Below are 115,343 nucleotides of genomic sequence, written 5' to 3'. Positions count from 1 at the left end.
ACAAGGACGTCGTAATGGCCAAACGAGCGGGGATGCTCGCAGCCTGGGCGCGTTACGGCACCCACCACGACCCCGGGCTTTGGCGGGACCTGGTCGCGCTGTCCCACTGGGATCCCGCAGCCGTCAGTGCCGCAGAGAACACGAGCGAGGACCTAGCCCGCTTTGGGCCTGACGTCACGCTGGACGCCTTCCACGAACTACCTGGTCATTACACATTCGCGGCTAACCCAGGATCTCGGCGAGCTCAGCTGGCGTCCAACTGTCGGGCAGGCGGGTCCGTCGAATGAGCGAACCCGCTGCCGGGCTGGGCCGCTGACGGGGACCACGCGCTTCGCCGGTTCAGATCACCAATGTTGCTTCGAAACTCGCTGAGCCACTCGCCAGTCTCCGCCTCGACCAGCTCGGCTGTGCGCAGCACAAGCGTACGGATCAAGTCCTCACGGCGTCGTACCGTCAGATCCACCTCGTCGTCATCCGTTGCGGTACTCAAGTCTGCGGTTACCCAGTCCAACCTGAACTCGGTGAGTGCCCGTTGAAGCGCCTGCACGGTGGCGATATCCCGCATCCACGCGGACGACAGCCCAAAAAAGTGGTCGAATGCCAGACAGCCACCCGCCATAGCGAGGAGGACGTACCCCCAACTGGCACCGCGGCCACCGCTAGCCGCGCTGACCAGCGGTACGACACCTCCGGCGATTCCCAGCAGTATGGCGCACCCGCGCAGCATGCGGGAAGCTGTGCGGCGGATCGCCTTGTCTCGCAGGTACCAGGCGATCGAATCCTCAGCCTGGCCCTCCGCCCACTCCCGCAGGCGCTGCAGGACAGCCTCCGGCTGCTGCTCCGCCCCCATGTCAGGGAACGGCCGGACGGTCATGTCTCGACGCGGGATGCGACGCACTTCATGGACGTGGCCGTCGCCGGTTACCACGACTCCTCCGACCGCCGCACACGGCGAGGGCCACCCACGAACGTCAGATCGAGAATCGGAAGACACTCTCGCCGCATACCGACAGCCTGCATCGCCAGGGCGCGGCGCTCAAGAGCAAATGCCGCTCCGGCAACGGGCAGGCGTCAGTCGGCTTGGGCGGCCAGTTCGCGGGCGCGGTCCCGGGCGGCTTCCAGTGCGGCGAGCAGCGCGGCCCGTACGCCGTGCTTCTCCAGCTCACGGATCGCCGAGATGGTGGTGCCGGCCGGCGAGGTGACGGCCTCGCGCAGCTTGACCGGGTGTTCGCCGGAGTCGCGCAGCATCACGGCGGAGCCGACGGCGCTCTGCACGATCAGCTCGTGCGCCACCTGGCGGGGCAGACCGAGCAGGATCCCCGCGTCGATCATGGCCTCGACCAGCAGGTAGAAGTAGGCAGGGCCGGAGCCGGAGAGCGCGGTGACGGCGTCCTGCTGTGACTCGGGCACCCGGATCGTCTTGCCGAGGGGCTTGAACATCTCCTCGGCAAGCGCCAGGTGCGCCCCCGTGGCGTGCACACCTGCCGAGATGGCAGTCATCGCCTCGTCGACGAGCGCCGGGGTGTTGGTCATGACCCGGATGACCGGGGTGCCCTCGGGCAGCCGGCGGCTGAAGAAGGCGCTGGGCAGCCCCGCGCAGAGCGAGATGACAAGCTTGTCGGCGGGCACCTTGGGGCCGATCTCGTCCAGCAGAGTGCCGGCGTCCTGCGGTTTGACCGAGATCGCGAGTACGGCGGCCTCGTCCACGGCGGTCAGGTTGTCGACCACACGTATGCCGTAGCGGGCGGTCAGTTCCTCGGCGCGGGCCGGCCGTCGGGCAGTGGCGAGCAGGCGGTCCACCGGCCATCCGGAGCGCAGCAGGCCGGAGAGCATCAGCTCGCCGATCTTGCCCGCACCGATCACGGCGACCGTGTGCACTCCGGCTGACATGTGCCGTACCCCCTCGCGTCGGGTCGCGGCGCGGCGGACCCGCTGGCCCGCCGCGCCGCCCTAGGTGTTGATCAGCTACCGAAGAAGACCTCGGCCTCGGCGTACCGCTCCAGCGGCACGGTCTTCAGCTCGCGGGTGGCGTCGGCGAGCGGCACCCGGACGATGTCGGTGCTCTGCATCGCGACCATCTTGCCCCAGTCGCCCTCGTGGACCGCGTCGATGGCCTGCAGGCCGAGGCGGGTGGCGAGGACCCGGTCGAAGGCGGTCGGGGTGCCACCGCGCTGGATGTGGCCCAGCACCACGGTGCGGGCTTCCTTGCCGGTCTTGGCCTCCAGCTGCTCGGCCAGCCACTGGCCGATGCCGCCGAGGCGGACGTGGCCGAAGGAGTCCAGCTCCTGGTTGGCGAGCACCATCTGGCCGTCCAGCGGCTGGGCGCCCTCGGCGACCACCACGATGGGGGCGTACTGGTGCTGGAAGCGCTTCTCGACGTAGCCGGCAACCTGGTCGACGTCGAACTGACGCTCGGGCAGCAGGATCACGTTGGCGCCGCCGGCCAGGCCGGCGTGCAGGGCGATCCAGCCGGCGTGCCGGCCCATCACCTCGACGACGAGGGTGCGGTGGTGGCTCTCGGCGGTGGTGTGCAGCCGGTCGATGGCCTCCATCGCGATGTTGACAGCGGTGTCGAAGCCGAAGGTGTAGTCGGTGGCGCCCAGGTCGTTGTCGATGGTCTTCGGCACGCCGATGACGTGCACGCCCAGCTCGTAGAGCTTGGTGGCCACGCCCAGGGTGTCCTCGCCGCCGATCGCGATCAGCGCGTCGACGCCCTGGCTGGCCAGGTTGTCCTTGATCCGCTCGACGCCGTTCTCGATCTTGAACGGGTTGGTCCGGGACGAGCCGAGGATGGTGCCGCCGCGGGGCAGGATGCCGCGGACGTCCGCGATCTCGAGGGGACGGGACAGACCCTCCAGCGGGCCCTTCCAACCGTCCCGGAAGCCCACGAACTCGTGACCGTAAGTGGCGACGCCCTTGCGGACCACCGCCCGGATGACCGCGTTGAGACCTGGGCAGTCGCCGCCGCCGGTGAGCACGCCGATACGCATGATCCGCTCATCCTCCTGGAGCATCAGGTAAAGCCCGATTTGCCCCAGGATATGTGTCAGATCAGACCATCGGCGCCGTTGCCGGCCCGGGGCGGGCCGTCACTGCGAACTGTAGTCGGCCTGCCTGTGCAATGACAGCGCGCCCCGGGCTGCCCGGCGCCGGTCAGTACGTCACCTCGTGGTTCTCGCCCGGCGCCGGCGGCTGGCCCGTGACGACGGCCCTGGCGAACCCGAACAGGTTGACGACGGTGCTGCTCGGCGAGTCCCAGTACTCGGCCGAGCTGGCGTGCACCTTGATCAACGTCAGCCCGGGGGTGTCCGGTCCCTGCGGGAACCACACAGTGAGCACCGGGTTCCACAGCTGCTCGGCGCGGTCCCTGTCGAACCCCTCGGTGGCGGTGCCCGCCACTGACACCCAGGCACTGCGCTTCTGATCGGAGAACGCGACGTTGACCTCCGGATTGACCCGGATCTGGCGGGCCTTCGCGGAGTCGGCGGAGGCGAAGAACCACAGGTCCCCGTCGAACTCTGCCTCCTGGAGCCCCATCGGTCGGCTCACCAACCGCCCGTCCAGGCCGATCGTCGTGAACATGCAGATCCGTGCCTCGCGGACCAGCTCGGTGACCCGGGCGCGGGCCTCGGCGACGCTGGTCGGCTCGTTGCTCATGGCACTCTCCCTCAGCTCGGCTCGTCGAACCGATGCCCGGGACAGAACCGGTCAAACCTGCAAAGGTACGACCACTCTCAGCGGGTCGTCATCGCCCGCCAGCGGGCCAGGTTGTGCCGGGCGTCGACAAGCGCGTCGTGCCGGGCGGCGTCCGCGTCGGGCAGGGCGGGCCGACCCTTGTCGTCCCAGAGTTGGCGCAGGTCCTTGGTGAACCGGGGGATCTCCCGGGGAAGCGCCGGCATCGCGCCCCAGAGCTGCGCGAGGACCACATGGTCGTACGCGGCGTACCAGGCCCACAGCTCCATCTGCTCCCCCGGCCGGTCCCGGACCGGCTCGACGAGGAACTCGTACAGGTCGTCCCGGATGCGCTCACGGGAACGCCAGGCCCGGTCGGCGGGCGAGGGCAGCCTGTCCAGTACGTTGCGCCGGACCCAGGGCACGGCACGGGAGTCGTCGAACTCGGTGGAGACCGCGTAGAACTCGCGGCCGTACTCGTCGACGACACCGATCGAGACGAGATCGACGATCCGACCGTCCTCGATGAATTCGCAGTCGTAAAAGTAGCGGTAAACCATTCCGGCCATCCTCGCCCACCGGCGCCGGGCGCGTCCCGGCAGGGCCCCGAAAACGGATCACCGCAGGTCAGCGTCGGTCCGAGCGGCCGATGACGACAAGCACACCCCTGCCGGTACGCCACAACTCGCCACGGTCACGGAAGTGCTTCGAGGGGTGTACAGCAAGCGACCGGACCGTCATGATCTGATGTGTATCGCTAGCCGGACGCCGAATCGGTGTCAGTTCACCTTGTCGGGGCCCATCAGGTTCGCCCGGTGAGCGAGTTGTGGTCCTTGACCGGGGAGGGGTTGGGCCGTGGAGGTTCGCCTGCCGGAGCCGGGTGATGCGCTCACGGGTGTCGAAATGTTCGCCGGACTGGAGCCTGAGGTGCGGCAGCGCGTGATCGCCGCCGCTGTCCCGCGCACCTACCGCAAGGGACAGTTGCTCTTCGTGGAGAACGACCCCGGTGAGTCGCTGATCGTCCTGCGCCGGGGTGCCGTGGCCGTGTTCCGCACCGCGCCCACGGGCGAGCGGGCGGTGCTGTCGGTGATCCGTCCGCCGGATGTGCTCGGCGAGGTCTCGCTGCTCGACGCCTCCACCCGGTCCGCCTCGGCCGAGGCCATCGAGGACTGCGCGGCCCTCGCGCTCTCCCGGGGCGCGTTCATGGAGCTTGTGCATTCCAATCCGCGCATCCTGGACGCGGTGATGCGCTCGCTGGGCGGGCTGATCCGCCGACTCACCGAGCAGAACGCCGACCACGTCTTCCTGGACCTGCCCGGACGGGTGGCCAAGACGCTTGTCCGGCTGGCCGGCGAGAGTCAGGCACCGATGATCACGATCGAGCTCAACCAGAGCCAGTTGGCCGAGATGGCCGGCGGCTCCCGGCAGAGCGTCAACCAGGCGATCGGCTCGTTCGCCAGTCGCGGCTGGCTGCGTACCGAGGGTCGCCGGATCGTGGTCACCGACGTGGCCGCGCTGCGCCGACGCGCCGGCATGAACGACCGCTGACCTGCCCGAGGGCTGTCAGCACACGAGACGGACGCGACGGTGCCGGGTCACCCGTGGGTGACCCGGCACCGTCGTCGTGTCGGCCGCTCGGGGTCAGACCCCGGAGCTGCCCGGCCCGGCCCACTTGTCCGGACCCTTGCCGTCGCCGCCCGGGCCGTGGGTCTGCTCGCTGACGATGCCCTCGGCCTGGAGCGTGGCGAGCGTCGCGGCGTCGACATCCACCGACTCGCCCGCGGAGTGGTTGACTCCGTTGCCGTCGGTCCAGTCGCTTTCCAACTTGACGTACACCATTGACCTGTCCCCCTCTGGTCGCTGATCGATATTGCCGACTGAATGTAGTCCGCAAACCCGCCGGTGGACTGTCCGCTAACCAACAGGCCGGTACCCGACAGCGGTCCCGGCGGTGATACTCCGTCTGACGGGACGCCGTGGGCGTCGACCGGTCCGCCAGTGGAGGGTGTCATCGCCGCGCAGTGTGAGCGCTGTGGACGCACGGCCGCCGACGGCGATCGCTTCTGCGGTGGCTGTGGCGCCGAGCTGGGCGCTGTCTGTCCACACTGCCTGCGTCCACTCGCATCGGACGTCACGTTCTGCACCTCCTGCGGGTCGCCCCGACCGGGCACCGACCGGCCGGCCGCCATCACACCTCAGGAGGACCGCCGCCGGGTAAGCGTCCTCTTCGTCGACCTGATCGACTTCACCCCGTACGTCGAGCGGACAGACCCGGAGCAGGTCCGGGGCATGCAGACGGGTTTCTTCTCCGCGGCCCGCCGGGTCGTCGGCCAGTACGGCGGGGTGGTCGAGAAGTACATCGGGGACGCGGTGATGGCGCTCTTCGGTGCGCCGATCGCCACCGAGACCGATGCGCTGCGCTGTGTGCGGGCCGGGCTGGAGTTGCAACGGGTGCTCACCCGGTTCGCGCCGACGGGCAGCACCGAAATGCGGTTCCGGGTGGGCGTGTCCACAGGCGAGGCACTTGTCGACGTGGCCGCCGCCCGCGACGGTGGGCAGGCGATCGTGGCCGGGGACGTGGTGAACACCGCCTCGCGGATGCAGTCCGTCGCGCCGCCGGGCGGAGTGCTGGTCTGCGGTGCCACGCACGCGCTGACGAAGGACGCCATCCGCTACGAGGAGCAGCCCCCGGTCACGCTGCGCGGCCGGTCGTCGCCGACCGAGGTGTGGCTCGCCCTGTCTCCGCTGCGCCGCCAACCCACCGACCGGGAGCCGGACACGACGCCGCTCGTCGATCGGGAACACGAGCTGGGCATGCTCGTCAACGCCCTGCACCGGTCGCTGCGTGACCGGCTGCCGCAGGTGGTGACGATCTTCGGTAGGGCCGGCATCGGCAAGAGCCGGCTGCTGCGGGAGCTCTACCGGCACGCCGGCCGGCTGGTCGACGAGCCGCTGACCTGGCGGACCGGGCGTTGCCCGCCGTTCGGGGAGAACGTCACGTTCGCGGCGCTCGCCGACATCGTCAAGACCGAGGCCGGCATCCTGGACACCGATCCGGCGGGCAGCGCGGCTGCGCGGTTGGCCGCCGCCGTCGGTGAGCTGATCGGGCCGGGTGAACGGGACCGGGTGGTGGACGCCCTGCGCCCGCTCGTCGGATTGCCCGGCACGCCGCTGCCGGCCGAGGAGGCGGAGTCCGCGTGGCGGCGCTTTCTACTGGCGCTGGCCGCCCGGCGCCCCACAGTGCTGGTCTTCGAGGACCTGCACTGGGCCGACGACGCGATGCTGCGCTTCGTGGAGCTGCTCGGGGCGGCCGCCAGGGAGGCGCCGCTGCTGCTGCTCTGCACCGCCCGCCCGGAGCTCGTCGACAGGGATCCGAGCTGGGCCGGCACCATCACCGGTTCGGTGACCATCACCCTGCCGCCGCTGCGCGACACCGGCATCGCCGCCCTGTACGCGCACCTCTTCGGCCAGGCGGCGTTCTCCGCCGACATGCTCACCCCGCTCATCGAGGTGGCAGGCGGCAACCCCCTCTACGCCCACGAGTACGTCCGGATGCTGATCGAGCAGGGCGCGTTGCGGCAGTCCGGGCGGGGCTGGTCGCTGGACAAGCAGCTCGAACTGACGATGCCGGAGAGCGTGCACGCGGTGATCGCCAATCGGGTGGACCTGCTGGACGCGAAGGACCGCGCGGTGCTGCTGGCCGCCTCGGTGGTCGGGGTGCAGTTCTGGCCGGGCGCTGTGGCGGCCGCGCTGGGGCAGCCTGTCGAGTCGGTCGAGCGCGCGCTGCGCCGGCTGGAGCAGCGCGACTTCGTGCACGAGCAGTCGGCGTCGACGATGGCGGGGCAGGCGGAGTTCCGGTTTCGGCACGTGCTGGTGCGCGACGTCTGCTACCAACGGCTGCCGCGTACCGAGCGGGTGGCGCGGCACGAGCGGGCCGCCGACTGGCTCGACGCCCTGTCGCAGAGCCGCGACACCGACCTGGCGGAGGTCCTCGCCCACCACCGCTGGGCGGCCCACGAGATCGCCCGCTCGCTCGGTATGCAGGTCCGCCGGTACGCGGCCCCGGCGCGGCAGGCGCTGCACCGGGCGGCCCGCCGGGCGTACGCGCTGCACGGGCTGGACGCGGCGGCGAGCCACGCGGGCCGGGCGCTCGGCCTGGCCGACGACAGCGACCCGGTGGGGCGGCTCCAGTTGGAGCTGCTCAGCACGGAGATCTCGTTCTACCGCGACGGCAACGCTTTCCTGTCCGGTGGCGGGCCGGAGCAGGTGCACGCGCTCGCCGACCGGCTGCTGGCGCACGGCGACGACGCCTGCGCCGCCCGGGCGTGGACGCTGCTCGGGCAGGCCGCCTGGCTGCGTGCCGACCGCAGTGAGGCGTTGGCCTGCCTGGACCGCGCGGTACAGCTGTTCGAGCCGCTGCCGGACAGCCCGCAGAAGGCCGACGCGTACGCGGAGCTGGGCCGGTTGCACATGCTCAACTACGAGCGGGACCTGGCGGTGGCGGCGGCGGACAGCGCGGCGGAGATCGCGGAGCGGCTGGGCCTGACCGAGACCCGCACCAACGCCCGGATCACCGCAGCCACCGCCCGCTACCAGGCCGGTGATCGGATCGGGCTGGACGAGCTGCACGCGGTCGTCGAGTTCGCCCGGGCGGGTCAGTTACTGGCGCTGCCCCGGGCCACCCAGAACCTCGCCTGGGCGATCCGCGAGGAGGGCGACTGGTTGCGGTCGGACGCCCTGCTCTCGGCGGCGCCGGCCCGGACGGCAAGCGGCCAGACGTTGACCACAAGCTATTCGGCGGAGGCGATGCGGGCCTGGTTCGAAGGTGACTTCGGCCGGCTGCTCGCGGCGGCGGAGGCGTTCGTGGACACTCCGACCGGCAGTTGGGACATGCAGGTGCGGGGGTTGCGCTGCTGCCTGCTGGTGCTGCGCGACGACGATGATCCGAGCGACCTGGCCGACGCGCTGGACACCGCGCGGCGCAGCGGGTTCCACCGCCTGCGCTGGACGATGCTGGGCATGGCGGCGCTGTGCCGGGCGTTGCAGGGCCGTGCCGTCGAGGCGGCGGAGCTGATCGACGAGTTGGACCTGTCGTGGTCGGCGGTGCCGGCTCTGGCCAGCGGGGAGTGGATCGCAGCGGCCGCGTACGCCGCAGCCCTGGCCGGGCGGGACGCCTCGGTGCGGGTCCGGGCGATGCTGGACCGGGTGGGTCATCGGACGCCCTGGTCGGAGGCGGCGTTGCGGACGGTGACGGCGGCCGTGTCCGCGGCGGACGGTGACCACAGGCGCGCGGCCGAGCTGCACCTGGCCGCCGCCGAGACGTACGGTCGGATTCCGGACGCCAGCGACCGGGTGCTGGCGCTGGCGCTGGCGGCGGCCGAGCTGACCCGTGCCGGCGATCCGGCGGCGGCCCGGGTGCCGCGTGCCGAGGTGGGCACCTTCGCGTTGCGCAACAACGCCCCGGGTCTGCTCGCGCTGGCTGGCCGGCCGATCAGCCCGACCGGGCCGGCGGTGGCCTGTTGAGCGTGGGTCAGGTGGCTGCCGGGGCGGGGGCGAGCTGCTTGAGCTTCTGGGCGTAGATGTCGACGTACTCGCGGCCGGAGAGTTCCATCAGCTCGTACATGATCTCGTCGGTGACCGCGCGCTCGACGAACCGGTCACCGGCCATCCCCTGGTAGCGGGAGAAGTCGAGTGGGGCGCCGAAGCGGATCCGCACCCGAGCGATCCTGGGGATGAGCTTGCCGGGCGGCTGGATCTGGTCGGCGTTGAGCATCGCCACGGGCACCACCACCGCGCCGCTCTCCAGGGCGAGCCGCGCCACGCCGGTCTTGCCCCGGTAGAGCCGGCCGTCCGGGGATCGGGTGCCCTCGGGGTAGATGCCTGCCACTCCCCCGGCGCGCAGCACCTGCAACTGGGTGTCCAGGGCCGCGCGGGCTGCCTGGCCGCCGGAGCGGTCCACCGGAATGGTGCCGGTGCCGACGAAGAACATCCTGGTCAGCCAGCCCTTGATCCCCTTGCCGGTGAAGTACTCGGCCTTGGCCACGAAGGTGACCTTCCGCCTGGTGATCAGCGGGGTGAAGATCGAGTCGGAGAAGGAGAGGTGGTTGCTGGCCAGGATCACCGGGCCGGTCGCCGGCACGTTGTCCAGACCCTCCACCTGCGGGCGGAAGATCAGCTTGAGCAGCGGACCGAGGAGAACGTACTTCAGCAGCCAGTAGAACACCGGCGTCCTTTCCGTGGTGTGCCCGCGACGGGACGCCCATGCGGGGCAACGCCGCCGTCGCCGACGAGCCTACGAAGCGCCAGCCCTTCCCACAACGGACGAGGCGGCATCGACGTCCCTCGGCAGGTCCAGCGGTCCCCGTTCATCTCGCTCGGCGTGTCGGGCCGCTCGGGCGCCGCCGGTCATCGAGATAGCACGTGTCGCGCAAGAACGGACAAAGAACCCTGCCGCGACCTGCGGCGGCGGCCGGGAGTTTGGAAGACGCGACGCAACGCACTCCCGGAACCGACCCCGGACGTGTCACGATTCAGAGCACGGCGTGCGGGCGGGCGTCGAGGGGGCGGGACGGCCGCGCCGAAGGGCGCGTTGAGGAGGATGTCCGGGTGTCAGCGGGTGGGGCCCGCCGGGGACGGCGGGACAACGGGCTCGACGCGAGCGAGTACGCCGTCGTCGGCGACGTCGATCCGCGCGTCGGTGAGCACCTGCTCGACGTGCTGGCCGCCGGCGGGATAGCCGCCTACCTGCAACCGTCCGCCGACCTCAACCCGGTCACCCGCACCACCACGGTGCCGGCCCGCCCGGTCGACAGGCTGTACGTCGACCGCTCACACCTGACCACTGCCCGCGACTACCTCACCCAACTCTCCGACGAGACTGCTCCGGAGCAGCCCCCGGCCCGTGACGAGCCGGACATCGACGCCGAGTGGGCTCGGATCGTGGCCGGTTTCCACACCACAGCGACCACCGACGAGCGCCCGTGGCCGGCCGCGGAGAACGTCGACGAGCGCGACGAGCCAACCACCGGTCCGCTCGCCCGCTCCGGCACCGACGAGGCCGGTCCGACCGCCACCGACGTCCGCCGATTGCCGTCGGCGACCGACATCTCCGGGATCTCGATCGGACGGGGCGCCCGGCCGGACGAGCCGTCGCTGCTGGACGGGCTGGACACGTTCGGGGCCGATCTGCCCGACGACGACGAGGACGAGGGTTACCACCCGCCGCCTCCGCCGCCGCTTCCCCGGTTCTCCAAGTACGCGGTGATCGGCACACTCGCGGTGGTCGTCGGATTCGTGCTCTTCCTCTTCCCGTGGCTGCTCCCGATCGACCGTTCAGCGGTCACCCTGTTCGGCTTCACCGGCATCCTTGCCGGTTTCGTCACGCTGATCTGGCGGCTGCGACCCGGCGACGAGGAAGACGACGACCCGGACAACGGCGCCGTCGTCTGACGCCTAGGGGTTCTCGACCGCATCCCGGGACAACGCCGACCCGCCCGGGGCGTAACAATGGTGTAACTTACGGTCAGTAGGAATACCGATGTACGTCACTTCCCCCGCTGACTGGCCGGTTTTTCCTTGCTCGTGGCGGTCAGTCCTCTGCTGATCGGAATGCCCGAGATGCGACAGAGTTCCCTCGTGGTGGTGGCCAACCGCCTCCCCATCGACGACAACCAGGCACCTGACGGGGCCTGCGAGTGGCGCCGAAGCCCCGGCGGGCTGGTGAGCGCGCTGCACCCGCTGCTGCGGCACACCCCGGCCACCTGGGTCGGGTGGGCCGGCGGCACCGGCCCGGCCCCCACGCTTCCCGACGTCGACGGCGTCCGGATGCACACCGTCCCCCTCAGCCACGAGGATCTCCGCGACCACTACGAGGGGTTCTCCAACGCCACCCTCTGGCCGCTCTACCACGACGCCGTCGAGCAGCCCGAGCACCACCGCCGATGGTGGGAGGCGTACCAGCGGGTCAACCAGCGCTTCGCCGAGGCCACCGCCGAGGTCGCCGAGCCCGGCGCTGTGGTCTGGGTGCAGGACTACCACCTGCAACTGGTCCCCGGGCAGTTGCGCGCCCTGCGACCCGACCTGCGCATCGGGTTCTTCCTGCACGTGCCGTTCCCGCCACCGGAGCTGTTCATGCAGCTGCCCCGCCGGGCCGAGCTGCTGCAGGGCATGCTCGGCGCCGATCTGGTCGGCTTCCAGCGCGCCCAGGCCGCGCACAACTTCGCGCAGCTCGTCACAAGGGTGCTGGAGCTGCCGGCCACCGACCGTCGGATCGGGATCGACGACCGGGTGGTCCGCATCGGCGCGTTCCCCGTCTCCATCGACACCACCGAGATGGAGGCCCTCGCCGCCCGCCCCGACGTGGCCGCCCGCGCCCGCCGACTCCGCCAGGACCTCGGCGACCCCCGGCAGGTCATCCTCAGCGTGGACCGGATGGACTACACAAAGGGCATCGAGCAGCGCCTCAAGGCGTACAGCGAGCTGCTCGCCAGCGGCGACGTCAAGGTCCACGACACGGTCCTCGTCCAGGTGGCCATGCCGAGCCGGGAACGCGTCGGCCAGTACCAGATCCTGCGCGAGCGGATCGAGCGTGAGGTGGGCCGGATCAACGGCGAATACGGCCGCGTCGGCGAGCCGGCCATCCACTACCTCACCCAGCCCTTCGACAGGGCCGAGTTGGCAGCGCTCTACCGGGTCGCCGACGTGATGGCGGTGACCCCGCTGCGCGACGGGATGAACCTGGTCGCCAAGGAGTACGTGGCCGCCCGGGTGGACGACACGGGTGCGCTGCTGCTCAGCGAGTTCGCCGGCACCGCCGCCGAGCTGTCCCAGGCGTACCTGGTCAACCCGCACGACCTGGAAGGGCTCAAGCAGGCGATCTGCACTGCGCTGCGGACCAGCCCGGCCGACACCACCGAGCGGATGCGGGCCATGCGCGCCCACCTGCACCAGCACGACATCCGGGCCTGGGCACGCTCCTACCTCAGCGCCCTCGACGAAAGCGGTGCCCTGGTCAGCCGCCTGACCAGGACCGACGACACCCCCGACGACACCATCCGGGTGCCACGACCCGCCGACCGCACCACCGAACGCGCCACCGGCTGACGCAGCGGCCGCCGGTCGCTCAGCGCGCCACCGGCTCCTTCTCCAGCCAGTCAAGGATCGCGTCGATCGGCTCGGCCCACCGCACGTCGAGCATCATGTCGTGCCCCATCCCGGGGAACAGCAGCGGCGCCGAGCCGTACCGGCGGGCCACCCGCGTCAACGTCGACGCCGGCACCACCCGGTCGTCCGGGCTGCCCAGCACCAGCACCGGCGGCGAGCCCACGGCCGGTTCCGCCGCCGGCTCACCCAGCAGCGACCACTGCGCCCGCCGGCCCGCCCGACCGAGCCGGCCGACGTACCGCCGGGCCTCCTCGTCGGGCAACTCACGGCTGAACAACTGCCCACGGCTGAGCCGCAGCGGCCCCCCGAACACCGCCGGCAACGTGCCGGCCGGGTTGCGGCGCAACGCCGCCCCGAACACCTTCCACCCACCGAAGACCGGCGCCACCAGCACCGCGCCGCGCGCCGGGTAGCGGGCCAGCGCGTGCGCCACCACGAGCGCCCCGGCACCGTGCCCCACAAGCACCGCCTGCCGCGGCAGGCCCGCCGCCACCTGGGCCACATCATGGGTGTACGCGCGCAGCGTCGCCTCCGGCGCCGGCTCACTGCCGCCGTGCCCCCGAAGGCTCATCGCGTACGCCGGGAAGCCCCGCGACGCGGAGTGGCCCAGCCAGTGCTCGGCGAACGCCCACGCGCCGTGACCGAACCCCGGAACGAACAGCAGCGGAGGCCGCCCCTGCTCCAACTCGGGAACGGCGCTTACCACCTCACGCCGCGCCGGCCGGACCGGGCGGGACCACTCCCGGCCCCGCATGATCCGCAGCTCACTCGTCGCGGTCACCAGACCAGCCTTTCGTTCGCGACTGCGGGGCTCGCAAGCTCACTCCTCGCGCTCACTTGCCCTCCAGGTCGTGCAGGGCGCGCTGGACGGCGCGCAGATAGTCGGCGTGACCGACCTCGAACCAGTGCCGGCTGCTGTCCTTGACCTGCCCGGAGTAGCGCTCCCCGGCCCGGTCGCGCACCCGCTGCGCGAACGCCGCGGCCCGCTCCGGCCGGTCCCGGCGGGCCCGCAACAGCCGGGCGAAGAGCACCGTCTGCCAGTGCGACAGGGCGAACAACCCGGAGTCCGGCTGCACCAGGCCGGCCACCGCGAGCGTCGGGTGCCCCGGTGTGAACGCGTTGAGCCACAGCGTGGGCCGACCCGTGCCGGCGCTGTCACCGAACACCGATGCGTCGAGGAACTCGAAACGCGGCAGGTAACCCGTGGCGAAGATGACGAGCTCGGGGTCGATCTCGCGGCCGTCGGCCAGCTCCACCGCGTACGGGTGGAACCGGGCCACGTCGGGCACCGGGCCGATCCCGCCATGGCCCACGTAGTAGACGAGCTGGCTGTTGGCGATCGGGTGCGTCTCGTACACCCGGTGGTCGGGCTTGGGCAGGCCGAAGCGGGTCAGGTCGCCAACGGTCAGCCGCAGCGTCCAGTGGTAGAGCCACTGGCGTACCCGCAGCGGCACCCGCAGCGCCAGCAGCGAGTCGTTGACCTGGTCGGCGGGGCGGCCGAGGACATACTTCGGGGCGTACCAGTAGCCGCGCCGGGTGGAGTGCCAGCAGCGCGAGGCCTGCTGGGCGGCCTCCACGGCGATGTCGCAGCCGGTGTTGCCGGCGCCCACCACGAGGACCCGCTTGCCGCGCAACTGCGCCGGGTCCTTGTAGGACGAGGCGTGCATGATCTCGCCACGGAACTGCTCAAGGCCCTCGTAGCGGGGCAGCTTCGGCGACCAGTTGTGCCCGTTGGCGATCACCACCGCGGCGTAGCGGGAGGTGCGCTCCGGGCCGTACCCGCCGGTGGAGCGGGTCGTCACGTCCCAGCGGTCCCCCTCGGCGGGCTCCACACGGACCACCTCGGTGCCGAACCAGATGTGCGACCGCAGGTCGAAATGGTCGGCGTAGCGCTCGAAGTACGAGAGCAGCTGGCTGTGGTGCGGGTAGTCCGGCCAGGAGTCCGGCATCGGGAAGTCGGGGAACTGGGTGAACGGCTTCGACGAGATCAGGTGGGTGCTCGCGTACACCGGGCTGCGATCGTGGCGCCAGTTCCAGGCGCCGCCGACTCCGGTCTCCCGTTCGTAGCAGTCCACCCCGAAGCCGTGCTCGCGCAGGTTCTTGATGGCCGTCAGGCCGCTGGCCCCGGCCCCGATGACGCAGACCGTGTCGCTCCGATCGGACAGGGGGCGGACGTCGCGGCTCTGCGCCGACGGCGTCCCCTCCGGGTCGGGCCGGCCGTGGTCGGTGGAGGTGGACACCGGGACATCTCCTTTTGTGCGGCACGGGTGCCGTTCGCCGCGAAATCCTCTCCACATCAGCGCCGGATGTCCAGTCCCGACGCGGATCGATCGGCGGGCGGGCGGGCGGCGGGTCAGCCGGAGCTGGGCAGCAGCAGGTCGACCAGGACCGGAAAATGATCGCTGGCCCGCCGGGTCTGCGGAGTGTCCACCACGTCGTAGTCGACCACTGTGACCCGCGGGTCGACGAAGAGCGCGTCGATGCGCCGACGCGGGTCCGCGCACGAGTAGGTGAGCCGGTCCGCCCGGTCGGCCGCCACGGCGGCGTCGGTGAGCCCGTCGGCCACAGTGGCCCAGGCCGGCCCGTCCGGCCCCTCGTTCAGGTCGGCACCGACCACCACCGGGCCGCCCGCCGCCGCCAGGCCGCGCTTGAGCTCGGCGGCCTGCCCGGGACGTTCGGCAGGATCGGTGGACAGGTGCGAGCCGACCAGGCTGAACCGGGCGCCGCCGACCCGGCATTCGGCGTACGCGGCGCCGCGCAGGTGCCGGCCCGGGGTCAGCGGGAAGCGCTGGCACCTGGTGCCTGTCACCTGCACGCGCAGGCTGGTCAGCAGCAGGTTGCCCAGCGCGGGCAGCCCACCGGAGGCCACCACCAGCCCGAACGACTCGGCGAGGGCGGCGGACTTCTCCCGCCACCGGAACCGGCGCGGCCCTTCCTGCACGATCACCACGTCCGGGCGCGCGGCCCGGACCACCGCCGCCAACGCGGCGGTGTCGTCGCGCTGGCTGTGGATGTTGTACGACACCACACGCAGTGGTACGCCCGAGACCTCGTCCATCCCGACCGTCTCAGATCCGCCGGGCCAGGTCGGCCGCGCCGATCACCCCTGCGCTGTTGCCCAGCTCGGCGGGGAGCACCTCGGCCACCGGCAGGCGGCCCCGCTGGGCGAGCGATTCGACGTAGGAGCGGCGGGTCGGGCCGAGCAGCAGGTCACCGGCGTCGATCACGCCACCGCCGACGACAAGGGCCTGCGGGTCGAGGATCTGCGCCATGTCGGCGAGGCTGGTGCCCAGCCAGCGGCCGATCTGCGCGAACGCCTCGGCGGAGACCATGTCGCCGCCCTGCGCGGCGGCGGTCACCATCGGGCCGGTGATCGCCTCGGCCTCGCCACCGGCCAGGTCCAGCAGCGCCGCGGCACGTTGCGGCTCCTGTCGGGCGCCGGCGCGGGCGAAGCGGACCAGGGCGCTGCCGCTGGCGTACTGCTCGATGCAGCCAAGCCGCCCGCAGCCGCACTGGTGACCGTCCGGCACGGCAAGCATGTGGCCCAGCTCCGCGGCGATGCCGTGCGCGCCGCGGACCAGGTCACCGCCGAGCACGATGCCACCGCCGACGCCGGTGCCGATCGTGAACATGACCATGGAGTCGTCGGCGGCCCGGGCTGCGCCGTAGCGGAACTCGGCCCAGGCGGCCACGTTCGCGTCGTTCTCGACGATCACCGGCACCCCGACCGCGCTGCTGACGTACTCGCGCAGCGGCTCGTCGCGCCAGGCCAGGTTGGGGGCGAAGAGGACAGTGGAGCGGTGAGCGTCGATCCAGCCGGCCGCACCGATGCCGACGCCCTCGATGACGCGCCCGGCAGCCAGCTCGCTGACCAGCTCGATGATGACGTCGCGGGTCTTGCCGACGTCATCGGCGGGAGTGTCCCGTCGGGCCTGCACGAGGACCTTGCCGGTGTCGTCCACGACACCGCCGGCCACCTTCGTGCCACCGACGTCGACTCCGATGGTCAGCGTCACCGCTGCCGCTCCCCTCTGCTGTCCGGCCCACGCGCCGACGGCACGCCGGTCCGGGTCAGGATGTCCCGCGCTCAGGCGACGTCGCCCGGTGCGTCCGCACCGGTGTCGTCGGGCACCCGCGAAGCGGGCACCACGGGCCGGCTGGTCGGTGCCGGTGCGGCCACCGACCCGGCCTCGTCGACGGGTACTGCGGTGGCCGGGGCGGGTGGGCCCGCCGTCCGGGTGGCGACCGACCAGACATCCCGCTCCGGCGCCGGCTGAGAATCATGCCCGCTGCGGGTGGCATCGCGCCACACGTGATCGTCATCGGTTGAGCCGGACCGGTCGGTCGGGTGGGGCTGCGGTGCCGGGTCGTCGCCGCTCGGGCCTGTCGTCTGCCCAGGTGCCGGCGAGGTCGGTGCCGACGACCCCGACGGGTCGGCCGCAGGCTGGTCGACCGGGGCGAACGCGCGGAGCAGGCTGGCGACACCGGCCGCGAGGTCGCCGGCTCCGGTCGCGAGGCGCTCGGCGAATTCCGGACTCGGATCGCGTAAAGCGGCGATGCCACGACAGACCGGGCAGACGCAGCATTCCGCCGAGCCGGTGGCGAAACCGCCGCCGGCACCGGAACCGCTGCCGCCGCCACCGGGCGGGGCACTGTGACCGAGGACACCGGACAGCATCCCGCCCAGCGAGCCGAACGCGCCGCCCGCCGCCTGACCGGAGGCCAGCCGGGCCCCCGCGAGCACTGTGGCAACCAGTCGTTCCGCCTCTTCCCGGGCCGAACCCGGATCCGTTCCGCCCACCGTCGGCTCCCCTACCGTGCTGCCGGACACGTCACTGCGCTGTACCGGGTGCTTCTACCCGGCGCTTGAGCTGCTTCAACGCGGTGTCCATGATCATCTTTTCGGCCTTGCGCCGGAACATGCCGAGCATTCCCACGGACAACTCGACCTCAAGCGTGTAGGTCACCGTGGTGCTGCCGTCCGGGTTGGCCGCCAGGTCGTACGAGCCGCGCTGGCTCTTCTGCATCTTCGAGGGGGCGACGAGATGCCACTCGACGCGCGACACGTCCTCGGCGTACTCGTAGGCGAGCACGTACTCGTCGGCCATCACCCCGGCGTCGATGGTGAAACGCACCTGGCTGGCGTAGCCGTCCTCGTACTCCTCGATCACCTCGGCGCGGCGCACCGCCTCGGTCCACTCCGGGTACCGCGAGAAGTCACAGATGACCGCCGCCACCCGGTCCGGTGACGCGCCGATGATGATCGACTGGGTGGAGGAGTCCGCCATGCGCGAAGGCTACCCGGAGGGCGCCTCCCCCCGCGCCGCGCCGCCCCCGCCACACGCCGAACCGGCTCCCACGAGGCCGGACAGGCATCCTGCGTGTGCCACCCGTACCACCCGCCGGGTAGGTTTCGAGCAGGCCACCGCCCTCGCGCGGCGGCCCGCCCGGCCAGTGCGAGCACGAAGGAGTGCAGGTGCGCGAGTTCTCTGTTCCGCCGATCGTCACCGTCGGCGAGGCGGCCAACCTCACCGATCCGGTGTGGGACAACGCCGAGGTCGCACCGGACACCGTCCAGTTCGCCCGCGCCACCCGGTCGGCCGACGGCACCGTCACCACCTGGGCGGAGATCACCTGCCTCCAGTTCCGCGACGAGGTCGCGGCGGTGGCCCGAGGGCTGATCGCAGCCGGCGTCCAGCAGGGCGACCGCGTCGCGCTGATGAGCCGCACCCGCTACGAGTGGACGCTGCTGGACTACGCCATCTGGGCGGCCGGCGCGGTCACCGTGCCGATCTACGAGACGTCAAGCCCCGAGCAGGCCGCGTGGATCCTCGCCGACTCCGGCGCGGTCGCCGTCGTGGTGGAGACCCCCGCGCACGCCGCCCTCGTCGACGGAATCCGCGAGCGGGTGCCGGAGCTGAACCACGTCTGGCAGATCGAGCAGGGCGCCGTCGACGAGCTGGTCACCACCGGCGCCGCCGTCGAGTTGGTCGAGGTGGAGCAGCGCCGCAAGGCGACCCGCGCCAGCGACCTGGCCACCATCATCTACACCAGTGGCACCACCGGCCGGCCCAAGGGCTGCATGCTGACCCACCGCAACATGTACGCCGACATCGCCAACGCGGTCCCGGTACTGCCGAACCTGTTCAACGCCGGCGCGGCCACCCTGCTCTTCCTGCCGCTGGCGCACGCCTTCGCCCGGCTCATCCAGATCGGCGTGGTGCAGGCCCGGGCCACGATGGCGCACTGCTCCGACACCAAGAACCTGATCGCCGAGTTGCAGGACTTCCGGCCGACCTTCGTGCTCTCCGTACCCCGGGTGTTCGAGAAGGTCTACAACGGGGCCAAGCAGAAGGCCGAGGCCAACGGCAAGGGCGGCATCTTCGCCCGCGCCGAGCAGGTCGCCATCGCGTACAGCGAGGCGTTGGAGACACCGCGCGGGCCGAGCCTGACGCTGCGGGCCCAGCACGCGGTCTTCGACAGGCTTGTCTACCGCAAGCTGCGCGCGGCGCTCGGCGGCCGGTGTCGCGACGCCATCTCCGGCGGCGCCCCGCTCGGTGCCCGGCTCGGCCACTTCTTCCGCGGCATCGGCGTGCCGATCCTTGAGGGCTACGGGCTGACCGAGACCTCGCCCGCCGCCGCCGCGAACCTGCCCACCGGCACCCGGATCGGCACTGTCGGTCGGCCGCTGCCCGGCGTGACAGTGCGCATCGAGGACGACGGCGAGATCCTGATCGCCGGTGACCTGGTCTTCCAGGGCTACTGGCACAACGAGGTGGCGACCGCCGAGGCCCTCACCGCCGACGGCTGGTTCCGCACTGGCGACCTGGGCCAGCTCGACGACGACGGCTACCTCACCATCACCGGCCGCAAGAAGGAGCTGATCGTCACCGCCGCGGGCAAGAACGTCGCCCCGGCCGTGCTGGAGGACCTGGTCCGGTCGCACCCGCTGGTCAGCCAGTGTGTCGTCGTCGGCGACCGCCAGCCGTTCATCGCGGCGCTCGTCACCATCGACGAGGAGGCGTTGCCGACGTTCCTGGAGAACGCCGGGCTGCCCGCCGACACCCCCGTCGAGCAACTGCGCGAGCACGAGGGTCTGCGGGCGGAGATCCAGTCGGCGATCGACACCGCCAACCAGTCCGTCTCCAAGGCCGAGGCGATCAAGGTCTTCCGGATCCTGCCCCAGGACTTCACCGAGACCACCGGTGAGATGACCCCGTCGATGAAGGTCAAGCGACAGGTCGTGCACAAGACGTACGCGGCTGAGATCGCCGATATCTATCGGGGCTGACTACCATCCGTCACGTGCCCGCATCCACATCAGTCGCCCCGCACCCGCATCCCCTCACCGCGGCCGCCCGCCTGGTGATGCTGGCGCTGGTCGCGATCCTGACCCTGATCGCCACCCGCGACGTCACCCAGCTGTGGTGGATCGCGCTTCTGGCGGTCGCCGGGCTGCCCGCCCTGCTGGCCCCGCAGCACGGCCTGATCGGGCCGCTGGGCCGGGTGGCCGAGGTCGTGGTGGTGGGCCTGGCCGCGAGCGAGGTGGCAGCTGTCGCGTCGATCGGCGGCACCGTCGACGGGCTCGGCGCCTCGGCGGTGCTGCCCTACCTGGCGGCGCCGGTGATCGTCACCGCGCTGCGCCGTCGCTTCGCCGAAGGCGGCGCGCTGCTCGCGGTGGCCGGCGCCACGCTGCTGATCAGCGGCGCGCTGACCGAGGTCGGCGGCGAGCGTCAGCTCAGCCAGGTCGGCTACCTCGCGGTCTGCGCGCAGTGGCTGATCCTGGCCGCGCTCGGGCTGTACGCCGCCGGCGCCCTGCACCGCATCATCGCCGTACGCGCCGAGAACAAGCCGCAGCCGTACGCCGAGGCGACCCGACTGCTGACCCAGCTGCGTACGGTGGCCCGGCAACTGCCCGGCGCGACGCTGGACCCGGGCGGCATCTCCGAGCACCTGCTGGACGAGCTGCGCACGGTCGCCCCCGCGGACCGGGGCGCGGTGCTGTCGGCCAGCGGAGGCGGACGGCTCGTGGTGCTCGCCCAGGCCGGCGTGGACCGGGTGGACTGGGAGACGACCCTCGACGCGGATTCGGCGATCGCCGACGCCTGGGCCAGCCAGCAGGCGCAGACCGCCGCGCGGTCGCAGTCGCGCTCGCACCGGGGCGGTGACGTCTCCGCGCTTATCGTCCCGCTGGTGGCAGGCGTACGCACGGTCGGGCTCGTGGTGCTGGAGGCCGACGCCGCGCAGGCGTACCCGCCCGCTGTGGTGTCCCGGGTGACCGCGCTGACCCAGCCGGCCGCGCTGCGGCTGGAGGCGGCGCTGCTCTTCGACGACGTCCGCTCGCTGGCCACGAACGAGGAGCGCCAGCGACTGGCCCGGGAGATCCACGACGGGGTGGCGCAGGAGTTGGTGATGGTCGGCTACGGCATCGACAACGCCCTGGCCACCGTCTTCGACGACGCGGACGAGACCGCCGAGGCGCTGCGTACGCTGCGTGCCGAGGTGACGCGGGTGATCACCGAGCTGCGGTTGAGTCTGTTCGAACTGCGCAGCGAGGTGGACCGCCAGGGTGGCCTGGCCGCCGCGATCGCCGAGTACGCTCGGACGGTGGGTGCCTCCGGCGGGCTGCGGGTGCACCTGTCGCTCGACGAGTCCACCGCGCGACTGCCCGCCGCTACCGAAGCCGAACTGCTGCGCATCGCGCAGGAGGCGGTGACCAACGCGCGCAAGCACGCCGGGGCGTCGAACCTCTGGGTGACGTGTGAGGTTGATCCCCCCTACGCGCAAATTGAAGTGTCGGATGACGGTCAGGGGATGGCTGACCAGCGCCCCGACGGGCGGTACGGTCTTGCAATCATGGCCGAGAGAGCGGAACGTATCCGGGGCCGGTTGGAGATCAGGCCGCGGCAGCCCAGCGGCACGACCGTGGCGGTAGTTCTCGGCACCTCGTCCCGGCGCGATAACGTGCGCGGTAGCGCAGCATCAGAAGGGGAGTAACCCGAGGATGACCACAAGTCCGACACCGGCCACCCGCACCAAGGTCCTCCTTGTCGACGATCATGACCTCATTCGTAAGGGCCTGCGGCACGCCTTCGAGCGTGACCGCCAGTTCGAGGTCGTCGGTGAGGCCGCCACGGCGGCAGAGGGCGTACGCCAGGCCGGCGCCCTGCAGCCGGACGTTGTGATCATGGACCTGCGGCTGCCCGACGGCAGTGGCCTGGAGGCCACGCGGGCGCTGCGCAAGTCCAGCGCGTCGATGGGCATCGTGGTGCTGACCATGTACGCGGGCGACGACCAGCTCTTCGGCGCCCTGGAGGCCGGCGCGAGCGCGTTCGTGCCGAAGACCGCCCCGGCCGACGAGGTGGTGGCCGCCGCGCGGCACGCCGCGTCCTCCCCCAGCGCGTTCACCGCGGCCGACCTGGCCGAGGCGATGAAGCGTCGGCTCGCCCCGTCCGGCCCGCAGCTCTCTCCCCGCGAGGGTCAGGTGCTGCGGCTGCTCGCCGACGGCATGAGCGTGGCGGGCATCGCCAAGCAGCTGTTCGTCAGCGAGTCCACGGCCAAGACGCACATCTCCAAGCTCTACGAGAAGCTCGGGGCCGCCAACCGGGCGCAGGCGCTGATGACCGCGCTGCGGCTGGGCCTGCTCGAGGCGCCGGACGCCCCGAAGTTCTGATCCGCGTCCGCTCGTCGAGCGGGACGCCCCACCCGAAGTCCGCGCCCGCACTCCGCCGGCGCGGACTTCGCGTATCGACCGCTGTCGGGGGCAACCTGGCGTCAGGCTATGGTCTGGCGGTGCCTGCGGGGGCACAATACCCGCGCGGGTGATGCCCGCATCGCGGACTCTAGGGGTGAGCGCATGCAGCGGCCGGACTGGGCACCCGACACCATCGACATCGAGCGCCCGAGCGTCGCGCGGATGTACGACTACTACCTGGGCGGCTCGCACAACTTCGCCGCCGACCGGGCCGCGGCCCAGGCCATGGTGGCCGCCGTCCCGGAAGCGCCCTTGATGGCCCAGGCCAACCGGGCGTTCCTGCGTCGGGCGGTGAGCCACCTCGCCGAGGCCGGTGTCCGGCAGTTCCTGGACATCGGCTCGGGCATCCCCACTGTCGGCAACGTCCACGAGATTGCCCAGCGGATCGACCCACTGTCGCGGGTGGTCTATGTGGACGTCGACCCGGTCGCGGTGGCGCACAGCCGGGAGATCCTGGCCGGCAAAGACCTCGCCGTGGTGGTGCAGGAGGACCTGCGGCACCCGGAGCGGATCTTGGAGCACCCGGACGTTCGCAGGCTGCTCGACCTGAGCCAGCCCGTGGCCGTGATGGTCGTGGCCGTGCTGCACTTCATCCCCGACACCGACCGGCCGGCGGAGCTGCTGCGCACCCTGCGCGACGCACTGGCCCCCGGCAGCTACCTGGTGCTGTCGCAGGCCAGCGACGACGGGCGCAGCGACGACGAGCGGGCCGAGGCGGAGCGGGTCTACCAGCGCACCGACAATCCCCTCTCGGTCCGCAGCCGGGCCGAGCTGACCGCGCTCTTCGACGGGTTCGAGCTGGTCGACCCGGGCGTGGTCTGGGTGCCGCAGTGGCGGCCGGACACCCCGGAGAGCGCGGAGGACGCCGAGCGTGCGGTCTTCATGGGCGGCGTCGGGCGACTCGGTGACTGAGCTGCCCGGGGCGGACGGCCACCCGGGCACCTTCGCCCGCGCCTGGGCGAAGGCGGTCTCCGGCACGAGCTATCTGCCGATGACCCAGGCCCAGTTGGAGGCTCTGCTGCACCGGTTCACCGGGCAGTTGGCCGGCGCGTTGCTCGCCGAGCCGTTCGACCTGCGGGCCGGGTACCGGGTCGGTGCCGAACTGGTCGCCGCGCACATCGCCTCCGCCGAAGGGCTGGGCCGTACCGTCGAGGTCATCCAGCTCCGCCTGGTGCGTGACCTGGGTCTGGTGGCCGAGGACGTCGAGGACCGGATGGCGCGGCTGCTGGCGGCCGTGGCGACCGGCTACGCGCGGGCGCTGCGGGACCGGACGCTCGACGAGCAGGAGTCGATCCGCCGGGCCGCCATGATGGCCCGCACGCAGGCCGAGCGGGCACTACGGGCCAGTGAGGCGCGGTTCCGCCACCAGGCCACCCACGATCCGCTCACCGGCCTGCCGAACCGGACGCTGTTCACCGAGCGGCTCACCGCCGCGCTCAACGAGCCGGGTCGCGGCGCGCAGCGCGTCGGTGTGTGCTTCCTCGACCTGGACCGGTTCAAGGTCGTCAACGACACCCTGGGGCACCAGGTCGGCGACCGGCTGCTGATCCTGGTGGCCGAGGAGCTGCGTCAGGCGCTCGGCGAGCACCTGGTGGCCCGGCTCGGCGGCGACGAGTTCGTCGTCCTGGTGGAGGGCAGCGGCGGCACCGACGACGTGGTGAAGGTAGCCGAGGCAGCCCTGGCGGCGGTCCGGACGCCGAGGTCCGTCGACGGGCACGAGCTTCAGGTCTCGGCGAGCGTCGGCATCGTCGAACGTCAGGTCGCCGGCGCCGATCCCAGTGACCTGATGCGGGCCGCCGACAGCACCCTGCACTGGGCGAAGTCGGCGGGTGGCGCGCGCTGGACGCTCTACGACGCCGAGCGCAACCGCCGCGAGCTGGCCCGGTACGCCCTCTCCGCGGCCATCCCGGCGGCCCTGGACCGCGGCGAGTTCTATCTCGACTACCAGCCGCTCACCTCGCTGCGCGACGGTCGGATGCTCGGCGTGGAGGCGCTGGTCCGCTGGCGTCACCCGGAGCTTGGCGTGCTGCGGCCGGACAGCTTCATCGGGCTGGCCGAGGAGACCGGCCTGATCGTGCAACTGGGCGGCTGGGTGCTGGCCGAGGCGTGCCGGGAGGCGGAGGCGTGGTCGGCCGGCGGTGTGCAGGCGCCGTTCGTGAGCGTCAACCTGGCGGTCCGGCAGGTCCACCGGCCCGGCCTGGTGCAGGAGGTACGCGCCCTGCTGCGGCAGACCGGCCTGCCGCCGGAACGACTCCAGTTGGAGATCACCGAGAGCACGATGATGAGCACCGCCGAGGAGCCGGTACGCGCCCTGCGGGTGCTGGCCGATCTCGGCGTGCGGATCGCCATCGACGACTTCGGCACGGGCTACAGCAACCTTGCGTACCTGCGGGACCTGCCCGTCACCGAGTTGAAGGTCGCCGGTGAGTTCGTGGCCGGCCTGCGGTCGCCTGCTGTGGGGCGTACCGACGAGCGGATTCTCGCGTCGCTGGTCTCGCTGGCGCACGCGCTGGATCTGACGGTCACCGCCGAAGGGGTGGAGACCGCCGGGCAGGCCGAGCGGTTGCGGGCGATCGGTTGTGACGCCGCGCAGGGTTGGCATTTCGGCCCGCCCGCCCCCGCCGATCGGATTCTCGCCCGGATCCGTTGACCTTCCCCGGGTGTGTGACATCTCCTACCCCACTTCGTAGACACTGTCTACAAGCCCTGGTAGACACAGGTCATGAGCGTGGAAGACGCCACCCTTCGCTCCCGGCTCGTGGCCGTCGGAGTCGACCTTGTGCTGCGTGAGGGCCAGTCGGCGGTGTCGTTGCGGGAGATCGCCCGCCGGGCCGGGGTGTCCCACGGCGCTCCCCGCCGCTACTTCCCCACCCACGTCGACCTGCTCTCCGCCATCGCCAGGGAGGGCTTCGCCGACCTCACCGCCCGGATCGAGCAGACGATGTGCGACGCCGGCCCCGACCCGCGTACCCGACTGGCGGCGCTGGGCCGGACGTACCTGGACTTCGCGGCCGAGCACCGCGGCATGTTCGAGCTGATGTTCCGGCACGACCTGCTGGCAAGCGGCCGTCTGCGGCTGCGCGAGACGAGCCTGCCGCTGTTCGACGACCTGGCCGACCTGGTGGCCCAGGTACGCCGACCGACGGACGCCCCCGTGCCCGTCCTGGCCGGCGCCCTCTGGGCCAACCTGCACGGCATCGCCCAACTCTGGGCGTGGGGCAGCCTGCCCCTGGCCACCGGCGCCACCGACGACGACGCCCTGCTGAACGCCGCCCTCGACTCCCACCTCGGCCCCGCCGCCAGGTGACCACCAACCACCCGGAGAACCCGTGCCCCTGCTGTACGACCTCACCAAGTTGACCGTCGGCGCCGCGCTGCGGCTGGGCTGGCAGCCCCAGGTGCACGGGCGGGAGCACCTGCCCCGACACAGCGGGGCGATCCTTGCCGGCAACCACCTGTCCGTCGCCGACGAACTGTTCCTGGTCACCGCGGCCCCCCGGCACGTCACCTTCTGGGCCAAGTCGGAGTACTTCACCGGGCGTGGTCCGAGCGGCTGGCTCAACAGGCGGATCGTCAACGGCATGGGTGCCATCCCGGTCGAGCGCGGCGGCGGCCGGGCCGCCCTCAGCGCCCTCGACGCCGCGGTGCCGGTGCTGCGTGCCGGCGGTCTCGTCGCCATCTACCCGGAGGGCACCCGCTCCCCCGACGGACGGCTCTACCGGGGCCGGACCGGCATGACCCGACTGGCCCGCGACGCCGAGGTGCCGATCATCCCGGTCGGAGTGCTCGGCACCGCCGAGGTGCTGCCCGTCGACGCGCGGCTGCCCCGCCGGCACCCGATCACCCTGCGGTTCGGCCCGCCGATCCAGGTCGCCGGCCGCATCCACGGGCCGCGCGACATCCGGACCGTCACCGACGAGGTGATGGCCGCGATCCAACAGCTCACCGGCCAGGAGTACGTCCCCCACCACGCCCCACCCCGGCCGGCCCGCACCTGAGTGGTGGCGGGTCAGCCGGCGAGCAGGGCCGCCATCCGCTGCGCCTGCGCCTCCCAGCGCCACTCCTGCTCCACCCAGGCCCGGCCCGCCGCACCCAGTTGGCGGGCCAGATCCCGGTCGGCGAGCAGTCGGGACACCCGGTCGGCGAGCTGGGCGACGTCCCGCCCCGGGACCACGAACCCGGTCTCGCCCTCACGGACGGCGTCCGGCGCTCCCCCGGAGTCGCCGGCCACCACCGGCAAGCCCGTCGCGGACGCCTCCAGGTAGACGATGCCCAGCCCCTCCACGTCCAGGCCACGGTTGCGGGTGCGGCACGGCATCGCGTACACGTCACCGGCCGCGTAGTGCGCCGGCAGTTCGGCCGACGGCACCGAGCCGGTGAAGACCACGTCCCGCTCCACCCCGGCCTGCCGGGCCAGCTTCTCCAACGTCGCCCGGTACGGCCCGCCGCCGACGATCAGCAGCGCCGCGTCGGGCACCCGGCGGCGGATCTCCGGCAACGCCCGGATCAGCATGTCCTGCCCCTTGCGCGGCACCAGCCGGGACACGCAGACCACCACCGGACGGTCGGCGAGCCCCAACCGGACCCGGATCGGCTCACCGTCCACCGACGGGTGGTAGGTGTCCACATCCACCCCCGGCGCCAACCGGCGCAGATCGGTCACGCCGTCGAGCACCCGGGCCAACCGGCTGCGGGTGTACTCGCCGAGGTAGGTCGTCACGTCGACACCCCTGCCGATCCGGCGCAACGCCGGACGCGCGGCCGGCAACGCCGCCCAGCCGACCTCGTGACCGTGGGTCTGCGCCACCACCCGGCGCACCCCGGCCCGGCGACGCAGGCCCGCGGCGAGCAGCCCGAGCGGTGCCGCCGCGCCGAACCACACGGTGTCACAGTCGTACGCGCGGGCCAGCCGGGCCGCCCGGCGCGCGATCAACGGGGTGGGCAGCAGCACCCTTGTGCGTTCCCGGATCACCTCGAACGGCTGGTCGGCGTCGAACTTCGCCGCACCGCGCCAGCTCGACGCGTACACCACCACCGAGCCGGGTGGCTGACGCACCGCAAGGTTGTGCACGAACGACTGGATCCCGCCGGGGCGCGGCGGAAAATCGTTTGTGATCAGCAGCGTGCGACTCATCGACCGCCCTCCCGGGCGTATGCGCGGGCGGCGGCCATCCGCTCCACTGTGGACGGGTGTGAGGCCGAGTAGAGGTATTCCCAGCGTGGCGGGTCGGGGTCGCCGAGGTTCACCGACCCGAGCCGGCGCTGCATCGACTCGAACGCCTCCGGATCACCTGTCAGCGCGAGCGCGTGCGCGTCCGCCCGTGCCTCCACCTGCCGCGACATCAGCGCCTGGGCCGGAGCCGCCACCAGACCGGCGACCGTGACCATTGCGACAAGCAACGGGAACGCGCGTGGATCGGCGACCGAGTCGACACCGGCCAGCCGCAGCAGCCGCCCCCACGAGCCGAGCAGGTAGAGCGTCACCACCGCCGCCGCGGCGCCCAACGCACCGGTAAGCGTGCCCACCGCCACGTCGGAGTTCTTCGCGTGGCCCAACTCGTGCGCCACGACGGCCTTCACCTCGGCCGGGGGCGCCTCGCGCAGCAGCGTGTCGTAGACGACGACCCGCCGGGTCGGCCCGAGACCGGAGACGTACGCGTTTACCGCGCTGGTGCGCCGGGACGCGTCGGCGACGAGCACGTCGCGCACGGGGACCCCGTCCCTGGCTGCCATGCTCATCAGCTCGGTGCGCAGCGGCCCCTGCTCCAGCGGGGTGAACCTGTTGTACACCGGCTCCACAAGCACCGGCAGCACGAACGACAACAGCACCACGAGCAGCGCCGCGCCGGCCGCCCCGAACGCCCACCACCAGCGCGGCGCGAGCCTGATGACCGCGTAGAAGCCGAACAGGACGAGCGCGCCGATCACCGCGCTCACCGCGTACGACCTGAGCAGGTCGACGGCCCAGCCACTCCAGCCGTTCGTGCTCAACCCGTACCGCGTCAGCACGCTCTGCCGCCAGGCGGCGAACGGGAGGGTGAGCAGGTCGGCGACGAGCACCACGGCGAGCCCGCCGAGCACCGCCTGCGCGATCCAGTGCCCACCGAACGGCCGGCCCGCCAGCTCGACCAGGCGGCTGCCCAGCGGGGTCAATCCCAGCGCGAGGGCGATCAGCAGCCCGACGGCGAGGGCGGCGTACCCGCCGGGTCGCAGCGCGGCCCGCAACTCCCGCCCCCGGGCCACCTGCTCGGCGGGCAGGTCACGCAGCGCGGCGAGCTGGTCGGCGCGGGGTACCGGCGGCCGGTGCCACGGGATGAGCAGCGCGGCGGTCAGCACCAGCGCCACTGTCAACCCGGCGAGCGTCAGCAGCGCCCATCCGCGCGGGGTCACCGGCGCACCGACGCGGCGACGCCGAGCGCGCCACGGACGGCTTCGCCGCCGTCGTGTCGTACCCCGCTCATCTCGCCGCTCCTCCCGCCGTGACCGCCCATCCTATGGCCCGCGAAATGCCCGCTCCGGGCGCGGTGTCGCGCTCAGGCGACGCGCCGGGAGGCGCGGCGAGCCGCGCCGGGACGCGCCGGGGCGGTCAGCACCTCCACGTCGAAGCCGGCCCGGGCGAACACCTCGATCGCCTGGACCTCGGCGGCGTCCAGGCCGGCCGCCGGGGACGCCTCGTCGAACAGAGCGGCAACCAGGCAGCCGAAACAGCCGTCACCCCGCTCCCTAGCGCACCCCTCGCAGTCGATGAGCATCGCGCCTCCTGATCGGCTCGCTGCACGCGGGCGGCGGTTTGTCGCCGCCCGAGCACCGTCGGTCACATCGACGCTATCCACCGGGTACGACAGAACCGCCCGCACCGGCCGTTGCGGACGAGATCCACTCCAGATCAGCGATATCGGGGTATCCCGACCCGACATCTCGGCCGCGGGGCAGGGCGACGTCAGGAGCGGGCGAGGCGGCGCAGCAGCGAGTCGGCCCCCAGCGGGTACGCGCCGTGCCGGCGTACCCCGTCGGCCACCTCGCGGTCGGACGACACCACCACGACCGGCCGGCCCGCCGGCTCGGCGCGGACCAACCGCCGGATCAGCTCGTCGGCCGTCTCGCCCTTGCGGGAGAACAGCACCCGGACGCCACGCGGCGCCGGAGGCAGCCCGTGCATCCGCTCCGCACCGTCGAACACGACTGTGACCTCGTCGCCGGTCTGCGCGGCGATGCCGCCCAGGCCGGTGATGAGGCGCTTGCGCTGCTGCTCCAGCGACATCTCGCCGAACCCGCGCTTGGTGACGTTGTAACCGTCGACCACAAGGTGCGCCCGGGGCAGGGCGAGCAGCTGGTCCAGCCGGGCCGGATCGTCGGTGTCGCGGGCGCGCGCGGCCGGACCGGCAGGGGCGGCACCCGGCTGCTCGGCGAACGCGTCGGCGACGAAGTCGGCGGGGAGTTTGTCCACCGGGTCGAGGGCCAGCTCGCGGCGCAGCCCGACGGCGGCCTGACCGATGGTCTCCAGCAGCAGCCAGAGCCGCGCGTCGTCGACCGAACGCGCCTCCTTCGCGCTGGCGCGGGCCACCCCGGCCGCGGCCTCCGCCTCGGCGAGCCGGGCACGGGCGCGGCGCAGCTCGGCGTCCACGTCGGCGCTGGCCCGCGCCGCCCGGCCACGCTCGGTGGCCAGCAGCTCGGTGGCCTTGCGCTCACGGGCCTGGGTCTCGCGCAGGGTACGCGCCAACTGGCGGGACTCCTCGCGGAGCTGGCCCAGCTCCTCACGGACGCGCGACAGCTCGTCGCGCAGCTTGTCGGCCTCGACGCGGGCCACCGCCCGGTCGTGCTCGGCTCGGGTGGCTCGCTGCTCGGCCTCGCGGACCAGCTCGGCGACGACAGCGCTGTCGGCCTCGGCGCGGACGGCCGCACCGCTGGCGTCGATCAACTCCCGCCAGCCTCGGGGCCGGCCCAGGTAGGCCAACGCGGCCACCTCGACAGGGTCGGCGGCGGCCGGCGCGGTGCCGTCGATAACGGCCGCGCCGAGGTCGCCGGCGTCGGCCAGCACCCGGGCGGTGACCCGCTGCCGGAAAAGCGGATCGGCGGCGAGCTGGGCGGCGATGGCCGGCGCGCCGAGGCGTGCCCGCCTGTTCGGCGCGAACTTGGCCACCCGGCGCAGCGGCACCGGCACCTCGTCGGAGGGCAGGGCGGGCAGCACGGCGGCGGTCAGCGCCACGATCCGTTGCCGGACGGGCTCGGGCAGCGTGGGCTCGGGTTCGATGGCCGGCTCACCACCCGGAGCCGACGCGGCGTCGGGGTCGGGGCCCAGGTCGGAGTCGGGGTCGCCCAGGGCACCGTCGCGCGCGACCAGATCCTCCTGCGGGAGGTGGTCGTCGTGCGGCTCGGCGAGGGGCATGTGGCAAGTCTCCCACCGTTGGTGGGCCCACCGCCCGGTGAGTGAGCCGATCTCTCATCCTAGCCCTATGGCGACCGGTGGGACGGCTGTGACGCGAGTGTCGGACCGTGGCGCTAGCGTGCCGCCGATGGCACAAGCGGAGTACGTCCAGGAGTCACTGGCCGGTCTCGACCCGGCGGTGGGCGGGGTGGACCCGGCGTTGCCCCTCTACGCGACCACCTTCGTGGTGGTCGACCTGGAGACCACCGGCGGGGCGCCCGACGGTGGCGGCATCACCGAGATCGGTGCGGTGAAGGTGCGCGGTGGCGAGCAGTTGGGCGTGCTGGCCACCCTTGTCAACCCGGGGCAGCCGATCCCGCCGTTCATCACCGTGCTGACGGGGATCACCCAGGCCATGCTGCTCCCTGCGCCGCCGATCGAGCAGGTGCTGCCGAGCTTCCTGGAGTTTCTCGCCGACGCGGTGCTGGTGGCCCACAACGCGCCCTACGACGTGGGCTTCCTCAAGGCCGCGTGCGCCAAGCACGGCTACCGCTGGCCCAACCCCCGCGTGCTGGACACGGCGGCGCTGGCCCGGCGGGTGCTGACCCGCGACGAGGTGCCCAACCGCAAGCTGGGCACCCTTGCCGCCTACTTCCGCACCGCCACCCAGCCCACCCACCGCGCGCTCGACGACGCGAAGGCCACCGTCGACGTGCTGCACGGGCTGATCGGCCGGCTCGGCGGTCACCGGGTGGACACCGTCGGCGACGCCATCGAGTTCGCCCGCGCGGTCACCCCGACCCAGCGTCGCAAGCGCCACCTGGCCGACGGGCTGCCCAAGGTCCCCGGCGTCTACATCTTCCGGGCCGCCGACGACCGGCCGCTCTACGTGGGCACGTCCGGCGACATCGCCACCCGGGTGCGCAGCTACTTCACCGCCGGCGAGAAGCGCGCCCGGATCTCCGAGATGCTGGCGGCGGCCGAGCGGGTCGAGGCCGTGGAGTGCGCGCACTCGCTGGAGGCGGAGGTCCGCGAGCTGCGGTTGATCGCCGCGCACGCGCCGCCGTACAACCGGCGGTCGAAATACCCGGAGCGGATGGTCTGGCTCAAGCTGACCGACGGGCCGTACCCCCGGTTGTCGATCGTGCGGGAGATCTCCCCCACGGACACCGCCTACCTCGGGCCGTTCACCTCCCGGCGGGCCGCGGAGCTGGCCGCCGCCGGCTTCCACGACGCCGTGCCGCTGCGCCAGTGCACCCACCGGCTCTCGCTGCGCACCGTCACGCCTGCCTGCGCGCTCGCCGAGCTGGGTCGCTGCCCGGCGCCCTGCGAGCACAAGATCACCCCTGAGGAGTACGACGAGCGCGCGGCGGCACCGTTTCGCACGGCCACCGCGAGTGACCCGCAGCCGGTGGTGGACGCGTTGCTCGCCCGGATCGAGGCGCTCTCGGCCGGCCAGCGCTACGAGGAGGCCGCAGTGGTGCGGTCCCGGCTGGCAGCGGTGCTGCGCGCCACAGTGCGGATGCAGCGGCTCGCCGCGCTGACCGGCATCGTCGAGTTGGCCGCCGCCCGCCCGGCCGCTCGGGGCGGCTGGGAGCTGGCCCTGGTCCGGCACGGCCGGCTGGCCGGCGCGGGAGTGTCCCCGCCGGGCGTCCACCCGCGACCGACGCTGACCACCATCCGGGCCACCGCCGAGACGGTGCCGGGTGGGCACGGTCCGGTGCCGTCGGCCACAGCGGAGGAGTCCGAACGTATCCTGTCCTGGTTGGAGCGACCGGAGACCCGGCTCGTCGAGATGTCCTCCGGTTGGGCCTCCCCGGCCGGTGGCGCGGGGCGCTTCCGTGACCTGCTGGCGAAGGCCGAGAGCGGAGCTTCCCACCAACTCTCGACCGAACGCTCATGACCAAGTGTCCGATCGGACTACGTCGACTCGCTTAGGCTGTTAGAGAAGTGCAGTCCTGCCCGTTTCGTGGGCCTGCTCCCGCCCGCCGGGTCCGGCGGTCGCGGAGCCGGGGTGAGGAGGTGTCCCTCGTGGACGTCGACGCCGGACACGGCGCCGCCCTGGGGGGCGCCCTGCCGACCCAGTCGGGTGAGCTGCCGCTGACCCGACGGCTGCGGGCGTTGCTCACCTGGCCGACCACCGACTCCGACCCGGTCACCCAGCTGGTCCGCACTCATCGGAGCATCCACGCCGGCACCGACCCGGCGGTGCTGCGCCGGGCGTACACGATCGCGGAGAACATGCACCGGGGGCAGTTCCGCAAGAGCGGGGAGCCGTACATCACCCATCCGCTCGCGGTGGCGCAGATCTGCGCCGAGCTGGGCATGGACACCACGACCCTGGTGGCGGCGCTGCTGCACGACACCGTGGAGGACACCCGCTACACGCTCCAGGCGCTGTCCGAGGATTTCGGCGGCGAGGTGGCCCACCTTGTCGACGGGGTAACAAAGTTCGACAAGGCGTTCTACGGCAAGGCCGCCGAGGCCGAGACGATCCGCAAGATGATCGTCGCGGCCGCCAAGGACGTCCGGGTGCTGATCATCAAGCTGGCCGACCGGCTGCACAACATGCGCACCCTCGGTGTGCGCTCCGCGGCCTCCCGCGAACGCATCGCCCGCAAGACCCAGGAGGTGCTGGTCCCGCTCTGCGACCGGCTGGGCATCCAGAGCCTCAAGCGCGAGCTGGACGACGTGGTGCTGCTGCACCTGGAGCCGGAGGAGCACGCCCGGCTGGCCCGGCACGTGCACGACCGGCCCGGCTGGGACGCGTACCTGGATTCGGTGGTGACACGGACCCGGGTGGCGCTGCGCCGCAGCCGGGTCACCGCCGAGGTCGCCCCGAGGCCCCGGCACCTCTACTCGATCTGGAAGGACACCGTTTCCGGCGGTCACACCGCCCCGTACGACCTGCCCCGCATCTCGGTGGTGGTCGACGGCCCGGCCACCGACTGTTACGCCGCGCTGGGGGCGATCCACGGCACCTGGCGACCGGTCCCCGGCCGATTCAAGGACTTCATCGCCTCGCCGAAGAACAACCTCTACCGCTCGCTGCACACGAGTGTCTGCGGCCCGCAGAACCGCACTGTCGAGGTGCTGATCCGCACCGAGGAGATGCACCGGTCGGCCGAGTACGGCATCGCCGCCGACTTCCGCTTTCCGCGCTCGGGCCGGGGCGACGCCGCGGCCCGCGCCGAGCAGTTGGACTGGCTGCGCCGGGTGCTGGACTGGGAGCCGGACGCCGCCGACCCGGCGCAGTTCCTCGAGTCGCTGCGCTGCGACCTCGCCGAGGGGCAGATCCAGGTGTTCGCCGACGGGCGTCAGGTGGTGCTGCCGGCCGGTGCCACACCCGTCGACGTGGCCTACGAGCTGGGCAACGAGCGCGGCGACCACTGCCTCGCGGCCCGGATCAACGGCCGGCTCGCGCCGTTGAGCTCGGAGCTGGACGAGGGCGACGTGGTGGAGATCTTCACCGAGAACGACGGCGACAACGGCTTCGAGGCCGGCGAGGCACGGCGGGGCCCGCGCCGGGAGTGGCTCGACTTCGTCAAGTCGCCGCACGCGCAGATGCAGATCAACCGCTGGTTCGCCGAGCACACCGAGCCGGGCATCACGATCAGCGACAAGGTCCGCCTGGGCCGGGCCACCATCGGACTCGCCCTGCGCCAGCACAATCGTGGCCTGGCCAGCGACCTGCCGTTGCTGCGGCTCTCGGAGGAGCTCGGCTACCCCGACCTGGAGACCCTGCTGGTCGCGGTCTTCGACCGGGTGCTCGAACCGGACACCGTGGTCCGCCAGCTCATCGACCTTGTCGACCATCGGCAGTGACCGGCACGGCCCCAGCGCATCCGAAAGGCATTCGTGACCACTAGCCTGGGGTCATGATCCCCCGTACCCGTGCCGCTGGTCGGGCCGTCTTCTACCAGGCTTTCTACCGGCTGCCGTTACCGGTGCGCCGACGCCTGGTCCGGCTGGCCGTGCCCAAGTACATCGTCGGCGCGGTCACACTGGTCCGTGACGTCGAGGCCACGGGCGCGGGCCGGTTGCTGCTGCTGCGCCAGCCGCCCGGCAGGGGTTGGTCCCTCCCCGCCGGCCTGCTCAACAAGGGTGAACCGCCGGTGGTGGGCGCTGCCCGCGAACTGTTCGAGGAGTCCGGCATCCGGCTTCCCCCGTCGCGGCTGCGTCCCGCGGTGCCGAACGCGATTGTGCACGCCAAGGGCTGGGTGGACATGGTCTTCGAGGCGGAGGTGCCGGCGTCGGAGACCGCCCTCGCTGTCGACGGCGCGGAGGTCTTCGAGGCCGCGTGGCACCCGCTTGACGACCTGCCGAAGCTGACCTGGCCCACCGCCCGGCTGCTCGCCTACTACGACATCGGGCCGCTGGCCGGGCAGTTCCCGCCGCCGATTCCCGACGACGCGCCATGACTGTGGCGGGCGGGCCGGCGGACGTCTGCGCTGTGGTGCTGGCCGCGGGCGAGGGCACCCGGCTGCGCCCGCTCACCGAACGGGTCCCCAAGGCCCTCTGCCCGGTGGGCAACGTGCCACTGCTGGACCGCGCGTTGGCCCGCTTGGCTGGGCTCGGCCTGGCCGGCCCCGACCGTGTCGCGGTGAACGCCTGCTACCTCGCCGACCAGGTGGTCGGGCACGTCGGCGAGCGGGCGTACCTGTCGGTGGAGCCCGGTGACCCGCTCGGCACCGCGGGCGGGGTGGCCAACCTGCGGGACTGGATCGCCGGGCGGCCGGTGCTGGTCGGCAACGCGGACGCGTACCTGGCCGACCCGGCCGCTCCCCCCGGCCCCGACGTGGCCGCGCTGCTGGCCGACTGGGACGGCCAGGGGGTACGCCTGCTCGGTCAGCCCGCCGCGAACCCGACGGCCCCGGGCACATTCGCCGGGCACTGCTTCACCGGCTTCTCGCTGCTGCCCTGGCGGCTGGTCCGCGACCTACCTGTCGTCTTCTCCGACCTGGTCCGAGCCGTCTGGCGGCCGGCCGAGGCGGCCGGAGCGTTGGAGGTGGTGCCCTATCCGGGCGTCTTCTACGACACCGGCACCCCCGCCGACTACCTGGCGGCGAACCTGCACGCCGCCGCCGGCGGCACCCTTGTCGACAGGTCGGCCACTGTGACCGGCCGGTGCCGGGAGTCGGTGGTCGGCGCCGGCGCGCGGGTGTACGGCGACGTGTGCCGCACTGTCGTCTGGCCGAGCGCGACGGTGCACCCGGGTGAACGGCTGCACGACGCGATCCGCTGCACCGACGGCGGCACCGTGCCGGTCACCGCGGACGGTTGAGCGGCGCGGGCTCCCGTCTCCGGGCACGATGTGAACATCTAGCATGGGCGACGACGCCGACGAACGGAGAAACGTGCCGTGATCACCGCCATTGTGCTGATCGACTGCGCCACCGATGCGATCCCCGAGGTGGCGGAGACCCTGGCCAACCTTCCCGGCGTCAGCGAGGTCTACTCGGTGGCCGGGCACGTCGACCTCATCGCCGTGGTCCGGGTACGCGAGTTCGATCAGATCGCCCAGGTCATCGCGGGCAGCATCTCCAAGGTGCCGGGTGTGCTGAACACCGAGTCGCACATCGCGTTCCGGGCGTACTCCCAGCACGACCTGGAGCAGGCGTTCGCGATCGGCCTGGCCACCGCCGACTGATCCGTTCGACTCCGCCGCAAAGCGGGTCCAGACGCACGGCGGCCGGTCCACCCACACGGATGGACCGGCCGTCTGCTGCCGCTACGTCAGCTCACGCTCGGAGCCGGCGTTTCGGTGATGCCGCCGCCCGGAGCCGGCGACTCGGTGGTGCCGCCCGGAGCCGGGGACTCGGTGCCGGTGCCGCCCGGAGCCGGCGACTCAGTGCCGGTGCCGCCCGGGCTGGGCGTACCGCTGGCGCTGGTCTGCGGGACCGGGATGCCAAGCTGGTTGGCGAGCTGGACCAGCTCGTCGTAGTGCGCCTGCAATGTCGGCAGGGCGGTCTGGGCCAACTGGACCACCGACTGCTCGGAGCCCTGCGAGATCTCCGTCTGGGTGGCCTGGATGGCCTGGACGTGGCCGGCCAGCTCACTTGTCACCCAGAGCCTGTCGAACTCGGCGCCGCTGACGTTGTTCAGCTTGTCGATGACCTTCTGCTGGTCGGTGGTGGGTTCGTTCGGCAGTTGGACGTTGAGCTGCGACGCGGTCTGCTGGACCGTCTGGTCCAGAGACGTGTGGTCGGTCTTCAGCATCGCGCCCAGGTCCTTGACCCCCTGGTCCTGGCCCTTCTGCTCAGCCAGGTCACCGGCGGTGATTTCGAACAGGTTCACCTGGTGCAGAGCCTGCAGGTACTGGGTGTCCTGCGTTGACGGCTGTGCCGCGGCCTGCGCGGCCGCGGCTGGCGCGACACCGACAAGCACCAGCGCGGCCAACAGGCCGAGGCGTTTGATACCCAACATGCTTCCCCCCCTAGAGACGTTGGACCGCACGGATACCCGGCTCACCGGGGTTATTCCTGCGATCGCCCGTCGCGTGGGGTCGACCGGTCCCACCGTGGCCATCCGACTCCTGGCGGGATGGGTGCCGCAGCGCCGGAAACGGCGTGGCGCCCGCCGGAAGTCCGGCGGGCGCCACGTCACACAGCGTTCGGGGGGTCAGCGACGGCTCTCGCCGCTGCCGATCTCCTCGCGCTCTGCTCGAGCCTCGACCGGCGGGTGCCCCGGCGAGACCGGCGCCTCGGCCGGCTTCTCGATCGGGTAGAAGAAGCCCCGGATCGCCGGGCCGAGGGCACCGAGCCGGTTCATCTTCTTCGGGACCACCCAGCCGACGTACTCCAGGCCGCCGTGGCCGTCGTCGTGACCGTTCGCCGCGCTGAGCGGCTGGTGCACCTCGACGAACCGGCCGTCCGGCAGACGCCTGATGATGCCGGTCTCCACGCCGTGCGCGAGAACCTCCCGGTCGTGCTGTTGCAGACCGAGGCAGAGCCGGTAGGTGACGTAGTACGCCACCGGCGGGATCAGCAGCAGACCGATCCGGCCGGCCCAGGTCATCGCGTTCAGGCTGATCTGGAACTTGTCGGCGATCACGTCGTTGGCGCCGGAGAGCGTCAGCACGATGTAGAACGACACCGCCATGGCACCGAGCGCGGTACGGGCCGGGACGTCGCGGGGCCGCTGGAGCAGGTTGTGGCTCTTGCGGTCCTTGAGGTGCCGTGCCTCCAGGAACGGGTACATCGTCGACAGGCCCACAAGGATGCCGGGTAGCACCACCGTCGGCCAGAACAGCGGCGGGATGACGTACCCGTCACCGATCGGGATGTTGATCTCCCAGGCGGGCATGAGTCGCGTCGAGCCGTCGAGGAACATGACGTACCAGTCGGGCTGGCTGGCGGCCGAGACCACCCACGCCTCGTACGGGCCGAACAGCCAGATCGGGTTGATCTGGAACAGACCGCCCAGCAGCGCCACGACGCCGAAGACGACCATGAAGAAGCCGCCCTGCTTCAACGCGTAGCGCGGGAACATCCGCTCGCCGACCACGTTGTTGTTGGTCCGGCCGGGGCCGGGCCACTGGGTGTGCTTCTGCTTGAAGACCAGACCCAGGTGGACGCTGATCAGGGCGACGAGCAGACCCGGGACGAGCAGGACGTGGGCGATGAAGAACCGGCTGATGATGATCGTGCCGGGGAACTCGCCGCCGAAGACCGACGAGGTGACCCAGGAGCCGATCACCGGGATGGACAGCATGATCGCCGAGGCGATCCGCAGGCCGGTGCCGGACAGGCCGTCGTCCGGGAGGGAGTAGCCGGTGAAGCCGGCCAGGAAGCCCACCCAGAACAGCAGCGAACCGATGATCCAGTTGGTCTCGCGCGGCTTGCGGAACGCGCCGGTGAAGAAGACGCGCAGCATGTGCACGACGATCGCGGCCATGAACAGCAGCGCCGACCAGTGGTGCATCTGCCGCATCACCAGGCCACCGCGGACGTCGAACGAGATGTCCAGGCTGGAGGCGTACGCGGCTGACATGGGGGTGCCCTGCAACGGGGCGTAGCTGCCGTTGTAGACCACCTCGGTCATCGCCGGCTCGTAGAAGAAGGTGAGGAACACACCTGTCAGCAGCAGCACGATGAACGAGAACAGCGCGATCTCGCCGAGCAGGAACGACCAGTGGTCCGGGAAGACCTTGTTCAGCAGCTTGCGCAGCGGGGTGGCCACCGCGAAGCGGTCGTCCACTCCCACCGCGGCCTTGCCCGGCGTCGCCTTCAGGTCAAGCTTTCGACGCTTCATGGCCGCTCCCAGAAGTCAGGCCCGACGGTCTCGGTGAAGTCGGACTTCGCCACGAAGAAACCTTCGGAGTCCACCTCGATCGGCAGCTGCGGCAGCCGCCGGCTGGCAGGGCCGAAGACGGGCTTGGCGTTGTCGGTGATCAGGAACTGGGACTGGTGGCACGGGCAGAGCAGCCGGTTGGTCTGCTGCTCGTACAGGCTGGCGGGGCAGCCGGCGTGCGTGCAGATCTTGGAGAACGCCGCGTAGTTGCCCCACATGTAGTCGCCGTGGCCGATCTTCTCGTTGGCCCGGCGGGACTCCTGCGCGTCGGAGTCGCGCAGGTGGATCAGCAACGTCGGCGAGTCGGCGTGCAGGTTGCTCACGCCGTGGTCGATGCCCGGGAAGACGGTGAGCTGGCCGCCGGCGCTGACGTCCGCCGGGCGGATCGGGCGGCCGTCCTCGCGGACGAGGCGGATCAGCTGCCCACCCTCGGCGGGAGAGAAGCCGGTGCGGAACATCTGGTTGTTCTTGTGCGGGTTGGAGATCAACCCACCGACCAGCGGCGCGGCAGCGACCGCGGCCACCGGCGCGAGACCGGCCAGCAGCGAGATGCCGAGCAGCGGACGACGCTTCACACCCAGCTCGTCAGCCATGTAGAGCATGGTCTGGCCGGTGATGGTGCGGCCTTCCTCGTCTACCTGGCCCTCGTGCCGGTCCTGGATCGACACCTCCTTGGGCAGCAACTTCTTGCCCCAGGTCAGGATGCCGAAGCCGACGGCGAGCAGCGCCACGCCGAGGGTGAGGCCGAGCAGCGGGGTGTAGAGCTTGTCGCCACCCCGGCCCGGCTCGTACTGCCACGGCCACCAGATGTAGACGACAAGGAACGCGGTGGCTGCCAGGCCGGTGATCAGGAAGAGCGCGGCGACCACACGGGTCAGCCGACGCTCGGCCTTGGTGCCGGGCTGCACCTGCGGCTCGTAGTGGACGATCTCGATGTCGTCCCGACGGGCGCCCTCGCGGACGATGTCGAACCGGGTCAGCGTGGGGTCGTTCACGTCGAGCGGCTCCCGGCCCTGCGGGGCCTGGTGCTCGGTGTGGGTGCTCATGCCGTCACCTCGCTAGGGGTGGCGCCGAGCGGCACCACGGCACTGAATCTGATGATCCGCTCGGTCACGACTTGCCCGCAATCCACAGGCTGGCGAAGACGAGCGCCACGATGCCAACCAGGAAGATCACCACACCCTCGGTGGACGGCCCGTACCGACCGAGGTTGAACCCGCCCGGGTCCTGGTCGTGCTTCAGCGTCTCCTGGATGTAGGCGATGATGTCGGCCTTCTGCTCCGGTCGGAGCTGGTTGTCACCGAACACCGGCATGTTCTGCGGCCCGCTCAGCATTGCCGCGTAGATCTGCCGGTCGGTCGCCGGGTGCAGGCTCGGGGCGAACTTGCCCGAGGAGAGCGCGCCACCACCGCCACCGAAGGCGTGGCACTGCGAGCAGTTGATCCGGAACAGCTCACCGCCGGAGGCGACGTTGGCGCCCTCGCGCAGGATGTCACCCTCCGGGACGACCGGACCGCCGCCGAGCTCCTGGATGTACTGGGCGAGCTGACGGGTCTGCTCGTCGGTGAAGAGCGGGGGCTTGCGGTGCGCCTGGGCTTCCTGCCGGGCCATCGGCATCCGGCCGGAGCTGACCTGGAACTCGACCGAGGCGGCGCCGACGCCGACCAGGCTCGGTCCGCGGCCCTCGACGCCCTGGGCGTTGCGTCCGTGGCAGGTCACACAGCTCACGTCGAACAGCGCCTTGCCCTCGGCTGCGGCGCCGGTCATCGGCGGGTTGTCCTGCGCCTGCGCACCGGGGGCGAAGACGGTGTAGGCACCGCCGGCGAGCATCAGCGCGGCGATCAGCCGGACCGCGGCGCCCAGCCGGCGGCGGCCCCTGCTGCGCGCGGCGGGCCGCTCGCGCAACCGCGCGAGCAGGCCGCGTCGGCGGTCGTTGTCAGAAGTCATGAGCTGTGTCCTTAACCGGTTGGACCTTGTCTCAGGGGACGAAGCAGCGGCGCGGTTCGTGACGCGCCAAGATCACTGAAGCCAGTAGATCATGGCGTACAGCCCGATCCACACGACGTCGACGAAGTGCCAGTAGTACGACACGACGATCGCCGAGGTCGCCTGCGCCGGGGTGAACCGTCCCATGGTCGTTCGGACCATGAAGATGATGAAGGCGACCAGACCGCCGGCCACGTGCAGGCCGTGGAAGCCGGTCGTCAGGTAGAACATCGATCCGTACCCGTCGGCGTTGATCTTGATGCCCTCGTGGACCAACTCGCGGTACTCGTTCAGCTGACCGAGCACGAAGATGAGGCCCATCACGAAGGTGACGGTGAACCAGCGCCGCAGCGCGTGCACGTCACCCTTCTCCGCCGCGAAGACGCCGAGCTGGCACGTCACCGACGAGAGGACCAGGATCACCGTGAAGGTGGTCGCGTACGGGATGTTCAGCACCTCGGTGTGCTTCTCCCACTGCTCCGGCGCAGCCGCGCGGATGGAGAAGTACATCGCGAAGAGCGCCGCGAAGAACATGAGTTCGCTGGAGAGCCACACGATCGTCCCGACGCTGACCATGTTCGGTCGCGTCAGAGAGTGGATCCGGCTCTTGTCAATGGCTGGGGCCGCAGTCACGCCGTCATTATTGCCCCTGACCGGGGCCGGCGATCAGCGGGGTGGCAAACCCACACCATCCGTGGGCCGGACGTCAGGGTCCGGTTCGCCTGGCCTAGCCTGAAAAGCGTGCTGCACGTCGATCCGATCCTCGCCGCCACCTCGGCTGTCCCGGCCGTTGTGCTCGCCGCCACCCCGGTGGGCACGTCCACGCTTGCCGTCAGCGCCGAGGCGACCCCACCACCGTTCACCGTCGGCGCGGTCCTGACCGAGACCCGGCTGGACAGCTGGTTGGCCCTCGGCCTGGTGCTCGTCGCCGGTCTCTACCTCTACGGGGTGCACCGGTTGCGCGTGCGCGGCGACCGCTGGCCGGTCGCGCGCACCGCGCTCTTCCTCGGCCCCGGCTTGGGCGGCATCGCGCTGGTCACGGTCAGCGGGCTGCACGCGTACGACACCGCGCTGCTGTCGGTGCACATGGTCCAGCACATGGTGCTGTCCATGGTGTCGCCGATCTTCCTCGCGCTGGGCGCGCCCATGACGCTCGCCCTGCGGACCCTGCCGGTCGGGCCGCGCAAGCGCCTCCTGGCGATCGTGCACAGCCGTGTTGCCCGCGTCTACAGCTTCCCGCTCGTGGCGTTCGCCATCTTCGTGGTCAACCCGTTCGTGTTGTACTTCAGCGACCTGTACCGCTACACGCTTGAGCACGCCTGGGCGCACGAGCTGGTGCACGCGCACTTCATCATGACCGGCTGCGTCTTCTTCTGGCCGCTGCTCGGGCTCGACCCGCTGCCCGGCCGCTGGCCGTACCCGGCTCGCGCGCTGCTGATGCTGCTCTCCGTGCCGTTCCACACCGTGCTCGGGCTCACGATCATGCAGAGCAGCACGCTCTTCGGCGGCGACTGGTACCCGTCGCTCAACCTCGACTGGGCCGACCCCAAGGCCGACCAGGTGCTCGCCGGCGGCATCCTCTGGGCGGGTGGCGAGTTCGTCAGCGTGACGATGATCGCGGTGCTGGTCGTGCAGTGGGTCAAGCAGTCCGAGCGGGAGGCCCGCCGGCTCGACCGCGAGCTGGACCGCCAGGAGGCACGCGAACGCGCCGCCGGCGCCGCGGCCCCCTGACCTGCGGCGACGGTACGCGGGGCCGACGGCGGCAGGCGGCGTGTCGGCTACGTCACGCGGCCCGGTACGATCGGCGCAGTTTTTCGAGGTGGAAGCAGAGTGCCGGCATGAGTGAGCACAGCGAGCGAATCATCGGGCTCAGTGCGATGGTTCCTCATGACGGCACGGAGCGAAGCGGAGTGCCGGCATGAGCGATCGACTTTGTACCGTCCTGCTCTACAGCGACGACCCGCAGGTCCGTGACCGGATGCGGCTCGCCGTCGGCACCCGGCCCGCGCCCGGGTTGCAGGTCGAGTTCGTGGACGCGTCGACCTACGCCGAGACGATCCGCCTGGTCGACGACTATGAGATCGACCTCATGCTGCTCGACGGTGAGGCGAACCCGGGCGGCGGCATCGGCATCGCCCGGCAGATCAAGGACGACCGGGAGGACGCTCCCCCGGTCTGCCTGGTGATCGCCCGCGCCGCCGACCGATGGCTCGCCGCGTACGCCGAGGTCGAGGGGACGCTCGTGCACCCGCTCGACCCGGTGACCACCGGCAACACGGTGGCCGAGCTGCTGCGGACGCACGCACCCGCCTGACGTCCCCCGCTTTCCGGCACCGACGCGGCGCCGGGGTGATTCGGCGCCGGTTCCAGCCCACCCGCACTTCGCACGCTCGGGAGGCCCGCCATGGGCGATCGGACCTGGCCGCACCTGCTCACCTCGCTGCTGCGCGGCGAGGAGCTGTCCACCGCTGACACGGCCTGGGCGATGGGCGAGATCATGGCCGGCTCGGCAGGTGCCGCGCAGGTAGCCGGTTTCGCTGTGGCGCTGCGTGCCAAGGGCGAGACCTCGGCGGAGCTGGCCGGTCTGGTGGAGACGATGCTCAGCCGGGCGGTGCCTGTCGAGCTTCCCGACGAGCTGCGCTCGACCGCCCTGGACGTGGTCGGCACCGGCGGTGATCTTGCGCACACGGTGAACATCTCCACGATGGCCGCGCTGGTGGTGGCCGGTGCGGGCGTACGGGTGGTCAAGCACGGCAACCGGGCCGCGTCCTCCTCCTGCGGCACCGCCGACCTGCTGGAGTTCCTCGGCATCCCGCTGGATCTCGACCCGGACGCGATCGTGCGTTGCGTCACCGAGGCCGGCATCGGGTTCTGCTTCGCGGCGCGGTTCCACCCCGGGATGCGGCACACCGGGCCGGTCCGCCGGGAGCTGGGCGTCCCCACCGTCTTCAACTTCCTCGGCCCGTTGACCAACCCGGCCCGACCACGCGCCGGTGCCGTCGGGTGCTTCGACGCGCGCATGGCGCCGGTGATGGCCGGCGTGTTCGCCGCTCGCGGCGACTCGGTGCTGGTGATGCGCGGCGAGGACGGGCTCGACGAGTTCACCACCGCCGCGCCGACCCGCGTCTGGGCAGCTCAGGGCGGCACCGTACGGGAGGCGCTGCTGGATGCCGCAGACCTGGGGGTACCCCGGTCCACCCTCGGTGACCTGCGGGGCGGTGACGCCGCGTACAACGCCGGCGTGGCCCGTCGCCTGCTGGCCGGCGAGACCGGTCCGGTACGCGACGCGGTGCTGCTCAACGCGGCGGCGGCCCTCGCCACGCAGGGTCCTCTGGACGGTGATCTGACCGAGGCGCTGCGCGCCGGCCTGGACCGCGCCGCCAAGTCGATCGACTCGGGTGCGGCGGCCGCCACCCTCGACAGGTGGATCGAGGTCGCCACCGCCGGCTGACCACCCGTCCCCCGGGTGCTGGTCGCCCTCGTCCGCGCAGGAATGTCGGACCAGGGTGGGAAACTACAGGTGAGTAGTTCTTCACCGCTGCCGGGTGCCACGTGTCACGCCGGAGCGGGTCGCCTGGAGTGAAGGAGACGCCCGTGTCGCACCGCGAGCTCTACTGCGACGTCTGCGTGGGCGTGGCACTGTTCGAGGCACCGCCCTGCGTCGACAGCCACGGCACCGACTGTCCCGAGCTGATCTGCATCGACTGCGGAGCCGCCGTGGTGATCGCCACGTTCCCCGCGCCGGTCACCCGGCTGGCCGACCGTCGGCATCGCCGCCAGCCCACCCGCCAGCACGCCGCCTGACCCGCCGCTGGGTCCACCGCACGCACGACGAAGGCCCGCTCCCCTCTTCAGGAAGCGGGCCTTCGTGGTGCTACGCATCGGCCGCGAGCGCGACCGGTGGATCAGTGCTCCGCGGTACGCCGGGTGCCGCTGTAGTACTCGAACAGCAGCCCGCACACGGCGAAGACGACCGACAGCATTCCCACACCGATCAGCCAGTACTGCCAGAACACCAGGCCCAGCGCGGCGATCGAGGCGGCCATCGCCAGGCCGAACGGCCAGTAGCTGCCCGGGCTGAAGAAGCCCACCTCACCGGCGCCGTCGGCGATCTCGGCGTCCGGGCGGTCCTCCGGGCGCAGGTCGATACGGCGGGAGACGAACCAGAAGAACCCACCGCACATCGTGCAGAGCAGGAAGGACAGCAGCAGGGCCACGGTGCCCACCCACTCGATGCCGCCGGCCTCACCGTTGGTCCAGGCGCCGTAGAGGACGGTGGCCCCGAGGAGGAAGCCGGCGATGATCAGGAAGATTCGCCACTCGGTCTTCATGCGGCTGCCCTCAGCTTCCCGGGAAGGCCGGAGCGTCGTCCGGGTTGAAGTTGCTCTGCGTCCGCCGTGTGTCGAACGGCCGCGTGGTCTCCGCGTACGGCTCTTCACCGATCTCGGACAGCGCATCCTGGGTGGACTTGCCGCCCTGCTTGGCCGCCAGGAACTGCTCGTACTTCTCCGGCGAGACCACACGCAGCTCGAAGTTCATGAAGGCGTGGTAGCTGCCGCACAGCTCGGCGCAGCGGCCGACGTACGCGCCCTCGGCGTCCAGGCTGGAAACCTCGAACACGTTGCGGACGTTGCCCGGGAAGACGTCCCGCTTGAACAGCAGCTCCGGCACCCAGAAGGAGTGGATGACGTCGCGGCTGGTCTCCTCGAACCGGATGGACCGGTTGGTCGGTAGCACAAGCACCGGGATGACGTCACTGGTGCCGAGCGTCGACGCCGTGGTGCGGGCGTCCGGGCCCTGCCCGTCGCGGTAGTTGAACTGCCAGTTCCACTTGAAGGCGACGACCTCGACCGTCACGTCCGGGTTCTTCGACACCTTGTCGACGTCGGTCTGCACGATCGCCGTGTAGTAGAAGAGCACGGAGACGATCAGGATCGGCGCGATGGTGTAGAGGAACTCCATCGGCAGGTTGTAGCGGGTCTGCACCGGCAGAGCGTTGCCGCGCTTGCGGTAGCGCACCACGCACCAGAAGATAAGGCCCCACACGAAGACCCCGACCGCGAGCGCGGCGATGCAGGAGGCGATCCACAGGTCGTACATCCGCCGCGACTCCGGCGTGATGCCGCCCTGCGGCCAACCGAAGCCGCCGAACGTCCGGCCCACGTCACAGCCCGTGAGCAGGACCAGCAGCGCCACGCCACCGAGACCGAGCCCGGCCAACCGACCGGCACCACGTCCCCGGCGTCCACCTGCTCCTGGGGAAGCGCTGTGCCGTACGGCCGTCGGCCGTACCTCCGAACTCCTTGCGACCACCTGGTCCTGCCTCCCTAGCGCGCCGCGGTGCGTCTTTCCTCAGCACCGGCGGCAAAGGCGTCACCGACGGTCGCAGATTACTCGACCATGACGAGCTGGGCCGTGGTGGGGTCACTCTCCGCCCCCATCGGGGGGATCCTGCCCATACCGCCGCGATACCGTTTGCGACTGTGAGCGCTTCCCCTGTCTACCTGGACGCGGCGACCGCCGCGCCGCTGCATCCGGTCGCCCGGCAGGCGTTGCTGGCGGCCCTGGAGGACGGTTGGGCCGACCCGGGAAAGCTCTACACCCAGGCCCGCCGCGCCCGGCAGCTGCTCGACGCCGCCCGGGAGGCCACCGCGCAGACGCTCGGCGTCCGCGCCGACGAGATCTCTTTCACGGCCAGCGGTACGGCGGCAGCGCACGCGGCGGTCCTCGGCGGCCTGGCCGGGCGGCGCCGGTCCGGGTCGGCGTTCGTGCACTCGGCGATCGAGCACTCCGCAGTCCTGCACGCAGCAGAGCAGCACGAGGCGGCGGGCGGGACGGCAGCGGCAGTGCCTGTCGACAGGCGAGGGCGCCTGGACCTGGCCGCGTGGTCGGACGCCGTCCGGGCTCCCGGTGTCGCGCTGGCCGCGCTGATCTCCGCGAGCCACGAGGTGGGCACCGTGCAACCGGTCGCCGAGGCTGCCGCCGCGTGCGCCGACGTCGGTGTTCCGTTGTACGTCGACGCGGCACAGTCCATCGGCCGGGTGCCGGTGCCGGCGGGCTGGTCGGTGCTCACCGGCAGCGCGCACAAGTGGGGTGGCCCGCCCGGGGTGGGGGTGCTGGCGGTGCGTAAGGGCACCCGCTGGGAGTCGCCGTGGCCTGCCGACGAGCGGGAGGGTGGGCGTACCCCTGGGGCGTTGAACCTGCCAGCGGTGGTGGCGGCGGCGGCGAGCCTGCGCGCGGCGGCGGCCGACGCGGCGACCGAGCAGGCCCGGTTGGCGCCGCTCGTGGACCGGATCCGGGCGCGGGTGTCGGCGGAGGTGCCCGACGTGGAGGTGGTAGGCGATCCGGTGCTGCGGCTACCGCATCTGGTGACGTTCTCCTGCCTGTACGTCGACGGCGAGACGCTGCTGCACGCGTTGGACCGGCGGGGTTTCGCTGTGTCGTCCGGCTCGTCCTGCACGTCGTCCACGCTGCGGCCGTCGCACGTGCTGGAGGCGATGGGCGTGCTGTCGCACGGCAACGTCCGGGTGAGCCTGCACCGGGAGACGACCGAGGCGGACGTCGAGCGGTTCCTCGCCGAGCTGCCCGGGATCGTCGCCGGGCTGCGCGCCGAGGCGGGGGTGGTGGGGCTGTGACGATGCCCAACGAGGTACTCGACTGCCGGGGCCAGCGCTGCCCGCTGCCGGTGATCGCGGCGGCTCGCCGGATGCCCGAGGTGCCGGTGGGCACCGTGGTACGGGTGCTCGCCGACGACCCGGCAGCGGCGGTGGACATCCCCGCCTGGTGCCGCATGCGCGGCCAGGAGTTCCTCGGCACCATCCCCGGCCCCGAAGGCCCCGCCTACGACATCCGCCGCACCCACTGACCCACCCACACCCCCACGCCCTCGCCCTCGCGCGCCCGCGACCTTGCAGTTGCTGCCTCGGCAAAAAGGGCATAAGACGCGCAGGGGCGTCACAAAGTGCAAGATCGCGAGGGCGAGCGGGGTGAGGGCGGGGGTTAGGGCAGGAGGTGAGGGCGGACTTCTTCGGCCGCGGTGTCGCCGTAGGACTCGGCGAGGCGCTTGACGAAGAGGTCGCGGCGGACCTCGTACTCCTGGGTGCCGACGGTCTCCAGGGCCAGCGTGGCCAGCAGCGAGCCCACCTGGGCGGCGCGTTCCAGGCCGAGGCCCCAGGACAGCGCTGTGAAGAAGCCGGCGCGGAAGCCGTCACCCACACCGGTCGGGTCGACAGCGCGGATCTCCCGGGCGATGGGTACGTGGATCCTGTCGATCCCCCGCCCGGCGATCTCCACGCCGTCCTTGCCCAGCGTGGTGACCCGCACCTTGACCAGGTCGAGCAGCTGGTCGTCGCTCAGCTTCGCCTTGCTCTGCAGCAGCGACTTCTCGTATTCGTTCGTCATCAGGTACTCGGCGCCCTCGATAAGCGCCACCACGTCCTCGCCGGGCATCCGGGCGAGCTGCTGCGAGGGGTCGGCGGCGAACGCGTACCCACGGGAGCGGCACTCGGCCGAGTGCCGCAGCATCGCCTCGGGATCGTTGGCGCTGACAAGCACCAGGTCCAGGCCGCCGAGCCGGTCGGCGACCGGGGCCAGCTCGATGTTGCGTGCCTCGCTCATCGCGCCCGCGTAGAACGAGGCGATCTGGCACATGTCGGTGTCGGTGGTGCAGACGAAGCGGGCGGTGTGCGCCACCTCGCTGATGTGCACCGAGTCGCAGTCCACGCCGTGCCGCTCCAGCCAGGAGCGGTAGTCGGCGAAGTCGGCGCCCACCGCGCCCAGCAGCACGGGGCGCAGCCCGAGCTGCGCCATGCCGAAGGAGATGTTCGCCGCCACACCGCCACGGCGGAGCACGAGGTCGTCCACCAGGAAGGAGAGCGAAACCTTGTGCAGCTGATCAGCGATGAGCTGGTCGGCGAAGCGACCGGGAAAGCTCATCAGGTGATCGGTGGCGATCGAGCCGGTCACGGCGATCTTCATGTCAACCCTCGGGGTCGGGAGCAGGGCGCGGTCAGCCTACCGGCCCGGCAACCGCGTGATGTCTTGTCGGTCGGACAACAGCAACCTGCGATAACCGGCGATGCGGGACCGCTCCCACCGGCGCACCGACACGACGACGGGGCCGCCCCGGAGGACGGCCCCGTCGTCGCGCTGGTGTGTGGCGCGACTCAGTTGAACGAGTCGCCGCAGGCGCAGGAGTTGCCCGCGTTCGGGTTGTCGATGGTGAAGCCCTGTGCGTCGATCCGGTCGGCGAAGTCGATCGTCGCGCCGGACAGGTAGGGGCTGCTCATCCGGTCGACGACGACCTCGACGCCACCGAAGTCGGTGACGACGTCGCCGTCGAGCGAACGCTCGTCGAAGAAGAGCTGGTACCGCAGGCCGGAGCAGCCACCCGGCTGCACCGCGACGCGGAGCCGCAGGTCATCGCGGCCCTCCTGCTCGATCAGAGCCTTGACCTTCTGCGCCGCGACGTCGGTGAGGACGACGGAAGTAGGGGCCTGGGCCTCGGTCGACTCGGTCTGCGCTGGCGTGGTCACGTGGAAGTCTCCCTGCGCGGTTTTAGGTCCGGACGCACTGGCCAACATCACGCGTCGTCCAGTGATTCCCGGTTGTGGTCCAGTTCTGATCGTACGCCGCTTCGGCCGGGCCCACCCGCGTGGCGGGATCGGCATCGCAGGTCGCCCCGGATGAGGCCGTGCCGACACGGGGAGTAGCGCTCAGCGGCTCCACTGCCGGGCCAGCCGCGCGCCCAGCTCGCGCAACCCGTCAGCGGGCCTGCTGAGCGCGGCGTCCAGGCCGCCGGCCTCCTCGCCGCCGAAGTGCTCGACCAGGCTGTACGCGTCGGTCACCCCCGCTGAGGCGGCCTCCCGCCGGCCGGTGCTCACCTGACCGGCCACCACCACGCACGGCACCCCCCTGTCGCGGGCCGCCCCGGCCACCCCGGCGACGACCTTGCCCCGCAGCGACTGGTGGTCGAAGGACCCCTCACCGGTGATCACCAGGTCGACGGTGTCCAGCGCGGCGTCCAGCCGGGTGGCGCTGGTGACCAGACCGATGCCCGACTCGCAGGTGCCCCCGAGCGCGAGGATCGCCGCACCGAGGCCGCCGGCGGCCCCACCACCGGGCAGCGCGCCGAGCCCTGCCGGGCAGCCGGGCAGGTCCCGTTCCAGCACCTCGGCGAAGCGCTCCAGCGCGGCGTCGAGCAGCAGTACATCGGCCCGGTCGGCGCCCTTCTGCGGGCCGAACACGTTGCTCGCGCCATGCAGCCCGAGCAGCGGGTTGTCCACGTCGGTGGCGGCGACCAGCCGGGCGCCGCGCAGCCGGGGCGCGCCGTCCAGCGCGTCGATCGCGGCCAGCGCCGCCCCGCCGTACGGAAGCGCGGCGCCGCCGGCGTCCAGTGGGGTGACGCCCAGCGCGGCCAGCATGCCGGCGCCGCCGTCGTTGGTGCCGGAGCCGCCCAGCCCGATCACCACGGTGCTCGCCCCGCTCTCCACGGCGGCGGTCACCAGCAGGCCCAGCCCGTACGACGTGGTGGTCTTCGGGTCGCGCTCGGCGGCGGTGAGCAGGTGCAGCCCGCACGCCTGGGCGCTCTCCAGGTAGGCGGTGGCGCCGTCGGCGGTGAGCAGGATCTCACCTGCCGCCGGACGGCCCAACGGGTCGACGGTCGGCACCGGCACCCGCCTGCCGTCGAGTGCCTCGGCGAGCACCTCCACGAAGCCCGGCCCGCCGTCGGCGAGGGGCCGGAGCAGCAGGTCGTCGCCGGCGGTGACGGTGCGCCACCCGGCAGCAACGGCCGCGGCGACCTCCGGGGCGGGCAGAGTGCCGGCGAACTTGTCCGGGCAGAGCAACACACGCATGCGGTGCAGTGTGGCAGCCCACATCGAGAGAAGCTGCGCCGTGCTCGCGCTGTGGGACCATGGATCTCGTGACTTCGACCTGGGTGGAACCCTCCAACACGGCGACGGCTCTGCTGCTGCTCGGCCGGGGCAGCGACCCCGACACCGAGCGCGGCGTCGAATGTCCGGGCGACCTGCCGGCGCCCAGCGACCCCGACCTGGTGGCTCGCGCCACCGCGGCGAAGGCGAAGCTGGGTAGCAAGGTGTTCGTGCTGGGGCATCACTACCAGCGCGACGAGGTGATCCAGTTCGCCGACGTGACAGGCGACTCGTTCAAGCTGGCCCGGGAGGCGGCCGCCCGCCCGGACGCGGAGTACATCGTCTTCTGCGGCGTGCACTTCATGGCCGAGAGCGCCGACATCCTCACCACCGACTCCCAGCGGGTGATCCTGCCCGATCTGGCGGCCGGCTGCTCGATGGCGGACATGGCCGTGCTGGGTCAGGTCGAGGCCGCCTGGGACACGCTCACCGAGCTGGGCATCGCCGGCGACACGGTCCCGGTGACGTACATGAACTCGTCGGCAGACATCAAGGGCTTCGTGGGCCGCAACGGCGGGGTGGTCTGCACCTCCTCCAACGCCCGGCGCGCCCTGGACTGGGCGTACGAGCAGGGGTCGAAGGTGTTCTTCCTGCCCGACCAGCACCTGGGCCGCAACACGGCGGTGCTGGAGATGGGCCTGTCGCTCGACGACTGTGTCCTCTACGACCCGCACAAGCCCGGCGGCGGGCTCACCCCGGAGCAGCTGCGCGACGCCAAGATGATCCTGTGGCGGGGGCACTGCTCGGTGCACGGCCGGTTCACGCTGGACAGCGTCAACGACGTACGGGAGCGGGTGCCCGAGGTCAACGTGCTTGTCCACCCGGAGTGCCGGCACGAGGTCGTCACGGCCTCGGACTACGTCGGCTCCACCGAGTACATCATCAAGACCATCGAGGCGGCGCCGGCGGGTTCGGCGTGGGCGCTGGGCACCGAGCTGAACCTGGTCCGCCGGCTGGCGTTGGCCCACCCGGACAAGCAGATCATGTTCCTGGACAAGGCCGTCTGCTACTGCTCGACGATGAACCGGATCGACCTGCCGCACCTGGTGTGGGCGCTGGAGGAGCTGGTCGCGGGCCGGGTGGTCAACCAGATCACTGTGGACGCCGACACCGCGCACCACGCTCGGGTGGCGCTTGACCAGATGCTCGCGCTGCCGGGCGCCGTCACCCCACCCCCGGGCGCACCCTGATCACGTTCCGTGACGCTCGTGGCACACAAAAGTGCCGGATCACCGATTAGTACCGCACACGCCGGTGTGACCGAGTCCTTTTTCGTCACCGAGGGCTATGCTGCCGGAGCGACGACGCAAGCGGGCCGTTTCGATATGCCCGCATCCGGGGTAGCGACAGTGGTCATGCTCCCCACCATCAACACAGCAGCACCGACGCGCTGGAGGTTGCGTTGACCGACGACGTCCTGGTCGTGCACGGAGGGGCTCCGCTCGAAGGGCGGATCCGCGTGCGCGGCGCGAAGAACCTGGTTTCGAAGGCGATGGTCGCCGCGTTGCTCGGCGACACCCCGAGCCGATTGTTCGACGTGCCGAAGATCCGCGACGTCGAGGTGGTCCGAGGTCTGCTCGGGCTGCACGGCGTCAAGGTGACCGACGGCGTCGAGGACGGCGAACTCGTCTTCGACCCCGCCAACGTGGAGAGCGCCAGCACCGACCAGATCAACGTGCACGCGGGTTCGAGCCGGATTCCGATCCTGTTCTGCGGGCCGCTGCTGCACCGGCTGGGGCACGCGTTCATCCCCGACCTGGGTGGGTGCCACATCGGCCCGCGCCCGATCGACTTCCACCTTCAGGCGCTGCGGGAGTTCGGCGCCACCGTCGACAAGCGGCCCGAGGGTCTGCACCTGTCCGCGCCCAACGGGCTGCACGGCACCAAGTTCGCCCTGCCGTACCCGAGCGTCGGCGCCACCGAGCAGGTGCTGCTGACCGCCGTGATGGCCGAAGGTGTCACCGAGCTGCGCAACGCCGCGGTGGAGCCGGAGATCATCGACCTGATCTGCATCCTGCAGAAGATGGGCGCGATCATCAAGGTCCACACCGACCGGGTGATCGAGATCCAGGGTGTGCCGAAGCTGCACGGCTACACGCACCGGCCGATCCCGGACCGGATCGAGGCGGCCAGCTGGGCCGCCGCCGCGCTGGCCACCCGTGGTCACGTCGAGGTGCTCGGCGCTCAGCAGGCCGACATGATGACCTTCCTGAACATCTTCCGGTCCGTCGGCGGCGAGTACGAGGTCACCGACGCCCGTCCGCCGAAGCTGGGCGACCCGGGTCAGGAGGGCGGCATCCGCTTCTGGCACCCGGGCGGCGAGCTGAACGCGGTGGCGCTGGAGACCGACGTACACCCGGGTTTCATGACCGACTGGCAGCAGCCGCTCGTGGTCGCGCTCACCCAGGCCCGGGGCCTGTCGATCGTCCACGAGACGGTCTACGAGCAGCGCCTGGGCTACACCGAGGCGCTCAACTCGATGGGCGCCAACATCCAGGTCTACCGGGACTGCCTCGGCGGCACCCCGTGCCGCTTCGGTCGACGCAACTTCAAGCACTCGGCGGTGATCGCCGGACCGAGCAAGCTGCACGCCGCGGACCTGGTCATTCCGGACCTGCGGGCCGGTTTCAGCCACCTGATCGCGGCGCTCGCCGCCGAGGGCACCTCCCGGGTGTACGGCGTCGACCTGATCAACCGCGGCTACGAGGACTTCGAGGCGAAGCTCGCCGACCTGGGCGCGCACGTCGAGCGTCCGTAACCTCGATCACCTTTCGCGCCCGGTGCACCGCGATGTGCACCGGGCGCGAACCGTTGGCTACCCTTGCCGCGTGCCGTCGCTCTTTCGCCGCAAGTCCACCGACCTCGTCGACGAGGCCGCCTCCTCGGTGACCCCTGAGGAGTCCGCCGAGCGGCCCCGGGGCTACACCCCGGCCAAGGGTCGGGAGACGCCCAAGCGGCCGACCGTCGGCCGGCGCCCCGCCGGCCCCACCCGCCCCCTGAGCAAGGAGGAGGAGCGGGAGCGCCGACGCAAGCTGCGCGCCGAGGCCGCCGCGGAGTTCCGCCGTGAGGGCGGCCCCCGCGACCGTGGCCCGGAGCGGCTGCTGGCCCGCAACGTGGTCGACTCCCGGCGTACCGTCGGCACCTGGTTCTTCGGTGGCGCGTTGATCGTGCTGATCGGCTCGAACGCGGCGATGCCACCGGTGGTCCGGCTGGTCTCCAACCTGCTGTGGGGCGCGCTGGCGCTGGGCGTGGTCATCGACTCGGTGCTCATCTGCCGCAAGATCGGCAAGTTGGTCCGGGAGCGCTTCCCGAAGACCGACCAGCGGATGGGCTCGCTCTACCTGTACGCGGTGATGCGGGCGATCACCTTCCGGCGGATGCGTGCCCCGGCCCCGCAGGTAAAACTCGGCGACAAGGTCTGATCCCGCTCACGGCACACCGAGCAGGCGTAGCACGGCGGCCGTGACCGCCGCGCCGACCACCACCAGCAGGAACGGCGCCCGACGCCAGGCGAGCAGCAGGCCGACGAGCACCCCGACCGGCCTGGCCCAGCCGGCGAACCGGCCGGCCTCGGTGATCGCCGCTGTCGCCGCCAACGCGGCGAGCAGCGCGGCCGCGGCGACCGGCAGCAGCAGTCGGGCCCACTCGGGCAGGTCGAGCCGGTCCCGCAGCAGCACACCGGCGACCCGGAAGCCGTAGGTGCCTGCGGCCAGCGTCAGGATCACCGCGATCAGCACGTCGCACTCTCCCCGGCCGCCGGCACTGTGGTGGGGCCGGCACCGCCGGTTGGCGTACGGCGGCGGCGCAGCGCGATGAGGGCCGGGCCGGCGAGTGCGAGCAGCACCGGCAGTCCGGCCGGCAGCAGCGGGGTGGCGACGACAGCGAGGGCGGCCCCGCCCAGCGCGGCGTGACGGGTGTCCCGGTCGCGCAGGGACGGCAGCAGCAACGCGATGAGCCCGGCCGGGAACGCGGCGTCCAGGCCCAACGCGGCCGGGTCGCCGACCGCGCCCCCCGCGAGCACGCCGACCAGGGTGCCCGCGTTCCAGGCGACGAAGAGCAGCGTGCCGGCCAGCCAGAACGCCCGTCGGCGGGCGACGCCGTCCGGCTGGGCGAGCGTGAAGGCGGTCGCCTCGTCGGTCAGCAGGTGACTGCCGAGCAGCCGGTGCCCCAGCCGGGGTCCGAGGCTGTTGCCGAGCGCGAGCCCGAACGGCAGGTGCCGGGCGTTGAGCAGGAGCCCGGCCAGCACGGCGGCCAGGGGGCTGCCAGCGGCCACGAGACCGACGGCCATGAACTGCGCGCCGCCGGCGTAGAGGACCGCGGACATCGTCAGTGTGGCCCACACCGGGATCCCGGCAGCCACCGCGACCGCCCCGAAGGAGGCGCCCACGGCGACCATCGCCGCGCCGAGGGCGAGCACATCTCGGAGCACCCCGGCGTCGGCTGTTCGTTGTACCGTACGCATGGTTCATTATGGTGAACAGCTCGCAGCCGTTCGTCAAACCGAACATTCATCCGATGGAGCGAACAAATGCCGCCGGAACCCTCCGCCCCGCTGGCCACCATCGCCACCGCCCTACGCCGCGAACGGGAGCGCGTCGGCATCTCGCTCACCGAACTCGCCCGCCGGGCAGGAGTGGCCAAGTCCACTCTCTCCCACCTGGAGTCCGGGACCGGCAACCCGAGCGTGGAGACGCTCTGGGCGCTCGGCGTGGCGCTCGGCGTACCGTTCGGGCGGCTCGTGGAGCCTGCCGACGACGCCATCCGGGTGATCCGCGCCGGGGAGGGGCCACGGATCCACTCCGTGCAGGCCGACTTCACCGGCACGCTGCTCAGCGCCGGTGCGGCGCACCTGCGGCGGGACGTCTACCTGATCGAGTTGGAGCCCGGCGCCGTCCGGGAGGCCGACGGGCACACTCCCCGCAGCGTCGAGCACGTGGTGGTGGCCGCCGGCCGGCTGCGCGTCGGCCCCGAGGCGAATCCCGTCGACCTCGATCCGGGCGACTACGCGACGTTTCCCGGCGACATCCCGCACCGCTACGAGGCCCTGCTCCCCGGCACCTTCGCCGTCCTGGTGATGGAACATCCCTGAGCCCGGTACGCCGATCCCGGCCGGCCCGGTCCGCTCGACGGTGGGGTATCGTCGAGGACCAGATACGGTTATCGACCCAAATGTCCGGAACCGTCGGATAACGTTTGCTCCCGTGGGCAGCGCCATAGTGGCGGTGACCGAGCCCACGCCGTTACCCTCCATCCGCAGCCACGCCCTGCCGGAACGGGCGATCTGACCGGCACGCGAGGCCCCAGCGCGACAACTTGCAACGAGGTGACAACGCCGTGAGCGAGCGGACGCGAGCCGGCCACCGAGGCGTGGCAGGCGGCGACCGGACGCCCGGCGAGGGCACACCCCCGGGCACCTCGTCGCCCCCGGGCATCGCACCGCCCTCCGGGATCGGCTTTGCGGCCGAATGTGGCGACAGGCCCAACGGATGAACGGTCGCTACACCGACCGCTGGCCGGACCCGAACGAACCGTCCTGGGTGGTCGAACCGACCACCGAGTGGCATCCCCAGTTCCCCGGCCAGCGCTACCCCGGCGACATCGGCGCATCCCACCAGCCACCTCCACCGCCGCGCGGACGCGCGACAGTGGTCGGCCGCACCGAGGTGCCACCGCTGGCACCCACCCGCCCGGACGGCACGTACCTCGGCCGTTCCTGGGCCGACGAACCCCCTGCTGAGCAGGCTCACGACCGTTCCTGGCCGGACGACGAGCCGGTCGGAAACCCTGCCTACAGTTGGCCGCGCGGTGACGACCGGCCGCTGGACCCACCGCCGCGCGGCCGGTCCGACGCCCCCCACTACGACCACGAGCCGTACCGCCGCCCACTGCCCGAGCCGCCCCGGCGCGAGGAACGCCGCTCCCCCGAGTCGGACCGGCGGACCGCCTGGTCCGACCGGCGCCCCAGCGACGAGCGAGGGCCGGCCCGGGAGGCCGCCTGGCACCGCGAGCAGCAGGCCCCTGAGCGGTACGACAGCCGCCGCCCTCAGCCGACCGACCGGGGACATCCGGCCGCCCCGCCGGTCTCCCCCGCACCCCGGTTCGACGGCGGCTGGGTCCCCGAGCCCGACGAGACGCCGCGCGGACGTGGCACATCGGAGCGACAGACCGCCGGCCACGACCGACGCACCCCCGACAGGTACGACGCCAGGCCGCCCCGCAGCCACGACGAGCGGCCTGCCAACGGCTGGGCAGCCGAAGCGCCGGGCACGTGGGCGCCCGTGGACAGCAGCCCGCGTCACCGCCCCGACCGACGGCCCGACGACGCCCGCCGCCCCGAGCGGGCCGACGACATCCGCCGACCAGATCGGCCGGAGGACGCTCGCCGCCCGGAGCGGCCCGACGACGTTCGCCGCCCGGAACGCCCGGACGACGTTCGCCGCCCGGAGCGGCCCGACGACGCCCGCCGCATGGAGCGGCCGGAAGACATCCGCCGTTCGGAGTGGGCCGCCGAAGGCGCCGGGTCGGGCGGTCGGCCCCGGCCGGACGGCAACCCTGGCGCGTCCGCCGACCGGCGGCACCGTCCGGACGAGGGGTACGGCACGCCGCCGACGCCCGACGGCGGATGGCGGCGCCGGCCCGAGCAGGAGGCACCGGAGCAGTCGCGCCGGGACGAGCGCCGCAGACCCGACACCGAGCAGCACCGGCGCGAGGCAGCGGCCCGCGCCGAGGCGTACCCCGACCGGCGTCCGCGCGAGGAGACCTCGCCGGAGGCGTACCGCGAGCCCCGCGTGCAGCCCGCCTCCCGACCGGACGGCATGCTTCCGTGGCCGCCACCGGGCCCGGTACGCCCGGACCGTACCCGGGAGCCCGGCCACCGCGACCCCGAGACGGGCGCGCCGTCGCGGCCGGCCAGCCGACCCGAGCGGGCACCAGCCGAACGTTCCCGGTACGACGACCGGCCGGCTCGCCCCGCCACGACGACACCGACCGCACCGGGCCGGGCCACGCCGGTCCCGCCTGCGCCCGTCTCCCCGGCGCGGCCGATATCGCCGGCACCTGCTTCGCCAGCACGACCGGTATCGCCGGCCCCCGGATCGCCTGCCGCGCCCGGCCGGGACCGTCCGGCGGCCTTCACCTCGGATTCGGCTGCCCCGAAGTCGCCCGTCCCGCACTCGGCCGCACCGACCTCGCCTGCCCCGACCCAATACGAGCGCCGGCCGTCCACTCCGGCTGGTCACGATCGGGATCGGCCGGTGTCGGCCGCGCCGGTTTCCCCGCCGCGCGACGTACCCGTCTCCGGCCCGCCGGCCGCCCGGCTCCGACTGGAGTTCCTCCCCGCCACGGTGGACCCTCCGATACCCGCCGACCGGGACGAACCATCACCGACCGATCGGCGCGAGCCGTCACCGCCGCCCGACCGACGCGAGCCCTCCCCGCCTCTCGATCGACGCGAGCCGTCGCCGCCGACCGACTGGCGCGAGTCGTCCGAGCGGCGGACGCCGGTCGGGCCGGCACCTACCGCCGCCGCCCAACCCACCGCACCACCGCGTTACCCCGGACCGGGCGCGGGCAGCAGGACCGGCTCGGGCAGTGGGCCGGACGAGGCGCGGCGGGACGTGGGACCTGCGGTCGCGCCACCTCCCACCTGGCAGCGCCCGGACCCGCCGGTCGCCCGCCCGCTCTCGGCGCCCACATCGCCCGCACCCGAGGTGGACCCCGATCGGGCGCTTCCGATCGCCCCCGGTGTGCCGCGCCGGTACGTGCCCCCGCCGCCCTCGGAGCCGCCCGCGTCGTCGGCTCCCCCACCGGCCGAGGTTCCGGCTCAGCGGCCGGACGCCTGGTTCAGCCCTGCCAAGCCGGCCGAGCCCGACAAGGGCGAGAGGACCGAGCGCGAGACCACCGAGCCAGTCGAAACGGTCGAGCGCGAGACGAGCGGGCCAGCCGAAACGGTCGACGCGACCGTAGCCACCGAGACAGCCGGGACGACTGACGCGACCGACCCGGTCGAGGCGACCGACGATCGGGCGATCCTCAGCAGCTCGGCCGCACCCGTGTCCGGGCCGGTGGGCGAGCACGACCGGTCGACGGTGGACGCCGAACCCACCGCCGCCGACCGGTGGACCGACGCTGCCGTCACGGCACCCGTTTCCGCACCTCCAGCCCAGCCGATCTCCGCGCCCCCGGCCACTCCAATCTCCGCACCTCCAGCCACGCCCGCCTCCTCGCCGCCTGTCGACGAGGTCGACGCGGACCACGACGTCGATGTGGACCACGACGTCGACGCGGACCACGACGTCGACGCGGACCACGACGTCAATGTGGACGCCGACTTCGACGCGGACCACGACGACCGGGCAGGTGGAAACGACGACGAGGGCCCGTACCTCGTGCATGCGGCCGAGCCACCGCCCGCCGTCGCTGTCGAGCCGGCCCCGACCGAGGCACAGCACCCAGGCCCGGCGGATACCGGAGCGCAGGCCCACAGCGAACACCTCCGCGACACCGCCACCGACACCGACGAGGGCGCGGACGCGGAGCCGTCGAGCGCAGACACCTCCGACGTACCGTCGGCAAACGCCGGCTCCGACGACCCCGCGGCCCCGGACCGGCCGACGTCCGCACCACCGGCGCCGACCGACGTGCACGAGCCGTCCCCCACGGCGGACGCGGCGACCCCTACACACCACCCAGCCGTCGAGGCGACCTCCGCGCCACCCGAGGAGGACGCCAAGACCGATGCCGAGGAGGACGCCGACACCGGCGCCGAGAAGGATGCTGAGCCGCCTGTTGCGGCACGGCCGGTGTCGGGTGTGCCTGCGGGCGTGGTTCCCGGGCCACGGACCGGATCGGCGGACGTCGACGCACCGACGTCGGCGCCGCCCGCTGCCGCGCCGGAGCCGAGAAGACCGTCCCTGGCCGACCCGGGCGATCCGGAGCAGGTGCTGGCGGCGTACCGCTGGCGGCTGGACCCGGTCACGCTGCGTGAGGAGCTGACCGAGCCGGACAGTATGCGGGCGATCCGTCGGCGGCTGACCGAGAAGCTCGGTTCGGCGATCGACAACCGGGCGCGTGCCCGGCTGCTCAGCCTGCGGGCGGTGGCGTCGCGGATCCTCGGCGACCTGGACGACGCATTGGCCGACGGCCGGCTCGCCCTCACCTACGCGGAGGCGACCGGAGAGCTGCGCCGGACCGCACTGGCTCAGGCCCGGCTGGCACACGTGTTGCGCTGGCGCGGCGACTTCGCCGAGGCCGACCAACTCTTCGCCGAGGCCAACTCGGTCGAGCTGCCCGACCGGCTGCGGGCCTCCCTGCACGAGCACGCCGGACGGACCTGCTACGACCAGGGCCGGCTCATGGAGGCCTGCCAGCACTTCGAACGCGCCCTCGACCTGCGCGGCGCCGGTGACGCCGAACTGCTGGAGCGGGTCCGGGTGGCGCTCGACGCGGTCGCCGAACGCGCGTCCGCCGACGGCTTCGGCCCGTACCCCAGGAGTCGCGACGAGGTGCTCGACCGGGACCGGCCCCCGCAGCCGGACCGGGACGGACCACTGTGGGGCTACGTCGACCAGGACGGCGACGTGGTCATTCCCGCCCGGTACGCCGAGGCGCAGCCGTTCCACGACGGGCTGGCCTGGGTACGGCGGCCGGACACCGACCGGTGGTCCCTGATCAACCTGCTCGGTACGACGGTGATCCCCCCGTCGTACCGCGTGGCGCGCCCGTTCAGCGACGGCCTGGCCTGGGTGGTCACCGACGGCGGGTGGACGGCGATCGACCCCACCGGCGCGGTGCAGGTCCCGCCGAACTTCGCAGAGGTACGTCCGTTCCGCCGCGGGCTGGCCGCGGTACGCCGTGAGGGATGGGGCGCTGTCGACCGGACCGGACGGATCGTGGTGCCCACCCGCTACCACGGCTTCGTCACCGAGCTGACCGACGGTGGGCCGGTCGACGGCTTCACCGACGAGGGCCTCGTGGTGGTCGACGTGGCCGGTCGGCGTGGTGTGGTGGACCGGACCGGCGCGGTGCTCGTGCCGCCTGCGTACCCGATGCTCGTCATCCACCCGGTGGCGTTCCTGGTCGGCAGCGGCGGCCGGTGGGGCGCGCTGGACCGGCAAGGTGAGCCGCTCATCGACCCGGTGCACCGCGACCGCGCCGAGGTGCTGGCGGAGATCGATCGGCTGCTCACCGACGCCAACCCGGTGCTCTGAACGGCAGGTCGGCGGTAATGACCGGCTGGGTCTAGGTTCAGTACATGGAATTCCGACACCTGGGCCGTTCCGGCCTGATGGTCAGCGAGGTCTCGTACGGCAACTGGATAACCCACGGTTCACAGGTCGAGGAGGACGCCGCGTTCGCGTGCGTCCGGGCCGCCCTCGACGCGGGGATCACCACCTTCGACACCGCCGACGTGTACGCCGGCACCCGGGCCGAGGACGTGCTCGGCCGGGCGCTGCAGAACGAGCGTCGCGAGGGCCTGGAGATCTTCACCAAGGTCTACTGGCCGACCGGGCCGGGCCGCAACGACCGAGGTCTGTCCCGCAAGCACATCATGGAGTCGATCAACGGCTCGCTGCGTCGGCTGCGCACCGACTACGTGGACCTCTACCAGGCCCACCGGTACGACCACAGCACGCCGCTGGAAGAGACGATGGAGGCGTTCGCCGACGTCGTGCACTCCGGCAAGGCGCACTACATCGGCGTCTCCGAGTGGACGGCCGCGCAGCTGCGCGCCGCCCACCCGCTCGCCCGTGAGCTGCGCATCCCGCTGGTCTCCAACCAGCCGCAGTACTCGATGCTGTGGCGGGTCATCGAGGCCGAGGTCGTACCGGCCAGCGAGGAGCTGGGCATCGGGCAGATCGTCTGGTCGCCGATGGGGCAGGGTGTGCTCTCCGGCAAGTACCTGCCGGGGCAGCCGCCGCCGGCCGGTTCCCGGGCCACCGACGAGAAGTCCGGCGCGAGCTTCATCTCCCGGTTCATGCGCGACGACGTGCTGACCCGGGTGCAGCAGCTCAAGCCCCTCGCCGAGCAGGCCGGGCTGAGCATGGCCCAGCTCGCCGTGGCCTGGGTCCTCCAGAACCCGAACGTCTCCTCGGCGATCATCGGCGCGTCCCGCCCCGAGCAGGTGCAGGACAACGTCAAGGCGGCCGGGGTGAAGCTCGACGCCGAGCTGCTCAAGGCGATCGACGAGATCATCGACCCGATCACCGAGCGGGACGCGGCGAAGACCGAGTCCCCCGCCCAGCGGCCCTGACGCGGCTCCGGCCCGGTCGGCAGCGCGGATCGGCGCGCCCGACCGGGCCGGAAAACCCGCTCAGCCCTGGCAGCCGCTCAGCCCTGCCAGAAGCGGATCAGGTCGAGGCCTGTGGCGTAGAGCCACGACGGCAGACCGAGCAGGTCGCCGACGGCGAAGACGGCATCGAAGAACCAGCCTCCGATGCGCGGGTTCCACAGCAGCGCGAAGAGCAGGATGAAGCCGTACGGGGCGAACAGGTCGTACATCTTGCGCCACTGCGGGTTGAGCCACGGCTGGATCATGTTGCCGCCGTCCAGGCCGGGCACCGGCAGCAGGTTCAGCACGCTCGCGGTGAGTTGCAGGAAGCCCAGCAGCGCGACAGCGGCCCAGAACTCCACAGGGCCGCCCGACTGGGTGCCGAAGCGCACAGCGGCCACCAACACCAGCGTGAACAGCACGTTCGTGGCCGGGCCGGCGAGGCTGACCAGTGTGTGCCGCAGCCGACCCGGGATGGAGTGCCGGTCCACCCACACCGCGCCGCCGGGCAGGCCGATGCCGCCGAGCAGCACCACCACCACGGGCAGCACGATCGACAGCAGCGGGTGCGTGTACTTGAACGGGTTGAGCGTCAGATAGCCCCGGTGGGCGATGTCCCGGTCGCCGGCCCGGTACGCGACCACCGCGTGGGCGTACTCGTGCAGGCAGAGCGAGACCAGCCAGCCGGTGACCACGAAGACGAACACGTTGAACCGGACATTGCCCACCCCGTTCCAGGTCAGGGCGCCGCTGACCGCGAAGAGGGCGACCAGGCCGAGGAAGACCGGGCTGGGCCGGAATGCCGCCTTGGGCACGCCGAGCACCAGCCCGTCACCGCCCGGCCGGTCGTAACCCATCACTCGGCCGTGGGCTGCAGACTCATCCGGTAGTCCAACCGGTCGTCCTCCATGAGCGCGACCGAGGTGACGCCGGACGCCGCGAGCTCACGCCAGGTCTGACCGATCCAGGATTCGGCGTCGGCCTGGCTGCCGAACGACTCCGCCGGACCCTCGACCGTCTGGCCGTCCGTGCCCTCGTACCGCCAGCTCCACGCCATGTGCGCGTCTCCCCTCGCCGCTGAAGTCCCGCCGGGACGAACCTTCGCAAGCGTAGTCGGCCGCGCTGACAGCGGCCCGTGCGGAGGTTCCACAGCGCGTGCCTGAGGGTATGCCGCCGGCATCGGCACGGACCGACGGCGTACGACGGGGGGCGGGACGATGAGCAGGCCGTTGCGGGAATGGGACACCGATGATCTGCGGAACATCGCGGTACGGGGCGGCATCGAGGGCGCGCGGGAGATGGACCGGGAGGAACTTGTCGATTCCCTGCTCGCCCGCCCCGGCGAAGGTCTCTGGCAGGAGGACCCGAAGCCGGCGGACGTGAACCCCAACGACTATCAGTACCGCGCACCCGGCGAACGGTGATCCGGGCCGGGACAGCGCTACCTGTGCTGTTGGTGCCTTCGGGCTGGCTCTAAGGTACGAGCATGTCCGTTGAGGGGTGGAAGACGATCCTGGTGCTCGGCGGGATCCGATCCGGCAAGTCCGAGTTCGCCGAGTCCCTGGTCGCCGACGCGCCGGTGGTCCGGTACATCGCCACCGCTGGAGAGGGCGACCCGGAGGACACCGAGTGGGCGACCCGGCTCGCGGCGCACCGCGCCCGGCGGCCGGGCAGCTGGACCAGCGAGGAGACCGCCGGAGAGCCGCGTCGGCTGGCGGATGTGATCTCGTCCGCCGAGCCCAACGAGACGCTGCTCGTGGACGACCTCGGTGGTTGGGTGACGGTGCTGCTCGACCCGGACCACCAGCCCGCCGACGACCTGGCTACGGTCGCCGAGCTGGCCGAGGCGATCGGCTCCTGCGCGGCGCGGGTGGTGCTGGTGAGCCCCGAGGTGGGCCTGTCGCTGGTGCCGACCACCCCGCTGGGTCGGGCGTTCACCGACGCGCTCGGCGCGGTCAACCGGGCGGTCGCCGACGCCTGCGACTCGGTGGTGCTTGTGGTCGCCGGCCAGCCGGTCCCGCTGAAGCCGGCCGCCGTGCCGCCCACCGCCGCCGCGGCTGTCGCCGCTGCCCCCTCTGTCGCCGCTGCCCCCGCGACCGGGACGGCGTCGGTCGGCTCCGGATCGAGCCCTGAGGACGTCGAGCCCACCCCCGAGGTGCAGTTGCCCGACGTCCTGACCCACACGCCTCCGGTGGCCCCGAACCAGGAGCCCGGCAACCCCTGGGCCGCGCCGACGATGGCACTGCCGATGGTGTCGACAGGGCTTGTCATCCAGCCCGGCATGGAACTGCCGATGCCCGACGAGTACGCCGGCCCGCAGGCGGTGGACCGGCTGGCCACGTTGGACGTACCCGGCGCTGGGCTGGGCGTGCTGGACCGGGTGGTCGGTTTCGCCGCCGCCACCCAGGGCACCTCGACTCCCCAAGCCTGGGGTTCGGTGCGGGTGCTGCTGCTGCACGGCGACCACGCCGGTGGGGCGTCGGCGGGCGCCGTGGCCGGCGAGTCGGCGCGCCGGGCCGCGCAGGCTCGCGCCGGTCGGGGCGCGTTGGCCCGACTGGCCGCCGAGAGCGGCGCGAGCCTCCAGGTGGTGGATACTCCGGCCGCCGCGCCGATCGAGGACGGGCCGGCGCTCACCCTCGACCAGGTGGAGTCGGCGCTGCGCTACGGCTGGCGGCTGGCCGAGCAGGCGGCCGACGCGGGCGTACAACTGCTGGTTCTGGCAGCGTGCGGCGCCGGCACCGAGGCGGCAGCGGCGGCGGTGCTGGCGGCCACTGCGGGCGCGGAACCACCGGCAGTGCTGGGCAGGGTCTTCACCGACGCCGGGGCGATCGACGACGCGGCCTGGATGATCCGCTGCGCGGCGGTGCGCGACGCACTGCACCGCACCCGACACTCGCCGCGCGGCGCGAAGGACGTGCTGTCCGAGCTGGGCGGCGGCGACGTGGCGGTGGCCACCGGCGTGCTGCTCGGCGCGACCGCCCGGCGGGTGCCGGTGCTGCTCGACGGGCCTGTCGGAATGGCCGCCGGGATGGTCAGCCGTGACCTGGCCGGGCAGGCGCGACACTGGTGCCTGCTGGCCGACCACGGCGGTCACCCGGCGGTACGGCTGGCCGCCGACGTGCTCGGCCTCAACCCGCTGCTCGACCTCCGGATGGACCTCGGTGAGGGCGCCAACGCGCTGGTGGCGCTCCCGCTGCTGCGCTCGGTGCTGGCGCTGGCCGCCGCGCTGCCGGTGCACCCGTCGCTGGCCGGCGACGAGGCCCTGGACGAGCCGGCGACGCCGGAAACCGCCCCGGTCGACACCGCCCCGGACGAGGACGACGACGACGTCGAGCCCGGGCCTACCACCGAGCCGGATCGTGACGCCGAGCCGGACTTCGTCGAACCGGAGCCGGCCGGGCCGGGCCCGACCAGCACCGAGCCGGACGCGCAGCCGGCGTCGGGCTGGCGTGCCGGCTGACTCGCGGCTCCTCGCGGGAGCCCGGCTGGCGGTCACCACCTTCAGCACGCTGCCGGTACGCGCCGGACGGATCGACCGCACGGTGGCGGGCACCGCCATGGCGCTCGCCCCGGCCGTCGGCGCGCTGCTCGGCGCGCTGCTGGCAGGTGTCCTGCTGCTGGTCGGCGCTCTCGCCCCGGCGCTTGTGGCAGCCGGTGTGACTGTGGGGGCCGCCGCCCTGCTGACCCGAGGGCTGCACCTGGACGGGCTGGCCGACACGGTGGACGCCCTCGGCTCGTACCGGCGGGGTGCCGCCGCCCTGGAAATCATGAAGAAGCCGGACGTCGGGCCGTTCGGCGTGGTGGCCCTTGTGGTCGTACTCCTGGTGCAGGCCGCGGCGCTCGCCGAGCTTGCCGGCCGGTCCTGGCCGGCGTGCCTCGCGGCGGTGGTCGCCGCAACCGCCGCCGGGCGGCTCGGCGTGACGGTGGCCTGCCGGCGGGGGGTTCCGGCCGCCCGTCCGGACGGGCTGGGCGCCCTGGTGGCCGGCACGGTCGGCCCTGTGGCGCTGACCGTCGGCGCGGTCGCCGTCGCGCTGCTGGCGGTGCCTGCGGTGCCGGGCCGTCCGTGGCAGGGGCCGCTGGCCGTCGTTGCCGCACTCGCCGTCACGGTGCCGCTGCTGACCCACGTGGTACGCCGGCTCGGCGGGATCACCGGCGACGTGCTCGGCGCGACAGTCGAGGTGGTCACCACGCTTGTCTACCTGGGTGTGGTGCTGTCCGGCTGAACAGCTCCGGGCCGGCCGGGTAGCGTTCGGCTCGACAGCGCCGGCGCCGCCACCGGGGGAACGAACATGCTCATCACTGACGACTTCCTGCCCGTACCGGTACCGGAGTCGCTCAGCGCGACCTATCTGGTGCCGATGACAGGGCTGCCGAAGGTCAGCGCAAAGACCGCGGTCGCCGCGCTGACCGGACGGCTGGCCGAGCCGGTGCACGGCCTCGCCCGGCAGATGCTGGACAGCCCGCTGATGAGCGTGGACACCCGGCCGATCACCGAGTTCCCCGAGCTGCCGCCCGATCTGCTCACCGCGTTCGGCGCCACCGAGGCGCAGCTCGCCCGACTGGCCGCGGCGACACATCTGGTGGTGGTGCAGGCCGAATACCGGCCGGGCTGGCCACCGGCGCACGAGTGGGCGGCGCGGGCGGTCGCGGCTGCCGTTGCGGAATCCGTCGACAGCGACGTGGTGGACGTCTTCGGCCTCCAGTTCCTCGACCCGGCGACCGCGCTGCGCTCGCTCCCCGACGAGCACGGCCGGATCCGGCTCGTCGACTGGGTGCTGGTGCCGTACTCCTCGGACACCGAGGGGCTCTGGTTCACCACGAAAGGGCTGCGCCGTTTCGGGCTGCTGGAGTTGCAGACCCAGGGCGTGCCCGACCATCTCACCCGCGCCTGGGGTGCGGTGCTGACCGGGGCTGCCCGGCGGCTGCTTCGGGACTGGACCGACGGCCTGTCCGGCGCGGAGGTGCCCGCGTTCGTACAGCTCCCGGTGCTGGCGACGGTGACCGGGCACGACATCGCCGTGGCGTACGGCAATCCGGAGCAGCACGGCGCTACCGCGCCGGTGCTGCTGCGCCTGGAGCTGGATCCGGCGACCGACCCGGAGGCCGACTCGTTCCTGAGCCTGCGCCCGCCGGCCGGGCATCCCGGTCCCGACGGGCGTTACTACGCCGCCGCCTGCGCGACGCTGTTCGCCGGGATCCAGCCGGACGTGCGGTACGCCCGCTCCGGCGACGCGATGAGCCGGGCGGTCGCCACCGCCCGAGCGGCGTTGGGTGATGCCCGCGCCCGGTACGTCGCCGGGCAGTTGCCGCCGGAGTCGCAGCTCGTGGTCAAGTACGGGCTGCCCGGCGACGACGGACCGGAGTACGTCTGGGCCGGCGTCACCTCGTGGGAGACGCCGGAGCGGATAGTCGGCGTGAGCGCCAGCGACGCCGCCACGGACCCGGCAGTCAAGATCGGAGCCCCAGTGGTGATCGAGGCGACCGACGTAGTCGACTGGGCAGTCCTGAACGCGACAGGCGTGATCGAAGGCGGCTGGACCCAGGCGGTGCTGGACTCCGGCGAGGCCCCCAAAACCCCCTAACCCCATGTGCGGGGCTTGCGGGGGCGGGGCTACCTCACTGAGGGGTTCACGAAGGGCGGCTTGGTGATCGTTACCGGGGCGCGGCGGTTGCGGATGTTGATCTCGATCACGTCGCCTTCGGCGAGGTTCGCGTCGGTGTCCAGCAGGGCCAGCGCGATGCCCTGCTTCCGCGTCGGGCTGAAGGTGCCGCTGGTTACCTCGCCCACCTGCTCGTCACCGACGTGCAGGGTCATCCCGGGGCGCGGGATGGCCCTGTCGACGGCCACTAGGCCGCGCAGCGTACGCCGGGGGCCGGCGGCCTTCTCGGCGAGCAGCGCGTCGCGACCCCAGAACGCCGGCTTGTCCCAGCCCACCGCCCAGCCTGAGCGTGCCTGTACCGGGGTGATGTCCAGCGAGAGGTCCTGCCCGTGCAGTGGGTAGCCCATCTCGGTGCGCAGCGTGTCCCGAGCGGCAAGTCCGCAGGCACGCAGGTCGAAGGCCGCACCGGCGGCGAACAGCGCGTCCCAGACGGTCACGGCGTCGTCCGCCGGCACCACCAGCTCGTAGCCCAGCTCGCCCGTGTAGCCGGTACGACAGACGGTCAGTTCCACGTCGGCAAGTGTGGCGGCGGAGAAGCTCATGTAGCCGTGCTCGGTGGGCAGGCCGAGGGCTGCCAGCAGCTCGGCAGAGCGGGGGCCCTGCACGGCAAGCACCGCGTACGCCTCGTGCTCGTCGGTGACGGTGACCTGAGCAGGCGCGGCGGCGCGCAACCGGCGCACCACCTCGGCGGTGTTCGCGGCGTTCGGGATGAGGAAGACGTGGTCGTCGGCGTACAGGTAGGCGATGATGTCGTCCACCACGCCGCCAGTGGCGTCGTCGCAGCAGAGCGTGTACTGCGCCCGGCCCGGCCCGATCCGGCCGAGGTCGTTGCTGAGGCAGGCGTTGACGAACTCGGCCGCGCCGGGGCCTGTCACCCGGGCCTTCCCCAGGTGCGACACGTCGAAGACCCCCACCGCGGTACGCACCGCCGTGTGCTCCTTGAGCACCCCGCCACCGGCGTACTCCAGTGGCATTTCCCAGCCCCCGAAGGGGGCGAACTTGGCGCCGGCGGCGGTGTGCCGCTCGTGCAGCGGGGATCGGCGCAGCCGGGTCGCGGCGGCGTCGGAGGTCACGTCGGTCATGGGTGGCAACTTACCGGGGGCAACACCGCTGGTTAGCATCGGCGGGACCCCGTCGGCGGCATCGACGGGACAGCCCCGATGTCCGGCGGGTAGGTTCCGTCGGAGACCTTCACCGCCGGTACGCGACGCCGCGACCGGCCCGGCCCGCCCGGAGTAGCTTCAGTGACATCCCCCCGTACGACCACCCTGAGCCTGGTCGACACCGACCCGGCGGAGCTCGCCGTCGACGCGATCGTGATCGGCGTGCACAGCCAGACCGGAGAGCAGGGCGCCACCAGCGGCCTCGCCGGCACCCTGCTGCTCGCCAGCGGCGCGGAGAGCATCGCCGCCGCTTTCGACGGCAAGCTGACCGCGACGTTGGCGCTGCTCGGCGCGACCGGCGCCCCCGGGGAGGTGATCAAGCTGGCGACGCTGGGCACTGTCACCGCCCCGCTGGTCGCCGCCGTCGGGCTGGGTCCGGAGCCGTCGGGTGCCGCACCGGCGCCGGAGGCGCTGCGCCGCGCGGCCGGCTCGGCGATCCGGGCCGTGGCCGGTGCCGCGAAGGTGGCGCTCGCCATGCCGCTGCCGGACGACGCGGACGCGCCGGCTGCGCTGCGCGCTGTCGCCGAGGGGGCGTTGCTCGGCGGGTACCGGTTCGCCGGTTACAAGACCCGGCCGCAGCCGACCCGGCGGGAGCCGGTGGCCGAGGTGCTCATCGCCGTGCCGGACGCCGCTGACGCGGGCGCCGAGGCGGAGATCACCCGGGCGCAGGCGGTGGCCGGCGCGGTCCGGCTCAGCCGGGACTGGGTGAACACCGCCCCCAACGAGTTGCGTCCCCCGTCCTTCGCCGACGCGGTGGCCGGTGCCGCCCGGGAGGCGGGGCTCGACGTCGAGGTGCTCGACGAGGCGGCGCTCGCCGCTGGCGGGTACGGCGGCATCGTGGCGGTCGGGCAGGGTTCGGAGGCTCCCCCGCGGCTGGTGAAGCTCACCTACACCCCGCAGGGCGGCGGCAACGGCAAGCGTGTCGCGCTGGTCGGCAAGGGCATCACCTTCGACACTGGTGGCATCTCGATCAAGCCGGCGCAGGGCATGTGGGAGATGAAGTCCGACATGGCGGGCGCCGCCGCGGTGGGTGCCGCCATGCTGGCGATCGCCGCGCTGAAGCCGGCGGTGGCGGTCAGCGCCTACCTGCCGATGGCGGAGAACATGCCGTCGGGCAGCAGCTACCGGCCGGGTGACGTGATCAGCATGTACAACGGCAAGAAGGTGGAGGTGCTCAACACCGACGCCGAGGGCCGGATGGTGCTGGGTGACGCCATCGCCCGCGCGTGCGAGGACGGCACGGACTACCTGTTCGAGACGTCCACGCTGACCGGCGGCCAGGTGATCGCGCTGGGCAAGCGGATGGCCGGCGTGATGGGCACCCCGGAGCTGTGCGAGCGGGTCCGGACGGTGGGCGACGCGGTCGGCGAGCCGGCGTGGCCGATGCCGCTGCCGGACGACGTCCGCAAGGGCATGGAGTCCGACGTCGCGGACATCTCGCAGGTCAACGCGGGGATGGACCGGGCCGGGCACATGCTGCAGGGCGGCGTGTTCCTGCGGGAGTTCGTGGCCGACGGCGTGGCCTGGGCGCACATCGACATCGCCGGGCCGGGCTACCACTCGGGTGAGCCGACCGGCTACTGGACCAAGGGCGGCACTGGTGTGCCGGTCCGCACCCTGGTGCAGCTGGTCGAGGACGTCGCGGCCAACGGCTGAGATGTAAGGAAGGGCCCCCTGTTAACGCCTGGCGTTAACAGGGGCCCTTCCTTACATCTGCTGGTCGGGTCGGCGCTTGCGGCGTTCGTTGAAGTCGCGCATCCGCTGCGGGTAGCCCATCAGCCGCACGTCGTACACCGGAATCCCCATCCGGTACGCGAAGCGCCGCGCCCCGTCCGGGCCGTCGATGCGACGGCGGGTCCACTCCCCGTCGTCGGCGATCAGGATGACAGTGGTCTCGGTGACCGTCGTCCGAGGTTCGATGAACGCTTCGACGCCTCGCCGGCTGCGGATGAAGGCTTCGAGATGGGCCAGGTCGCCGCTGTCGGCCGCGCGGTCGAGGCTCGACACACGCGGCTTCTTACGACGTCGGAACAACCCCACCGAACATCTCCCCCAATGCTCCGTCGTCGACAACGGTGCCAAGGGTACGTGTCGATGACGTGTCGTTGGGCACCTCACTACGCGCCCTGTGCCGCATGGTGACAAGATGACCGAGGTGGGGTGTGTCCGTGTTACCCCTCTGTGACCCCCGAAGCAGCGACGCGACCTGGGAGTTGGACGTGAGCGAGCCGAACGACGCAACCTTCGACATCGTCATCCTCGGAGGTGGTAGCGGCGGTTACGCCACCGCCCTGCGCGCCGTCCAGCTGGGCCTTAAGGTCGCGCTGGTCGAGAAGGGCAAGCTCGGCGGCACCTGCCTGCACAACGGTTGCATCCCGACCAAGGCGCTGCTGCACGCGGCCGAGATCGCCGACCAGACCCGCGAGTCGGAGCAGTTCGGTGTGAAGGCCGAACTGGTCGGCATCGACATGGCGGGGGTCAACGCGTACAAGGACGGCGTGATCTCCCGGCTTTACAAGGGCCTGCAGGGCCTGGTGAGCGGCTCGAAGGACATCACCTTCGTCGCGGGCGCCGGCAAGCTGGTCGGCAAGAACGTCGTCGAGGTCGACGGCAAGCGCTACACCGGCCGCAATGTCGTGCTGGCCTCCGGCTCGTACGCCAAGAGCCTGCCCGGCCTGGAGGTCGACGGCGAGCGGATCATCACCAGTGACCACGCGCTCACCCTGGACCGGGTGCCGTCGTCGGTGATCGTGCTGGGTGGCGGCGTGATCGGCGTCGAGTTCGCGAGCGTGTGGAAGTCCTTCGGCGTGGACGTGACGATCGTCGAGGCGCTGCCCCGGCTGGTCGCCGCCGAGGACGAGGAGTCGTCCAAGGCGCTGGAGCGGGCGTTCCGCAAGCGGAAGATCAACTTCAAGGTCGGCAAGCCGTTCGAGAAGGTCGAGAAGACCGAGAACGGCGTCAAGCTGACCATTCAGGGCGGCGAGACCGTCGAGGCCGAGCTGCTGCTGGTCGCCGTCGGTCGCGGCCCGAACACCGCCAACCTCGGGTACGAGGAGCAGGGCGTGAAGATGGACCGCGGCTACGTGCTTACCGACGAGCGGCTGCGCACGAGCGTGCCGAACGTCTACGCGGTCGGCGACATCGTGCCGGGCCTTCAGCTCGCGCACCGCGGCTTCCAGCAGGGCATCTTCGTCGCAGAGGAGATCGCCGGGCAGAACCCGGCGGTCATCGACGAGGTGGGCATCCCGCGGGTCACCTACTCCGACCCGGAGCTGGCGTCGGTGGGCCTGACCGAGGCGAAGGCCAAGGAGCAGTACGGCGCCGACAAGGTCAAGGCCTACAACTACAACCTGGGCGGCAACGGCAAGAGCCAGATCCTCAAGACCACAGGCTTCGTGAAGCTGGTCCGGGTGGAGGACGGCCCGGTGGTCGGCGTGCACATGGTCGGCGCCCGGGTGGGTGAGCTGGTCGGCGAGGCGCAGCTCATCTACAACTGGGAGGCGTACCCGGCGGAGGTCGCCCAGCTCGTGCACGCCCACCCGACCCAGAACGAGGCCCTGGGCGAGGCGCACCTGGCCCTCGCCGGCAAGCCGCTGCACGCGCACGCCTGATCACCCAAACCGCGGCGTCCGGCGACGGGCGAAGATCCCCTAGGGGAATGAAGGAGTCTGGAGAACATGCCGGTATCGGTCACCATGCCCCGGCTCGGCGAGAGCGTCACCGAGGGCACCGTCACGCGCTGGCTCAAGCAGGAGGGCGACACCGTCGAGGTCGACGAGCCCCTGCTCGAGGTCTCGACCGACAAGGTCGACACCGAGATCCCGTCGCCCGCGGCGGGCGTGCTGAGCCGGATCGTGGTCGGTGAGGACGAGACCGCCGAGGTTGGCAGCGAACTGGCCGTCATCGCCGGTGAGGGCGAGTCGACGGGTGGCGGCGAGGCCGCCCCGCAGGAGCAGCAGGAGGCTCCGGCCGAGGCTGTGGAGCCGGCCACCGAGCCGACCGCTGCCGCCGAGGGCACCGCCGACCAGGTGGCACAGGACGAGGCGCCGGCCCAGGACGAGGCGCCGGCTCCGGCCGCCGCGCCGTCGGGCGAGGGCACCGCGGTGAAGATGCCGGCCCTGGGCGAGAGCGTCACCGAGGGTACGGTCACCCGCTGGCTCAAGCAGGTCGGCGACACCGTGGAGGTGGACGAGCCGCTGCTGGAGGTCTCCACCGACAAGGTGGACACGGAGATCCCGTCCCCGGTCGCCGGCACCGTGCTGGAGATCAAGGTCGCCGAGGACGAGACCGCCGACGTCGGCGCGGAGCTCGCTGTCATCGGTGCCGCCGGCGGTGCTCCCGCCCAGGCCGAGCCCGAGTCGAAGCCCGAGCCGAAGGCGGAGGCCAAGCCCACGCCGAAGGCCGAGCCGAAGCCGGAGCCGAAGGTCGACGAGCCGACCCCGGGCACGTCCTACAACGAGCCGGCCGCGGAGACGGAGTCGTCGGCGCAGCCCGCGAAGACCGAGCAGGCCGCGCAGCCGTCCGCCCCGACGAGCGCCCCGCAGCGCCCGGCGCAGGGCGACGGCGAGGAGGTCGCGGGTTACGTCACCCCGCTGGTACGCAAGCTGGCAAGTGAGCACGGCGTCGACCTGTCCTCGCTCAGCGGCACCGGCGTTGGTGGCCGGATCCGCAAGCAGGACGTCCTCGACGCGGCGGAGAAGGCCAAGGCCGCTCCCGCCGCCGCGCAGCCGGCCGCCGCGTCGTCGGCGGCACCGGCCAAGCCGGCCGCGAAGCCGCAGCCGAGCGGCAAGCGGGGCACCACCGAGAAGCTGCCCCGCATCCGCAAGGCCATCGCCACCCGGCTGCACGAGTCGCTGCACGAGATGGCGCAGCTCACCACTGTGGTCGAGGTGGACGTCACCCGGGTCGCGAAGCTGCGCGCCCAGGCGAAGGACTCGTTCCAGCAGCGGCACGGCGTGAAGCTGTCCTTCCTGCCGTTCTTCGCGCTGGCGGCCATCGAGGCGCTGCAGACGTACCCGATCGTCAACGCCCGGATGGATCTCGAAGGCGGGACGATCACCTACCCGGAGGCGGAGCACCTCGGCATCGCCGTGGACACCGAGCGTGGGCTGTTGACGCCGGTCATCCACAACGCGGGTGACCTCAACCTGGGCGGCATCGCCAAGCGCGTCGCCGACCTGGCCGAGCGGACCCGCACCAACAAGATCAGCCCGGACGAGATCGCCGGTGCGACCTTCACGCTCACCAACACGGGCAGCCGGGGCGCGCTCTTTGACACCCCGATCGTGCCGTCGCCGCAGTCGGCGATGCTGGGCACGGGTGCCGTGGTGAAGCGTCCGGTAGTGGTCAACGACCCGGACCTGGGCGAGGTCATCGCGGTCCGGTCGATGGTCTACCTGGCCATGTCCTACGACCACCGGCTGATCGACGGCGCCGACGCGGCCCGCTTCCTGACCGCTGTCAAGGAGCGGCTGGAGGCCGGCAACTTCGAGTCGGAGCTGGGTCTGGCCTGACCCTCGCACCAACGCCGAAGGGCGCCCCGGTCGTCGACCGGGGCGCCCTTTCGTGTGAGCGGGCCGCAGCCCGCCGGTCGTGCCTCAGCCCGCTGTCTGGGCGTCAGCTCTTGAGCAGGTCGGTCGAGACCTGCCAGAGCCGTTCGGCGGCCTCCGGGTCCAGCGCGTACCCGGCGACGCCACGCCGCTCGCCTGGCTGGGCAGGGCCGGCCTCCTGGCAGTCCTCGAAGTAGCGCCCGCCCACTCCGTCGAGCAGCGGCGAGGCCGCTACCAGCACCGACGTGGCGGCACCCTGTTCGACTGTCTTCCAGGCCGCCGCGTTGCCCGCGCGCATCCGGTTCAGCTCCTCCTCGCTGACGTACCGTTGCAGGTTGGTCTTGATCGCGCCGGGCGTGAGCGAGTTGGCAAGGATTCCGTCGTCGGCCCAGCGGCGGCTCGCCTCCACCGCGAAGAGCACGTTCGCCGTCTTCGACTGCCCGTACGCCTGCCACGGCTCGTACTCCCGACTGTCGAACTGGATGTCGTCGAAGACCACAGGTGAGCGCAGGTGGGCGGCGGAGCTGACCGACACGATCCGGGCCCCGTCGGCGGCGGCGAGGGCGTTGCGCAGCCCGGCGGCGAGCGCGAAGTGCCCCAGGTGGTTGGTGGCGAACTGCATCTCCCAGCCCTGCGGGGTCCGGCTCAGGGGCGCGGCCATGATGCCGGCGTTGTCGACGAGGATGTTCAGCGGGCCGTCCCAGTTGGCCACGAAGTCGGCGATCGACGCCTGGTCGGCGAGGTCGAGCGGAGCGACCAGGACCTGGTCGTTGCCTGTGGTGGCGGTGATGTCGTCGGCGGCGCGTTGACCGGCGTCGGTGTTGCGCACGGCAAGGGTGACCTGGGCGCCGGCGCCGGCCAGGGCACGGGCGGTCTCCACACCGATGCCCGACGAACCGCCGGTGACGATCGCCCGCCGTCCGCCGAGGTCCACGCCCTGAATCACGTCCATCGCTGTGGACTCATTGGTGAACGGGGTGCTGATCGGGTTGTTCGTCGTCATTGTCCATCCTTGTCCGGGTGGGGCGGCCGCTACGACCGCGAACGACTGCCGGAGGCACGGTCGAGGGGTTTTCCCGCCCCGGGACGGAGGTAACGCCCGACGCCGTCGCCTCGGGCGCCGGCACGCGCGGAGCCGGCGACGCCGCTGCCCCGGATGGCTGCGGCACCAGGCGCAGGCTGGCCCGTTCGACCTCCGACCAGGCAATACGCTGCCAGAGTGAGACCGTGGGCGGCTTCCGGCGGCGTGGGCACCTGGGCCCCGCTGTCCCGATCGCCCCCGGTGCCCGCGTGGACCGGTTCGAGGTCTTCTTCGATCTGGTGTTCGTCTTCTCGTTCTTCATCATCACGCGGGCCACCGCCGCGAACATCTCCGGCCGGCAACTGCTGCACGCCGGTCTGGTGCTCGCCGTGCTCTGGTGGTGCTGGGTCGTGCACAGCCTCGTCGCCACCCGGGTCCGGCTCGGCGAAGGCTACGTACCGGTGCTCATGGTGATCGCCATGGCCGCCCTGTTCTCGTTCGCGCTGGGGCTGCCGCAGGCGTTCAGCGACCCGAGGGGAGGTGCCGCCGGCCCCATGCTGGTGGCCGTCAGCTACGTCGTGGTCCGGGGCGTACACATGATCCTGTACCAGCATGTGGTGCGGGACAGCCCGCAGGAGCGCCGGCAGCTACGCCGCTTCGCCCCGGAGTTGGTGGCGAGCATCGTGCTGCTGCTGGCCGCCGCGCTGATCCCGCCACAGATCGCCGACACCGACACGGCCGCGATGGTCCGGGACGGGTTGTGGATCGCCGTGGTGCTTGTCCAGTACGCCACCGGCTTCATCGTCGGCACCTGGGGCTGGGGGGTGACAAGCGCCGAGCACTGGACCGAGCGCTACGACCTCATCCTGATCATCGCGCTGGGCGAGTCGGTGATCTCCGTCGGCGTCGGCGGCAACCTGCTCGGCCAACAGGTCACCTGGCCGGCGGTGGCGGCGGCCACGCTCGGCATCGTGCTCACCGCCACCCTGTGGTGGGCGCACTTCGACTTCATCGGCCCGGCGGCCCGGATCGCCCTGCACGCCGCCGAGGGCAGCCCGCGGGTGGCGATGGCCCGGGACGCCTACGCGTACCTCTACCTGCCGATGATCGCTGGGATCATCCTCTTCTCCATCGGCAGCGAGGAGATCCTGCACCAGGTCACCGACCCGGCCGGCGGGTCCGCCCAACGGATGCACGGACCTGCCGTACCGATGCTGTTCGGCGGGTTGATCTGCTATTTCGCCGTCAACATGCTGTTCCAGATCCGCACCCTGCACACAGTCACCTGGACCCGCGTCGGCGTGATCGTGGCACTGGCGGTGGCCCTGCCGCTCGGCCACCTCCTGCCGGCGCTGGGCGCGCTCGCCCTCGCCACAGCGATCTGCGTCGGCCTGGTGGCCGTCGAGGTGCTTGTGCTGTCGGGTTCCCGGCGCGCGCTGCGGGCCGTCGTCTTCGAGGAACGGACCACTCACGAGGCCAGCGAGGCCGCCTGGCGGGCCCGCTGGCACGACAAGCACGAGCCGGAGAACCCCGCCCCCTGAGCAGCCTTCTCCCCTTGGCAGAATCGCTGGCCGTCTCCGTCCCGTGCCAGGCACGCTGAGGCGTGTGATCACCTTTTCGGTCCAGGCGAGCCCGTCCGACGCCGCCAGCTGGTGCGAACTGGCTCGGCGGGCCGAGTCCGCCGGCTACGACGCGCTGCTCGTCGGCGACCACCCGGGCGGGGTGCCCGCGCCGTTCGTCGCGCTGGCCGCCGCCGCGTCGGTCACCTCGGCCCTCGGGCTCGGCTCGTACGTCTCCAACGCCGGCGTACGCGAGCCGGTCCTGCTCGCCACCGACGTGGCCACCCTCGACCTGGTCTCCGGCGGGCGTGCCCGGCTCGGCATCGGCGCCGGCCACACCCCCTCCGAGTGGCGTGCCGTCGGCCGGGAGCGCCCCGACGTCGCCGGCCGGGTACGTCGCTGCATCGCGGTGACCGAGGCGGTACGCGCGCTGCTGGCCGGCGACGAGGTCACCGTCGACTCGGCCGACCTCGTGATGCGTGCCGCACGGCTGGATCGGCCCGACCCGGTGGAGTCCCGGATCCCGCTGACAGTCGGCACAGCGAACACTGAGCTGCTGCGCTGGGCCGGCGCGCACGCCGACGTGGTGGGGCTGACCGGCTTCGGCCGTACCCTCGCCGACGGCCACAACCACGAGGTGCGCTGGCGTGCCGCGCAGCTCGACGCGCAACTGGCAGCGGTCGCGGCCGGCGCGGCCGGACGGGACTACCCGCCGGTGTTGGAGGCGCTTGTGCAGCACGTGGCGGTGGGCGACGGTGCTCAGGCCGCCGCGGAGCAGATCGCCGAGGAGACCGGCCTGACCGTCGACGAGCTGCTGGCCACGCCGTTCGTGCTGATCGGCAGCCCGGACGAGATCGTCGCGGCGGTGGCGGCGCACCGACGGCGCTGGGGCGTCACCCGCTACGTGGTACGCGCCGACGCGCTCGATCCGCTGACCCCGCTGCTGCCCCGGCTGGCCGCCGCCGGCTGATCGTCGCGAGCCTCGTCGTCGCGCGCCGCAGCATCGTCGCGCGCCGCTTCCCCGTCGCGCAGGCCCGCGCCGGGCAGCCCTTCGTAGAAGCGGATCTTCTCCCTAAGGTGGTCGTACTGGCGTTGGAGCAGACGCATCTGCTCCTGGACCTGTGTGGCGTGCTGTTGCAGCAGCTCACGCCGCTCGTCGGTGGTGTGCTCGCCCTCGCGGGCCAGGGACGCGTAGCGGCACATCTGGGCGATCGGCATCCCGGTGTCGCGCAGGCAGCGCAACAGCACGAGCCAGCTCAGGTCGTCGTCGGTGAAGACCCTACGCCCGCCCGCCGTACGACCCACGTCGGCGAGCAGGCCGATCTTCTCGTAGTACCGCAGCGTGTCCAGGCTGAAGCCGCTGCGCCGGGCGGCCTCCGCGGGCGCGTAACGGGCGGCCTCCGCAGGCGCGTGACCGGTCATGGCCGAGATGTTAGCCCTTGACCTGGAGTGCACTCCAGGTTGGAGGCTTGGCGCATGACGACGACACGGACGCTGGGACGCAGCGGCATCGAGGTGAGTGCGATCGGGATGGGCTGCTGGGCGATCGGCGGCCCGCTCTGGGGTGACGACGGGCAGCCGTTCGGGTGGGGCGAGGTGGACGACGACGAGTCGATCCACACCATCCACCGGGCGCTGGAGCTGGGGGTGACGCTGTTCGACACGGCCAGCAACTACGGCGCCGGGCACAGCGAGCGGATCCTCGGCCGGGCCCTGGCCGGCCGACGCGACGACGCGGTGATCGCCACCAAGTTCGGCAACGTCAGCGACGAGACCACCCGGCGGGCGCTCGGTACCGACGCCAGTCCGGCGTTCGCCGTGCGCAGCCTGGAGGATTCGCTGCGTCGGCTCGGCACCGACCACGTGGACCTCTACCAACTGCACCTCAACGATCTGCCGGTGCCCGCCGCGCTCGACCTGGTCGACACCCTGGAGGCGCTTGTCGACAAGGGCAAGATCCGGGGGTACGGCTGGAGCACCGACAACCCGGCTTCGGCGGAGGCGTTCGCGGCGGCCGGCCCGCACTGCGTCGCCATCCAGCACGACGAGTCGGTGCTGAGCGACAACGCGGCGGTGCTGGCGGTCTGCGACAACTACGACCTGGCAAGCCTCAACCGGGGGCCGCTGGCGATGGGGCTACTCACGGGCTCGATCCGGGCCCTCGGCGCGGACGACGTACGCGGCCGGGCACCGGAGTGGTTGCAGTGGTTCACCGACGGCCGGCCGACGCCCCGCTGGGCGGCACGTGTCGAGCAGGTCCGGGCGGCGCTCACCGCCGACGGGCGAACCCTCGCACAGGGCGCGCTGGGCTGGCTGCTGGCGCGCAGCCCGCGTACCGTGCCGATCCCCGGCCTGCGCACTGTGGCCCAGGCGGAGGAGAACCTGACCACCCTGGAGCTCGGCCCGCTGGGCCCTGAGGCGTACGCCGAGGTGGAGCGGTTGCTGGCAGACCTACGCCCGGCCCACGCGGCCTGACCGATCCACGCCCCGGGCGCCGTCGGCGGAAGTCGTCCGCGTGCTCAGCGGCCCACTGCCGGAACGTGCACCCGGGGCGGCCGGTCACCTGCTCGACGTCCGGGGCGACCCGGGCGTTCCCGTCCAGGTGCTGGGCGTCTCTGGTCCAGTCACGGCATATCGGGCGGCGATGGTGCGGACGGCCTCGTCGACCACCTGGGTGACGCGTTCGGCGCTCACCTCCCAGCCCGGCACCAGGAGTGTCGGCCAGAAGACGTAGTTGGAGATCATGCCCAGGAACTGGGTGGCTGCGAGTTCAACATCTTCGACCCGCGCCGTTCCTGCTTCGTGCTCGGCGAGGAGGTAGCCGCGTACGGACTCGAAGTAGGGCATCTTCCCCTGCGAGAACTGCGCGTGGGCCAGCTCGGGGAAACGCGGCAGCTCGGCGATGACGATTCGGAACAGGTCGGTCATCTGGGGCTGGCTCAACAGCTCGGCGTAGCGGCGACCGATGGCGCGGAGTCCGTCGACGAGGTTGCCCGCCGGAGGCGGATCCTCTTCGTCAGCTGTTGACCAGGACTCGGTGACGATGGCGTCGAACAGTGCGGCTTTGCTCGGAAACTGCTTGAACAAGGTGGCCCGCGAAACGCCCGAGCGCTCTGCGATCTGCGCCAGCGACGTCCGGTCGTAGCCCAACTCAAGGAACAGCGCGGTCGCGGCCGCCACGATCAGCGCGCGCTTCTCCTGGGCGACGCGCTGGTGATACGTCGTCACGACCCTGCCCATGGGCAAAGCATACGAGGTGAGTGGCTTGACTCACCACTGCCGCCGGCCTAGTGTCAGGCCAGTGGTGAGTCGAGCGACTCACCATCGGCCGCCGTTCATCACTGATGATCCCGGTCAGCCGCCCACATACCGAAGGAACATCTGATGCTCCGCTTCGACAACCAGACCGTGCTCGTGACCGGTGGGACCGGCGGCCAGGGCTCCAGCCACGTACGCGCCTTTCACGCGGAGGGAGCGAACGTGGTGATCGGCGACATCGACACCGAACGCGGCGCCGCTCTCGCCGACGAACTCGGGACCCGTGCTCGCTTCACCCGCCTCGACGTCAGCGACGAAAGCTCGTGGTCCGCCGCCGTGCTAGCCGCCGAGAGCGCCTTCGGCGCCCTGAACGTGCTCGTCAACAACGCGGGCGTCCAGAACCCACCGGCGCCGATCGAGGACACGGACCAGACCACGTGGTCGCGCATCCTCGACATCAACCTCACAGGGACCTTCCTCGGCATCAAGGCCGTCGCCCCGGCTCTGCGCCGCGCAGCAGGGGGAGCCATCGTCAACATCGCCTCGACGATGGCCCTGGGCGGCACGGCGTACTACGCGCCGTACGTCGCCAGCAAGTGGGCGGTGCGTGGTCTCACACGAACGGCAGCGCTCGAGCTCGGCCGCGACCACATCCGTGTGAACACCATCCACCCCGGCGTGATCGCGACCCCCTTCATCCACGAACCAGCAGCCGGCGCCACCACGGCAATCGCCGACTTCTACTCACCCGAGCCGTTCGCCATCCCCCGGCTTGGAGAACCGACCGACGTCACCCGGCTTCTCCTGTTCCTCACGTCATCAGACGCCTCGTTCATCACGGGTTCGGAATACGTCATCGACGGTGGACTCCTCCTTGGCCCCGCCCTTCAGACCGAGACCGCATGAGCAGTCCGGGCGCGACCGGATGGAACGACCCCACACGGGACGCGTCTTTATCGCACCTGCCCGATCACATTCGACGAGCCATCGAGATCACACCCGCCGCGGGCACCAGCGAACGGATCATCGACATCACGACGCTGGGACCGGTCACCGCCCCAGCGGAACGTCAGGCCGTACTGGCGGAGATCGTCGCGGATCTCAATCAGCCCCACGACCCCGGCACCATCCGACCGACTCGGCTCGAAGATTGGGCCGACAGCCGGCTGATGCGCATCAGCTTCCTCCATCGGCCGTGATCGCGGACCCTCGACAGATCACACTGAAAGCGTGCCGCTTCGCCGGGCGCGCTCCGTAACCGGGGACGTCGGCCGCCCGACGCATTCACCGGCGGGGTTCTGGGCAAAGATGGGGGTATGCGGATCCTTCTGGCCGGCGCGTCCGGCTTTCTCGGCACCCGGTTGGCCGACCGGCTCTCGGCCGACGGGCACCAGATCACCCGGCTGGTGCGCCGGAAGGCACGCGATCCGCAGGAACGGCGGTGGGATCCGACCGCCGGGCAGCTCGACCCGGCCGTTGTCGCCGAGGTGGACGCGGTGGTCAACCTGGCCGGCGCGGGTGTCGGTGACAAGCGCTGGAACGACGACTACCGCCGGCTCATCCGCACGAGCCGGGTCGACACCAGCGGCACATTGGCGACAACGATCGCCGGGCTACCCGCCGCCGACCGTCCCCGGGCGCTGCTCAACTCGTCCGCCGTCGGCTGGTACGGCAACACCGGCGACCGGGTGGTCGAGGAGGACGCGCCGGCCGGCGAGGGCTTCCTCGCCGACGTCTGCCGGGTGTGGGAGGCCGCGACCCGGCCGGCCGAGGACGCCGGGGTACGCGTGGTGCGGCTGCGGACCGGCCTGCCACTGCACCGCGACGGTGGGCTGCTCAAGCCACAGTTGCTGCCGTTCCGGCTGGGCATCGCCGGTCGGCTGGGCAGCGGCCGGCAGTGGCTGCCGTGGATCTCCATGGTCGACTGGCTGGACGCGACAGTCTTCCTGCTGACCCACGACGAGATCGCCGGGCCGGTGAACGTGGTGGGGCCGAACCCTGTGACAAACGCCGAGTTCACACGGGAGTTGGCCCGCCAACTGCACCGGCCGGCGATCATCCCGATCCCCGCGCTGGCGCTCAAGGTGGCGCTCGGCGGCTTCTCCCACGAGGCCCTCACCAGCACCCGCGTCCTGCCGGGCGTCCTGACCCGGGCCGGCTACCAGTACCGCCACCCCGATCTCCCCGGCGCCCTGCACGCCGCCCTCACGGCGTAACCCCCGCCGATCGTGACGCCTGCCCTCCCCCGGCGGGGATGCGGCGGGAACGTCATGATCGACGGGGGTCAGCTTCAGACGTCAGCAGCCGATGACCCAGTAGTTGGCGGCGGTCTGCTTCAGGGTGCTGGTGTAGAAGGTGTTGTAGAGGCCCATCCGTTGGTTCGAGCCGTTCGCGTAGGCGTAGCCGCCGGACTGGTGCGCCCGACCGGCCACCACGTGCGCATAGTTGCTCGCCGTCACGCAGGTCGGCGCCGCCGTCGGGGACGGGGTCGGGGTCCGGGTGGGGCTCGCGGTCGGCGTGGGGCTGGCGGTCGGGGTGGGGCTGGCCGTGGGCGTGGCGGTCGGGGTCGGGGTGGTGCCGCCGCTGTTCAGGCCGAAGAAGAGCGCGTCACGGTACGTCGAGCAGATGGTGTCCAGGAAGTAGGCGGCCGCCGTGCCGCACTGGTCAGCCCCGGAGCCGGGGTCGACAGGCGTGCCGTGGCCCATTCCGGAGATCCGGTAGAGCCGTACGTCGTCGTTGCCGTACACCTCAAGGCTGGTGTTCGCGGGCAGCGACGAGGTGCTGGTCGGGGTCTGCGAGACACCTCGCACGTTCGTCCACTGGTCGCGGGACTCGGTGCCGTTGAGGGGGGTGACTGTGGTGTCCGAGGTGCCGTGCCAGATGGCCACCCGGGGGCGCGGGCCGGTGTAGCCGGCGTACGCGCCACGGACCAGGTCGCCCCACGCGGCGGGGGTCTTGTCCGCGCCCGGGTTCATGCAGCTGAACGCGTTGACCATGCTTGTGGCGCAGCGGTACGGGATGCCGGCGATGATCGACCCGGCGGCGAAGACGTCCGGGTAGGTGGCGAGCATGACCGCGCTCATCGCCCCACCGGCGGAGAGGCCGCTGACGTAGACGCGGGAGGGGTTCACCCCGAAGTTGGTCTTGGCGTGGTCGACCATCTGCTTGATGGACAGCGCCTCGCCCTGACCCCGGGCGGTGTCCCCCGCCTCGAAGAAGTTGAAGCAGGCGTTGGCGTTGTTGCCGGACTTCTGCTCCGCCACGATCAGTGCGAACTTCCACTGGTCTGCGTACTTCTGCCAGCCGGAGTTGGCGAAGTAGCCGGAGGCGTTCTGGACGCACCCGTGCAGGAGCACCACGGCCGGGGCGTTGGCCGGCAGGTTGTCCGGCCGGTAGGCGTACATGCTGAGGTTGCCGGGGTTGGAGCCGAAGCTGGCGACCTGGGTGAGGGTCGCCGCCTGGGCGGGTGCGGCGATGGCGACCGCGCCCGCTGCGGCGAGCACGAGCCCGGCGACCGCGCCGATCAGCCGGGTGAGGGTGGACGAGGAGCGGCGCACGGCGGCCTCCTGGAAGGGCAGACTGTGAACTGGGTCACCGTCGAATTGCCGGAACGTTACGACGATGTGTCGCCGCGATGACATGGGTTGCGCGCACACATTCACGACGGCCGCTGTGTACGCCGCGCCGTCGACGTGTTAGGAAGGGCCCCCTCCTCTACCTCAGGCGATAACAGGGGTCCCCTCCTTGCATGTATGACCGGCCCGTCCAGGTCCGGTTGGTAACGTCCGCTGCGTGCCGTCCTCCCCGTCGCTGGCCACCGGGCCCGCCCCCGCGTCACCGCCGCACGCCGTCCGGGACCGCCGGGCGGACCTGACCGTCGTGCTGGTGGCACTCGTGCTCGCCGTCTGGGTGACAAGTGGCCTGTGGCGGGACCCGAACGGGCGCGCCATCACCGTCAACTCCAGCGACCAGGCGCTCTTCGAGTGGCTGCTGGCCTTCGGCGGGCACGCTGTCACCCACGGGGACAACCCGCTCTTCACGAACCTGATCAACGTGCCGGACGGCGTGAACCTCGCGGTCAACACCTCGATCACCGTGTACGCGGTGGTGTTCGCACCGCTCACGTATCTGATCGGGCCACCGGCCACGTTCCTGGTGATCCTCACCCTGAACCTGCTGGCCACCGCGCTGGCCTGGTACTGGCTGTTCTCCCGGCACCTGGTGCGCAGCCGGCTGGCCGCCGCGGTCGGCGCCCTGTTCATCGCCTACTCCCCCGGCATGGTGTCGCACGCCAACGCCCACCTCAACTGGACCGCGGGCTGGCTGGTGCCGCTGCTGATCTGGCGGCTGTTCGCCCTGCGCCGGCCGGGGCACTGGCTCCGCGACGGGGCGATCCTCGGCGTGCTGGTGGCGGTGGCCTTCTCGATCGCCGCCGAGGGGCTCTTCTTCACCGCGCTGGCGCTCGGGGTGTTCGTCGCCGTCTGGGCGCTGCACCCGGCCCACCGGGCCGAGGCACGCGCCGTGCTTCCCAACTTCCTGCGCGGGCTCGGGGTGACCGCTGTGGTGGCCGGGGCGCTGCTGTCGTACCCCCTGTGGTTGCACTTCGCCGGGCCGCAACGCTTCCATGGGACCGGCTTCGACCCGGTGATCCATTCCGAGGACATCGCGGCGTTCGCCGCCTTCCCCCGCCGCTCGCTGGCCGGCGAGGTCGGTCTGGGAACCTCGCTGGCACCGAACCCGACAGAGGAGAACTCCTTCTTCGGCGTACCCCTGCTGGTGCTCACCGTGGTCTGCTTCGTGGCGCTGTGGCGGCGGGCCGACCCCGGCCGACGGGCCGTCCTCTGGGCGCTTGGCATCCTCGCGGTGATCTTCACGGTGCTCTCGTTCGGGCCGGTCGCGAAGATCGACGGACGGCGGACCGAGCTGCCGATGCCGTTCGACCTGCTCGGCCAACTGCCGGTGGTGAACGCCGCGCTGCCCGCCCGCCTCGCGCTGGTGGTCGCGCCGGTGATCGGGGTGCTGCTGGCGTACACCCTCGACCAACTGCGCGCCGCGCCTCCCCGGCACCGCTCGGCGGAGCTGGCCTGGGCGGTCGGCTTCGTGGTGGCCCTCCTGCCGCTGGTGCCCACGCCGCTGCTGACCCGTGAGCGGGAGCCGATCCCGCAGTTCATCACCTCCGGCACCTGGAAGGAGTACGTCTCCCCGGGCGGGGTGCTGACGCCGGTGCCGCTGGCCGTGGACATCTATCCGGACGGGCAGCGCTGGCAGGCGTACGCGCTGTCGCACCGGCAGGGCGAGTTCTCCATCCCGGGCGGGTTCTTCCTCGGCCCGGGCGGCCCGGACGGGCGGGGCCGGATCGGCCCGGTGCCCCGACCGCTGAGCGCGTTGATGGACCAGGCCGGCCGCACCGGACTGGTGCCGATCATCACCGACGGCACGAGGCGGGACGTTGCCGCCGACCTGCGGCACTGGCAGATCGAGGCGGTGATCCTGCCGGACGCGGTGCACGGCGCGAAGTTCGAGGTCGACGAGGAGGCGGTGCGGCGTACCGCCACCGAGCTGTTCGGCGAACCACAACGGGTCGACGACGTCTGGGTCTGGCGCATCCCGCCCGCCTGACAGTGCGGGGTGAGTCGGCTCACCAGCGATCATCGCCGGTCACGGGACTACGCTGAGGGCGTGACAACGACGACCTCCGGCCTGACGGCCGTCCGCGCCGGCCTGTTTGACTACCGGGCCGCCTGGGACGAGCAGCGTCGCCTGCACGAGTCGGTGGTGGCTGGCGAGCGCGGCGACACAGTGCTGCTGCTGGAGCACCCGAGCGTCTACACAGCGGGAAAGCGCACCGAGCCGTGGGACCGTCCGATGGACGGCACGCCGGTCGTCGACGTGGATCGCGGCGGCAAGATCACCTGGCACGGGCCGGGGCAGCTCGTCGGCTACCCGATCCTGCGGCTGCCCGACCCTGTCGACGTGGTCGCCTACGTGCGCCGTACCGAGCAACTGCTCATCGACGTGTGCGCCGAGTTCGGGCTTGCCGCCGGCCGGGTCGAGGGGCGCAGCGGCGTCTGGGTGCCCGAGGACGACAGGGGGCCGGCCCGCAAGGTGGCAGCCATCGGCATCCGGGTGGCCCGGGGCGTCACCCTGCACGGCTTCTCGATCAACTGTGACTGCGACCTGACGTACTTCGACCGGATCGTGCCGTGCGGCATCCGGGACGCGGGCGTCACCTCGCTCACCGCCGAGCTGGGCCGCCCGATCACCGTCGCCGACGTGCTGCCTGTGGTCGAGCGCCGGCTCTCCACCCTCGTCGAGGTCTGAGCGGCGGCCCCCGGCGGCGACGCCGAGGGCCGCGACGCTCACGGCGTCAGACGGTGCCTGTCGCGCGGGAACGCGGTGACCTCCCGGACGTTTGCCGCCCCGACCAGACGGGCCACGAACCGTTCCAGGCCGATGGCGAAGCCGCCGTGCGGCGGCATGCCGTGCCGGAACGCGTCCAGATATCCGGCGACCGGCTCGACCGGCTCACCCCGCGCGGCCAACGCCGCCAGGTAGTCGGCGTGCCGGTGCAGCCGCTGCCCGCCGGTGACCAACTCCACGCCACGAAAGAGCAGGTCAAACCCGTTCGAGTACGCGGGACGCGCCGGGTCGGGGTGGGTGTAGAACGGCCGCTTCGCCATCGGGTAGCCGGTGACGAAGAGGAAGTCCGAGGCGTGTTCGCGGCGGGCCCACTCCCCCCGTTGCCCGCTCGTGGGCGGGCGCGAGGTCCGGCTCGTCGGCGGGCGCGCCGGCGATCCGCAGCGCGTCGATGAAGTGCACGGCCGGGATCTCCGCCGGCACCGTGGGCGGCTCGACGCCGAGCGTGTCGAGCGCACCGGCGGCCCGCTCGCCCACAGTGGCCAACATGCCGGCCACTGTGTCGCGCAGGACCCGCATCACGTCCCGGTGGTCGGCGACGAATCCCAGCTCGGCGTCGAGCGAGGTGTACTGGGCCAGGTGCCGGACCGTGTCGTGCGGCTCGGCCCGGAAGACCGGCCCCACCTCGTAGACGCGCTCGAAGACACCGACCATCAGCTGCTTGTAGAACTGCGGTGACTGCGCCAGGTACGCGGGCCTGCCGAACCAGTCGAGCGCGAACACGTTCGCCCCGCTCTCGGTCGACGAGCTGACCACCTTCGGCGTATGGATCTCCACGAAGTCGTGGGCGTCGAGTGCGGTCCGGAAGCCGGCCACCGCCGCCGCCGAGATCCGCAGCGCCGCCGACCTCCTCGGGTGCCGCAGCGCTGTGGGTGCGTTGTCGAGCTGGGTGGGCAGGCTCGCGGTGAGCGTCGGCCGGTACAGGTCGAACGGCGGCGGCACCGCGGGCGGGCCGAGGGGACGTACCGTCGGGTCGGTCAGTTCGACCCCGGCGGGCGCTGCGGCGTTCGCGGTCACCGTCGCGGTGACCTCGACGACCGTCTCCTCGGTGAGTTTCTCCAGCTCGGCGCGGACGGCCGGGTCGGTGACGACCACCTGGGCCAGGCCTGCGGCGTCCCGCACGATCAGGAAGACCACCGACTTGAGCGTTCGGCGGCGGTGCACCCAGCCGGCGATCCGTACTGTCGCGCCGACGTGGGCGGGCAGGTGGTGGGACAGGGTTCGTTGCATGGCGATCTGCTCCTCGGTCGATCGCGACGCCGCCGCCGGGGCGACGGTGTCGCGTCAGCCCCAGGGAGGTGTGGGCGAGCGGGAACCTCGCGGTGCCACCACACCTTCGCTCCCGCCGCGGCGGGAGCCTCGTTCGTCGCCTGGTGACCGGGGCCAGCCGGGCGGGCTCTACTAGGCGTGCGCCGCCGTTCTGCCCGCAGCTCGGGAGGGTCTTCGCGCATCGGCGCCAGACCGCCTCTCAGCACCGGCGGCTCTCTGCACTGGCGGTTCGGCGCGCTACTCGGCTCCGTCGTCGCTGTTGGCTGGGACCGTAACACCCGATCCCAGCAAATGTGACGGCAATTTTTGGCAGCGCGGTGTCGGGCGTCACAACATCCGCGGCGTGACGCCGGTCGCCTGGCGTACATAGATGGCTGCCGTCGGGCGTAGGCTCGTTTTCGTGACGATCGAGCACTCCGCGCCGACGACCGGCCAGGCAGCGCGCACCGCAACGGCGGCCCCCGAGGGGCGGCGCCTGCTGCGGATCGAGGCGCGCAACGCCGAAACGCCGATCGAGCGCAAACCGCCATGGATCAAGGTCAAGGCCAAGATGGGGCCGGAGTACACCCAGCTGCGTGGGCTCGTCTCGCGCGAAGGGCTGCACACCGTCTGCCAGGAGGCCGGCTGCCCCAACATCTACGAGTGCTGGGAAGACCGTGAGGCCACATTCCTCATCGGTGGTGACCAGTGCACCCGGCGCTGCGACTTCTGCCAGATCGACACCGGAAAGCCTGCCGAGTTCGACGCCGACGAGCCGCGTCGCGTCGCCGAGTCGGTGGTCTCGATGGGCCTGCGCTACGCCACCATCACCGGTGTCGCCCGCGACGACCTGCCCGACGGCGGTGCCTGGCTGTACGCCGAGACCGTCCGGCAGATCCACGCCCTCCAGCCCGGCTGCGGCGTCGAGCTGCTGATCCCGGACTTCAACGCCGTCCCCGAGCAGCTCGCCGAGGTCTTCGGCTCCCGCCCGGAGGTGCTGGCGCACAACGTGGAGACCGTGCCGCGCATCTTCAAGCGGATCCGGCCGGCGTTCCGCTACGACCGCTCGCTGGACGTGATCCGGCAGGCGCGCGCCGACGGCCTGGTCACCAAGAGCAACCTCATCCTGGGCATGGGCGAGGAGCGGGCCGAGATCTCCCAGGCGCTGCGTGACCTGCACGAGGCGGGCTGCGAGCTGATCACCATCACGCAGTACCTGCGCCCCACCCCCCGCCACCACCCGGTCACCCGCTGGGTCAAGCCGGAGGAGTTCGTGGAGCTGCGCGAGGAGGCCGAGGAGATCGGCTTCGCCGGGGTGATGAGCGGGCCACTGGTGCGCTCGTCGTACCGGGCCGGCCGGCTCTACAAGCAGGCCCTCGACGCCCGCGCCGCCACCCCGGTCGCCGCCGGCTGACCCGCCGGCAGCGCGCCGCACCACCGCCCGGCAGCCGGATGTCATGATCGTGCGGTGACCGCCGGGGTACGCCAGCAGCCGCGTGGCGCGGGTCGACCGCGCCCAGGGCCGAGTGCGCGCCCCGGCCTGGTCGGCTGGCTCACCGCCTCGGCCCTGCTCGCCGGGATCGGTTACCGGCTCTGGCTGCTGGCCCACTCCACACCGGCCACGAACAGCGACGAGGCCACAATGGGGTTGGGCGCGTTGCACATCGCCCGGGGCGAGGGCTTCCCTGTCTGGTTCTACGGCCAGCAGTACATGGGCACCCTGGAGGCGTACCTCGCCGCGCCGATCTTCGCGCTGGCCGGTGGGCCTTCAGTGCTCGGCCTGCGGCTGCCCACCCTGGCGCTGTACGCGCTGTTCCTGCTGCTGGCGTGGCGCCTGACGCTGCGGCTGACCGGGGACCGCTGGTTCGGGTTGTTGGTGGTGGCGCTGCTGGCTCTCGGCTCCGACCGGATCGTCAAGAACCAGCTGATCGCCGGCGGCGGCTACCCGGAGATGAACGCGGCAGGAGTCGCGCTGGCACTGCTCGCCGTGGGCCTGGCCGCCGGTCGGCCGGGGCGGCGCCTCGCCCGCTGGGCGCTCTGGGGGTTCCTGGCCGGCCTGATGCTCTGGGTCGACCCGCTCGTGCTGCCGTACGTCGCGGCGACCGGGGCGGTACTCGTCGGGTTCTGCCACCGGGAGCTGCGCGGGCGGGCCGGTGCGCTGCTCGGATCCGCCGCCGTGCTGGGGGCGGCCCCGCTGCTGCTGCACAGCCTGGTGAACGAACGAAATCCCCTTCGCGCCGTGCTCGCCGCCAGTGGCGCGAACGCCTCCGCCGACTGGGCCGACCGGCTGCACGGGGGCCTGGTGCTCGGCCCCCCGCTGGGCATGGGCTTCTGCGCTCCCGGTTCGTGCGCCACCTGGCAGTTGTGGTGGGCGCTCGCGCTGCCGGTGCTGCTGGCCGTCGCCGCCGCCACGGCCTGGCGGGCGCTGCGTCGACCGGCCGACCCGGCACCTCGGGCCGCTGCCGCGACGCGGCTGGCGCTCGTGCTGGCCGCCGTGGCGACCCTCGGCGCGTACACGGTGAGCAGTGCCGCCGGGCTCACCCCGGTGGAGAGTTCCCGCTACCTGTCCTGCCTGCTCATCTCCCTGCCCGCGCTGCTGTGGCCAGTGTGGACGGCTGCCCGACGCGGCCTGGCCACGGACCGGGGCGGCGTCGGGTCGGCGCTGGTCCGGCCGGTCGCTGTGGCGGTGCTCGTCGCCACGCTGGGCACCGCCGTCCACGCCACCTGGCGGGCCGCACAGACCGTCCCGCCGACCCGGGCGGCCGAGGCCCGGCACGCCGAGCTGGTGAGCACGCTGCGTCAGCTCGGCGTACGACACGTCCGGGCCGGCTACTGGACCTGCAACAGGCTCACCTTCGCCAGCGCGGAGGACGTCGTCTGCGCCGTCGTCGACGACACTCTGCACCCCGGATTCGACCGCTATCCCGCGTACCGCCGAGAGGTCGAGCGCGCGGCGACGGCGGCGTTGGTGGCGCCGACCGGATCGCCGCTGGCGGCCCGGCTCGACGAACGTCTCCGCGCGGCTCCGGGCAGCCTGGAGCTGGTCACCGTCGACGGCTGGCGGATCTACCTGCCCCGCGCCTGAACACCCGGCCCAGTCGTCCTCCTGGGACTCCCTGCCGGTCCGCTCTGACCGACTACCGGCGGTGGGTCACCGAGCACGGCAGCGATGCGAAGCCGCGCTGGTTCGGGGAGTGCACCCGCCGGGCGTTTGCGAAGTCGATCTCATAGTCGGAGAAGACCGCGCCAGCCTCCTCCAGGGCGATCGTCATCTCGATCCGCGCCAGCGGAGCGCCCAGGCAGTGATGCGGCCCGCGACCGTAGCTGATCATCTTCGACGTGTCGCGGTCGAGGTCGAACCTGTCAGGGTCGGGGAACACCCGCTCGTCCCGGTTGGCCGACCCGAGCAGGACCGCGATCCGGGAACCGGCTTCCAGCCGGGTGCCGTGGATCACCCGGTCCTCGGTGAGGGACCGGACCGTCATCTGGTTGCCGGAGTCGTACCGGAGGGCCTCGCTGGCCCAGTCCTCGGCGCGACCGTTGAGGCCGGCCTGCGCGACGTCCGGGTGCAACGCACCATGGAGCCACGCGTTGCCGATCGTCTTGCCCGTCGACTCGTTGCCGGCGCTGACGACGAGGAACAGGAACGCGACGACCTCCGCGTCGGTGAGCTTCGCCCCGCCGACCTCCGACTGGATGACCTGGGAGGTCAGATTGTCGCGCGGTTGACGGCGCAGGTCGGTGATCAGTCCCACGAAGTACTGGGCCAGCCGCAATGCCGCCCGGACCGAGTTCTCACCTCGCTCGTCCGACCCGTCCACCCGCTGGTTGAGCTCGTCGGTGTCGGCTCGCAGCTGGTCCCAGTCCTCAGGCGGTACGCCGAGCATCTCGCACACCACGTCGTTGGGCAGCGCGGCGGCGTAGTCGGATGCGAAGTCGAAGGTGCGCTGGTCGCGCAGCGGCTCCAACCGGGCGCGGGCCAACTCGCGGATGCGTGGTTCCAGTCTGGCCACGTGACGCGGGGTGAAGGCGCTGGACGCCAGCCGGCGGTAGGCACCGTGCTCGGGTGGGTCCATGGCGTGGAACAGGATCCGGTTCGCCGCCTGCGGATCCCACAGCTCCGGCTCGAGGGAGATGCCGTTGCGGATGGAGAACAGGGCGGAGCGGCTCAGCGCCAACTCCACGTCCTCGTACCGCGACAGCGCCCAGAAGTCACGGCGCTCGTTGCGGTACAGCGGCGCGTTGGCCCGCATCCATGCGTACGTGGGATACGGGTCCTCGTGCATCCGGTAGTCGAACGGGTCGTAGGCCGGTGGCGTACCGGCACCGAGCACGGAGGCCGACGCGGTCATGTCCAGAACCTAACCGCACCGGTCCCCCGGGCGACTGCCCCTGGATCGCGTGACAGGAGGTGCCGGGCGCCCGTGCGTACGGTCCACCCGTGGGGTACCTGACGAGCACGGCGGCAGACCCGAGTTACGACCCGTTCTCCTACCGCCTGCACGCGGACCCGTACCCGGCCTATGCCTGGATGCGGGAGAACGCGCCCGTCTACCGCAACGAGGAACGGAACTTCTGGGCGCTGTCCCGCTACGACGACGTGCTTGCCGCGTTGCGCAGCCCGGCGCTGTTCTCCAACCGCCACGGCATCTCTCTTGAGCCCGACCTGTGGGGCACGGACGCGACAAAGACCAGCTTCTTCCTCGCGATGGATCCGCCCGACCACGGGCGGCTGCGCCGGCTCGTCGGGAGCGTGTTCAAGCCACGCTGGGTCGCCGGGATGGAGGCCCGGGTGCGCGAGTTGGCGCGGGCCCGGCTCGAACCGTTGCTGGACGTGGAGAGGTTCGACTTCACCGAGTTCGCCGCGGCTCTGCCCAACGACGTGATGTGCGAGATCGTCGGGATACCCGACGACGACCGCGACATGATCCGCGCCGACAACGACGTGCTGAACCACTGTGAGGACGGTGTCGACACGAGGTCGAGCGCCACCGTCGCCGCCGGGTTCCGCCTCGCGGAGTACTACGTCGAGCTGGTCGGCGACCGGCGCCGGCACCCAGGCGACGACCTCACCTCCGCGATGATCGAGGCACGGGTCGACGGCCGGCCGCTCACCGACTCCGAACTCGTCGCCTTCCTCTTCCTCCTGGTCAGCGCCACGAACGAGTCGACGGGCAAACAGATCGGGATCGCGTGGTACCACGGCTGGCGGCTGCCCGAGGTGCGATCGGCGGGCCTGGGCGGCCGTGCCGCCGACTGGTGCAACGAGTCGCTGCGGTACGACTCGGCCAGTCAGATGACGGCGCGGACCCTTACGCAGGAGTCCACGATCCACGGCACGCGGCTCCCCGCGGGCGCGCGGATCGTGCTGCTCCCCGCGTCGGGAAACCGTGACCCGCGGGCGTTCTCCGAGCCGGACCGGTTCGACCTGGATCGCGACACGAGCAAGATGATCAGCTTCGGGCACGGACCGCACTTCTGCCTGGGCGCACCGCTCGCGCAGCTGGAGATCACCGTCGCGCTTGAGGAACTGGCGGCGCTCGTGTCGGACTACGAACTCGACATGGACAGGGCGCGATGGATCCACTCCCCGCACCAGCGCGGGTTCGCGTCGTTGCCGTGCACCGTCACCCTCCGTCCCGGGCGGTCCCGCTGACCGGCACCGCCTGCCGCTCTGTCACGCCGCCAGGAACGACCTGAGGCTGCGCACCTGCTCGGCTGTCGCGCGAAAGGCATCCAGGTGGTTGCCGTGTTCGGCCACCACCAGCCGGGCTCCGGGCACGATCTCGGCCAGTCGCCGGGACCCGGCCGGGTGCGCGGTGTCGTCGTCCTCGCTGGTGATCACGAGGCAGGGCTGGTGGACGCCGGCGGCGGTCGGCCGGGAATCCCAGTGCATCGTCGCCGCGGTGAGCTTGGCGTACCGGTAGAAGAGCTCGGTCGTGGCGTACGGCCGGACCACAAGCGGCCCGATCCCCGCGGGCACCCCTGTCATCGGGCCGCTGGTGAGCTTGCCGCGCAGCCAGGCCGCGGTGTCGCGGGACTCGCCACCCAGGTCCATCAGGGCCCGCAGGTTGACCTGGTGGTCGGTCTTCTCCGCGTCGCCGCCCATCTCCAGATCGGCGTGCCAGAGGCTCAGGGAACTGACCAGGTCGGGGCGCTGCGCGGTCGCGGCCAGCGCCACCGATGCACCGGCGCAGAGCCCCATGACGTGCGCCGGGCCGAGGGCCAGCTCGTCGACCACCGCCACCAGGTCCTGCACCTGATGGCTCAGGTCGTACCCCCGCCGGTCGAAGTCCTTCTCGTCCACTATCGGCTCGGTGGTGCCGCGCGTCTGCATGATCACGCAGCGGTACGAGGAGTTGAGTGCCCGCAGCCACGGCAGCGCGATCCGGTAGCTCAGGGAACACGGCGGGGAGATCAGCACGCCCGGGGCGTCTGGCGGGCCGGACTCCACGACCGTGATCACGGTGCCGTTCGCCCGGGGTACGGTCCGTACCCGGTACCCCGCCTCCTCGTCCGCGTGCAGGCGCCGCGCCTGCGCGGCCCCGTCCTCGGGCCGCAGGCCGGCCAGTTCGGGCGCGCGCTGCGCCCGCTGGATCTCCGCGGCCAGGGCGACGACAGCGAAATCGCGATCCCGGGCGCTCGACGGTGCGTCGAAGGTGAGGGGAACGTCCAGCGCCCGGCACACGGCGGCGACCAGATCCGGTGCCCTGTCGCAGGTGTCGTCGGGAAGCGCGAACGGGCCGACCTGTCCGGTCAGACCTTCGAGCTGGCGTACGGCCTCGACAAGTGTGGCCAGCGCGCGGCTGGGGCCCTCGGTCATGGCTGATCGGCCGGCGGTCGCTGCGCCGGTGCTCGCGCGACACGGGCGAGGTTGCGTACCGTGACCGTCCCGCCCAGATCCCGCGGGTCGATGTCCAGGCCGAGCGCACGGCTCGCCTCGGCGACGATCCGGATGATCGACAGGGACGTGCCGCCGTGGTCGGCGAGCTCGTCGTCGGGAGCGACGTCGGGAGTGGACAGCACGTGGCGCGCGATGGCGAGGATCCGGTCGATCCTCTCCTCGTCGGTGCCGTCCAGGCGCAGGTCGCTGATGGCAACACCTCCGGCGCGTCCGACCTCGGTCCGGTTCACCCCGTAACGAAATCCGGTCGCCCCCCGCGCGGGTCAGTCGCCCGTTCCGGTGACTCCACCGAGCTGCCCGGCCGTACCTAGCCTGAACACACGTGCGGCAGTCACTGGGCACTCGGGCTGACCCGCGTCGCTGGGGAACTTCCGCTCTTCGCGAGGATGGTGGCGGAATGCAGGTCTCAGCAGCGCCCTCCGGTCGCCGCTTGCACGAAATCTTCCGGGATCGGGCGCGCGAGGCTCCGGAGCGCATCGCGCTGACCACGACGGACGAGTCCGTCTCCTACGGCGACCTCGACGCGCGCAGCGACCGTCTCGCCGATCACCTCGCTGAACTCGGTGTCGGGCCGGACGTCCTGGTCGGGCTGTGCGTCCGGCGCAGCCCGGAGGCCATCGTCGGCATGCTCGGCATCCTGAAGGCCGGCGGCGCGTACGTACCGATCGACCCCAGCTATCCGGCCGAGCGGATCGACTACCTGCTGTCCGACAGCGGTGCGCCGATCGTGGTGGCGGCGAGGAACACCGCCGGCGTCATCGGGGACCGCCACCCGTCGGTCGTGTGGATCGACAGCGACGAGGTGACGTCCGGCCCCGGCGCCGTCCGCCTCGATCCCAGCGGGCACCCGCCGGCGTCCGCCGACAACCTGGCGTACGTCATCTACACCTCCGGCTCGACCGGGACGCCGAAGGGCGTGACTGTCGAGCACCGCAATGTGGTGCGCCTGTTCGAGCAGACCGATCCGTGGTTCGCGTTCGACGATCGCGACACCTGGTCGTTGTTCCACTCGATCAGCTTCGACTTCTCCGTGTGGGAGATCTGGGGGGCGCTGCTGCACGGCGGGCGACTGGTCCTGATGCCCGAGGCGAGCACCCGCTCACCCTCGTTGCTGGTCTCGCTGCTGCGCTCCGAGCGGGTGACAGTCCTGAACCAGACCCCTTCGGCGTTTCACCAGTTGCTGTTCTCGGCGAGCCAGGGTGCCGACACGGCCGGCCTCTCCCTGCGACTGGTGATCTTCGGTGGGGAGCGGCTGGAGCCCCGGCAACTGGCGCCCTGGATCGAGCGGCACGGCGACGAGCGACCGCAGCTCGTCAACATGTACGGCATCACCGAGACCACTGTGCACTGCACCTACCGGCGGATCACCGGTGCCGACCTGGACACGACAGGCGTGAGTGTGATCGGCGTACCCATTCCGGATCTGCGTGTGCACGTCCTGGACGACGACGGCCGGCCGGTACCGGACGGCAAGCCGGGCGAGATGTACATCGCCGGCGGCGGGGTGGCCCGCGGCTACCTGAACCGCCCCGACCTCACCGCGCAACGGTTCGTCTCCTCGATGGCGGAACTCGGCGAGCAGCGCCTGTACCGCACCGGCGACGTCGGGGTACGCCTTCCCGGCGGCGAGCTGGCCTACCTCGGCCGGGTGGACGACCAGCTGAAGATCCGGGGCTACCGGATCGAACCAGGTGAGATCGAACAGTGCCTGGCCCAGGTGCCCGGCGTCGGTCGGGCAGTCGTCGTGGCGCGGGACTTCGGCCAGGGCGACGTGCGGCTGGTCGCGCACCTGCTGCCGGCGCGCGGAACGGACGCCGACGACGGCCTGGCCGCCGCCGCCGAGCGTCACGCCGTCCGGAGTCTGCCGAGGCACCTTCGGCCGTCCCTCTACAAGGTCGTCACGGAGATTCCGATGACGCTGCAAGGAAAGGTGGATCGCGATGCACTCGGACAGTGATCTGCCCGATGCCACGGTGAGTGACATCAGGCAGACGATCAGCAACATCACACGAACCGTGCTGGAACGCGACGTCGACCCGGCCGTCGACATGTTCGACCAGGGCGCCACGTCCCTGGCCTTCATCCGCATCGTGGCCGAGATCAACGAGCGGTACGGCATCACCGCGGATGTCGCGGAACTGGAGGAGGCGAGCGTCGACGAGATGTCCGCGCTCGTGGCACGGCAACTCAACAGTCAGCAACCCGTGACGGCGAGGGATTGACGATGACGAACACGTTGGAACGCAACTTCACGCCGAGTCCGGAAGAGGTCGCCCAGTTCCATCAACGCGGCTACCTCGGGCCGTTCAAGGTGTACGAGGAAGACGAGATGCAGCGCCTCTGGAAGCGGGAGCGGCTCCGCCTCATGGACCGCAGCCAGGCTGTCTACGACGAGGGCGACGCCCAGGCGGGCAACACGAACATCGCCAACTACGACCGGCACCTCGACTCGACGTTCCTCGCCGACCACATCTGCCGGCCGGAGATCGTGGACCGGGTCACCGCAGTGCTCGGCCCGAACGTGCTGTGCTGGCGCTCCGAGTTCTTCCCGAAGTACCCCGGCGACGAAGGCACCGACTGGCACCAGGCGGACACGTTCGCGTTCGCGTCGGGCAAGCCCCAGATCGTCTGGCCCGAGGCGGAGAGGGAGTACGGCGGCACCCTCACTGTGTGGACGGCGTTCACCGAGGCCACCGAGGAAACCGCCTGCCTGCAGTTCATCCCCGGCACACAGCGCACCATGTACTACGACGAGACAAAGGGCATGCACTACCAGCCCGACAAGATCAACGCTCAGCGCAAGGAAGACGGCGTCACCCGCGGCTTCTACGGCTACGACTACCGGGAGCTGCAGAAGGACCCCGACTGGAAGCCGCCGGTGGACCAGGCGGTCTCGATGATCATGCGCCCGGGTGAGGCCGTGATGTTCTGGTCGACAATGATGCACGCGTCCAAGCCCCACAGCGCGCCGGACAAGGGAATGCGCCTGGGCTTCGCCGGCCGGTACGTTCCGACCTGTGTGGAGGTCTACCCGGACACCGACGACGTCGACGAGTACGGCGGTCGCGTGAGCCTGCAGGAATACGGCACGGTGCTGGTGGCCGGCGTCGACACGTACACCCACAACCGCAAGGTGACCACCACGACGCGGGGCCACAAGTTCCCGGTTCGGTGAATCGCGACCGGGAACGGCCGGGCTGGTGAACGTCTCCGGCCCGGTCACCGGTCCCCGCCGTCACAGAGAGAGTCGGCCGATGGTGCAAGCGCAGGCGAGGTCGGCGGTGGCGCGGCTCGCGAGATCCGTGCTGTCGGTCCGGCCCCTGGTCGAAGGGCTGGGTGGACCGGTCAGGGTCGTTGCGGAGGGCCGCGACGCCAGCGGCGCACCGACCGGCTGGTCCGCCCGGCAGTGGCACGACGTCGAACAGGTCCTCGGACGGGTCGCCCGGCAGGCCGGCGTCCCGTCGCTCGCCCTGAGCCGCGACGTCGCCTCCGGCGACCTTCAGGTCTTCGAGCGCGTGGTGAGCGACCGCCTGGCCCTGGCGGACCTGGTCGACGCCGTCACGCCTATGCCGGACGGTCTGCTGACCGACATCGACCGGATCACCGCCGAGGCCGTCGCGAACAGCTTCGACGGGTTCTTCAGCCGGCAGAGCACACGCTCGCACGACGGACTCCCGCTCAACGTGTACAGCGCCGGGCCTCCCGGCGAGACTGTCGTCGTCGTACCCGCCTGCGGAATGCCCGCCGCGCTCGCGGAGTCGTGGATGCGCTTCCTGGCGCGGGACCGCCGGGTCCTGGCCTGGGAGAGCCGGGGTCTGTTCGGGGCCGCCGACCACAGTGACGACTACGCCGTCGACACCGCCGCGCAGGCCGCCGACCTGTTCACCGTCATGGACCACTACGGGGTGGCCGACGCGCACGTGGTGGGCCTCTGCGGCGGTGCGGTGATCGGCCTGGCCGCCGCGGCGAGCCGGCCCGAACGGATCCTGTCGCTCAGCCTGTGGCACGGCGCCTACGAGTTCGCCTGCGGCTCGCCGCGAACCCGGTTCCAGAACGACCTGATCGAGCTGATGACCATCGCCGCACACAGCCGGGCCGCCGCGCGGTCGGTCCAGGCAGCCTTCTGGCAGGTGGCGCTCACCAGCACGCCCGCCGAGGTGGCGCATCTGGTGCTGTACCCCTACACCAGCGCCGAACTCTTCTACAGGTACTGCCGGCTCAACGGCGCCCTCGCCCGTACCGACGTGGAGCAGTACCTCACTCACGTCAGACAGCCCACGCTCGTGGTCACGAGCGAGGACGACGAGACCGCGCACCCGCAGGGTTCGCGGCAGCTGGCCGAGGGCCTGCCGAACGCACGCCTGCGGATGGAACCGCACGGCGACCACGCCTCCCTGTTCCACGCCGACAGCACCGCCCTGATGCAGGCGGCCGCCGACTTCATCGCGCATCCGACCACGCGGGGGGACGTGGCCCACGCCTAGCATCGGGTGAATTCTCGTCAATGGAGGACACCATGAGCGACTTCACTGTCAAACCGCTCGGTCCGGACACGTGGGACGCGTTCGCACGGCTCGTCGAGAAGCACAACGGGGTATGGGGCGGCTGCTGGTGCATCTACTTCCACCCCTCCTGTGCCGAGCGGGGACAGGGCGCCGAGGTCAACCGCAGTCTCAAACAGCGGCTGGTCAACGAGGGACGGGCCCACGCCGCACTGGTGTTCGACGATGACGCGGCAGTCGCCTGGTGCGAGTACGGCACGCCTGACGAACTGCCGAACGTCCAGCACGGCAAGCAGTACCTTGCCGAACTCGACATCCTGCCGGACCACCGGATCACCTGCTTCTTCGTCGACCGCGACTACCGTCGCAAAGGCGTGTCCCGGGTCGCGCTCGACGGAGCCCTCAGCCTGATCGCGCAGGGCGGCGGCGGGCTCGTGGAGTCCTACCCCCAGGACACCGCCGGGAAGAAGACCTCGGCCTCCTTCCTCTACAACGCCACGCGCAGCCTGTTCGAGCAGGCGGGATTCGCCTACATCCGGCCCAAGGGCAAGAGCCACTGTGTGATGCGCAAGGAGGTTCCGGCGACGTCTCCGCCGACGAGGCGACATGAACGGTGAGCCGTCCGTCGCGTCGATCACGTGGGCCGCCGAGGTGCTGCGACCCGTGGTACGCCGTACTCCCCTCGATCCGAACGCGCGCCTGAGCGCCGCCGCCGGCGTACCCGTGTGGCTCAAGCGCGAGGATCTCCAGCTGTGCCGCTCGTACAAGGTCCGTGGCGCGTACAACGCGATCGCCTCACTCACCGCGGGCCAGCGCGCCCACGGTGTGGTCTGCGCGAGCGCGGGCAACCACGGACAGGGCGTCGCGTTCACGTGCCGGCAGCTGGCCGTTCCCGGGCGCGTGTTCCTGCCGGCCACTGTGACTCGGCAGAAGCGGGAACGCATCGCGTCGCTTGGCGACGGCGTGGTGCGCACCGTCGTCGTGGCCGGCGCCGACTTCGCCGCCACCACAACCGCCGCGCTGGAGGACTGCGAACGCACCGGTGGCGCCTACGTGCACCCGTTCGACAATCCCGCTGTCGTGGCCGGGCAGGCCACAGTCGCTGTCGAGGTGGTCGAGCAGCTCGGCGGCGGCGTCGGCACGGTGATCGTTCCGGTCGGCGGCGGCGGGCTGGTAGCGGGAATGCTGACGTGGCTCAAGCACAGGCTGCCGGGCGTGACGGTCATCGGCGCCGAACCGGCGGGCGCGGCGAGCATGCGGGCCGCACTCGACCACGGCGGGCCCACCGCGCTGCGTCCGATCGACACGTTCGTCGACGGCGCCGCCGTTCCGTCGGTAGGGCGGATCGGTTACCGGGTCGTGCGCGACCTGCTGGACGAGCTGGTGTCCGTGCCCGAGGACGCGGTCTGCGCCGAGATGGTCGACCTGTACCAGACCGACGGCATCATCGCCGAACCGGCCGGAGCGCTCGCGAGCGCCGCGTTGCGGATGCCGCTGCGCAGCCCGCTCCGCGGGCCTGTGGTGTGCGTGCTCTCCGGGGGAAACAACGACATCCACCGGTACGGCGAGATCCTCGAACGGACCGGCAGGTACGTCGGGCGCGAGGTGAACCGCCCGCAGCTGGTGACGGGCGGATAGCGCCGGGAGGTCGCCGCATTCGGTGACGTGTTCCGGTCGGGCCGGCCCTTCAGGATCAAGTGCACGAGTCGGGCCCGTACGCAGGCCAACGCGGGAGGATGGTTCACACATTGGCCCCGGACAGGGTCGCAGTCGTCATGGGAGGAAACCGCGGACTCGGCCTGGAGCTGGTCCGGCGGCTAGCCGAGCTGGACATGCGCGTGGTGCTCACCTGTCGCGTCGCCGAGGACGGTCGCGCGGCGATCGAACGGTTGGGCGGCCTCGCCGACCGGGTGGCGGTACGCCAGGTGGACGTCAGCGACGCGGACAGCGTCGCCTGGCTCGTGACCTGGGTGAACCGGCGCCTCGGCCGGTGCGATGTGCTGGTGAACAACGCCGACGCGTTGTTCGACGACGACGCGGCCGCGGCGAGCGTCGACCTGGAACTGGTCCGCCGGACGCTGGAGACCAACCTGTTCGGTCCGTGGCGGCTTGTCCAGGGGGTCCTGCCGTTGATGCGCGCCGCCGGCTACGGACGGATCGTCAACGTCTCGTCCGGGTCGGCCGCCGACCCCCGCGCAGCATGGGCGAGCCGCGTCTCGATGTCCGCCGTCAACGCGCTGACCCGCGTGTTCGCCGACGAGCTGGCCGGCGACGGGATCCTGGTCAACGCGTGCTGCCCGGAGGCAGGCGCCGACCAGGCCGGCGGTAGTGGGCCGCTGGACGCCTCGACGTCAGCCGACACCGCGGTATGGCTCGCCACCCTGCCGGACGACGGTCCGACCGGACGGCTCTGGCGCGGCCGGAGCCCGATCGACTCCTGACCGCGCCGGAGTCACCGGCCGGCCGGACCGGGCGGGGACGTGGGCAGGCGGAACGGGCGCCCGGTCGTGGTGTGCGTGGCGATGCGGTTGTGGTCGTAGCGGTTCTCGCCACTGACCAGAACGGCGCCGTACCGGTCGAGGCTCACCGTTCCCCCGTACTCCTCCACCACGTCGGTGTCCGGGTAGACGTGCACGGAGGTCGGCACGTACCGGGCTGCGAAGCCGAGCCGCATCGCGTCGGTCTTGCCGGAGTGCGGGTACGACGCGTGCATCAGCGTCGACCAGAACATCACCGCCTCGCCCGGCCGCATGACCATCGGCACGGCCTTGGACTCGTCCGGCCGGAAGTCCGGGTCGACCTGGAGCTGCCGGTAGTCGTAGCCGAAGAAGCCGCGCTTCTTGCCGCTCTTCGTCGCGTTGTTGATCGTGTCCGGCGAGTACTCCATCACCTTGGACTCGTCGTAGTTCATCCGCGTGTACGAGCCGGGGATGAACTCGAGGCAGCCGTTGTCGGTCGTGGCCTCGGTGAAGGCCGTCCAGACCGTGATGGTGCCACCGAACTCGGCGTCCTCGGGCCAGACGATCTGCGGCTTGCCGGAGGCGTTCGCGAACGTGTCGGCCTGGTGCCAGTCGGTGCCCTCGTCGCCGGGGTACTTCGGGAAGAACTCGGTACGCCAGCACAGCACGTCCGGCCCGATCACGCTTGCCACCCGGTCGGTGATCCGCGGGTCGGTGACCAGGTCGGCAAGGAAGCCGTTGTCCAGGTGCCTGTCGTAGTTGGAGATGTTGGTGTTGCCCGACACCGCCGTGTTCTCGGGGTAGACGGCGTTGCGCCGATCCAGCACGGACAGCCGCTCCGACCGCCAGGTGCGCACCATCTCGTCCTCGTCCAGGACGCGGAACGGGCCGAAGAAGCCCTGCCGCCAGAACGTCTCCTGCTGCTCGTCGGTGAGCGCGAACTGTGCGCGGGCGATGTCGGTCATGGCTGCTCGCTCATTTCGGTAGGGGGGCATCGGGCAACGAGTCCGGGTCGTACTCACCGTCGACGGTGAGCGGGAGCCGGGCGACCACGACGGTCCGCTTGGGGATCAGGTGCTCCGGCAGCCGCGTGACAAGGTGCTGGCGCAGGCGGCCGAGGTCGACGGTGCCGTCGGTGCCGACGACGTACGCGGTCGCCGATCCGTCCACCAGCGCGTCGTCCACGTCGGGCAGGTCGCGCAGGGCCGTGAGCGTCTCCAGCGGATCGGCGAACGGTGCGGACGCCGGCCCACCGCCGGCGAAGTCGAGCACGCCGTCGGGCCGCCGCCGGGCCAGCTGACCGGTGGTCAGCTCGCCGACGTGGAGTTCGCCCACCTCGCCGACGGCCGCCGGCCGCCCGGCCCGGTTGCGTACGTCCAACGCGCCGGCCAGTTCCGTGCCGATCGGTACGCGCAGCGGGGCCGTGGCCGCCGTCCATGTCGCCGGGACGGGGTAGCCGGCCAGCGGTCGGCCCGTCGGCGGTCCGCAGTAGACGCCGACCACCTGGCAGCCGGGTGCCAGCGGTCGGAGCCGCTCCACGTCCTGTGCGGTCAGGTCACCACGGTTGGCCACGAACGCGTACCGCAGGTGCGGCAGCGCCGCCTGCGCCAGGTGCGAGGTCAGCGCCCGCAGCGACGGCGGGGTGAGGTACACAGCTGTCACGGCTGTGGTCCGTAGCCAGTCCAGCAACGCATCGGGCTCGTCGTCGGCCGGCAGATGCAGCACAGCCCCGGCGGCCACCGCCGAGGACAGCGCCGACGCCGCGAGACCGGGCGGGCCGGACACGACGGCGAGCCGGTCCTCGCCCGTCAGGCCGAACCGATCGACAGCCCAGTCGGCGGGCTCGGCGGTGCCGGCCGCGTCCGTGTCGGCGGTTTGCCGGAGCGCGGCGATCAGTGCCGCCAGCCTGCTGCCGGCAGCCGGGCGATCCGGTCCGGCCGGATCGGCGACCGCGTCCGCGAGCTGCCGGTCGGTCCACTCCCGCTCCCCGTCGACAACCGCGACGCGGTCCGGCGCCCGCTCCGCCCGAGGCTCCCCGACGGTACGAGGCTCGGCGGCCACTGTCGCGGCCGGACCAACGGCGGCCGGTGAGCCGGACAGCTCGTAGTCGAGGATGCCGCCTGTCGGATCGGCGGCCACCGCAGGCAGCAACGCGGCGATCTGGTCCAGGAACGCCTGCATCGCGGCGGTGTCGTAGCGGTCGGCGTGGTAGAGCAGTTCGAGCCGGAACTCGCCGGTGCCGTCCCCGCCCTCGTGCACGTTCAGGTTGAGATCGACCTTGCCCGGCTGGGGTGGCGGTTCCACGCCCTCCACCTCGACGCCGGGCAGCCGGAACCTGCCCTCGGCCGTGTCGATCATGCTCACGAGCGTCTGGAACAACGGCGTACGCGACGGGTCGCGGACCACCGGCAGCTCCCGGAGCAGGAGGTTGATCTGCGTTTCGCCGTGGTTGACGCAGTCGTCGATGCACGCCCGGCGGACCCGGCGCAGCAGCTCGTCGAAGCCGGGAGCGCCGCCGAGGTCGATCCGCACCGGGACGGTGTTGACGAACAGGCCGAGCAGCGCGTCCACCCCGGCATCGCGGCGGGTGTTCACCGCGACGCCGATGACCAGGTCGTCCTGGCCGGACCAGCGGTGCAGCACGGTGGAGAACAGCGCGACAGTGGCCATGAACGGCGTCACCTCGTGCTCCCGGCACAGCCGCCTCAACGCCGCGGCGTCGGCGGAGCCCAGCGTTGCCCGGACCCGGCCACCGACAGCGCCCTGAGCCGGAGATCGACGGCGTGCCGTCGGCAGGTCCACCGCCGCCGGCGCCCCGGCCAGCCGGTCGCGCCAGTAGTCGACCTGGGCCGCGCGCCGCTCGGCGGTCAGCCACCGTCGCTGCCATGCGGCGTAGTCCCCGTACTGGACGCGCAGGGCTGGCAGCTCGGCGGCTGCGGTGTCCCCGCCGACCGCGTACAGGGCGGACAGCTCGCGCAGGAACAGGCCTACCGACCACGCGTCGGAGATGACGTGGTGGATCGTGATGCTCACCAGGTGATCGGTGTCGCTCTGGCGAACCAGCAGGCAGCGGAACAACGGTCCCCGAGCGAGGTCGAACGGCGTGGCCGCCTGGTCGTCCGCGAGCCGCTCGGCCACCTCCGGCCGGTCGGCGTCGGCCCGGTCGATCCGCCAGGCCGGGTCGGGCGGCGCCACGTGTGGCACGGCCTGGCCGCGGACCACCGGGAACGTCGTCCGAAGGATCTCGTGCCGGTCGACGATCGCCCGGACACTGCGCTCCAGCGCCGCGACGTCAAGCGCTCCGCGCAGCCGCAGGCGGCCGTGCACGTGGTAGGCGGCACCGGGCCGGATCTGGGATTCCAGCCACAACCGCTCCTGGTCGAACGATAGGACCGGTGGTTCGTCAGCCGGCCGTGGCGACACCTCCGGGCGGTCGGTCGGGTCCGGCGGGCCTTCCGCCGGTGCGGGCAGCGCTGCCGCCAGGTCGGACAGGCGCGAGTTCTCGAAGACCAGCCGCAGCGGCAGTGACGAGCCGGCCCGCGCGCGCAGCCGGCCGAGCACCTGACCGGCCAGCAGGGAGTCCCCGCCGAGGTCGAAGAAATCGTCGTCCCGCCCGACGCGGTCGAGTTCGAGAACCTGCTGCCACACCTCGGCGACCAGTTCCTCGTCGGCGCCGCGCGGCGGATCGCTCTGAGCACCACTTGTCGGATCGGCCGGCGGCGGCAACGCCAGACGATCGACCTTGCCATTGGGTGTGTGCGGCAGTTCGTCGAGCACCACCAGGCTGCCCGGGACCATGACGACCGGCAGCGTCCGGCGCAGGTACGCCCGCACCCCGTCCAGGTCGATGCCGTCTGCTGGGCGCGCCACCAGGTAGCCGACCAGACGGTCGCCGTACAGCGCGACCACAGCGTCGCGGACGTCGGGATGGTTCTGCAGCGTGGTCTCCACCTCGCCGAGTTCGATCCGCTGCCCCCGCACCTTGACCTGGAAGTCCTGCCGACCCAGGTAGAGCAGGGCACCGTCGGAGCGGTAGCGCACCAGGTCGCCGGTCCGGTACATGCGGTCGCCGGGCGCTGTCGCGAACGGGTCGGCGACGTACCGGGCGGCGGTCAGCCCGGACCGGTTGATGTAGCCGCGGCTCAAGCCACGCCCGGCCAGGTACAGCTCCCCGACCGCGCCGACCGGCACCTGACGCAACGCCCGGTCCAGGACGTACGCGCGCGCGTCCGGCAGCAGCGCGCCGATCGGAGGCGGCTGCTCGCCGGGCCGGAGCCGGGCGTACGTCGAGTAGGTGGTGTCCTCGGTCGGACCGTAGAGGTTGATCACGGCCTCGATGTGCCCTGTGGCGTAGAGGTCGTCCACAAGGGTCCCGGTGATCGCCTCGCCGCCCAGGCCCACCACCCGCACACTGCGGGGCAGGGCCTCCACCTCGACGAGCGCCTTCGCGGCAGACGGTACGACGCTCATCATCGTCACGTCCGGTACGTCGGCGAGCAGCGAGAGGGCGTTGTCGACGATCACCGCGGTGCCGCCCGCGCACAGCGGCGCGAAGAACTCGGGAACCGACACGTCGAAGCAGATCGACGTGGACGCGAGCACCCGGGACAGGTGGGCCGGCGCGAACGTCCGCCGGACCCAGGTCACCATCGTCACCGCGCTGTCGTGGGTGAGCAGCACGCCCTTCGGCATGCCGGTCGAACCCGACGTGTACAGCACGTACGCCGAGGCGTCGGGTGGCACCGGCGGCCCGTCCACAGCGGACACCGGCCGCTCGTCGAGCGCGGCCAGCTCGGCGGCGGTCACCACCATCCGGGCCGCGCTGTCCTGGAGCATGAAGGCCGTACGGTCGGCCGGGTAGGCGGGATCGAGCGGAAGGTACGCCGCCCCGGCCTTGAGGATGCCCAGCATCGCCACGGCCAGGTCGACGGACCGGCCGAGCCGGATGCCGACCATGTCCCCGGCGCACACCGCCCGGTCCCGCAGGTAGTGGGCCATCTGGTTGGAGCGCTCGTCGAGCTGCCGATAGGTAAGCGTTCGACGGGAGTCCTGCACGGCGACAGCGTCGGGCGTGCGGGCTACCTGCTGGGTGAACGCATCGTGCAGGGTGAGTGGCGGGTCACCGGCGGCCGGACCGCGCCCCCACCGGTCGAGCAGCGCGCGGTCCGTGTCGGTGAGCGTGTCGAGCTGGTCGACCGGCAGATCCGGTTCGGCCAGCGCCCGGGCCAGCAGGACCGGCAGCCGCTCGGCCATCCGGGCTGCCGTCACCGGGTCGAAGAGTTCTGTCCGGTAGTCCCAGCTGCCCCACAGCCGGCCCCGCGCCCGCCACAGGTGGAGGTCCACGTCGTAGCGCAGGCCGGGACGGCCGACAGTCACCCGTTCGAGGGGCGCGCCGGCCAGTGTCGGTTCGCCCGTCTCCCCGTGGAAGACCAGGCTGGCGGAGACCAGGGACCCGTCGAGGCTCCGGCCCGGCGCCAACGCCGCGACCACGTCCTCGAAGGCCACCCCGCGGTGGGCGAAGCCGGCCAGGAAGCTGTCCCGGGCACGCCGGACCAGCTCCCGGAACGATGGACGGCCGCTCAGGTCGGCCCGGAACACGACCAGGTCGGCGAGCAGACCCACAGCGCCGTGCCGGCCCCGCCCCGACCGTCCGGACTCGGGGAAACCGACAGCGAAGTCGTCCTGTCCGCTGTGCTCACCGAGCAGGAGCTGAAACGCCGCGAGCAGGACCATGAACACAGTGGCCCGCTCGGTCTGTCCCAGTCGCTCGGCTGCCGCGACGACGTCCGGTCCGATGGTCAGCGGTACCGAGTCCGCGGCGAACGTCGGCCGCGGCGGGCTCCCGTGGTCGGCCGGCAGGTCGAGTTCCGGCAGGTTGGCCAGCCGTTCCCGCCAGTAGTCAAGCGCCCCGGGGCGGGGCGGCGCGGGGTCGGGGCTGGGCACCGTGTCGTCCGGCCCGCCGGTCAGCTCGCCGCGGTACGCGCGGTCGAGCTCGGTGAGGAGCACGCGCATCGAGCCGCCGTCGCAGACCAGGTGGTGCGCGACGAACACGAGCAGGCGCTCGTTGTCGGTCAACCGGAGGACGTGTACCCGGACCAGCGGCCCGTTCGCGATGTCGAACGGTTCGGTGACGAGCCGCCGCGCATGTTCGAAGGCGGCGACCGCGCGCTGCGCCGGCTCCAGGTGGGTCAGGTCCGTCCGTTCGGCCCGCAGCGTCGTCCAGTCGTGCACGATGCGGACCGGACCACTGCCGTTCGCGTCCGCGAACGTGCTGCGCAGGGCCGGGTGCCGGCGGAGCACGACGGACAGCGCGTCGTCGAGCCGGTCCTCGTCGAGTGCGCCGGTGTGCCTGGCGACGTGCTGCAGGTTGAAGACCGCGGTGCCCGGGTAGAGCCGTTCGAAGACGAGGACGCCCCGCTGCGCTGTCGACACCGGGGCCGGGCCGGGCCGGGTCGCCGGCGCGGGATCGCCGGAGCGCCAGCGCTGGACGAGGTGCCGCCCGACCGCAGGTTCCATCACGAGACGCTCGCGTGGCTGTCGATCGCGGCGAGCCGCTCGCGGACCTGACCCGGTGTGCTGCCCTCGCTCAGCCACCGGTCCATCAGCGCGTCCGCGACGGCACGCGGTGTGGTGGCGGCGAGGACCGTTTCGAAGGGCACGTCCAGACCCACTGTGTCGCCCAGCACGTCGGCGGCCTCGCCCGCGCGCACCGAGTCCACGCCCAGGTCCACGAGGCGATCGGTCGGTCGGCACTCGTCGACGTCGCACAGTTCGGCGACGATGCCGCAGATCACGCCGGCCAGGTCCGCGACCGCGGCGTCCCGGTCCCGCCGTTGGGCCAGCGCACCGAGCAGGGCCGGGTCGGCGACCACCGAGCCGTCGTACGCTCCCGCCAGCAGGGCATCGCGGCAGTTGGCCCGGCGTACCTTGCCGCTCGACGTACGTGGGACCGATCGCGGTGGCACCAGCGCGACGGCGCCCAGCCGCAGGCCGGTCCGCGCCAACACCTCGGCCCGCACGTCCCCGACGAGGGCCGGGGCTGGCCGGCCCCGCACCTCCAGCACGAGGCAGGCGAACGGCTCGGGTTCGATGTCGACAAGGAACGCGGCGGCCGTGCCGACGGCCTTGCCAGCCGCGTCCAGGGCGGCGGCCTCCACGTCGATCGCGTGGTGGTTGACGCCGCGGAGAACGATGACGTCCTTCTTCCGCCCGGTCACGAACATCTCGCCGCCGGCCCGGTAGCCCAGGTCGCCGGTGCGCAGGTAACGGACACCGTCGAGGTCGCCGAACAGGTCGTCCTGGTCGCGGCCGGACAGGTAACCAGGTGTGATGTGGGGTCCCGCCACCCATATCTCACCCTCGTCGCCGTCGCCCACCGGGGACAGACCCTCCGGATCGACCACAGCGATCCGCTGGCCCGGCACCGGCGTCCCACAACTGACCGGACCGGGGGCCGGCCGCCAGTGACCGGCGCTTACCATCAGTGTCGCCTCGGCCAGCCCGTAGCAGGGCAGGAACGCCTCGGGACGGAACCCGACCGGGGCGAAGGTCTCGGCGAACTCGGTGAGCGTGCGGTGCCGGACCGCCTCGCCACCGTTGAAGGCCACCCGCCATCCCGACAGGTCCAGTCCGGCGAGCGCCTCCGGCCCGCGCAGGCGCGCCCGGCGTACGCACAGGGCGTACGCGAAGTCCGGCCCGCCGCTGGCCGTCGCACCGCTCTCGGTCACCTGCCGCAGCCACCACAGCGGCGACTTGAGGAAGTCACCCGGCGGCATGATGCGGATCGTGATGCCCGCCCCGACCGGGGTCAGCAGGCCGCCGATGAGGCCCATGTCGTGGTAGGGCGGTAGCCAGACCAGCCCGCGAGCGGTCTCGGTCAGCTGGAACCGGTCGGCGATGCCCGCGACGTTCGCAAGGACGCTGTCGTGCCGGACCAGCACACCGCGCGGCTTCCCGGTGCTGCCCGACGTGTACTGCACGATCGCCACATCCGTCGCAGCGCTCCGGCCCTGCCTGCTCCACGGCCCGCCGTCCGCCTCCGAACCGGGCACTGTCAGCGCCGCCGGCACCGCCGCCAGTTCCGGATGCGTCTGCTCCGCGATCACGACCGACGGGCGGGCGTCGGCCACGATGCCGTCCAGCCGGCCCCGGTCTGGCCCGCTCGACCCGGGCGGGTAGGCCGGGATCACCGAACGTCCGGCGAGGAAGGCACCGAAGACCGCCACGGGGTAGTCCAGCCCCGCCGGAACGGCCAGCAGCACCGGACCGTCGTCGCCGCACCCGGCGATCTGCTCGGCCAGGGCGGACGCGCGTGTGGCCACCTGGGCGTAGCTGAGTGCGCTCACCTCGCCGGCGGCATCGACACATTCGTAGGCGACGGCGTCCGGCGTCGATTCGGCCCGGATCAGCAGCACGTCGGCCAAGGACTGGGTGGCCATGCCCAGAACGTATCGGGCCTGCTCGCGCCGTAGCTGTCCCCTAAAGCGGGGTAGTGGTCAGGCCAGAGCCGCGTACTGTCCATCGTGGTACAGCAGGGGGCTGCCGTCGCCGATCTGGGCTTCCAACGGCTCGGCGAGGACGATCACGTGATCGCCGGCGGGGATCCGCGCCGAGACGTGACACACCAACCAGGCGAGGCTCCGGGGCAGCAGCGGCACGCCGTACGGCCCGGGGCGCCAGCCGGTCGCGGCGAAGCGGTCGATGCCGCGGGTGGCGAACGTACGCGCCAGGTCGGCCTGCCCGGCGTCCAGCACGTGCACCGCCACGTGTTCGGCCTCCCGCAGCATGGGCCAGCTCGACGAGCCTCGGTCGACGCAGAACGACATGACCGGTGGGCGCAGCGACACGGAGGTGAACGACGTCGCGGTGAACCCGAAGGGCCGACCGTCGCCGGCCGCCGTCACCACTGTCACAGTTGTGGCCCAGCGGCGGAGGAGGCGGCGCAGATGCTCCGCCCCGACCGTCTCGTGAGCCGGCGACGTCACCTGGCCGGCTGACCCGTTTGCCGGGCCAGCTCGGCCAGGTGTCGCAGGGACCCGAGCACGTCCTGGCGGGGCACGCCGAAGTCGATCAGACAGGCGATCTCGTCGACACCTATCGCCTCGAGCCGGCTCACCATGTCGGCCCCGTCGGCCACAGTGCCGAACAGGCCGCTACTGGTGAAGTAGCGGTCGAAAGCGTGCGCGATGAGGAACTCCTTGTCCCGCTCCGGCAGCCGGTTCGGGTCGAAGCCGGGCGGCAGGATGCTCGCGGCCGCCTTGACGATCAGGTCGGCGGAGCTGCGCAGGTAGTTGCTCATCGGCTCGCGGACCTGTTCGCGCACCTCGGCCCGGTCCGTGCCGATCAGCGTGTGCAGCATCAGCACGACGTGTCCCGGCGCCCCGCCCAGCTCCGACCGGTAGGTGGCGATGTTCTCGGCGAGCCGGGCGTGATCCTGACCGAGCATGTGGGTCAGCAGCCCGGCGCCGAGGCGGCCGGCGGTCCGGAACGTCTCCGGCGAGCCGGCGCTTGTCACCCACACCGGCAGTTCGGGCTGCACGGGCGCAGGGAAGATACGGACGGCACGCTTCTCCCCCGCGCCGTCGGGAAACTCGACCTCCTCGCCGCGCCACAACCGGCGTACGGTGTCCACGGTCTCGGCCGTCACGTTCTTGCGGTCGGCGTAGTTCTCCGGCCGCAGCACGAAGTCGGCCGCGTGCCAGCCGGACGCGAACGACAGCCCCACCCGGCCCTTGGACAGGTTGTCGACGACCGACCACTCCTCCGCGATGCGGGCCGGGTGGTGCAGGGGCGCCACCACGCTGCCCGCCCGGACGCCCACCCGCTCGGTCACGGCGGCCACCGCGGCCCCGGTGACCGCGGGGTTCGGGTACAGGCCGCCGAACGAGTGGAAGTGCCGCTCCGGCGTCCAGACCGCCGTGAACCCGTTGGCGTCGGCGAATCGGGCGCTCTCCAGCAGGAGGCGGTAACCGTCGTCGCCGGCGGCGCCTCCGTCGGCGAAGAAGAACAGGCTGTAGTCCACCACCACTCCCGTCGGGTCAGAGCCGGCTGAGCAGAGCGTCGAGCCGGGATTGGTCGACGCGGGCGAGCGGGAAGTCGGTCGGCGAGTGCGTGGTCTCGGCCGGTTGCCGCGCCGCCTCGATGAGCGCCTCAAGTTCGGCGAGGTAACTGTCGGCCTGGACCTGCATGGTCTGCTGGTCGTGCCGGATCTCGCTGTAGCGCCAGCGGACCACCAGGGCGCCGCCGGCCAGCGACGCCTCGACAGCGATCGGGTACGGCCGTCGCCCACGAGGGCTGGCGTCCGGGCCGACCGGAGCGGACGCCGAGGTGAAGCCGGGCGGGTCGACGTCGCCGAGGTACGTGAAGGCCAGCTCGACCGGCACTGCGGGCACCGGCTCGGGGTCGAACCGCAGCAGCGACCATCCGACACCGTCGGCGGGCACCGCGCGCAACGCCTCCTTGACCGCCTTCAGGCTCGTCTCGGGCGTGTCGTCCGGGTCGCCGGTCAGCGGCAGCGGATGGGTTTGGCTGACCCAGCCCACTGTGCGGCCCAGGTCGACGTCGTCGAACAGCGCCGCGCGGGCGGGCCGCTCGACGTCGACCAGATGCCGCCCGGCGCCGCTCCACGCGCGCAGGGTCCGGCCGAGCGCCGTGAGCAGCAACTCGTCGATCTCGCAGTTGAGCGCCTCCGGGGCTGCGAGCAGCTCGGCCGTCCGTGGGGCGTCGAGCGCCACGGTGATCGTCTGCTCGGTCGCCGCGGTGTCGGCCTCCGGCTCCGCCTGGCGGTCGGCCGGGACCGGGTCGCCGGCCGAGGCGACCAGGTCGGCCCAGAACGCACGTTGCTCCTGCACCGCGGGCGTACGCCCGTACGCGACCAGCCGCCGTACCCACGACTGCCATGACGTCGTCTTCGGCGGCAGCGCCACCGGCTCGCCGGCGGCCAGCGAGGCGAGGGCGCGGCCCAGGTCCTCGACAAGGATCCGCATCGACCAGGCGTCGGCGACCAGGCGGTGGGCGACGATGGCGAGCCGGTCCGGCTGGCCGCCACCGCAGCGGAACCACGCGAACCGGATCAGCGGCCCGACGGCCGGGTCCAGACCTGCCTGGATCTCGGCGCCCACTTCATCCATCCGGCGTCGTTGCGCCGCCTCGTCGAGATCGGTCAGGTCGTACCCGCTGAACGGTGTGAGGTCGCCGCGCGGGGCGATCCGCACGCGCATGCGGTCGGGGCCGGCCAGCAGGATCCGCTGACGCAGCCCGTCGTGGTGGCCCATCAGGTGTTCGACGGCCGTCTCGATCAGCTCCGGCTCGATGAGGGCGGGCAGATCCAGCTTCACCGACCGGTTCCAGTGCCGTGCCTCCGCGATCGCGGCGGCGCCGAACCAACGCTGGCTCGGCGCGACGGGCACCGGACCGATCACGTCGGCCTGCTCGGCGTCGATGGTGGGCGCGGCGCTGGCCGCCACGGCCAGGGTGGCGATCGTGGGGTGCGCGAAGAGGTCCTGCGGGGACAGCCGCAGGCCCGCCTCCTGCGCCCGTGCGACGACCTGGATCGCGAGGATGGAGTCGCCGCCGATCTCGAAGAAGTTGTCGTCGACGCCGACCGGGTCGACGCCGACCACCGCCGAGACGATGCCGGCGAGCGTCCGCTCGATCGGCGACTGCGGTGCCGCGTAGGCCGGGCCCACATCGGGCCGGCCCTCGTCCGGCGCCGGCAGACGGTCCCGGTCGACCTTGCCGTTGGCGGTCAGCGGGATCGCGTCGAGTTGGACGAACGCGGCGGGCACCAGGTACGCCGGCAACTCGCCGTCGAGATACCGGCGCAGCTCGCCGAGGTCGGGCATCCCGTCCGGGCCGGGCACCACGTACGCGATCAGGCGCCTGTCGCCCGGGGCCGGCTCGTGCACCGACACGACGGTCTCGGCGACCCCCGGGTGGCGGCTGAGCACCGACTCGATCTCCAGAGGTTCCACCCGGAAGCCACGGATCTTGACCTGCCGGTCGACCCGGGCGACGAACTCCAGGTTGCCGTCGACCCGCCGGCGGATCAGGTCGCCGGTGCGGTACAGCCGGCGGCCCGGCCGCGCCGGATCAGGGTCGGCGACGAAGCGGTGCGCGGTCAGGCCGGGCTGTCCCACGTAGCCGCGCCCCACGCTGACGCCGCCGATGTACAGCTCCCCGGTGCCGCCGAGCGGCACCGGACGGAGCCGGTGGTCGAGCACGCGCAGGTCCGCCGAGGGCAGCGGGGTGCCGATCGGCAGGTTGGGCCAGTCGACCACCGGCCCGGCCGGGTCCAGGCGGAAGAACGTCGAGGTGACCGTCGTCTCGGTCAGCCCGTAGCAGTTCATCAGCGGTACGTCGAGTTTCCTCCACATGGCCAGCCGGTCGGCGAGGACCGGCTCGCCACCGATGATGACCAGGCGCAGGCACCGGGGCAGCCGCCGGCCGGTCCGGTCGAGTTCACGCACCCACTCGTGCCAGTACGCGGTGGGCAGCTCGATCACTGTCAGCCACTCGCGCTCGATGAGGGCTGTGAGGTCCTCGCCACCGCTCAACAGCGACCGGGCCGGGATGACCACGCAACCGCCGGCCAGCCACGTCGGGAACAACTCCTCGGCGAGCACGTCGAAGCTGGGCGAGGCGAACTGCAGGAACCGGTCGCCGGCGCCGAGCCCGAGCCGGTCCACCACGTCGCGCGCGTACGTCACAAGGGACCGGTGCTCGATCACTGTGCCCTTGGGTCGCCCGGTCGAGCCGGACGTGAACACCACGTAGGCCGGTGCGTCGGGATCCGGTCCCGGCAGGTCGGTGTCGGGGCCGCCGGCCCCGTCGTCCACAAGCACCGTGTGGTCCACCGAGTCGGCCCCGATCGACGCCAGCCGTTCCTCGGAGACCAGCACGCGGACGCCCGCGTCGGCGAGCATGCCGGCGATGCGCTCGGCCGGATAGGCGGCGTCGATCGGCAGGTACGCGGCGCCGGCCTTGAGCACGCCGACGATCGACACGGCCAGCCGGGGTGAGCGGTCCACAAGGATGCCCACAGTGGTGTCGCGGTCGACACCGAGCGCCCGCAGCCGGTGGGCGAGTCGGTTGGCGGAGCGGTTCAGCTCGTCGTAGCTGGTCGGGACGCCGTCGTGCACCACCGCCGGAGCGAACGGGGCCTGTGCGACGC

General features: G+C 71.9%; 98 protein-coding genes and 3 pseudogenes (2 of these 101 running past the window's edge). 54 read left to right on the top strand and 47 right to left on the bottom strand.

Features of this window, described 5'->3' with window-relative positions; all coding sequences use genetic code 11:
• A protein-coding gene (locus F4558_RS04385; RefSeq protein WP_082377586.1) for a haloacid dehalogenase-like anti-phage phosphatase MisB crosses the window boundary here: on the top strand, positions 1–287 show its 3' portion. It extends 640 nt beyond the left edge of the window; 287 of the gene's 927 nt are visible here — the last part of the coding sequence; the start codon falls outside the window, past its left edge; its stop codon occupies positions 285–287.
• Here the strand turns inward: F4558_RS04385 and F4558_RS04380 are convergent.
• From F4558_RS04380 to F4558_RS04360, 5 genes are all read right to left on the bottom strand, one after another.
• A complete protein-coding gene (locus F4558_RS04380; RefSeq protein ID WP_157552755.1) occupies positions 245–874 on the bottom strand; it encodes an SLATT domain-containing protein in 630 nt (209 codons plus the stop codon). The genes F4558_RS04385 and F4558_RS04380 overlap by 43 nt on opposite strands.
• Before the next feature lie 197 nt (positions 875–1,071).
• The gene (proC, locus tag F4558_RS04375; RefSeq protein ID WP_053658018.1) at positions 1,072–1,890 is read right to left on the bottom strand and encodes a pyrroline-5-carboxylate reductase; all 819 of its coding nucleotides are present in this window, start codon (positions 1,888–1,890) and stop codon (positions 1,072–1,074) included.
• 71 nt (positions 1,891–1,961) lie between these two features.
• Complete coding sequence (locus F4558_RS04370; RefSeq protein ID WP_053658323.1) at positions 1,962–2,990, bottom strand: 6-phosphofructokinase; 1,029 nt, start codon at positions 2,988–2,990, stop codon at positions 1,962–1,964.
• Positions 2,991–3,153: 163 nt separating this feature from the next.
• Positions 3,154–3,657: a pyridoxamine 5'-phosphate oxidase family protein gene (locus F4558_RS04365; protein WP_053658016.1), complete on the bottom strand. Its 504-nt coding sequence runs from the start codon at positions 3,655–3,657 to the stop codon at positions 3,154–3,156.
• Positions 3,658–3,734: 77 nt separating this feature from the next.
• Complete coding sequence (locus tag F4558_RS04360) at positions 3,735–4,232, bottom strand: polyadenylate-specific 3'-exoribonuclease AS (protein WP_167947233.1); 498 nt, start codon at positions 4,230–4,232, stop codon at positions 3,735–3,737.
• 295 nt (positions 4,233–4,527) lie between these two features.
• Between F4558_RS04360 and F4558_RS04355 the strand changes: the two genes are divergently transcribed.
• Complete coding sequence (locus tag F4558_RS04355; RefSeq protein ID WP_030337710.1) at positions 4,528–5,220, top strand: Crp/Fnr family transcriptional regulator; 693 nt, start codon at positions 4,528–4,530, stop codon at positions 5,218–5,220.
• A 93-nt stretch (positions 5,221–5,313) separates the two neighbouring features.
• On the opposite strand, the gene F4558_RS04350 is transcribed toward F4558_RS04355, so the two are convergent.
• Positions 5,314–5,511: a hypothetical protein gene (locus F4558_RS04350; protein ID WP_053658012.1), complete on the bottom strand. Its 198-nt coding sequence runs from the start codon at positions 5,509–5,511 to the stop codon at positions 5,314–5,316.
• A gap of 159 nt (positions 5,512–5,670) precedes the next feature.
• On the opposite strand from F4558_RS04350, the gene F4558_RS04345 reads away from it, so the two are divergent.
• A complete protein-coding gene (locus F4558_RS04345) occupies positions 5,671–9,195 on the top strand; it encodes an adenylate/guanylate cyclase domain-containing protein (RefSeq protein ID WP_082377585.1) in 3,525 nt (1,174 codons plus the stop codon).
• A gap of 7 nt (positions 9,196–9,202) precedes the next feature.
• On the opposite strand, the gene F4558_RS04340 is transcribed toward F4558_RS04345, so the two are convergent.
• The gene (locus F4558_RS04340) at positions 9,203–9,895 is read right to left on the bottom strand and encodes a lysophospholipid acyltransferase family protein (protein WP_167943268.1); all 693 of its coding nucleotides are present in this window, start codon (positions 9,893–9,895) and stop codon (positions 9,203–9,205) included.
• A 383-nt stretch (positions 9,896–10,278) separates the two neighbouring features.
• Here F4558_RS04340 and F4558_RS04335 point away from each other — a divergent pair, with 383 nt between their 5' ends.
• Both F4558_RS04335 and F4558_RS04330 read left to right on the top strand, forming a co-directional pair.
• Complete coding sequence (locus tag F4558_RS04335; RefSeq protein ID WP_053658008.1) at positions 10,279–11,121, top strand: hypothetical protein; 843 nt, start codon at positions 10,279–10,281, stop codon at positions 11,119–11,121.
• Positions 11,122–11,289: 168 nt separating this feature from the next.
• A complete protein-coding gene (locus F4558_RS04330) occupies positions 11,290–12,774 on the top strand; it encodes an alpha,alpha-trehalose-phosphate synthase (UDP-forming) (RefSeq protein ID WP_245241265.1) in 1,485 nt (494 codons plus the stop codon).
• Positions 12,775–12,793: 19 nt separating this feature from the next.
• Here F4558_RS04330 and F4558_RS04325 read toward each other — a convergent pair whose 3' ends face one another.
• The 6 genes from F4558_RS04325 to F4558_RS04300 form a co-directional block, all read right to left on the bottom strand.
• The gene (locus tag F4558_RS04325; protein WP_167947231.1) at positions 12,794–13,588 is read right to left on the bottom strand and encodes an alpha/beta hydrolase; all 795 of its coding nucleotides are present in this window, start codon (positions 13,586–13,588) and stop codon (positions 12,794–12,796) included.
• A gap of 79 nt (positions 13,589–13,667) precedes the next feature.
• Positions 13,668–15,074: a flavin-containing monooxygenase gene (locus tag F4558_RS04320; protein WP_053658006.1), complete on the bottom strand. Its 1,407-nt coding sequence runs from the start codon at positions 15,072–15,074 to the stop codon at positions 13,668–13,670.
• A gap of 113 nt (positions 15,075–15,187) precedes the next feature.
• On the bottom strand, positions 15,188–15,892 hold the full coding sequence (locus tag F4558_RS04315; protein WP_167943267.1) for an endonuclease/exonuclease/phosphatase family protein: 705 nt from the start codon (positions 15,890–15,892) through the stop codon (positions 15,188–15,190).
• 10 nt (positions 15,893–15,902) lie between these two features.
• The gene (locus F4558_RS04310) at positions 15,903–16,850 is read right to left on the bottom strand and encodes an ROK family glucokinase (RefSeq protein ID WP_053658004.1); all 948 of its coding nucleotides are present in this window, start codon (positions 16,848–16,850) and stop codon (positions 15,903–15,905) included.
• Positions 16,851–16,921: 71 nt separating this feature from the next.
• A complete protein-coding gene (locus F4558_RS04305) occupies positions 16,922–17,635 on the bottom strand; it encodes a hypothetical protein (protein WP_053658317.1) in 714 nt (237 codons plus the stop codon).
• Between the two features lie 31 nt (positions 17,636–17,666).
• Positions 17,667–18,122: an SRPBCC family protein gene (locus tag F4558_RS04300; RefSeq protein WP_053658002.1), complete on the bottom strand. Its 456-nt coding sequence runs from the start codon at positions 18,120–18,122 to the stop codon at positions 17,667–17,669.
• Positions 18,123–18,310: 188 nt separating this feature from the next.
• Here F4558_RS04300 and F4558_RS04295 point away from each other — a divergent pair, with 188 nt between their 5' ends.
• From F4558_RS04295 to F4558_RS04265, 7 genes are all read left to right on the top strand, one after another.
• A complete protein-coding gene (locus F4558_RS04295; protein WP_053658315.1) occupies positions 18,311–20,125 on the top strand; it encodes an AMP-dependent synthetase/ligase in 1,815 nt (604 codons plus the stop codon).
• Between the two features lie 14 nt (positions 20,126–20,139).
• Positions 20,140–21,831, top strand: a complete 1,692-nt coding sequence (locus F4558_RS04290; protein WP_053658000.1) for a sensor histidine kinase — start codon at positions 20,140–20,142, stop codon at positions 21,829–21,831.
• 7 nt (positions 21,832–21,838) lie between these two features.
• Positions 21,839–22,507: a response regulator transcription factor gene (locus F4558_RS04285; RefSeq protein ID WP_007072219.1), complete on the top strand. Its 669-nt coding sequence runs from the start codon at positions 21,839–21,841 to the stop codon at positions 22,505–22,507.
• Positions 22,508–22,690: 183 nt separating this feature from the next.
• Positions 22,691–23,500 (top strand): SAM-dependent methyltransferase, encoded by an 810-nt coding sequence (locus F4558_RS04280; protein WP_167943266.1) that lies wholly within the window; start codon positions 22,691–22,693, stop codon positions 23,498–23,500.
• A gap of 79 nt (positions 23,501–23,579) precedes the next feature.
• Positions 23,580–25,238 carry a putative bifunctional diguanylate cyclase/phosphodiesterase gene (locus F4558_RS04275; RefSeq protein WP_231640128.1) on the top strand — a complete coding sequence of 553 codons (1,659 nt, stop codon included), beginning with the start codon at positions 23,580–23,582 and terminating at the stop codon, positions 25,236–25,238.
• 72 nt (positions 25,239–25,310) lie between these two features.
• Positions 25,311–25,895 (top strand): TetR/AcrR family transcriptional regulator, encoded by a 585-nt coding sequence (locus F4558_RS04270; RefSeq protein WP_167943265.1) that lies wholly within the window; start codon positions 25,311–25,313, stop codon positions 25,893–25,895.
• Between the two features lie 22 nt (positions 25,896–25,917).
• The gene (locus F4558_RS04265) at positions 25,918–26,586 is read left to right on the top strand and encodes a lysophospholipid acyltransferase family protein (protein WP_167943264.1); all 669 of its coding nucleotides are present in this window, start codon (positions 25,918–25,920) and stop codon (positions 26,584–26,586) included.
• 11 nt (positions 26,587–26,597) lie between these two features.
• Here F4558_RS04265 and F4558_RS04260 read toward each other — a convergent pair whose 3' ends face one another.
• The 4 genes from F4558_RS04260 to F4558_RS04245 all read right to left on the bottom strand — a co-directional run bounded on the left by F4558_RS04260 (position 26,598) and on the right by F4558_RS04245 (position 30,974).
• The gene (locus F4558_RS04260) at positions 26,598–27,722 is read right to left on the bottom strand and encodes a glycosyltransferase family 4 protein (protein ID WP_167943263.1); all 1,125 of its coding nucleotides are present in this window, start codon (positions 27,720–27,722) and stop codon (positions 26,598–26,600) included.
• Positions 27,719–28,978 carry a M48 family metallopeptidase gene (locus F4558_RS04255; RefSeq protein WP_167943262.1) on the bottom strand — a complete coding sequence of 420 codons (1,260 nt, stop codon included), beginning with the start codon at positions 28,976–28,978 and terminating at the stop codon, positions 27,719–27,721. Before F4558_RS04255 ends, F4558_RS04260 begins: the two co-directional genes overlap by 4 nt.
• A gap of 143 nt (positions 28,979–29,121) precedes the next feature.
• The gene (locus F4558_RS04250) at positions 29,122–29,340 is read right to left on the bottom strand and encodes a hypothetical protein (RefSeq protein ID WP_053657986.1); all 219 of its coding nucleotides are present in this window, start codon (positions 29,338–29,340) and stop codon (positions 29,122–29,124) included.
• Positions 29,341–29,528: 188 nt separating this feature from the next.
• Positions 29,529–30,974, bottom strand: a complete 1,446-nt coding sequence (locus F4558_RS04245; protein WP_167943261.1) for an NYN domain-containing protein — start codon at positions 30,972–30,974, stop codon at positions 29,529–29,531.
• Between the two features lie 127 nt (positions 30,975–31,101).
• Between F4558_RS04245 and F4558_RS04240 the strand changes: the two genes are divergently transcribed.
• The 5 genes from F4558_RS04240 (at position 31,102) to F4558_RS04220 (ending at position 36,603) form a co-directional block, all read left to right on the top strand.
• Positions 31,102–32,856, top strand: a complete 1,755-nt coding sequence (locus F4558_RS04240; protein WP_053658311.1) for a DEDD exonuclease domain-containing protein — start codon at positions 31,102–31,104, stop codon at positions 32,854–32,856.
• A gap of 128 nt (positions 32,857–32,984) precedes the next feature.
• A complete protein-coding gene (locus tag F4558_RS04235; RefSeq protein WP_167947229.1) occupies positions 32,985–34,778 on the top strand; it encodes a RelA/SpoT family protein in 1,794 nt (597 codons plus the stop codon).
• A 53-nt stretch (positions 34,779–34,831) separates the two neighbouring features.
• On the top strand, positions 34,832–35,374 hold the full coding sequence (locus F4558_RS04230) for an NUDIX hydrolase (RefSeq protein WP_053657981.1): 543 nt from the start codon (positions 34,832–34,834) through the stop codon (positions 35,372–35,374).
• Positions 35,371–36,237, top strand: a complete 867-nt coding sequence (locus F4558_RS04225) for a nucleotidyltransferase family protein (RefSeq protein ID WP_167943260.1) — start codon at positions 35,371–35,373, stop codon at positions 36,235–36,237. The genes F4558_RS04230 and F4558_RS04225 overlap by 4 nt, the downstream gene beginning before the upstream one ends.
• Before the next feature lie 78 nt (positions 36,238–36,315).
• Entirely contained in the window at positions 36,316–36,603 is a 288-nt protein-coding gene (locus tag F4558_RS04220) for an Lrp/AsnC family transcriptional regulator (protein ID WP_053657977.1), read from the top strand.
• 86 nt (positions 36,604–36,689) lie between these two features.
• Here the strand turns inward: F4558_RS04220 and F4558_RS04215 are convergent, their stop codons facing one another.
• From F4558_RS04215 to ctaE, 5 genes are all read right to left on the bottom strand, one after another.
• The gene (locus F4558_RS04215) at positions 36,690–37,379 is read right to left on the bottom strand and encodes a DUF4142 domain-containing protein (RefSeq protein ID WP_053657976.1); all 690 of its coding nucleotides are present in this window, start codon (positions 37,377–37,379) and stop codon (positions 36,690–36,692) included.
• A 195-nt stretch (positions 37,380–37,574) separates the two neighbouring features.
• On the bottom strand, positions 37,575–39,206 hold the full coding sequence (qcrB, locus tag F4558_RS04210) for a cytochrome bc1 complex cytochrome b subunit (RefSeq protein WP_167943259.1): 1,632 nt from the start codon (positions 39,204–39,206) through the stop codon (positions 37,575–37,577).
• Positions 39,203–40,291, bottom strand: a complete 1,089-nt coding sequence (qcrA, locus tag F4558_RS04205) for a cytochrome bc1 complex Rieske iron-sulfur subunit (RefSeq protein ID WP_053657972.1) — start codon at positions 40,289–40,291, stop codon at positions 39,203–39,205. Before qcrA ends, qcrB begins: the two co-directional genes overlap by 4 nt.
• Before the next feature lie 64 nt (positions 40,292–40,355).
• The gene (qcrC, locus tag F4558_RS04200; RefSeq protein ID WP_053657969.1) at positions 40,356–41,192 is read right to left on the bottom strand and encodes a cytochrome bc1 complex diheme cytochrome c subunit; all 837 of its coding nucleotides are present in this window, start codon (positions 41,190–41,192) and stop codon (positions 40,356–40,358) included.
• A 72-nt stretch (positions 41,193–41,264) separates the two neighbouring features.
• Positions 41,265–41,864, bottom strand: a complete 600-nt coding sequence (ctaE, locus tag F4558_RS04195; protein WP_053657968.1) for an aa3-type cytochrome oxidase subunit III — start codon at positions 41,862–41,864, stop codon at positions 41,265–41,267.
• Positions 41,865–41,972: 108 nt separating this feature from the next.
• Between ctaE and F4558_RS04190 the strand changes: the two genes are divergently transcribed.
• The 4 genes from F4558_RS04190 to F4558_RS04175 all read left to right on the top strand — a co-directional run bounded on the left by F4558_RS04190 (position 41,973) and on the right by F4558_RS04175 (position 45,035).
• A complete protein-coding gene (locus F4558_RS04190) occupies positions 41,973–42,962 on the top strand; it encodes a cytochrome c oxidase assembly protein (protein WP_053657966.1) in 990 nt (329 codons plus the stop codon).
• Positions 42,963–43,149: 187 nt separating this feature from the next.
• A complete protein-coding gene (locus tag F4558_RS04185) occupies positions 43,150–43,545 on the top strand; it encodes a response regulator (protein WP_053657964.1) in 396 nt (131 codons plus the stop codon).
• 90 nt (positions 43,546–43,635) lie between these two features.
• Positions 43,636–44,682 carry an anthranilate phosphoribosyltransferase gene (trpD, locus tag F4558_RS04180; protein ID WP_053657962.1) on the top strand — a complete coding sequence of 349 codons (1,047 nt, stop codon included), beginning with the start codon at positions 43,636–43,638 and terminating at the stop codon, positions 44,680–44,682.
• A gap of 143 nt (positions 44,683–44,825) precedes the next feature.
• Positions 44,826–45,035 carry a hypothetical protein gene (locus F4558_RS04175; RefSeq protein WP_053658309.1) on the top strand — a complete coding sequence of 70 codons (210 nt, stop codon included), beginning with the start codon at positions 44,826–44,828 and terminating at the stop codon, positions 45,033–45,035.
• A 101-nt stretch (positions 45,036–45,136) separates the two neighbouring features.
• On the opposite strand, the gene F4558_RS04170 is transcribed toward F4558_RS04175, so the two are convergent.
• Positions 45,137–45,562: a cytochrome c oxidase subunit 4 gene (locus F4558_RS04170; protein WP_053657961.1), complete on the bottom strand. Its 426-nt coding sequence runs from the start codon at positions 45,560–45,562 to the stop codon at positions 45,137–45,139.
• A gap of 10 nt (positions 45,563–45,572) precedes the next feature.
• Positions 45,573–46,544 carry an aa3-type cytochrome oxidase subunit II gene (gene ctaC, locus F4558_RS04165; protein ID WP_053657960.1) on the bottom strand — a complete coding sequence of 324 codons (972 nt, stop codon included), beginning with the start codon at positions 46,542–46,544 and terminating at the stop codon, positions 45,573–45,575.
• 170 nt (positions 46,545–46,714) lie between these two features.
• On the opposite strand from ctaC, the gene F4558_RS04160 reads away from it, so the two are divergent.
• Positions 46,715–47,866 (top strand): cysteine desulfurase family protein, encoded by a 1,152-nt coding sequence (locus tag F4558_RS04160; protein WP_167943258.1) that lies wholly within the window; start codon positions 46,715–46,717, stop codon positions 47,864–47,866.
• The gene (locus F4558_RS04155; RefSeq protein WP_053657957.1) at positions 47,863–48,096 is read left to right on the top strand and encodes a sulfurtransferase TusA family protein; all 234 of its coding nucleotides are present in this window, start codon (positions 47,863–47,865) and stop codon (positions 48,094–48,096) included. The genes F4558_RS04160 and F4558_RS04155 overlap by 4 nt, the downstream gene beginning before the upstream one ends.
• A 134-nt stretch (positions 48,097–48,230) precedes the next feature.
• On the opposite strand, the gene F4558_RS04150 is transcribed toward F4558_RS04155, so the two are convergent.
• From F4558_RS04150 to F4558_RS04140, 3 genes are all read right to left on the bottom strand, one after another.
• Positions 48,231–49,208 (bottom strand): carbohydrate kinase family protein, encoded by a 978-nt coding sequence (locus tag F4558_RS04150; protein ID WP_053657954.1) that lies wholly within the window; start codon positions 49,206–49,208, stop codon positions 48,231–48,233.
• Between the two features lie 188 nt (positions 49,209–49,396).
• On the bottom strand, positions 49,397–49,765 hold the full coding sequence (erpA, locus tag F4558_RS04145; protein WP_053657953.1) for an iron-sulfur cluster insertion protein ErpA: 369 nt from the start codon (positions 49,763–49,765) through the stop codon (positions 49,397–49,399).
• Positions 49,766–49,945: 180 nt separating this feature from the next.
• Positions 49,946–51,109 carry a glycerate kinase family protein gene (locus F4558_RS04140; RefSeq protein WP_209273171.1) on the bottom strand — a complete coding sequence of 388 codons (1,164 nt, stop codon included), beginning with the start codon at positions 51,107–51,109 and terminating at the stop codon, positions 49,946–49,948.
• A gap of 44 nt (positions 51,110–51,153) precedes the next feature.
• On the opposite strand from F4558_RS04140, the gene nadA reads away from it, so the two are divergent.
• The 3 genes from nadA (at position 51,154) to F4558_RS04125 (ending at position 54,585) form a co-directional block, all read left to right on the top strand.
• Entirely contained in the window at positions 51,154–52,353 is a 1,200-nt protein-coding gene (nadA, locus tag F4558_RS04135; protein ID WP_053658307.1) for a quinolinate synthase NadA, read from the top strand.
• Positions 52,354–52,565: 212 nt separating this feature from the next.
• Positions 52,566–53,921, top strand: a complete 1,356-nt coding sequence (murA, locus tag F4558_RS04130) for a UDP-N-acetylglucosamine 1-carboxyvinyltransferase (protein WP_053657949.1) — start codon at positions 52,566–52,568, stop codon at positions 53,919–53,921.
• Between the two features lie 70 nt (positions 53,922–53,991).
• Positions 53,992–54,585, top strand: coding sequence for a DUF3043 domain-containing protein (locus F4558_RS04125; RefSeq protein ID WP_167943256.1), 594 nt, complete (start codon positions 53,992–53,994; stop codon positions 54,583–54,585).
• Between the two features lie 6 nt (positions 54,586–54,591).
• Here F4558_RS04125 and F4558_RS04120 read toward each other — a convergent pair whose 3' ends face one another.
• Both F4558_RS04120 and F4558_RS04115 read right to left on the bottom strand, forming a co-directional pair.
• Positions 54,592–54,900 (bottom strand): AzlD domain-containing protein, encoded by a 309-nt coding sequence (locus F4558_RS04120; protein WP_167943255.1) that lies wholly within the window; start codon positions 54,898–54,900, stop codon positions 54,592–54,594.
• Complete coding sequence (locus tag F4558_RS04115; protein WP_167943254.1) at positions 54,894–55,625, bottom strand: AzlC family ABC transporter permease; 732 nt, start codon at positions 55,623–55,625, stop codon at positions 54,894–54,896. Before F4558_RS04115 ends, F4558_RS04120 begins: the two co-directional genes overlap by 7 nt.
• A gap of 66 nt (positions 55,626–55,691) precedes the next feature.
• Between F4558_RS04115 and F4558_RS04110 the strand changes: the two genes are divergently transcribed.
• From F4558_RS04110 to F4558_RS04100, 3 genes are all read left to right on the top strand, one after another.
• The gene (locus tag F4558_RS04110; RefSeq protein WP_167943253.1) at positions 55,692–56,252 is read left to right on the top strand and encodes a helix-turn-helix domain-containing protein; all 561 of its coding nucleotides are present in this window, start codon (positions 55,692–55,694) and stop codon (positions 56,250–56,252) included.
• Between the two features lie 397 nt (positions 56,253–56,649).
• Entirely contained in the window at positions 56,650–61,371 is a 4,722-nt protein-coding gene (locus F4558_RS31395; RefSeq protein WP_245241264.1) for a WG repeat-containing protein, read from the top strand.
• A gap of 44 nt (positions 61,372–61,415) precedes the next feature.
• Complete coding sequence (locus tag F4558_RS04100; RefSeq protein ID WP_167943252.1) at positions 61,416–62,414, top strand: aldo/keto reductase family protein; 999 nt, start codon at positions 61,416–61,418, stop codon at positions 62,412–62,414.
• A 77-nt stretch (positions 62,415–62,491) separates the two neighbouring features.
• On the opposite strand, the gene F4558_RS04095 is transcribed toward F4558_RS04100, so the two are convergent.
• Both F4558_RS04095 and F4558_RS04090 read right to left on the bottom strand, forming a co-directional pair.
• The gene (locus F4558_RS04095; RefSeq protein WP_053657934.1) at positions 62,492–63,289 is read right to left on the bottom strand and encodes a site-2 protease family protein; all 798 of its coding nucleotides are present in this window, start codon (positions 63,287–63,289) and stop codon (positions 62,492–62,494) included.
• Positions 63,289–63,489, bottom strand: coding sequence for a hypothetical protein (locus tag F4558_RS04090; RefSeq protein ID WP_053657932.1), 201 nt, complete (start codon positions 63,487–63,489; stop codon positions 63,289–63,291). Before F4558_RS04090 ends, F4558_RS04095 begins: the two co-directional genes overlap by 1 nt.
• 160 nt (positions 63,490–63,649) lie before the next feature.
• Between F4558_RS04090 and F4558_RS04085 the strand changes: the two genes are divergently transcribed.
• From F4558_RS04085 to F4558_RS04070, 4 genes and pseudogenes are all read left to right on the top strand, one after another.
• Positions 63,650–63,856 carry a hypothetical protein gene (locus F4558_RS04085; protein ID WP_053657931.1) on the top strand — a complete coding sequence of 69 codons (207 nt, stop codon included), beginning with the start codon at positions 63,650–63,652 and terminating at the stop codon, positions 63,854–63,856.
• Between the two features lie 62 nt (positions 63,857–63,918).
• A pseudogene (gene cobU, locus F4558_RS04080) lies at positions 63,919–65,683 on the top strand (bifunctional adenosylcobinamide kinase/adenosylcobinamide-phosphate guanylyltransferase); the annotation flags it as partial.
• A 198-nt stretch (positions 65,684–65,881) separates the two neighbouring features.
• On the top strand, positions 65,882–66,655 hold the full coding sequence (locus tag F4558_RS04075) for an adenosylcobinamide-GDP ribazoletransferase (RefSeq protein WP_053657926.1): 774 nt from the start codon (positions 65,882–65,884) through the stop codon (positions 66,653–66,655).
• 66 nt (positions 66,656–66,721) lie between these two features.
• Positions 66,722–68,014, top strand: a complete 1,293-nt coding sequence (locus F4558_RS04070; protein WP_167943250.1) for a DUF2314 domain-containing protein — start codon at positions 66,722–66,724, stop codon at positions 68,012–68,014.
• Between the two features lie 29 nt (positions 68,015–68,043).
• On the opposite strand, the gene gcvT is transcribed toward F4558_RS04070, so the two are convergent.
• Positions 68,044–69,174: a glycine cleavage system aminomethyltransferase GcvT gene (gcvT, locus tag F4558_RS04065; RefSeq protein ID WP_167943249.1), complete on the bottom strand. Its 1,131-nt coding sequence runs from the start codon at positions 69,172–69,174 to the stop codon at positions 68,044–68,046.
• Between the two features lie 162 nt (positions 69,175–69,336).
• On the opposite strand from gcvT, the gene F4558_RS04060 reads away from it, so the two are divergent.
• Positions 69,337–70,911 carry a leucyl aminopeptidase gene (locus tag F4558_RS04060; RefSeq protein WP_053657919.1) on the top strand — a complete coding sequence of 525 codons (1,575 nt, stop codon included), beginning with the start codon at positions 69,337–69,339 and terminating at the stop codon, positions 70,909–70,911.
• Between the two features lie 51 nt (positions 70,912–70,962).
• On the opposite strand, the gene F4558_RS04055 is transcribed toward F4558_RS04060, so the two are convergent.
• Positions 70,963–71,295: a hypothetical protein gene (locus tag F4558_RS04055; RefSeq protein WP_053657917.1), complete on the bottom strand. Its 333-nt coding sequence runs from the start codon at positions 71,293–71,295 to the stop codon at positions 70,963–70,965.
• A gap of 179 nt (positions 71,296–71,474) precedes the next feature.
• On the opposite strand from F4558_RS04055, the gene lpdA reads away from it, so the two are divergent.
• Entirely contained in the window at positions 71,475–72,866 is a 1,392-nt protein-coding gene (gene lpdA / locus F4558_RS04050; RefSeq protein ID WP_053657915.1) for a dihydrolipoyl dehydrogenase, read from the top strand.
• A gap of 66 nt (positions 72,867–72,932) precedes the next feature.
• A complete protein-coding gene (gene sucB / locus F4558_RS04045; protein WP_053657913.1) occupies positions 72,933–74,768 on the top strand; it encodes a 2-oxoglutarate dehydrogenase, E2 component, dihydrolipoamide succinyltransferase in 1,836 nt (611 codons plus the stop codon).
• A 103-nt stretch (positions 74,769–74,871) separates the two neighbouring features.
• Here sucB and F4558_RS04040 read toward each other — a convergent pair whose 3' ends face one another.
• Positions 74,872–75,807, bottom strand: coding sequence for an SDR family NAD(P)-dependent oxidoreductase (locus F4558_RS04040; protein WP_053657911.1), 936 nt, complete (start codon positions 75,805–75,807; stop codon positions 74,872–74,874).
• 224 nt (positions 75,808–76,031) lie between these two features.
• On the opposite strand from F4558_RS04040, the gene F4558_RS04035 reads away from it, so the two are divergent.
• Positions 76,032–77,366, top strand: a complete 1,335-nt coding sequence (locus F4558_RS04035) for a low temperature requirement protein A (RefSeq protein ID WP_053657909.1) — start codon at positions 76,032–76,034, stop codon at positions 77,364–77,366.
• A gap of 64 nt (positions 77,367–77,430) precedes the next feature.
• Positions 77,431–78,354, top strand: coding sequence for an LLM class flavin-dependent oxidoreductase (locus F4558_RS04030; RefSeq protein WP_167943248.1), 924 nt, complete (start codon positions 77,431–77,433; stop codon positions 78,352–78,354).
• 80 nt (positions 78,355–78,434) lie between these two features.
• On the opposite strand, the pseudogene F4558_RS04025 reads toward F4558_RS04030, so the two are convergent.
• A pseudogene (locus F4558_RS04025) lies at positions 78,435–78,806 on the bottom strand (MerR family transcriptional regulator); the annotation flags it as partial.
• 54 nt (positions 78,807–78,860) lie between these two features.
• Between F4558_RS04025 and F4558_RS04020 the strand changes: the two are divergent.
• On the top strand, positions 78,861–79,859 hold the full coding sequence (locus F4558_RS04020) for an aldo/keto reductase (RefSeq protein WP_053657905.1): 999 nt from the start codon (positions 78,861–78,863) through the stop codon (positions 79,857–79,859).
• Positions 79,860–79,943: 84 nt separating this feature from the next.
• On the opposite strand, the gene F4558_RS04015 is transcribed toward F4558_RS04020, so the two are convergent.
• Positions 79,944–80,624, bottom strand: a complete 681-nt coding sequence (locus tag F4558_RS04015) for a TetR/AcrR family transcriptional regulator (RefSeq protein WP_167943247.1) — start codon at positions 80,622–80,624, stop codon at positions 79,944–79,946.
• A 144-nt stretch (positions 80,625–80,768) separates the two neighbouring features.
• On the opposite strand from F4558_RS04015, the gene F4558_RS04010 reads away from it, so the two are divergent.
• The 3 genes from F4558_RS04010 (at position 80,769) to F4558_RS04000 (ending at position 82,858) form a co-directional block, all read left to right on the top strand.
• Positions 80,769–81,548 carry a glucose 1-dehydrogenase gene (locus F4558_RS04010; RefSeq protein ID WP_167943246.1) on the top strand — a complete coding sequence of 260 codons (780 nt, stop codon included), beginning with the start codon at positions 80,769–80,771 and terminating at the stop codon, positions 81,546–81,548.
• Positions 81,545–81,841, top strand: a complete 297-nt coding sequence (locus tag F4558_RS04005) for a hypothetical protein (protein ID WP_053657900.1) — start codon at positions 81,545–81,547, stop codon at positions 81,839–81,841. Before F4558_RS04010 ends, F4558_RS04005 begins: the two co-directional genes overlap by 4 nt.
• A 117-nt stretch (positions 81,842–81,958) precedes the next feature.
• Positions 81,959–82,858, top strand: a complete 900-nt coding sequence (locus tag F4558_RS04000; protein WP_053657898.1) for a TIGR01777 family oxidoreductase — start codon at positions 81,959–81,961, stop codon at positions 82,856–82,858.
• Between the two features lie 81 nt (positions 82,859–82,939).
• Here F4558_RS04000 and F4558_RS03995 read toward each other — a convergent pair whose 3' ends face one another.
• Positions 82,940–84,199: an extracellular catalytic domain type 1 short-chain-length polyhydroxyalkanoate depolymerase gene (locus tag F4558_RS03995; protein ID WP_053657896.1), complete on the bottom strand. Its 1,260-nt coding sequence runs from the start codon at positions 84,197–84,199 to the stop codon at positions 82,940–82,942.
• Positions 84,200–84,434: 235 nt separating this feature from the next.
• On the opposite strand from F4558_RS03995, the gene F4558_RS03990 reads away from it, so the two are divergent.
• Positions 84,435–86,261: a DUF6311 domain-containing protein gene (locus F4558_RS03990; RefSeq protein ID WP_167943245.1), complete on the top strand. Its 1,827-nt coding sequence runs from the start codon at positions 84,435–84,437 to the stop codon at positions 86,259–86,261.
• 60 nt (positions 86,262–86,321) lie between these two features.
• Positions 86,322–86,963 carry a lipoyl(octanoyl) transferase LipB gene (lipB, locus tag F4558_RS03985; RefSeq protein WP_167943244.1) on the top strand — a complete coding sequence of 214 codons (642 nt, stop codon included), beginning with the start codon at positions 86,322–86,324 and terminating at the stop codon, positions 86,961–86,963.
• A gap of 38 nt (positions 86,964–87,001) precedes the next feature.
• Here lipB and aspS read toward each other — a convergent pair.
• Positions 87,002–88,289, bottom strand: a pseudogene (gene aspS / locus F4558_RS03980) (aspartate--tRNA(Asn) ligase).
• Between the two features lie 409 nt (positions 88,290–88,698).
• On the opposite strand from aspS, the gene lipA reads away from it, so the two are divergent.
• Positions 88,699–89,721, top strand: a complete 1,023-nt coding sequence (gene lipA, locus F4558_RS03975) for a lipoyl synthase (protein ID WP_082377584.1) — start codon at positions 88,699–88,701, stop codon at positions 89,719–89,721.
• A 54-nt stretch (positions 89,722–89,775) separates the two neighbouring features.
• Positions 89,776–91,392: a hypothetical protein gene (locus F4558_RS03970; RefSeq protein WP_167943243.1), complete on the top strand. Its 1,617-nt coding sequence runs from the start codon at positions 89,776–89,778 to the stop codon at positions 91,390–91,392.
• Between the two features lie 52 nt (positions 91,393–91,444).
• Here the strand turns inward: F4558_RS03970 and F4558_RS03965 are convergent, their stop codons facing one another.
• On the bottom strand, positions 91,445–92,659 hold the full coding sequence (locus tag F4558_RS03965; protein ID WP_053657885.1) for a cytochrome P450: 1,215 nt from the start codon (positions 92,657–92,659) through the stop codon (positions 91,445–91,447).
• A gap of 89 nt (positions 92,660–92,748) precedes the next feature.
• On the opposite strand from F4558_RS03965, the gene F4558_RS03960 reads away from it, so the two are divergent.
• Complete coding sequence (locus tag F4558_RS03960) at positions 92,749–93,963, top strand: cytochrome P450 (protein ID WP_209273168.1); 1,215 nt, start codon at positions 92,749–92,751, stop codon at positions 93,961–93,963.
• A 21-nt stretch (positions 93,964–93,984) separates the two neighbouring features.
• Here F4558_RS03960 and F4558_RS03955 read toward each other — a convergent pair whose 3' ends face one another.
• Positions 93,985–95,130, bottom strand: coding sequence for an alpha/beta fold hydrolase (locus F4558_RS03955; RefSeq protein ID WP_167943242.1), 1,146 nt, complete (start codon positions 95,128–95,130; stop codon positions 93,985–93,987).
• On the bottom strand, positions 95,127–95,441 hold the full coding sequence (locus F4558_RS31390; protein WP_167943241.1) for an acyl carrier protein: 315 nt from the start codon (positions 95,439–95,441) through the stop codon (positions 95,127–95,129). Before F4558_RS31390 ends, F4558_RS03955 begins: the two co-directional genes overlap by 4 nt.
• Before the next feature lie 200 nt (positions 95,442–95,641).
• Between F4558_RS31390 and F4558_RS03945 the strand changes: the two genes are divergently transcribed.
• The 7 genes from F4558_RS03945 (at position 95,642) to F4558_RS03920 (ending at position 102,154) form a co-directional block, all read left to right on the top strand.
• On the top strand, positions 95,642–97,168 hold the full coding sequence (locus F4558_RS03945) for an amino acid adenylation domain-containing protein (RefSeq protein ID WP_231640114.1): 1,527 nt from the start codon (positions 95,642–95,644) through the stop codon (positions 97,166–97,168).
• Entirely contained in the window at positions 97,152–97,433 is a 282-nt protein-coding gene (locus F4558_RS31385; protein WP_245241263.1) for an acyl carrier protein, read from the top strand. Before F4558_RS03945 ends, F4558_RS31385 begins: the two co-directional genes overlap by 17 nt.
• Before the next feature lie 2 nt (positions 97,434–97,435).
• Entirely contained in the window at positions 97,436–98,386 is a 951-nt protein-coding gene (locus tag F4558_RS03940) for a chlorinating enzyme (RefSeq protein WP_157552741.1), read from the top strand.
• Positions 98,387–98,465: 79 nt separating this feature from the next.
• Positions 98,466–99,695: an alpha/beta fold hydrolase gene (locus tag F4558_RS03935; protein ID WP_167943240.1), complete on the top strand. Its 1,230-nt coding sequence runs from the start codon at positions 98,466–98,468 to the stop codon at positions 99,693–99,695.
• Between the two features lie 32 nt (positions 99,696–99,727).
• The gene (locus F4558_RS03930; protein ID WP_053658299.1) at positions 99,728–100,330 is read left to right on the top strand and encodes a hypothetical protein; all 603 of its coding nucleotides are present in this window, start codon (positions 99,728–99,730) and stop codon (positions 100,328–100,330) included.
• Positions 100,320–101,351 carry a pyridoxal-phosphate dependent enzyme gene (locus F4558_RS03925; RefSeq protein ID WP_167943239.1) on the top strand — a complete coding sequence of 344 codons (1,032 nt, stop codon included), beginning with the start codon at positions 100,320–100,322 and terminating at the stop codon, positions 101,349–101,351. Before F4558_RS03930 ends, F4558_RS03925 begins: the two co-directional genes overlap by 11 nt.
• 98 nt (positions 101,352–101,449) lie before the next feature.
• On the top strand, positions 101,450–102,154 hold the full coding sequence (locus F4558_RS03920) for an SDR family NAD(P)-dependent oxidoreductase (protein WP_167943238.1): 705 nt from the start codon (positions 101,450–101,452) through the stop codon (positions 102,152–102,154).
• A gap of 11 nt (positions 102,155–102,165) precedes the next feature.
• Here F4558_RS03920 and F4558_RS03915 read toward each other — a convergent pair whose 3' ends face one another.
• The 6 genes in view from F4558_RS03915 to F4558_RS03890 are tightly spaced (at most 57 nt apart) and all read right to left on the bottom strand, a layout consistent with a single transcriptional unit that may run on beyond the window.
• Complete coding sequence (locus tag F4558_RS03915; RefSeq protein WP_167943237.1) at positions 102,166–103,137, bottom strand: chlorinating enzyme; 972 nt, start codon at positions 103,135–103,137, stop codon at positions 102,166–102,168.
• A gap of 10 nt (positions 103,138–103,147) precedes the next feature.
• Positions 103,148–108,688, bottom strand: a complete 5,541-nt coding sequence (locus F4558_RS03910; RefSeq protein WP_167943236.1) for a non-ribosomal peptide synthetase — start codon at positions 108,686–108,688, stop codon at positions 103,148–103,150.
• Positions 108,688–110,610 (bottom strand): AMP-binding protein, encoded by a 1,923-nt coding sequence (locus F4558_RS03905; protein WP_167943235.1) that lies wholly within the window; start codon positions 110,608–110,610, stop codon positions 108,688–108,690. The genes F4558_RS03910 and F4558_RS03905 overlap by 1 nt, the downstream gene beginning before the upstream one ends.
• A 57-nt stretch (positions 110,611–110,667) precedes the next feature.
• The gene (locus tag F4558_RS03900) at positions 110,668–111,156 is read right to left on the bottom strand and encodes a flavin reductase family protein (protein WP_053657867.1); all 489 of its coding nucleotides are present in this window, start codon (positions 111,154–111,156) and stop codon (positions 110,668–110,670) included.
• Complete coding sequence (locus tag F4558_RS03895; RefSeq protein WP_053658298.1) at positions 111,153–112,193, bottom strand: MupA/Atu3671 family FMN-dependent luciferase-like monooxygenase; 1,041 nt, start codon at positions 112,191–112,193, stop codon at positions 111,153–111,155. Before F4558_RS03895 ends, F4558_RS03900 begins: the two co-directional genes overlap by 4 nt.
• A gap of 16 nt (positions 112,194–112,209) precedes the next feature.
• Positions 112,210–115,343, bottom strand: the 3' portion of a protein-coding gene (locus tag F4558_RS03890) for a non-ribosomal peptide synthetase (RefSeq protein WP_167943234.1). Its footprint extends 1,504 nt past the window's final position; 3,134 of the gene's 4,638 nt are visible here — the last part of the coding sequence; its start codon lies beyond the right edge, outside the window; its stop codon occupies positions 112,210–112,212.

Origin of the sequence: Micromonospora profundi, assembly GCF_011927785.1 — a bacterium.
GTDB lineage: Bacteria > Actinomycetota > Actinomycetes > Mycobacteriales > Micromonosporaceae > Micromonospora > Micromonospora profundi.
The sequence above is the reverse complement of the archived record's forward strand: the minus strand, read 5'-3'. Positions and strand labels throughout refer to the sequence as shown.

Excerpts from the sequence above, each read along its gene's own strand:
- F4558_RS04380 (WP_157552755.1), bottom strand. The coding sequence starts at position 874 with ATGACCGTCCGGCCGTTCCCTGACATGGGGGCGGAGCAGCAGCCGGAG.
- proC (WP_053658018.1), bottom strand. The coding sequence starts at position 1,890 with ATGTCAGCCGGAGTGCACACGGTCGCCGTGATCGGTGCGGGCAAGATC.
- F4558_RS04370 (WP_053658323.1), bottom strand. The coding sequence starts at position 2,990 with ATGCGTATCGGCGTGCTCACCGGCGGCGGCGACTGCCCAGGTCTCAAC.
- F4558_RS04365 (WP_053658016.1), bottom strand. The coding sequence starts at position 3,657 with ATGAGCAACGAGCCGACCAGCGTCGCCGAGGCCCGCGCCCGGGTCACC.
- F4558_RS04360 (WP_167947233.1), bottom strand. The coding sequence starts at position 4,232 with ATGGTTTACCGCTACTTTTACGACTGCGAATTCATCGAGGACGGTCGG.
- F4558_RS04350 (WP_053658012.1), bottom strand. The coding sequence starts at position 5,511 with ATGGTGTACGTCAAGTTGGAAAGCGACTGGACCGACGGCAACGGAGTC.
- F4558_RS04330 (WP_245241265.1), top strand. The coding sequence starts at position 11,290 with ATGCGACAGAGTTCCCTCGTGGTGGTGGCCAACCGCCTCCCCATCGAC.
- F4558_RS04325 (WP_167947231.1), bottom strand. The coding sequence starts at position 13,588 with ATGCGGGGCCGGGAGTGGTCCCGCCCGGTCCGGCCGGCGCGGCGTGAG.
- F4558_RS04315 (WP_167943267.1), bottom strand. The coding sequence starts at position 15,892 with ATGGACGAGGTCTCGGGCGTACCACTGCGTGTGGTGTCGTACAACATC.
- F4558_RS04300 (WP_053658002.1), bottom strand. The coding sequence starts at position 18,122 with ATGGCGGACTCCTCCACCCAGTCGATCATCATCGGCGCGTCACCGGAC.
- F4558_RS04285 (WP_007072219.1), top strand. The coding sequence starts at position 21,839 with ATGACCACAAGTCCGACACCGGCCACCCGCACCAAGGTCCTCCTTGTC.
- F4558_RS04280 (WP_167943266.1), top strand. The coding sequence starts at position 22,691 with ATGCAGCGGCCGGACTGGGCACCCGACACCATCGACATCGAGCGCCCG.
- F4558_RS04275 (WP_231640128.1), top strand. The coding sequence starts at position 23,580 with ATGACCCAGGCCCAGTTGGAGGCTCTGCTGCACCGGTTCACCGGGCAG.
- F4558_RS04270 (WP_167943265.1), top strand. The coding sequence starts at position 25,311 with ATGAGCGTGGAAGACGCCACCCTTCGCTCCCGGCTCGTGGCCGTCGGA.
- F4558_RS04260 (WP_167943263.1), bottom strand. The coding sequence starts at position 27,722 with ATGAGTCGCACGCTGCTGATCACAAACGATTTTCCGCCGCGCCCCGGC.
- F4558_RS04250 (WP_053657986.1), bottom strand. The coding sequence starts at position 29,340 with ATGCTCATCGACTGCGAGGGGTGCGCTAGGGAGCGGGGTGACGGCTGT.
- F4558_RS04245 (WP_167943261.1), bottom strand. The coding sequence starts at position 30,974 with ATGCCCCTCGCCGAGCCGCACGACGACCACCTCCCGCAGGAGGATCTG.
- F4558_RS04240 (WP_053658311.1), top strand. The coding sequence starts at position 31,102 with ATGGCACAAGCGGAGTACGTCCAGGAGTCACTGGCCGGTCTCGACCCG.
- F4558_RS04230 (WP_053657981.1), top strand. The coding sequence starts at position 34,832 with ATGATCCCCCGTACCCGTGCCGCTGGTCGGGCCGTCTTCTACCAGGCT.
- F4558_RS04225 (WP_167943260.1), top strand. The coding sequence starts at position 35,371 with ATGACTGTGGCGGGCGGGCCGGCGGACGTCTGCGCTGTGGTGCTGGCC.
- F4558_RS04215 (WP_053657976.1), bottom strand. The coding sequence starts at position 37,379 with ATGTTGGGTATCAAACGCCTCGGCCTGTTGGCCGCGCTGGTGCTTGTC.
- qcrB (WP_167943259.1), bottom strand. The coding sequence starts at position 39,206 with ATGAAGCGTCGAAAGCTTGACCTGAAGGCGACGCCGGGCAAGGCCGCG.
- qcrA (WP_053657972.1), bottom strand. The coding sequence starts at position 40,291 with ATGAGCACCCACACCGAGCACCAGGCCCCGCAGGGCCGGGAGCCGCTC.
- qcrC (WP_053657969.1), bottom strand. The coding sequence starts at position 41,192 with ATGACTTCTGACAACGACCGCCGACGCGGCCTGCTCGCGCGGTTGCGC.
- F4558_RS04185 (WP_053657964.1), top strand. The coding sequence starts at position 43,150 with ATGAGCGATCGACTTTGTACCGTCCTGCTCTACAGCGACGACCCGCAG.
- trpD (WP_053657962.1), top strand. The coding sequence starts at position 43,636 with ATGGGCGATCGGACCTGGCCGCACCTGCTCACCTCGCTGCTGCGCGGC.
- F4558_RS04170 (WP_053657961.1), bottom strand. The coding sequence starts at position 45,562 with ATGAAGACCGAGTGGCGAATCTTCCTGATCATCGCCGGCTTCCTCCTC.
- F4558_RS04150 (WP_053657954.1), bottom strand. The coding sequence starts at position 49,208 with ATGAAGATCGCCGTGACCGGCTCGATCGCCACCGATCACCTGATGAGC.
- F4558_RS04140 (WP_209273171.1), bottom strand. The coding sequence starts at position 51,109 with ATGTGGGCTGCCACACTGCACCGCATGCGTGTGTTGCTCTGCCCGGAC.
- F4558_RS04115 (WP_167943254.1), bottom strand. The coding sequence starts at position 55,625 with ATGCGTACGGTACAACGAACAGCCGACGCCGGGGTGCTCCGAGATGTG.
- F4558_RS04110 (WP_167943253.1), top strand. The coding sequence starts at position 55,692 with ATGCCGCCGGAACCCTCCGCCCCGCTGGCCACCATCGCCACCGCCCTA.
- F4558_RS31395 (WP_245241264.1), top strand. The coding sequence starts at position 56,650 with ATGAACGGTCGCTACACCGACCGCTGGCCGGACCCGAACGAACCGTCC.
- F4558_RS04100 (WP_167943252.1), top strand. The coding sequence starts at position 61,416 with ATGGAATTCCGACACCTGGGCCGTTCCGGCCTGATGGTCAGCGAGGTC.
- F4558_RS04095 (WP_053657934.1), bottom strand. The coding sequence starts at position 63,289 with ATGGGTTACGACCGGCCGGGCGGTGACGGGCTGGTGCTCGGCGTGCCC.
- F4558_RS04090 (WP_053657932.1), bottom strand. The coding sequence starts at position 63,489 with ATGGCGTGGAGCTGGCGGTACGAGGGCACGGACGGCCAGACGGTCGAG.
- F4558_RS04085 (WP_053657931.1), top strand. The coding sequence starts at position 63,650 with ATGAGCAGGCCGTTGCGGGAATGGGACACCGATGATCTGCGGAACATC.
- F4558_RS04070 (WP_167943250.1), top strand. The coding sequence starts at position 66,722 with ATGCTCATCACTGACGACTTCCTGCCCGTACCGGTACCGGAGTCGCTC.
- gcvT (WP_167943249.1), bottom strand. The coding sequence starts at position 69,174 with ATGACCGACGTGACCTCCGACGCCGCCGCGACCCGGCTGCGCCGATCC.
- sucB (WP_053657913.1), top strand. The coding sequence starts at position 72,933 with ATGCCGGTATCGGTCACCATGCCCCGGCTCGGCGAGAGCGTCACCGAG.
- F4558_RS04040 (WP_053657911.1), bottom strand. The coding sequence starts at position 75,807 with ATGACGACGAACAACCCGATCAGCACCCCGTTCACCAATGAGTCCACA.
- F4558_RS04020 (WP_053657905.1), top strand. The coding sequence starts at position 78,861 with ATGACGACGACACGGACGCTGGGACGCAGCGGCATCGAGGTGAGTGCG.
- F4558_RS04015 (WP_167943247.1), bottom strand. The coding sequence starts at position 80,624 with ATGGGCAGGGTCGTGACGACGTATCACCAGCGCGTCGCCCAGGAGAAG.
- F4558_RS04010 (WP_167943246.1), top strand. The coding sequence starts at position 80,769 with ATGCTCCGCTTCGACAACCAGACCGTGCTCGTGACCGGTGGGACCGGC.
- F4558_RS04005 (WP_053657900.1), top strand. The coding sequence starts at position 81,545 with ATGAGCAGTCCGGGCGCGACCGGATGGAACGACCCCACACGGGACGCG.
- F4558_RS04000 (WP_053657898.1), top strand. The coding sequence starts at position 81,959 with ATGCGGATCCTTCTGGCCGGCGCGTCCGGCTTTCTCGGCACCCGGTTG.
- lipA (WP_082377584.1), top strand. The coding sequence starts at position 88,699 with ATGGCTGCCGTCGGGCGTAGGCTCGTTTTCGTGACGATCGAGCACTCC.
- F4558_RS03965 (WP_053657885.1), bottom strand. The coding sequence starts at position 92,659 with ATGACCGCGTCGGCCTCCGTGCTCGGTGCCGGTACGCCACCGGCCTAC.
- F4558_RS03955 (WP_167943242.1), bottom strand. The coding sequence starts at position 95,130 with ATGACCGAGGGCCCCAGCCGCGCGCTGGCCACACTTGTCGAGGCCGTA.
- F4558_RS31385 (WP_245241263.1), top strand. The coding sequence starts at position 97,152 with ATGCACTCGGACAGTGATCTGCCCGATGCCACGGTGAGTGACATCAGG.
- F4558_RS03940 (WP_157552741.1), top strand. The coding sequence starts at position 97,436 with ATGACGAACACGTTGGAACGCAACTTCACGCCGAGTCCGGAAGAGGTC.
- F4558_RS03935 (WP_167943240.1), top strand. The coding sequence starts at position 98,466 with ATGGTGCAAGCGCAGGCGAGGTCGGCGGTGGCGCGGCTCGCGAGATCC.
- F4558_RS03930 (WP_053658299.1), top strand. The coding sequence starts at position 99,728 with ATGAGCGACTTCACTGTCAAACCGCTCGGTCCGGACACGTGGGACGCG.
- F4558_RS03925 (WP_167943239.1), top strand. The coding sequence starts at position 100,320 with ATGAACGGTGAGCCGTCCGTCGCGTCGATCACGTGGGCCGCCGAGGTG.
- F4558_RS03920 (WP_167943238.1), top strand. The coding sequence starts at position 101,450 with ATGGTTCACACATTGGCCCCGGACAGGGTCGCAGTCGTCATGGGAGGA.
- F4558_RS03915 (WP_167943237.1), bottom strand. The coding sequence starts at position 103,137 with ATGACCGACATCGCCCGCGCACAGTTCGCGCTCACCGACGAGCAGCAG.
- F4558_RS03910 (WP_167943236.1), bottom strand. The coding sequence starts at position 108,688 with ATGGAACCTGCGGTCGGGCGGCACCTCGTCCAGCGCTGGCGCTCCGGC.
- F4558_RS03905 (WP_167943235.1), bottom strand. The coding sequence starts at position 110,610 with ATGGCCACCCAGTCCTTGGCCGACGTGCTGCTGATCCGGGCCGAATCG.